A 115,343-nucleotide genomic window follows, 5' to 3' on the forward strand; every position below is an offset into this window, starting at 1 on the left:
GAACCAGGAAATCTTCCCGCGACCTCTTCCACTCACCCTTCTCGCTCAACCCGCCGCCAGTCACGATGTAGTGCACGTGCGGATGGTAGATCAGCGCCCGAGTCCACGTGTGCAGCACTCCCACCATCCCCACTCGCCCGCCAACGAATCGCTCGTCCCAAGCCAGCTTCTGCACCGCTTCCGATGAAGCCCGAAACAGAATGTTGTACACCGTCTTCTGATTCGCCCGCGCTACTCGCCTTAACTCTTCGGGCAACGTGAACGTCACCAGAAAATGCACCACCGGCAGCAGCAACTCCTTCTGCTCCTCCAGCCACTTCTCCGCTTGATCGTTCCCGCACTTGGGACAGTGCCGGTTCTTGCACGAGTGATAGCTGTATCGACGCTCATCGCACTTCGTGCACACGTACGCCTGTCCGCCGAGCACAGGCGTCCGGCACTGCTCGATGTCGCGCATCGCTCGTAGGTGAGCGCGCGGCATCCGCTCGCCGTACTTCGCCAGATACTCCGGCCCGTGCGCCCGGAATATCTCGGCCATCTCGACCATCACCCGATCACAGCCCAACCATGATCCGGTTGATGGCTTCCCGGCCGAGGTCTTCCGCTCTCGCCGTCAGATGTGTGTAGATGCTGGTGGTCGTCGGCGAACTGTGGCCGAGATACTCTTGTATGAGCCGCAGATTCACTCCCGCTTCAAGCAAGTGCGTCGCCCACGAGTGCCTGAGCGTGTGTACCGACGCCGCCTTGTTGATCTTGGTCTCTTTGAGCGCCGCTCGAAACGCGTGTTGAACCGTGCTCTTGTGCATCGGCGCGGTCGAGTTCTTCAACCGAACGTGGTCGCGGCCTTCGGATGGGAACATCCAGGCACGGTTGCGATGCGTCACCCAGTACTCGCGCAACAACTCGACCGTGCGCTCGGGCAGAGGCACATAGCGATCCTTCCCGCCCTTCCCGTGACGCACGTGCAGCATCCCTCGCCCACTATCGATGTCCCGCACCTGAATGTGCGTCCCTTCCTGCAGCCGCAACCCACACGAGTAGATCGTTCCGAGACACACTCGATACCGCGGCAGTCTCACCCGCCCGAGTATCTTCAGCACTTCCTCGACGCTCAGGATCACCGGCAGCTTCTTCTCGCGCGGCGCTCGTACAAGCTTGAGGGTTGTGAACTCTCGGTTCAGTGTCTTCTCGTAGAAGAACTTGACCCCGCAGATGGCGATGGTCGAGGCCGCTCGCGAGTACTTCTTGACATTCTTGATGTATAGGAAATACTGTGCAAGTTCTTCCTCGGTGATGAGGTCAGGAGACTTGTGATAGTGGTCGGCGAGCTGGCGCACGGCACGCACGTAGGCTTCTTCAGTTCGCTCCGAGAGCCCTCGGAGCTGAAGACACTCGATCATTCTCTTTCGCAGTTCGGTCATAGCTACACCTCCGGATTGGATTTGTGTTTCGACGAAGGAAGTGTAATGGATCAGACTTCCGGATTGAGAATGATCGAGCTATTCAGAGGCTGGTCTGAGGTTCTGCGCGTAGCGCTTAGTTCAACAACTGCTTGCAACCGACCCCGCGATGGCGTGCTTCTCAAGACGCCTTATTGCGCATCTCGGCCTCTCGCAATATCGCGTAGAGCGTTGTGGGGCTTTGAGAATCATTCACCATTGACAGGTGCCGACTTTTAACAGAAGATTCGCTAACAAGCTTATTGGAAACTTGCTCACTCAACTCACGGAGGACGCTACAATGGCTGGAACCTGGACAAACCTTACGAATGCGCCACCGCAGACGGTGTGCACGACTTTCTTACTCACCGACGGCACCGTGCTGGCGCAGGGCGTGAGTACCAACAAGTGGTATCGGCTGACGCCCGATGCCAACGGAAGTTACGCCAACGGCACTTGGGCGACTATGGCCGACAGCGTCAACGGGCCTCTCTACTACGCCTCCGGCATCCTGCGTGACGGGCGACTAATTTACGCAGGTGGCGAATACAACTTCGGCGATGCGGTCTGGCTCAAAGCAGCCGAAATGTATAACCCGGTCGCTAACACGTGGACGACTCTACCCACCCCGGCGGGCTGGAATATCATCGGCGATGCGCCCGGTTGCGTTCTTCCCGACGGGCGTTTTTTCCTCGGCGAGGTGACGACGAAGCGCACCGCAATCTACGACCCCGCGACCAACGCCTGGACAGCCGCGGCAGACAAGATTAACCGTGTAAGTGAGGAGAGTTGGTCACTCATTTTCGACGGCAGCATCCACGCGGTTGACTGCTCCAACCCGCCCAATGCGGAAAAGTATGTCATCGCCGCAAACGCCTGGGTCGCAGCGGGCGCAACCCCGCACGTCCTGGTGGACACCATCTCGGAGATCGGAGCATCAGTGTTGCTCCCGGATGGCCGACTGTTCGTCATCGGGGCGACCGGCTTCACTGCTATCTACACCGTCCCTCCAATCTCCAACCAGCCCGGCACATGGGCGGACGGGCCGACCATTCCACAGGTCAATCCCGGCGAGGCGCTCGGCACAGTGGACGCGCCCGCCGCGCTCCTGCCTAACGGTCGCGTGCTCTTCTCCGTCGGCCCAATCACCGTCCCGGCTACGTTCAAATCGCCCACCTACTTCTTCGAATACGACCCGGACACTAACTCCATTAGTGGGGTTCCGAGTTCGAATCCGATCAACTCGAACGGCGTGCCTTACTTCGGTAGGATGCTCATGCTCCCGTCCGGACAGGTCTTGTATACACACGGCACTACCACGGTCGAGTTGTACACGCCGGACGGAACGTATGATCCTGTGTGGCGTCCGACCCTCACCAGATGTCCGACCACGCTCCGGCGCGGTCGCACGCACACGCTCTCAGGCAGGCAGATCAACGGGCTTTCGCAGTGTATCTATTACGGGAACGATGCCACGCAGGCAACCAACTATCCCATCGTCCGCCTCGAATCCACGTCCGGTTCGGCTGTCGTCTACTGTCGAACGTTCGGCTTTTCCACGATGGGGCTTCAGACCGGGACGGTGGTTCACACCTGTCGCTTCACAGTACCGGCGTCAACGCCGACCGGGAATTATCGTCTCGTCGTCATAGCCAACGGAATTCCTTCCGCGCCGTGCCGTGTGAGCGTAACGAATAAGCGGTTCAAGGAATTGAAGTTCGAAATCAAGGAAAAGGTTGAGATCGTCGAGGTCCATAAGCGGCTGATTGATCACCAGAAGCTCCCTCAGGAATTCGACCTCAAGATGGTTCGGGAGGAGTTCGAACTTTTCGAGCGATACGAGGAGGAGTGGTTGCAAACCGTGCGCTCAATGTCCACGCAGCTCGATGAGGTACAACAGGAAATGACGCGTAGTTTCATCAAACCAGAGGAGCGCCCTGAGGTCGGAGGACCGCCTCCGCCTGAGATCGAGCCGATTGAGCCGCGCAAGATCAGCGCCGCCGAGGGGCGAATCGGACAGATCAAGCGCGCCTTCAACGATGGTCGCAAGGAGCAATCGCTCACAAAAGAAGCCGACGCTATCCGCCAGAAAGTGCACAACCTCTCAGGGCAGGGCGTCGCCACGAAAGAAACGGAGAAGGGCGGCGGCAAGGCCAGCCGCAAGGCCGGTAGTAAGCGAGGCCGTAAGTAAGCGGGCACGATGATTGTTGTGGTTGGGAGCCGCCACGACTCTGTGGCTACAGACCTCGTCGCGTCGTGGCCGCGTGCCGCGCTTTGCTCGGCTGAGGACATTGTTAGCCCGGGCTGGGTGTGGCCTCACAGGCAACCTGCGTCGCGGACTTGGATCGTCAACACGAAACAAGTCCGCGACGAGGATGTGACGGGCGTCTTCATCCGTCGGCCCACAGTCTATGCAGAAGAGCTGGCGACGACTCATCCCGCCGACCGAGCTTTCCTCGCCTCTGAAGTCCATGCATTTCTAATGTTCGTCCTCGCGACCACGTCGGCACGCGTCGTCAATCCGGTGTGCGACGGTGCGTTCGGCGAGGAAGCACTGCGCCCCGAGGGTTGGTCAGCAGTCGCGTCGGAGGTAGGAATCTCCGTCCGCCCCCTCCGCGTCACTAGCGAACCCCGGCGACGAACTAGATATCGCACATATGAAGTCGAAGTGGTCGGAGGCGAGGTGTTCGGCGATGCGCCCGCGCGGGTTCTTGAGGGCGCGCGCCGCCTGACTGGCGAGCTGGGGCTTGCATGGGGAGTGCTTCTGTTCGACGCGCGTCACCGACTGATTACCGTTACCGGCGCGCGCCGGCCCAGCGACGCAGCGGCGGCGGCGCTCGGTCGCTTACTCAAAGCGGTGCGCTCATGATTCTCGTCTGGGGATCGCGAACCGATACGCCGGTCGCGAGGGTGCTTGAGGCGCTCGAATTGCGAGGCGCTGATATCTATTACATAGCTGAGAGCGCCCTGACGACGCTGCGATACGACATCGTCTTCGGGGCGTCGTCTCCCAGCGGCTGGATTGAATCGGGGGGACGACGAATCGCGGTAGACGATTTTCGCGGCATCTACCTTCGCCCCGGCGAGCCTGTTGCCGGCTTCGCGCGAAGCGCCGCCATGGTTCTTCTCGCGCTCGCGTCCAGCCTGCGGAGCGTGGTCGTCAATCGTCCTGCGGCGGGTCGCTCCAACGCGTCGAAGCCATACCAACTCGGCCTCATCGCGCAAGCGGGCTTCCAGGTGCCCGATACTCTGGTCACCACCGATCCAGCCGCTGCTCGGAGCTTCCTGCGCGAGCACGGTCGTCTCGTCTACAAGTCGCTGAGCGGGATTCGCAGCATCGTCGCAACCCTGGACGCGAGCGACGAGGCTCGCCTCGACAATGTCCGCACCGGCCCCGTGCAACTACAGGCGTATGTGCCTGGTCTTGATGTGCGGGTGCACATTGTCGGAGAGCATTGGTTCGCATGTTCGGTGGAATCGGCAGCGGCTGATTACCGTTACGCGGGAGCGGCGGGCACTACTGCGGAGTTGTCCGCGTTCGAGTTGCCGGAGCACGTGGGTAGACAACTCGTGGCGCTCGTTCATGGAATGAACCTTCTGGTGGCGGGGGTGGATCTCCGCCGCACGCCCGACGGTTCATGGGTCTGTTTCGAGGTCAATCCGTCCCCGGGCTTTACTTGGTACGAGGAGGCCACGGGTCATCAGATCGCCGAGGCCATCGCGAACTTGCTGGTGAGTTGAAATCTCAAGTTCCGCCGATGCTCGGGGCCACGTACCCGTGCCCTTCTTCGGCTTGCATTGGGTGTATGGGTCGCGTGTTAATGTGGTCGACCGAGACTACATCACTTCACGAAAGGAGCCGTTCCATGGACAATAATATAAGGGAAAACTTACGAATCCTAATCACCAATAATACTCTTGCGAATCGTGCTGGTTCAGAACTCTACGTGCGTGATCTCGCAACTGCGTTGCTCGACGGGGGGCACACACCCATTGCCTACAGCACCATCTTGGGGAGGTCGCGCGGGAACTGCGGGCTTTCACAATTCCGGTGATTGATAACCTCGATGCGATGGCGACACCCCCTGACGTAATTCATGGCCATCACAGTCTTGATTTGATGACGGCGCTATTGCGCTTCCCAGCAGTACCAGCCATCTGCTTTTGTCATGGATGGCTTCCCTGGCAGGAGGCTCCCCTACACTTTCCTCGCGTCCGGCGTTACGTAGTCGTCAGCCAGGCGATCCGTGACAAGCTCCTCTGCCAACTCCACCACAACAATCAGTGTAATGGTATTGGTCAGTACTAAGTGTTTGTGAACAGGTTCATCTAATCTTTCACAACGGCGCGAATCTTAAATGATAAGAGCGGATTACTGGAAAGCGACTATGTTGACCGCCGGAATGGTTTACTTCTCTGGTATGGAAGATGTGAAAACCAAGAAACCGGCTCTAGAAAAAGCGGTGAAAAAATGGGTGAAGGCGATGTATAAATTAATGCCCACAAGGCATTGAAGGTTTCGTTGTAGCAGCCCTTGATACCCTCAGAATGCGGACTCACGCGGCGCGCTCCTTGCGCATCGCGTGCAGCCTATCAAGTCCGTTAGGCATCGGCAAAAGCTCGCTTGTTATGACGCCTGCTTTACGACCTGCTCACGACAACGCTCATTGGACAGGCAAGAACGCGTGCGTGAACACCCAATCTGCTACCTTCCGTCCCTGAGCAATACCTTCGGTCTTGTCATACGACCAGTGGATACCCAGATAGATGCGGCTCTGGCCGTTTTCTTCCTCAGCCTGAGAGAGAGTCGCGAAGCTACGCGGGAGGAGCGGACGACTATTCCCACTATTGTCCTTGGTCACGCCGTTGAACTCATCCGACACAAAGGTGAAGGGGATATTGTCCTTCCCGTAGAAGTTGCGCAGTATCTGGAAGAGAGCGCCCCCAAACCCCGCGTGCCCCGACGGGTAGGCTGGAAAGGGCGGTGTGAAGTTCGGCCCGGTGAGGTTGCTGGCTGGCGCGCCCAACGGCGAGAAAGTCGGATCACAGGTGGTCGCGTCGTTGCCGTCGCCAAGTCCAGTCGGCCCTGTCCCCGGGTCCGCTTCACGGATACCGCCTATCGGGCGCCAAAGATTGTAGAAGTACTTCGACTCCCAGATTGCGATGCCTGCGTCAGACATTGCCACGTTGACAAGCGCCAGGAGTCGCGCCAACTCGATGTCATTGGATCCCATCTGATCAGCAATCTGCACGGCAATCTGGTTGTATAGCCTCGGCGGCGCGCACAGGCTCGGCGTCCCGTCGTAAGCCCAATAAATGCCGATCTGGGTCTGGGTGGCGGTGCGCTCGGTCGGCGTGATCACACCGTCACCGCCCAAACGTTTAACCTCGTCGTAAGCAGTCGCGTACGCCGCAGTGGTCATGTCCGGTGGAGCTGGAACCCTGAACTGGTTCCCGGACTGCAGGACAAACGGGGTAACCTCACCCCAACGTGCTCCCAGCGCGAGGGGTATCAGGCTGATCGGATCCTGGCGCCATTTGCCCGGGTCGTCACTCGTGAAGTAATCAACGCCGACGCGCATCTCCGGCAGTTGCGCGCCATCGTGGTCGGTGAGCGCCAGTATCGAGAAAGCCGCTTGTCGTCCGAGAGCGATCCCGTTCCTTTTTTTGCGCCCGTCGGGGATCTGGCTCAGGTCCTGGGCGAGGGCAGTATCGAAGGTCGCCTTTTGAGATGGAAAAAGGGCAACCAGCGTATCGTGCGCCGCCTGCGCTATTGCGGCATCCTTAAAAATCTTTGGTGTCGGGGGATAAAGGCCCGCGAAGCTCTGATATCCGCCGACGATCGCGTTGAGCGCATCGAACATCGCGATGTGGACAATCGCGATCGCCCGGCTTGACCGCCCGGGCCCGAGTTGCTCGCCGAAAACGCGGTTCTCGCCGGGCGCAACGCCTGTGTGGTCGAACCCGCTGGCGTCGATCGCGATGCGGTTCCAGCGAACCAACTGCTTCCGTGACTGTTTCTGCGCATTGGCGATCTGAAATAAATCATCATTGGTCTGTCCGGGAGTCGGAGCCTGAGCGGTGTAGAGCGGCCCCCAAGCGTAATTCAATTCGTCACCCGACTGGCGCATCCCGGCTGACACGGCCAGGGTCAGGGCGAGAATGGCCAGAGTCAACATAACGAACCTCCGATTCGGTTTAATAGTCATATGTACCCTCCTTACTCAATCATTCGCGGCTTCGGTGTTGGAGGTCCAACAGATCCCGACCAGCAGGGGGAGGCTGTGGCAAGACGTTTACCTTCTTCAACCGTTTTACTTGAAACCATGATCTGCCTGGAGCGGCTCTTAAACTGTCCCACTCTGAGTTAGAGTTACCAAGCTAACCAAGTCGCACATTCTATAACATTATTCCAATCACTGCCAAAGATTTTCGCGGTCAATGCGCGCCTCGAGTTCCCCTCCCCCAAATCTCAACGATTGTGCTCTACCCTCAGCTTTCCGTCAATTCGCCTTAAGCGACGGATTCAGCAGTTTGGAATGAGCAGACCAGCTCTTTACTCTTTTGACGTGCGTGCGTTCGCAATCCGAATAGAGTAGACTCGCAGAATATTTTTCGGCGCTCACTCTTAACCGATTCAAGGAGGCAATGTGCATCTCGTGGACCTGTTGAAGCTCAGCGGAATTGCGATTGTGATCATCGGGCTGGCGCTTCGTTTGCGCACCACCCTCGTGGTTGTGACGGCCGGGTTGGTTACCGGTATAGCGGCGGGCCTGCCGCTCTTTTCAAGTGAGAGCATCTTTCAAGGACTTCCGTTCCTCACCAAGCCCGGCCAGGAAGGCATCATCAACATGCTCGGCCGCGCGTTTGCCGACAACCGGCTGATGACCTTGTTCATCCTCACGCTGCCGGCGATCGGGCTCGCGGAAAGACACGGGCTGCAGGAACAATCGGCGGCGCTCATTCGGCGGTTCGCCGCGGCGACGGTTGGACGATTGCAAATCGTCTATCAACTCTTCCGAGTGCTCACCGGAATCCTCGGCGTCAGGCTCAACGGCCATCCTTCATTCGTCAGACCGTTGATCTTTCCGATGTCTGTTGGCGCGGCGGAGGTTGCGTTCAAGGCTTCGAGCGCAGACGATCTGCCCGAAGATGTAGTCGAAGAAATCAAAGCAGCCGATGCCGCAAGCGAGAACTACGGCAACTTCTACGGGCAGAATCTCTCGCCGGTGCAGCCAGGAATCCTGCTGGTGTTCGGGGTGCTGACGGGACTCGGCTATGTGGTCAGCGTTTGGAGCCTTGTAGCCTACGCCATTCCCATCACTACGATTTCGGTCTTTCTTGGAGCGATCCAGTTCTGGCTGCTTGATTTGCGACTTCGAAGAAAGGCGGCAACGGGCCGATGATTCAAATCGCGGCCGTTTCCTTCTCATCAGTAGTCAACGCGCTGTTCAGTCTAAACTCGGTCTATTTTTTGACCGGGCTCGTGCTGTGGGTATTCGCGGCACTGAGCTTTCGCGACCGCGCCAACAAGAGGCGCAACGGTAGCGGATTGTTCTGGTTGATACTCGGAGCGATCTTCATTTTTGGCAGCGTCCTGCCTTATTGGTTAACGGGAGTGCTCGTCCTGGCGATGGTTGGCATCGATGGCGCGGGCGGCGTAGCGCGCGGACACTACAACGAATCGACGAAAGCAGAACAGGCGCAGCGAGCCCGAACGCTCGGCAATCGAATCTTCATACCCGTGTTGTCGATTCCGGTAGTGACGTTCGGTTTAGCGATCGCATTTCGATTGCTTGGGCTGGATGTGAATCGAGGAGCGCTGGTCGGGCTGGGGTTTGGGGGCATCAGCGCAATGGCTACGTGCTTGTGGATCACTCGCGACAAGACTCGAGTGATGATGCAAGAAGGAAGGCGCCTCAATGATGCGATGGGCGCGGTGAATATTCTCCCTCAACTGCTTGCCTCGCTCGGAGTCATCTTCACCGCGGCGAAAGTGGGCGATCTGATCGCAAGCGGTATCTATCGAATCATCCCGGCCGACAATCTATTCTTGCTCGTGCTTGCAAACTGTCTGGGGATGGCTTTGTTTACCATCGTGATGGGGAACTCGTTTGCCGCTTTTCCGGTCATAGCGACGGGCGTGCTTGCGCCGCTGATCATCCAGCCCTTCGGCGTTCGGCCGGAGATGGTCGCTATCATCACGCTGACGGCCGGGTCCAGCGGCACGCTGATGACGCCGATGGCCGCAAACTTCAACATAGTTCCCGCCGCGCTTCTTAATATGCGCGATCAGTATGGAGTCATAAAGTTTCAGTTGCCGTTCGCTTTGACCATATGGTCGCTGCACGTGATCCTGATGTGGCTGATGATTAAGCTGTTTTAGTTGTCTCCGTTGAAGGCCTGGGTGTAGCTGCCGGCTTCGAACAATCAAAAAACAACAATCCAATGCCAGAAAACATTTGATTCCCGAACTCTATTGCTGTATAAGCAAATTGTCACATCTATCGTTCTTGGAAACCCCGTACAAGGTTCCGATCGATTAAAGCAGCGGCCGATACTGGCTCGGACTGCTGCTCGACTGGCAACACAATCACTAACTACCGGAAACGGACGCTAGTAACAGCCACACACTTCCCTGTCCTAACAACAGGAGATTTTTCATGGATAGAAAGTACAAGCAGCGCGGTTATCAACAAGACGATGAAAGAGAGCAAAAGCCGCGCCCAACGAGTCAATCAAAGAATGACGTGCGCCCGCCGAAGATGCCCGCGTTTCGCGAAGTAACCCGGTGCTCCCTCTGCGGAACGATGATCAATATCGAGATCGACGGGATCTCGTTTGACGCACAATGCCCGAAGTGCCACAGCGATCTGCACACGTGCAAGAACTGCGTGAGCTTCGACCCAGGCGCGCGGTTTCAGTGTCGTAAACCGATAACTGAGCGCATACCGAAGAAGGACCTGCGCAACGAGTGCTCGCTGTTCGAAGCGCGCAAGACCGTTGAGCGCGAAACAACGACGGCGGTGGCTGAAGTGAAGGACGCGCGCTCCGCATTCGATAAGCTCTTCAAGTAACGCCATACGTACTGACGCTCCTCACCACTCGCTAGCGAAAGACCAATAACGCCGCGCATAGCTCGATCTGCATTCACAGTTGTGTGCGCCCAGGGAACGCTTGCGCATGAGGAAATATCAGCCGGCGCTTGGCGGGAGGAATCGCCTCACAAGGTAGCGGTATGCGGCAGCGCCGATCAAACCGCCGATGATCGGCCCAACGATATAAAGCCACCATTCGTCGCCGCGCGGGCCGGGAAACGCGATTCGGCCGAACCCAGCGACGTAAGCGAAAAGCCGCGGCCCGAAATCGCGAACCGGGTTCACCGCGTCCATCGTGAGCGGCCCGCCAACTCCGACTATCGCGGTTACCGTAAGGCCGATGAATATGGGCCCGAGCCCGGCCTGCGGCATGCCCGGATTGCCGGGCTCGGTCAGCGCAAAAATCATCAGAAGCAAAAACATCGTCAGCACTACCTCGATGAAAAACGCGGCGCCCGTGCTGACCGTCGCCATCGCTGCGGCGTCTACGCCGATGCCGCCTGGATTGGGATAGAAGCACGAGAAGATCATCATCAGCTTCTGGCTGCCCGCGGCTCCAACCTCGACGCCAAGCTTCTCCAAAGCGCGAGGCCAAAAACCCGACCACAACGCGTAGACGCAAGCTGCTCCCACGAACGCGCCAGCAATCTGGCTGGCGATGTAAGGGATGATCCGGCTGCGAGGAAAGCCCCGGAAAACAGCCATCGCAATCGTGACCGCGGGATTGAAGTGCGCTCCCGATACCGGACCGGCGACGTAAATGCCGAACGTGACCGCTAGCCCCCACATCACCGCGACTCCCCATCCGTCGATCGAATCGGTCAACACCGCGGCCGCTACTGCACCGTCGCCGACCAGTATCACTATGAAGGTTCCGATGAACTCGGCCAGGCATTGACCCGGCAGGCTTGCGGTGAATACGGCGCTCACGTTCCTCGTGGCGTTCTCGGCTTCGGCGATCGTTTCCAATTCTATTGCGGCTCTTGACACCGATTTACCTCATTTCCGATTGGCGATTTCCGATTGGCGATTTCCGATTGGCGATTTCCGATTGCCGGTTTCAGATTACCGATTTCAGATTGGAGATCTCAGATCTCAGATTTCAAATGTGCGATAGTCTGCAATTTGAGATCTTGAATCTGAAATCGGCAATCGGCAATCTCAGAGATACTCCTGCGCGAGCATAAGCGTGCGCCAATACGCGCGTCGCAGAAATCCCGGCCACTTCGCGTTCAGAAGAGGCGTCGAGCTCGTCGCATTGGCTTCCTGCCATCGGTTGGACCAGCCGCTCAGATCCCACACCAGGTCAGCACCTTTGAGCCCCGCACGCTGAAGCGCCCCCGCCGGCTTGCGGCCGTTGTCCGAATACGTGTTGCCGTGAATCCAGTTGTTCTCCGGGATCGCGCCGACGTCGAAGGCTGTGCCCTTCGGAAAAGCAATCTCGAGGCTGAACACCGCGACGCCGTAGCAATCGTTGCCGCGAATCTCATTCCCGGTTACTTCGTTATTGTCGGCCGCCATCACCATCACGCCGGTGCCCGGCGGAACGTTTGCGACAATTGAATTCGGATTTGCGAAGTTCGCAAGATTGTTGTTGATCACCCGATTGTTGCGCACGATGCAGTTGTGCCCGGCCTTCGACGGGTTGTTCGGCAAGATGAACACCAGAATCCCACCGGTGTTGTCGTGAACGTTGTTGTTTTCTACAACCGCATTGACGGAGTTCTCAATCTCGATCCCGGTTACGTTGCCGTACGCTTCGCAGTCCTTAACGACTATGTCGCGAGATTGACCGACGTACAAAGCCGCGTCTGAGATGCCGGTGGCCACGCAGCGTTCGATTCTCACGCCGGTGCAACTCACGGGATAAAGGCCGTACAGCCCGGTGTTAGCAAGCTTCAAGTCGCGGAAGGTCACGTTGCGCGCGTGCTGAGTCACTACGCCGTTGGCGATGTAGTTTTGCACGTCGAAGTTCTCGATGAGGAAGTTGCTCCCGGTTGCCAGCACACCGTCAGAGAGTTTGTTCTCGCCATCGAGCACGGGACGCAAAACGAAGCCTTCAGTAATGCCTGGGGCTACTTGTTGCGCGACGCCGCGCAGCGTGATGTTATCGAGATCAATCTTCACTTCTTCTTTGTAGACTCCGGGCATCACTTCGATGGTGTCTCCGGGCCGGGCGCGATCGACCGCCGCTTGAATCGATTCACCGGCTTTCACCGAGATCGTTTGGGGCGCGCGTTCGGCAATCAGTTCTTTCGAAGAGCCGGTGTTGTACCTCGCGACAAGCTCGCGGGCGGTATTCGTCAAGCGCGGCACTACAGGCAACCCTGAGGGTACCTTGTCCGGAAACTCGGGCAGATTAGATTCGTCCGTGAGCGAACACAAGAATGCGATGAGGTCTTGCTTCTCTTCAGCGGTGATCGAATAAGTGTGAATCTTGTCGTCTACCTTCGCGTCTTTGAATCCGGCTCCGGGTCCGCCACCGGCAGCGTAGAAGTCCAGTACTTCTTCGAGCGTCTTGAAGCGGCCGTTGTGCATGTAAGGCGCATTCAAAACGACGTTGCGCAGCGTTGGAACTTTGAACGCGAACTTGTTGCCCTCGCCCTTGGTCACTTCAAAGCGGCCGTAGTCCGGTTGCGAAGGGTCGGCGTCGGGGACCCCGATGATCTTGAAATCGGGATTCGCAAAGGTCGGAAGACCGTGGCATTCGAAGCAGCGAGTCCGCCCCGAGCGAAACAAGTTGAAGCCGCGCCGCTGTTCGGGAGTAAGCGCGCCGAGCTCGCCTTTAACGAAGCGATCGAACGGCGAGTTGTTAGCCGTGAGCGTCCTCTCGAATGAGGCGACTGCTTTTTGCACGTTTTCGAGCGTCACCGCCGAAGCGTCCCGGCTCGCGAATGCCGCATCGAATCGCCGCGCATATTCGGGAATGGCTCTTAGCTCTTTGACCAGTGTTTCGGGGTTCTCGTTCATTTCGATGTCAGTGGTGATCGGCCCCTTCGCTTGATCTTCGAGGTCATCGGCCCGGCCATCCCAAAACTGCTTATGATTGAATGCCGCATTCCACAGCGTCGGCGCGCCCCTGCGCACAACAGATCCGCCGTCGCGTTCTGCCCCGAGGCCGTGACCTCCCTTCCCCATCGACAGCGCCCGCCCGTCGGTGAAGCCTAGATCGGGATGATGGCAGGTCGCACAAGAGATGTCGTTGGCGCCCGACAGAATCGGATCGAAGAAAAGCAATCGCCCAAGCTGGACCCGTTCGTCGTCGTTGGCTGCCGGCATCGGATTGTCGGCGCGCAGCACCATTTTCGGGAACTGGCGCACGAGCCCGCCTCCGCCCTTGCCGACTCCGGCTGTTCCGCCATCGCCAACAAAGTCCGCGCTTGCCGGCCATAGCCCGAGGGCGATGAAGCCGGCGACCGGCAGAGCTGCAAGAACGATTAGCACACGCAGCCATCGCCGCCGCGGTCGCGTGCGGGGCTGTGAATGAGATTGGTCCAATTGAATCTGTTTTGCGGATGCCGCAGCCATAGCGCCTCCCTGAACGATGAGTTGGATGTGAAGTTCGTGTTGTGAGCGTAGGGGATTATATTGATAAAAGCGCTAAACACAAAGGCGCGAACTCAGGCTCTGAGATCTGAAACTTGAGATTTGAGATTTCCGGATCTTAGTGGCTTCGTTGCTTTAGTCTCTTCGGCTCAGGCTCGACGCTATAAGCCCGGCAACCTCGGCGTTGTTCTCAAGCAACGCGCGATTGGCCTCCAACGTTCTCCCTCCAGTGAGCTTCTCCATCTCCGCGAGCAAGTATGGTGTGAGGGCCTTACCTCGAACCTTCTGTGCCGCCGCACGCGCCATCGCTTCGTCCACGGCGACGGCGATTTCGGCAGCCGGTATCTCAAACTCGATGGGCACGGGAACGCAAACCAGAACGGCGGTGCCTCCGCCCATCCGCCAATGGCAGGCGGCAACTTCCGCGGCTTCGTCCGAAGTGCCGACTGTTACGTCCACTGCCAGTCCGCTGCTTCGGGAGTAAAATGCAGGGAACTCTTCGGTGCCGTATCCGATTACCGGAACGCCAAGCGTTTCCAGATACTCGAGCGTCTTCGGCAGATCCAGGATTGCTTTGGCTCCGGCACACACGCAGATGAGCGGCGTGTTGCCCAGCGCGGTGAGGTCGGCGGAGGTGTCGAACGACTCAGCGGCTCCTCGATGCACGCCGCCGATTCCGCCAGTCGAGAAGACGCGGATGCCCGCAACGTGCGCAAGCCGCAACGTAGATGCGACTGTCGTCGCACCCCAGCCGCCGTTCATCATCACGCTTGCGAGATTGTTGAGTCCCACCTTCTCGATTCGCCGTCCGTCCGGAGCCTGAGCTGTGGCGAAGAGGCGGATCTCGTCGTCGCTCAATCCGATCGTTGGCGCTCCATCAACGATTCCGATTGTCGCGGGCGTCGCGCCGCGTTGTCGCACGGCCCGTTCACAAGCCAGGGACGTCTCGAGATTGAGCGGGTAGGGGAGACCGTGTGCGATCACGGTTGATTCGAGGGCAACGACCGGCATTCGCTGGTTGAGCGCGCGGCTAACCTCCTCCGCGATTCGAATCTCGGGTCGCGATATGTTCTTCATGGAAAGCCGTGTCGTGCGCGCCCATCCTATACAACCCCGCTCTCGGCTAACAAGCGACCTCCTCCGGCTCGCGGCCGGGAAGGTGGGCTGGCCCCCGCTCAATAAATGAAAAGCAACATCTCTGTAATGCCCAAGTCTCGACTCAGAGAAAGCGGGGGCAAGCCCACCTTCCCGACCGCGAGCCTCACCACTATGCTGATCACCCAACAGATTCACGCATCACGAATCACCCTCACGCGTCACGCATCACTCATCACGCATCACGCATCACTCCTCACCCATCCCGCTTCCACAGCAACCAGCCGCGCGGGTATACTCTTGCACCACGCAGCGACTAATGGCATCCCTCGGGAGGAACACGGATGGCGGCGCAGAGAGTGCTGGCATTGATACTGGGCGGCGGTGCCGGTCAGCGCCTCTATCCACTCACCAAGCAAAGAGCCAAGCCTGCTGTTCCTTTGGGCGGAAAATACCGCTTGATCGATATACCGGTTTCCAATTGCATCAACTCTGATCTGCATCGAATCTTTATTCTTACCCAGTACAACTCGGCATCGCTCAACCGGCATATCGCTCGGACGTATCGCTTCAGCCGGTTCACCAATGGCTTTGTCGAAATTCTCGCCGCTGAGATCACACCCGAGCGGCCGGACTGGTTTCAGGGAACCGCCGACGCCGTGCGCCAGTGCTTGCATCACCTCGACGACTACAGAGGTGACACGATCCTGGTGTTGTCGGGCGACCACCTTTACAGAATGGACTATCGTGAGTTCATCGCCCGGCACGTTGAGACGAACGCCGACGTGACGATTTCGCTGACCGCCGCGCGCGAGGAAGAAGCTTCGGAATTCGGGCTGGTCAAGATCGACGACACCGGCCGCGTCATCGAGTTCAGCGAGAAGCCAAAAGGCGAAGCGCTCGAACGCATGCGAGTGGACACTACTCAACTCGGCCTTTCGCCCGAACAAGCTCTCCAGCGTCCGTTTCTGGCCTCGATGGGAATCTACGTTTTTCACAAAGAAGTGCTGAGGCGATTGTTACTCGAAGAGATGCCCAAGGCGGCGGACTTTGGGAAGGAAATCATCGCCGAGATGCTGCCGCGGTACAACGTGCAGGCTCATCTCTTCGACGGCTATTGGGAAGACATCGGGACGATCGGCGCATTCTACCGGGCGAACATCGAAATGACTTTGCCGCTGCCGCCGTTCAACGTCTTTGACTCGGAAGCTCCAATGTATACGCGGCCGCGCTACTTGCCCGGCTCGAAGCTGCTTGATTGCCATATCCAGAGTTCCATCATCACCGAAGGCTGCATCATCAACGGCGCGACGATTACGGATTCGGTCGTCGGCATTCGCAGCCGCGTCGAGCACGGCTCGCGGTTCGAAGGCGTGCTGATGATGGGAGCCGACTTCTACCAAAACCTCGAGGAGCTGCAAGAGGACATCAATCGAGGCCATCCTCGCATTGGGATCGGCCCAAACTGCTTCATCCGCCGCGCGATTATCGACAAGAATGCGCGCATCGGCGCGGGTGTGCAAATCCGCAACGAGGCCGGGGTTCAGGAGCTTAAGGCCGACGGCTACTTCATACGTGACGGCATTGTGATCATTCCAAAAAACGGTGTCATACCCGATGGGACAGTGATCTGATCACTCTTCGCACGCCCCGTGCGAGACCAAAGACCCATCACACAAGATCGTCACGATGAGCCTAAGGCGGATAAAGTCGCGTGCGCTCGGCCCGGCTCGTCTCGATGCACCGACCCAGTTGCATGCTTGCCTTCATCTCGCCAAACTTCATCTAGAGACTTTCGTCGGACTGGCAGCAAGGGTGTTCCTGCTTCCGCGACAGTGGGCAGAAAAGAGATTGGCGGAAGGCGGACCACGATGCCTGCGCTCGCAGGGAGGCTTTCATGTCCATAGAGAAATTTGTTGAGGAGCAGGTGAGAAGGGCAATTGAAGCGGGGGAATTTGACAACCTCCCCGGCAAAGGCAAGCCCATCGACTTGAGAGCTTACTTCGAAACACCCGAAGATTTGAGGATGGCCTACTCGATCTTGAAGGGCAACAACTTCGTACCCGAAGAAGTGGAAATGCTGAAAGACATCGAAGCGCTGAAGAAGCGGCTCGAAGCGAGTTCCGACGAAGCGCAGAAGAGCAGGCTCAAGAAGGAAATCACCGAAAAAACTTATACCTTCAACATGCTCATCGAGAAGCGCAAACGTAAAGGCTAAGAATCCTTGCTCTTTGAAATTCGGAGCATTACGATAGCCGCGAGGAGACGCAACCGATGAAACAGCAGAAACGTCGGATCAAGCCTCTCAGAGTGATGGCGCAGGATGCGGTGCGGATCGCGGCGGGCTGGCTTTGGGAGAGCTTGCCCGATCGCTTTGGTCCGGCTGATCCAACCCTTGATGCTCAGGGACAGCTCTGGCGAGTGCCCATAGTCCTGGCTTATCCAGGTGTGACAGTCGGAGAAGTAGGCGAGATCCTGGTCAATGCATCCAGTGGCGAGGTCGTCTCGCACACGGACATTGCTCACATCAGAGCGGCTGGCCTGAGACTCGGAAGGAAACAACGTGCCAAAGTTCGGGCCGCCTTTCTACGCACAAGAAACGCCTGACTCCTGCTTACCCCGCTTGCCTGCTGGTGTGTCCTGATCTCTGTCTCGACCTTTCGGAAAAGTGAGGAACGAATGCGAACATTTCGAATATCGATTCTGCCCACCGCGCTGGTGTTGATGATGACCGGGGCGGCTGCGGCTCAAACCCGCGGGCTTCAAAGCAGCGACCTGCTAAAGCTTCGTTCAGTCGGCGAAGTGAAATGCTCACCAGATGGATCGCGAGTCGCCTATTCGGTGATCAACAACGACGCTCCCGGCCGGCCTTACCCGCAACTCTGGATAATGACCGTCGCCGACAACAAGTCGATCAGGCTCGGCGGCGAAAAAGAGAACTCGTCGAATCTCGAGTGGTCGCCCGATGGGCAGTGGATCGCTTACGACGGGAAGCTCGGCGAGAAGCCGGGCTTGATAGTCGCCCGTCCGGACGGGTCGAACGCGAAGTTTCTTTCACAGCTTCAGGGGACCAACAGCCCGCTTCCTTCGACCGGCAAGAGCATAGCCTGGTCGCCTGATGGCAAACAAATCGCGTTCGTCAACGCGGTGCCCGGCCCTGAAACCCAGGACGCGACCGGCGATCCGGTTGTGATTACGCGGTACCTCTACAAGCCTGACGACAGCGAAGGCATGACTCGCTTCAACGACAACCGCCGCCTGCACATCTTTGTGGTGGATGTCGCGAGCACGCAGGTTCGGCAGCTTACGAGCGGAACTCACTCGGAGCATTCAATCGACTGGTCGCCAGACGGCGAAGACATAGCTTTCATCTCGAATCGCGAACCAAACGAAGACCAGTTTTTTAACTACGACCTGTTCACGTTGAAAGTCTCGGATGGATCGATTCGGCGGCTGACCTCAACCGAGAGCGCCGAGTATCGACCGCGATGGTCACCCGATGGAAAGACGATCGTCCATCAAGCGACCAGGCGCGGCTTGACCGATCTCGAGACGACGATGGAAGACACGCACATCTGGTTGATCAATGCCGATGGAACCAACCGCCGCGAGATCAGCTCGATGATCGATAACCGGCAGGGCGCGCCCGCGTGGTCACCCGATGGCAGCGCTGTTTACTTCACCGTGCAAGAGCGCGGCAACGTTCGGCTGTATCGCTTGCCAGTCGCAGGCGGCCAACCGGAAGTCGTCATCAACGATCGCGGATCGGTTGGAGCGTGGTCGGTCGCCAGGGACAACTCGATCGCTTACGCGTTCGCGAGCCCCTCCGATCTGACGCAACTTTATTTGAAGCCCGGCAACGCGCCCGCGAAGAGAACTACTGATCTGAACGCCGTGGTGCTCGCCGGCAAGCAGATCGCCGAGGTCGAATCGTTCAGCTTCATCAGCAACGACAACAAGTACACAATCGAAGCGTTCCTCACCAGGCCGCTCGGCATGACCGCGACCTCAAAGCATCCACTGATTGTGAACATCCACGGGGGACCCCACGGGCAGCAGGGACCGGCGTTCAACTTCAAGCATCAAATCTACGCCGCGCGCGGGTGGGCTACGTTGCTGGTGAACTATCGCGGCTCGACCGGCTACGGCCAGGCGTTCACCGACGCGGTCTTCGGAGATCAAAACGGCAACGAAGCGCAGGACGTGATCTACGGTTTGAGCGCCGCCATGCGCCGCAATCTTTGGATCGATCGCGATCGATTGGGCGTCGAAGGCGTCAGCTACGGCGGGCAATTGACGAATTGGCTGATCACCCAGACGAGCATCTTCAAGGCGGCGATTCCGATTGCGGGCATTTCCAATCTGATCAGCTACAACTACATGACCTACTACAATCAGTACGAGCAGATGGAATTCGGCATCTTCCCGCATCAAGGCAATATGATGGATGTGTTGTGGGAGCGCTCGGCGTTGAAGCACGTGGCCAAGGCAAAGACGCCTACGATGCTTATGCATGGCGAAAACGACAACGACGTGCCGATCGCCGAAGCCGAGCAGTACTACATCGCGCTTCGAGACGTTGGCGTCGAAGCGATCATGATTCGCTATCCTCGCGAAGGCCACGGCATTCGCGAGTCAAAGCACGTGGTCGATTCGATCGACCGGTGTATCAACTGGTACGTTAAGCACTTCCCAGCGGCGCAGTAAAGTCGACGAGGAAGCAAGTGGATTCACCAGCGGACAACTACTGGCCCGAACCCTGCGCTACCTGCAGCGGCACGGGCAAGTATCAGATCAACCTTCAGCCGCTGAGTGCGAAGCCGGGTCTCTCCGTCGCACAACGAATCGCCGATCGCTCACCGAATTGCGTAGTCTGCTGCGGCAAAGCTTTCGTTCTAGTCCTTCAGCCCGCGCAGAAGTGTCGTCGATGCGCGGGAACAGGCAGGTCAATTGCGACGCGCTGCTTGCACTGCAAAGGCACGGGATGGATGTTCGTGCAGAAGGAACAAGCCTGATTTCTCAGATAAACTGGCTGAGTCGCAATACGCAGCTCTGAGCCGGACGGGCTGCTTGACTGACTGAATATGCCGCTGTAATTACGTTGTAGGCTATGAAGACTCGTATCATAAGGATTGGCAACTCGCAGGGAGTTCGCATTCCGAAGCTCTATCTGGAGCAGAGCCGTCTCGGCGAGGAGGTACTGCTTGAGGTCCAGAACAACGAGATCGTCATACGCTCTGCGCGCCCTCCCCGACAAGGATGGGCAGAGGCTGCTAAGGCAATGGCGGCGCGAGGAGAAGACGAACTGCTGGACCAAGGCTTTTCACACACCAGTTGGGATGAGCAAGAGTGGGAGTGGTAGTGAAACGCTTTGCGCGCGCGCGAACTGTTGGGCGTTCAAGAGAGAGCGGTGATGAAAAAGTTCCTTCAAGTATTTCTTGGCTTGTTCGGCATAACCGCAATCTTCATTGCGTCGCTGCACATTGTCCTTGGCCCCTCAGCAATACCGGGGTCTATTCCTGTCAATACCACGATGGACAGTGAAGATCGCTTTTACGCCACGTTATTTGCGGCCTACGGGATGGCTCTTCTCTGGTGCATTAAGGACATTGAACGTAAAAGCATGGTTGTCTATGTTCTGGCGCTCACGTTCTTTGTCGGCGGGCTGGCGCGCCTTGTTTCAATGGCCGCAGTTGGTTTACCCAATACCTTTTTCATCGCAATGACTGTGCTTGAGTTGCTCATTCCTTTCTTCATGGCGTTCATGCAGTCGCGCATTTCAAAGGGCGCAGATGCCCAACAAGGCGCTGCACCAGAACAAAGTCGCTGGTGTTAGCCGTTCTTGGCGAGATGTTCGCGCCATAATATTTTCGCTACTCCCGCAACGTTGCCACTGATGCGCATCTGGCTTTCAAAAAACAGCGAAGTCCCTCTGCGCGAGCAACTCGCGACGCAGATCCTTCTCGGCATAGTCAGCGACGATCTGAAGCCCGGTCAGAAACTCCCCAGCACCCGCGAGCTTGCCCGCCGTTATGACATACACTCGAACACCGTGAGCGCAGCCTTTCAGGATCTGGAGCGCAGAGGCTGGGTCGAGTTTCGAAAAGGAAGCGGCGTCTACGTTCGCGAGCGTAGCGTCGATGCGAGCGCCGACCCGAAACTCGAACTCGATCAGTTGATCTCGACACTGTTTCGAGTCGCGCGCGAACGAGGTCATTCGCTCGGCGAGATTCAAGCGCGAGTGAAGCGCTGGCTCGAGACTCAACCGCCCGATCATTTTCTGGTCATCGAGCCCGATGAAGAACTGCGCAGCATCCTCATCGCCGAGATAAAAGAAGCGACCGGCTTTCGAGTCACCGGAACCGGCCTCGATGAATGCTCACGCACTGACCTGCTCGCGGGGGCCGCTCCGGTTGCGATGTACGGTCTGGCAGAGAAGGTGAGAGCCGCGCTTCCGCCCAATGCTTCGTGTCTGCTATTGCGATTGCGTTCGGTACCCGGATCGATCGCAGGTCAGGAGCGGCCGTCGCTCGAATCATTGGTCACAGTGGTCTCGCGCTGGCCCGATTTCCTGAAGTGGGCTCACACGATCCTTGTTGCCGCCGCAATAGACCCCGATGCTATGAGCTTTCGCGACGCGCGAGAACGGGGCTGGCAAAAGGGGTTGGCCGGAAGCGCGATGGTGATAACCGACGCGCTCACCGCAACTCAGCTTCCTTCAGGTTGTCGCCCTCGCGTGTTTCGAATCATCGCCGACTCGTCGCTTGAAGAGCTGTGCAGCTTCAAAGAGTTCCTCGCAAAGCCGCTCGACCCTTAGAGCGCAGGCATCCCTGCCTGCCGGCCGGCGCGAGATGATTAAGCCGCTAGCGAAAAGGCAGGCAAGGATGCCTGCGCTCCCAGGGTCCTGACGCTGTGACGCTCTAGGAAGTGTCACACCCCTACAATCGCCTACCTTGCATTGAGCCTACAATCGCCCCAGATCAGGAGACCAAGAGGAACGAAGATGTCACGTTCCGAGTGAGGGAGGACAGGCTTATGTGCGAATCGGAACAGACCACAACCGTTGCGATCAAGCCGTGCCGTAGTTGCGGCGCCGGGCTGATTGAAGACAGCAGGTTCTGTCGTTCATGCGGAGCGGGCCAGACCGAAACGCTGCCGCCGTCTTTCCCGGTCGCTCCGGTCGATAACGCCAACCCCGAACCTATCCAGAACTACGCGACGACGCGGCTTTCGCAGAAGCTCTATCATCCCGTGTCGGGCCCGTTGGTCAATGCCGTCGCCACGGGCGTGCCGGCTAGTGTCGGGCGCTCGCCGGCAGGCAGCTTCTCCAAAAGAATGCTGTTGGCGCTGATGGCTATTCCAATCTGGGTGATGATCATTCTGCTATCGCCGCTGGATGCGTACGCCTCGGCAAGAATAATAGGGAGCCGAATATGATAACCGTCAAACCACGATGCATAGTCTTGTCAGCATGTCTGCTGGCGATCGCCGTTTCAACCATCCCCGCGAAGGCACTGGACATCAGCGTTCAAAATGACGTTTGCCTGAGACTCACCACAGCGCCGCGATCCGACGCCGGTGCTGTTAAGGATCCTGCGGCCATTTTGACTGCAGCTCACATCATCTATGTCTGCTCGCGGACCGCGCTCGTGAAATCAGCGGTCATTGAGAACGAACTGCTCAAGCGCGTGGAGTTCCAACAGGCGGGACTGCTCATTACTAAGGACCCAAACGCGGCTGACCTGATTATTGAGGTTCGTCGATCGAACTTTACGACCGCGTATCCCTACGTCGTCGTCGATCCGAGGACACGGCTCGTCGTCGCCAGCGGAAATGTGAACTCGCTCTTCGGTAGTGCTGCTGGAAAGATAGCAAAAGGTTTCATGAAGCAAGTACAAAAGGCGAGAACACCCGCCGGCGCCAAACCGAAGAAGTGATCCCTGTTTTGTGCTTTCCTCGGGCGCCATTAGTCCGGCGCAACCGAACTAGAACACCGCCCAGAAGCCCGTTGCGAGGACAACGATGACGTTATCACGACGAGAGTTTCTCGATTTCCTGAAAGCCACTTGCGCGGTTGCTGCTCTGCCTAACGCGTTTGTCTGTTCGGTATCCGCCCAGCAGGCCCCTCTGGCAGCCGTGCCGCTAACAGCAAACAACTCAGAACCATTAGTCAACGACATTCACTCTCAGCTCAACGCGACTCGAGTCAACAGAATCATCAAACCGCGATCCTCGAACGATCTGCGCGCTACACTCCTAACCGCCAAATCCGAAGGCAAGGCCATAAGCATCGCCGCCGGCCGTCACGCGATGGGGGCTCAGCAGTTCGGCGCCGGGACGATTCTCGTCGATATGACTGGAATGAATCGTGTGCTGAATCTGGATAGCGAGAAAGGAATAGTCGAAGTCGAGGCCGGAACTGAATGGCCGGAGTTGATCGATTACCTGATTAAGGCTCAAAGCGGGCAAGACCAACAGTGGGGCATCGTCCAGAAACAGACCGGCGCGGACAGGCTTTCAATCGGAGGAGCGCTCGCCTCGAACGTTCACGGCCGTGGTTTGAAGCTAAAGCCGATCATCGATCAGGTCGAGTCTTTCACTTTGATGGATCACGCCGGGGCGTTGGTGCGATGCAGCCGCGACGAACACTCGGAGCTGTTTCGCCTGGTGATCGGCGGGTACGGTTTGTTTGGCATCGTGACTTCGGTGCGGCTGCGATTGTGGAAACGAAAGAAAGTCCAGCGCATCGTCGAGATTCGAGACTCGAAGGATATCGTGGCGTCGTTCGATGAGCGAATCGCTAACGGATATCTTTATGGAGACTTCCAGATTGCAACCGACAGCAGCCGTGAAAGCTTTTTGCGTCGCGGAGTCTTCTCGTGTTACCGGCAAGTCGATCCCGCGACGCCGCTCACCGAAAAGCCTACCCGGTTTCATCCGGAGGACTGGGCCCGTCTCACTTACTATTCCCACAAGTACAAGCGGCGCGCGTTCGAGGTGTACACCAGGCGCTATCTCGCGACGTCCGGGCAAGTCTACTGGGCCGACTCGCAACTATCTGGGGCCTACGTCGACAACTATCACGAAGACCTCGACCGGAGGCTTGGCGCGAAGGTGAAAGCTACAGAGATGATCACCGAGATCTACGTCCCCCGGAGTTCGCTCGTGAACTTCCTGGAGGATGCGAGAGTCGAATTGCGCAAGCTGGATGCGAACATGATCTACGGAACCATTCGATTGATCGAGAAAGATGAAGAAAGCTTTCTTCGCTGGGCGCGCGAGTCATTCGCCTGCGTGATCTTCAACCTGCACGTCACCCACGACACCGCGGGACTGGAGAACGCCGCGCGGGCGTTTCGGAGCCTGATCGATCTGGGGATCCGCTATGCCGGCAGCTACTATCTCACTTATCACCGCTACGCGACTAAGCAGCAGGTGGAAGCTTGTTATCCGCAGTTCAGAGAGTTTCTGGAGATGAAACTGAAGCATGACCCGAATGAGATGTTTCAGAGCGACTGGTACCGGCACTACAAGAAGATGTTCGGGATCGATCGCGTCGAGTGAGGGCGACGCGAGGCATCCGCCATTCCTGCCTCGATACAGTCGTGCGGGTAGACTCTTCGCAGAGTGCGGGTCAACTTTTTGCGCTGAATCCCGAAGGGATGGCGGAATAAAGCCACGGGTGAGTCCGCGAACCCGTGGTCACGCGCGAGGATGACACCTTAACCCTCGGAGAGGGTGACGGCGAGTTGCAAGCAAGAGTCTTCGTGCGCCGACACATCCTCGCCATTGTCCTCTACCTGGTTTTGCTAACAAAGGCCGCCACCCGCTTCGCGGGTTAGTGCTGCTATACGCCTCTATCCACGGGTTCGCGGACTCACCCGTGGCTTTATACCTCCACCCTTCCAGGGTTGGACTATCAACCACTGGAAACTCTAGTGAGCGTGGGTATGCACGCCGGTGGAATTCCGGCGCAAACCTCCGACCCACACGCCTGATACGGAACCCTCTTTACAATCCCGGTCGAACGCGTTAAGTTGCCCGCCGCAGCGAATCAGTTCAGGGAGAATTATGGGAATACCAACGCAGGTAGACGTGAGGGTGATCGCCAAGGACGGCAAGTACCTTGGTGACGACATAGGCGGATCGCTGGTCACTATTCACGATGTTCAGACCGGCGAGTTGCTGGCTCGTGGTACTACTGCCGGCGGTTCGGGAGAACCGGATCTAATGGATATTTGTCTGAAGCGCTCGGAAGTGCTGCCGGTTGATGGGGCTTCAGTTTTCACCGCCACACTGGACCTGGATCAGGCCACACTAGTCAGAGTGACGGCATATGGGCCTCTCGCGGCACAGCTATCAGCCAATACCGTATCGCTTACTCAATGGGTTTATCCGGGGAAGAGCATAACTGGCGGAGCACAAGGAGGAGGCTTCCTGCTGGAAATACCCGGCCTGGTCGTTCAAATCCTGAATCCGCCGACTCACTTTCTGCCGCAGACGGCACCCAAAAATATCGAGATCAGAGCCAATGTGACGATGATGTGCGGTTGCCCAATTGGAGAAGGCCATCCGCCCTGGCATCCCGCTCAGTTCGAAGTAATGGCTTTGATCAAGCAAGGCGAGTATGGCGCTATCGAGCTTCCGCTTCAGTACGATGCGGATGCGCCCTACGGAGCGCCCAGCCAGTTTGCGGGAGAGTGGCGCATACCACCCAACAGCTCCGGTCAGCCTGAGATCTACGAGATTGTAGTATCGGCATTCCAGCAGAGGACAGGCAACACAGGAGTCGATCGAGCGACCGTCATCATTCCGGCGCCGGCTTCGACTTCGACGCCGGGCAAATCAGAAGGGGATCAGAATAAGCCGGCGTAGAGACCGTCGGCCACCGGTACGGCTCTCACAGACTAAAGTCTGCGGCACGTCGGGGGATGTGCGGCCCTGGTTGCATAAAAGCGATTGCAGCGGAGGCGTCTTTGTTACTCCCGATATCCACTTTACAATCCGAATAGAAACCGCTAGTTTCGCCCCATCAACCGGTTCTACTAACTTTGTCTTCAATCTCCAAAAAGGAGGAGCGATGTTGATGAATCTACTTAAGAAGGTAACGTTGGTGCTTATGTTTATCTCGCTGCTTGCGTTCTCGCCGTCTTCGCTGGCGCAGACTGACATGTTTGAAGGGAGACCCACTTTTTCCGAAGGCGCGGAACTCGGTTATTACATCTGGAAAGAGGGCGACAAGTGGAAGCTTCGTTGGACAACGATGGGGCCGCTACGGCGATTCACCGGTTCAGTTGTCGCCGAAGGCGGCGAGCTCCATGACCTCAAACGCATAGACCTCGAGGAGGAACGGCGTGTTCTCTATCCCGGTCGAGCGCCTAACGTCTGGGTTGGTCCGCGAGGCCGCACGCATGTAGGCGGCGGCCGGGCGCCGGTCGTAGTCGAGCGCAAGCAGGACATAATAAAGAAGGACGGCGACAGGACGATTGTGTTTGCTGCGAAAACAGGCAACGACATCGATGGATTCGATTTCAAGGTCGATAAAAAAGTGACGGCGCTTCGTTTCGTGTTGGACATTGACGGCAGGAAGCTGCCACAGCGAGTCGAGGTAGGAAAGAATAATCAGAAGCTGCCGGCGCTACCATTCGAAGTGAAGTTTCACTGAATCAAGAGCGCAAAGAGCATGGAGTTCAGGCTTTAGCCTGGTAGTACTTTCCTCTTTTGACACACTACCAGGCTAAAGCCTGAACTCCATGCCTCGTCAGGTTGACAGGTTTCGCCTCTCTCACGGATAATCGGCGAGCTTGAGAAAACAGTTGGGAATTCAAATGAATTTTTTCGCATCACGAATTGACCGTCACCCGAACCGCGCGCATACCAAAGTGCGGCGTTCTTACTTCTCGTTTAGCGTCTTTAGCTTTAGCACCGCAACAGGAGCGGGGGGCGCGATGGTTTAGACCGAAATCCAATCGCACAGGTTTCAGAAGCCCGCTCCTTCCACGAAGGCAGCGGGCTTCAAAGTTTTTGGGAGTGGTTTGATGGAAGATAAGAACAAAGACAGCACATTGACGGTAGCCTTCCAGGGCGAGCGTGGAGCCTTCAGCGAGGACGCCGCGCGCAAGCTTCTCGGCGCCGACATTAAAATCCTGCCTTGTCGAGCGTTCGAGGAAATGTTCGACGCCGTGTCATCAGGCGCGGCCGATGCAGCCGCTGCTCCGATCGAGAATAGCCTTGCCGGTTCGGTGCATAAGAACTACGACCTGTTGATGGAGCACGACCTCACCATCACCGGGGAGACGAACCTGAGAATCGTTCACCACTTGATCGCGCCGCGCGGCGTTGCGCTGTCAGATGTTCGCCGAGTTCATTCTCATCCGGTCGCGCTCGCGCAATGCGAGAAGTTCCTGCGCGCCAATCCTCAGATCGAAGTGGCACCCGCTTACGACACTGCGGGCAGCGTCAAGATGATTGTCGAGAGCGGCTCGAAGGTGGAGGCGGCGATTGCCGGAGCTACCGCGGCCGAGGTCTACGGCGCCGAGATCATCGCCGAAGGCATCGAAGACAACGCGAAGAATTTCACGCGGTTTCTTCTGTTGGCGCGCCCCGATCGAGCGGATTCGATCAAGACGACGTCAAATCAAGAGCAGCGAAAGACATCGATCGTCTTTCGGGTAGCGAACAAGCCGGGCGGATTGTTTCGCTCACTGGCCGCGTTCGCGCTGCGCGACATCGACCTGACTAAGATCGAATCGCGACCCATCGAAGGCCGCCCGTGGGAGTACTCGTTTTATCTTGACCTGATCGGCGATCCACACGAGCCTCACGTCGAGCGAGCGCTTGCGAATCTGGCAGAGCTTGCCGAGAGCGTGCGCGTGCTGGGGAGTTACTGGAGAAGTGAAGGGTGATGCGTGAAACGTGATGCGTGACCGGTCCTTTCCAGTCACGCATCACGAATCACGCATCACGGCGCCTGGTACCAAAAGGAGAATTAGCCATGATCATCGCGATGAAATCAAATGCAACCGAAGACCAGATCGAAGAGGTCTGTGAGAGCATCCGCCGATACGGCTACAAGCCTCACGTCATACGAGGCGAAGAGCGAGTCGTCATCGGCGCGGTCGGTCACGGCGACAACAAAGACCACCTGCAAAATCTGCGCTCGGTGCCGGGCGTCGAAGACGTCGTTCCGATACTTCAGCCTTACAAAATCGTAGGCCGCGAGCTGAAGCCGCAGCGAACGATTGTCCGCGTCGGCGATCTGGAGATCGGCGGCAAAGAGTTTGTCGTGATGGCTGGGCCTTGCTCGGTCGAGACGCGCGAGCAGTTGATGGAAACTGCCGAAGCCGTCAAGCAGGCAGGCGCCCAGGTGCTGCGAGGCGGCGCCTACAAACCACGGACTTCGCCTTATGACTTTCAAGGTCTTGAAGTCGAAGGGCTCAAGCTGCTGGCCGAAGCGCGCGCTCTTACCGGGCTCAAGATCGTGACCGAAGTCGTCACCACCGAAGACACCGAGGTCGTCGCCGAGTATGCCGATATCCTTCAGGTCGGCGCGCGGAACATGCAGAACTTCGCTCTACTGAAGAGACTGGGCAGCGTCAAACGCCCGGTGCTCTTGAAGCGAGGGATGAGCTCGACAATCAAGGAGCTTCTCTTGTCGGCCGAATACATCGCGTCACACGGCAACGATCAGATAATCCTGTGTGAGCGAGGCATTCGAACCTTCGAGACCGCTACGCGCAACACGTTGGATCTGGCAGCGGTTCCGCTGTTGAACGAACTGAGTCATCTGCCCGTTGTAGTCGACCCCTCCCACGCAACCGGCCGCAGGAGCCTGGTTCGCCCGGCGGCAAAAGGCGCAGTGGCTGTGGGCGCCGATGGTTTGCTCATCGAAGTTCACCCTCGTCCGCAAGAGGCCTGGTCGGACGGCCCACAGTCGCTGACGCCTCCAATGTTCGCCGAAATAATGACAGAGCTGCGCGAGTACGTGCGGCTGGAGTCTCGCTACCTGAATTAAACACAAAGGCACGAAGTCACTAAGGGACAAGCTGAAGCTTGAACTCTGAACCTGGTACTTCTTTGTGCCTTTGTGTTTGACCTCTTATACTGAATTTGCATGGCATTACCTGAACTGAGACTCGCCGAAAACGTCGCCGGCGATTTCTTCGTCGACAGCACTTGTATCGACTGCGATCTCTGCCGTCAGATCGCTCCAGACACTTTCTCGAGCGCCGGCGATCAATCAATAGTTCATCACCAGCCAGAATCACCCGAACAAGAATTCGCGGCGCTCAAAGCTCTAGTCACCTGTCCGACCGCTTCAATTGGAACGCTCAGCGGCCGCTCGGCGAAAGCGGCTGTAGCAGCTTATCCTGAGTTGATAGAAGATGGCGTCTACTTCTGCGGCTTCGCGTCCGAGTCGTCATACGGAGCGTCTAGCTACCTCATCGCCCGCCCCAACGGGAACGTGCTGATCGACTCGCCTCGTTTCGCGAGTCCGCTGGTCAAACGCATCGAGAAGCTGGGCGGCGTGAGGCTCATGTTCCTAACTCATCGCGACGACGTCGCCGACCACGAAAAGTGGGCCGGTCATTTCAACGCCGAGCGTGTTATGCATAGCGACGATATCGGCCGCTCTCTGTCCGGCATCGAGCGCGTGCTCGCCGGCCGCGAAGCCGTTCAGCTCGACGACGACTTGTTGGCTATCCCGACTCCCGGGCACACACGCGGGCACACGGTATTGCTCTACCGCAACCGATATTTGTTCTCGGGTGATCATCTCTGGTGGTCCGAGTCTTACGAATCACTTCACGCGTCGTCGAACGTGTGCTGGTATTCGTGGACGGAGCAGACTCGCTCAATGGAGCGCCTGCTCGGTTACCGATTCGAGTGGGTACTGCCTGGACACGGACGCCGGGCTCGTTTAAGCTCGTCGCTTATGCATGAGCAGCTCGAGCAATGCGTGGCGCGAATGAAGCGCCGCTCGCGAGCAGCAAGTTGATTGCCGGCTTCGAACCAAACAATTTGATGAAAGGCGCTAAACCATTGAGCTTTACTCATTCTCGGATCGCGGGGTCCAAACTCGCGGCAATCGGCGTGGCCGCCTTCTTAGCCCTGGTCGCGTTCGGGCAAAGCCAACCGCGCAAGGAATCCTCTCAAATCCGTCTCGCGTTGAGGCTGTTCAACGACTCCCGCTTTTCGACGCCGCAGGGCGATCTTCAGAATAGCTGCGCTTCGTGCCATCTAATGGACGAAGACCCGCAGGGCATGAGGGCCCACACCGATTTCTTCGCCCGGAGCTGGGTGCCGTGGCGCGCAGGCGATCCGCGCCGCGACGGGTTGCGCAACGCGCCGACAATCTTTGATTCGGCGTTGATGCCGCGTCTTCACTTCGACGGGGAGTTCAGCTCGCTGGAGGAACTGGTCAAGGGAACGCTCGCCGGACGCGCGATGGGATGGTTGCCGGGCGAAGAGGAGCAGGCATTCGATCGGGTCTACAGAATCATTTTGGATGACAATCGCGAAGGCAGCGGCAATGAAACGAATTATCGTGCGCAGTTCAATGCCGCATACGGGGTCGATCCCACAACGCTCAGCAAGAGCGAAGTTGTCAACGGTGTCGTGAAAGCCCTCGCGGATTATATTCGAACGCTCAAGACCGGGCGCACGGCGCCATACGATCGTTTCGTTCAGGCGAACGGATTGGACTCCGGACCCGCGGATGGCGAAGACCCAAAGCTGCTTGCGAACCGGATTCTGGACAAGGTCGCGACGCTCGAAAAGTCACGAACGCTGAAGCTGCCCGGCGGGTTTGACGCCGCTGCGCTGAGCGGGTTGAAGGTATTTTTCCGCACCAGTGGGAGCGGGTCTATCGGCAACTGCGCCGCGTGTCACACGCCGCCGCTGTTCACGGACTTTTCGTTTCACAACATGGGCATCAGTCAAAGCGAATACGATCAGGTGAACGGCGCTGGCAGCTTCGCCGAACTGGAAATCCCCGCCGCCGCCCAGGCCCGGCGCCCTTCCCCGCAGTTCCGCGAGACTCCTTCGAAGCGGAAACCCCGATACGCGGATCTCGGCTTCTGGAACTTCGTGGATCTCAAGACCTCGCCGCTTCGCGGCGGTGATGAGAGTGACGATCAGTTCCTGCAGCGAATGACCGCGGCGTTCAAGACTCCGACCCTGCGTAATCTGGCGTTCACCCAGCCGTATATGCACACCGGCGGCTTCACTACGCTCGAAAGCGCACTGACCGAGATCATTCGCTTGAGTGAGTTGGCGCGCGCGGGGAAAGTGCGAGAAGGCGATAAGCAACTTTCCAGAATCAATATCACCGAAGCGGACATAGCTCCGCTAGTCGCGTTCCTTGGAACGCTGAACGAAGAATTAAAGCCGCGTTAGAAATACTAGTGGTGTAACCATCCTCATTCCCAAGTTGGCCGAGGTTGGCCGAGGTTGGACGTTCGAATGATCCCTCGATTGCGCGGAATCTTCCTTCTGACATTCTGGTTCGCATCAATCGCGATCGTGGCGCCGTTGTTGATCGTACTCGTACTGATCACCAGGAATGAAAACTTCATCTATTCACCGGTTCGCATGTTCATTCGCGCCGGGCTGGCGATGGCCGGCGTGCGAATTGAAGTAAGCGGGCTCGAACGGCTGGACCCGAATCAGACTTACATCTTTACTCCAAACCATCAGAGCCTCATCGAAGTCCCTTTGTGCGTGACTTACCTCAAACGGAATATTGCCTACCTGGGGAAAAAGGAAGTGTTCAAGTATCCGATCTTTGGTCAAGGCATACGGTTGATCGGCGTGGTGTCGGTCGATCGCAGCAACACAACCGCCGCCGTCGAAAGCGCTCGACAAGCAACCGAGAACCTGCGGCGCGGCAAATCGTATGTTGTCTACCCTGAAGGCACGCGCTCGCCTGACGGGCGGTTGCTTCCGTTCAAGAAGGGCGCGTTCATGATGGCGATCGATGCCGGCGTCCCGATTGTCCCAATCTCGATATCGGGCGCAACTGCGATCATGCCAAAAGCCCAGATCAAGGTTTTCCCATCAACCGTGCGAATAACTGTTCACGAACCTATCAGCACCGGCGGCTACACGAAAGAAAACATCGGCGAGTTGATGCAATTGACGCGAGAGAAGGTCCTCTCAGGCCTGAGCGAGGAACAGGCGCCGCCGGGCGAACGAAAAGCCGCAACGACCCAAATCAGCAACAAACAGTCCGCGTGACTACGAAGACGCGTTCAGCGTTTACTTCCCTCTGGCGAATGTCCCTCGTAGTGCAACAGGCTCTTCGCCCAGATGCCGGCGGCGCCGACCGCAATCAGGCACCCAACGCCGCCTGTCAGAACCGATAGCGTGGCGCCGATGAGCGCGGCAACTGCGCCGGCCTCGAATTCACCAAGCTGCGGCCCGCCCATGAAAAAAATCATGTTGACCGACGTCATACGTCCGCGCAGGTAATTGGGCGTGACTAACTGGCGGATCGTTTGTCGCAACACCGTGCTCACGGTATCGGCAGCGCCGGTGATCGCAAGCATCAGCAGCGAGAGCCAAAACCAGCGCGACAAAGCGAACGCAACTGTGGCCGCTCCGAAGATCGCAACGGAAATGAGCACCGCCTTGCCTTGCTTCCGCATAACTCCGCGCCGTGCCATGGCGAGCCCGGCTATGATCGAACCGGCTCCCGGCGCCGCGGCAAGAAAGCCAAGCCCGCGCGCTCCGACATTCAGAATCTCCGCTGCGAATATCGGCAGCAGAGCCGTCGCCGAGGCGAAGAAAGTCGCGATGAAATCAAGCATCATTGTCTGCACAATGATTGGGGTGCGCCACACGAACCGCAGCCCTTCGCGAAGCGCACCGAAGTTTATCCGTGCTACTGGGGCTTCGGCTTCAGCGCGGCCGCTCGCGCTCATGAGCAGCAGGGCAATGATGACCGCGACGAAGGAGGCCGCATTGATACCATAGATCACCGCAGGTCCGCGCGCGCTCAGAAGCAACCCGGCGAGCGCCGGCCCAACGATCATTGCAGAATTGAAGACCAGGATTCCAAGGCTGACCGCGTTTGGAAAATCCTCCAGAGGCACCAGTGTTGGCAGCATAGCCTGACGGGCGGGATTGTCGAATGCCACCGCGGCCGAAGCAATGGCTGTAAGCAAGTAAATGGACCAGAGGCTGGCCAGCCCCGATGCCGTCATCACTGTCAGCAATGCCGCGCTAATCAACATCACGCTTTGCGATGCCAGCATCAATCGCTTCCGGTCGACCGCGTCGGCGACAACACCACCCAAAAGCGAGCAGAAGATGATGGGCAACACACGCACAAGCCCGACGCCGCCTAACGCCAGCGGAGATTTTGTCAGCACGTAGACGTGCCAGTTGATCGCCACAAGCTGCATCTGAGAACCGGTGACCGATATGAGCTGGCCAATCCACAATAAGCGAAAATCCCGGTGGCGCAACGCGGTGAACGATGATCTTTTCGGTTTGTTGTTTGACTCTTTGCTGAGTGCAGGAGAAAGATCGGGTAAAGACATGGGCCACTATAATTCCACGGTTGTGCGTAGTTGCGCCACCGGTACCTTGGGAGCGCAGGCATCCCTGCCTGCTTGCTTATGCCAAAGCTAATCTCTTTCTTTCGCAACGCCAGGCAGGCAGGGCTGCCTGCGCTCCCAGGGCGGCCGCCCTCGACTTGCTGACGACAGCCTTATACAATGCCGCTCGCTGCGCTCAGCCGGTTGAGCTAAGAAAACCAGGAGGCTCTCATGCTACAAGTCAAGCGCGCTCAGGTCAGTGACGGAACTGCGGCGACATTAGCTGGCAATCCCGGAAGGTCTCGCCTTCTACTGGTGACATTCGTCTCGATTCTCGTTTCCCTTCCCTTGTTTGATTCCAGCGCGTTCACTCAGCAACCGGCGCAGGATCGCATCGAACGATTCCGGAAGATGTCCGTGGACGCCGAAACAAAAGGCCTGGCCGAGCCGTTCAATGGGATCACCACGAATGGACAGATTGCGCCCGGACTGTTCGCCATCCACTCTACCGGCGTATCAACCGAACCGGTTCAGAAAGCGGCCGGTGCATTCCTTGCCGCACTGAGCCTCGAGCAGCGATCTAAAACGATGTTCTCCACAGATGACTCGGAATGGCGCAAATGGATGAACCAGAGTTTCTACGTGCGGCAGGGCGTCAGCTTCAAGGAGATGAGCGAGGCTCAGCGCGAGGCGGCGTTCGGGCTGATGCGCGCGTCGCTCAGCGCAAAAGGATTGAAGCAAACGCGTGACATTATGCGGCTCAATCATACGCTGGGCGAGTTGAACAACAACGATTTCGAAGCCTACGGGGAATGGCTCTACAACATCACGGTGATGGGCACGCCTTCCGCCAAGGAGCCATGGGGCTGGCAGTTGGACGGCCACCACGCGATCATCAATTACTTCGTGCTGGGCGATCAGGTGGTGATGACACCCTTCTTCGCCGGGTCGGAGCCGGTGACCGCTGCTTCAGGGAAGTACAAGGGCACCACTATTCTTCAAGACGAGCAGAACAACGGCCTTGCGATGATCAACGCGTTCAAAGAAGACGTTCGCAAGAAGGCGCTCGTTCAGGCTTCGAAGACTGGAAACAACAACCTCACTGAAGCATTCAAGGACAATGTTGTTCTGGACTATGCCGGCGTTCGAGCGTCGGAGCTTTCGAAGCAGGAGCGGAAACAGTTGCTCGATCTGATCGCGCTCTACGTGGACAACATGGACAACGGCCACGCCCGGGTCAAGATGGACGAGATCCGCCGGCACCTCGACAACACCTGGTTCGCGTGGATCGGCGGCACCGAGCCCACCAGCGTCTTCTACTATCGCATTCACAGCCCGGTGATCCTGATCGAATTTGACCACCAACTGCCGGCCAATCTTCGACACCTGGCCAAGGACCCGCGAGCGCCGAACCGCGAGCACATTCACGTCGTGATGCGCACGCCGAACGGAAACGACTACGGCAAGGACCTGCTTCGGCAGCATTATCAGCAGCACAAACACGGCGGCTGAATCGGCATTAACCGAGAACGATTCCGGATCTCGATAAACGTTTCGCGGCGCTTGCAGCATCATTCTTTGTGGAGTCTTCCAACGTGAGCCGAGAATACGCAGGCGGCGAGTCTGATTACGCCGCTAACCAAACGAAGCAGGACGTCCCTCGCGCGCTCCGCCGCATCCTGCTCGGCATTTTCCTTTTAGGCCTTCTCGGCACGGGAACCGAGCTGGTTCTGCTTGATCACTTCGAGGACCGGCTACAACTGATTCCGCTCATTCTGCTGACGCTCGGGCTCGTCGTGGTTACGTGGCAGGTCATCCATCAAGGGCGCGCGAGCCTGAGGACGCTGCAGCTCTTGATGATACTGTTCGTGCTGGGCGGCCTTGCCGGACTAGTGTTTCACTATCGGGGCAGCATGGAGTTCCAGTTGGAGGTCAACCCCGATCTCAGTGGACTCGAGTTGTTCCTCAAGGCCATCAGGGCGAAAGCGCCGCCTGCGCTGGGGCCGGGCGCAATGATACACTTGGGACTCTTGGGTTTGGCTTATGCCTATCGCTACCCGGTGTCGGGCGCGCGACCCAGCGACAAAATAACGAATAGAGGAGATTGAAATGAACCGAAAGCGTGCGTTGCTGTTTGCGACCCTCGGGTCGATTGTCCTCGCGGTGAGCTTAAGCGTGAACGTCGATGGCCAGGTCGGCAAGTCTCTTGGGCTGATCGACGCGAACGCTGCAACCGAGAAGGACCTGCTGGCGCTGCCCCACATGACTCCGGCCATTGTGAAAGGCATCATCGACAAGCGTCCGTTTATGAGCATCCTGGACCTGAACGCGTTCCTGCTCAGCCAATCGCTCACCGCGCAACAAGCGGCGGAGTTCTACGAGAAGGCATTCATTCACATCAATCTCAACACCGCCTCGCGCGAAGAAATTGTCTTGATACCCCGGGCCGGCAACCGGATGGCGCGTGAGTTCGCCGAGTACCGGCCGTGGCGGAGCTTCGCGCAGTTCGACAAGGAGATCGGCAAGTATGTGGGCCCAGCGGAAACGGCGCGGCTGGCCCAGTACGGCTTTATTCCAATCAACCTGAACACAGCGAGCGACGAGGACATTCTGAGCATCCCGGGTCTCGGTCCGCGAATGCTGCGAGAGTTCAAGGAGTACCGCCCATACAAGTCGATCGAGCAGTTCCGCAAGGAGATTGGAAAATACGTCGGGGCGAAGGAAGTCGCGCGCTTCGAACGCTACGTGACGATACAGTGATGCTTTGTCGTTCGATCCGGCAATAATTAGCGAAGCACCGGTGCGTAATCCATTTCCACATGAACCGACCATCCTATTCGTGGTCCCTGGAGATATTCAGCGGCAAACCGGGGGTTCTTTTTACGACAGAAAGCTTGCCGACAGCCTGACCGAACGGGGCTTTCGGGTGGAGATGGTAACGGTTCCCGACCTGCCTTATTTTGCCGGCCTTGTCGCGGGTCTGGCGATTGCTCCCCTCTTATTGCTACGGCTCGCAAGGCGGAAGTATGACGTTGTGATCGAGGATGGATGGGCTCACCCCACAACACTCCTGTTTAATGTTGCGTGTTGGCTCATCGGCAGGGTTCGGTTAGTCATCATCGTACATCAGGTCAGATGGCGCGCGGTGAAACCGCCCGTCGGATTCATTGTCCGAATGGTTGAGCGGGTTTCTTTGCGCTCGGCTCAACTGATTGTGACGGTGAGCCGCTTTATCAGCAGCGACGTTGAACGACTGGTCGGGAGCGGAGTGCCCGTTGTACTCGCGTCTCCTGGCTCTGCGCCGATTTCGGGTGCAACGCGGGAACGAGGTGAGACCGGCGCCATACCGCTACGGCTCCTGTTCGTGGGGAACTGCGCCCGCCTCAAAGGGCTCGATCATTTGATCGGTGCGCTCGCGTTACTTCGGGACATTCCGCTCACGCTCGACCTGGTCGGAGACGTGAACGTTGAGCCGCGCTATTACAAAAAGTTGGTGAAGCAGGTAAACGCTTTAGGTGTGAGCGAAAGAGTTATCTTTCACGGGGCAGTTGCTCACGAGGACCTGGGCCACTTTTATTCGCGGGCCGGCATATTCACTTTCCCTTCGCTGTATGAAGGTTTTGGCATTGTATTGGCCGAGGCGATGCACGCGGGCCTGGCCATCGTGGCAACTCGCACCGGGCCGGCAAATGAAATAGTTCGCGAAGGTGCGAATGCGCTAATTGTGCCGCCTGCGGATTCGGCGGCTCTCGCCGGCGCCATACGACGGCTCGCAACCAACACTGTATTAAGAGAGGACTTCGGCCGCCGCAGCCGCGAGCTCGCCGGTTCGCTTCCTACGTGGGCACAGACCTGCGATACCATCTATGATCGGATCGAGATTATGAGTCGAACGACTCGCGGTACGAAGCGAACGACGAAGTCCATTCCCACACGGTAACCTTGAGTCCTTCGAGTCCTCCGGCCCGCACGACTGGAGCCAGATGCTTAACGATGTACCGCGCCCCAGCCTCGGCATCAGATTTCCAAGCTGGCGACTCTTTGCCTCCCGCCTTGATTAGGCAGGACACTTGATTAGATAGCGGCCTATCGAATAAATAAGCTTTCTCAGGCATCGTTAACTCTGCGCTGAGAGACCTTGTACTCATCCAAATTCTGATCTATATTTGGAGCTGAATTCGAGTTTGATCTTCAAGGATGGTTTTGCAACAATGCGCGACGTCAACGTATCGGAAGGGATCGTACCTCTCGGCGAGTTCAAGGCTCGAGCATCCAAGATCATCGGAGAGCTAGCTGACAGCAAAGAGCCTCTGGTAATCACTCAAAATGGCAGACCTGCTGCGGTCTTAATGTCTCCAGCCGCGTTTCAAGAGTTGCGCGAGCGCTACGAGTTCCTCGAGGCCGTAGCCCAAGGCGTCGCCGACACCGAAGCCGGGCGCGTCGTGGATCATAAGAAGGTCCGCCGATGGCTCGATAGCTGGGGCGCGGATCGAGAGAAGGATGCGCCGAAATGAAACCGGTTTGGGCGCGAGCAGCAATCCGGGACCTGATTCACGCGCGAGAATACATCGGTCTTGAAAATCAAGACGCCGCCCGCGAGATCGCTTCGCGCATCGTGGACGCGACTGAACGCGTCATTCAGTTCCCCGAGGCCGGCCGCCAAGGAAGAGTCAACGGAACTCGCGAACTAGTTGTATCAGGCACGCAATACCTGATTGTCTATCGCTTGAAAAAGAACGCTGTTCATTTCCTCAGGGTGCTTCACGGGCGCCAGAAATGGCCGTCCGCTTAAACCCGCGACTCTCCAAGTCCTTTGGCCGTTCTTCTCTAAGTCTCGAACGACTCGCGGTACGAAGCGAACGACGAACTCGATTCCCACACGGTAACCTTTAGTCCTTCGATACCGGCCGTCCGAAGGACCGGAGCCAGCTTCTTGAAAATGTACCGGGCGACGACCTCGGCCGTGGTGTTCATCCCTGCAAGCTCCGCAACCTCGTTCAGATTGCGATAGTGGAGAGGCTCCAGCACCGAGATCAACTCAGCGCGAAGCCGCCCGATATCATAGAACGTTCCGGTTGAGTCAATCTCGCTGGCTTCGGCGCTGACCTCGACTCGGTAGGTGTGCCCGTGAAGACGTGTCGCCGGACCGAAGTCGCCGTTTAGCGAATGTGCGGATTCAAACTCGCCCACAATACCTATCTCAAATTTCTGCATAGAGCCTCACGGAATGCCTTAGTGCCTCTCGTAATCTAAAACAACCTGTATGACCTCGGCGGGCTGCTCGTCGATCAGATGATAAGCCTCGGCCGCGCGATCGAACGGCAGCACGTGGCTGATCAACTCGTCGAGTGACAACTCACTCAGGTATCCGACGGCGAGCTCTCGCCGGCGCGAAATGGTCCACCTCGGTGTGAGCGACGGATCAAGATTGGAGACCTGGGAGCTTTTCAGCGTCAGCCGCTTTCGATGAAAATCGCTGCCCAAAGCCAGGTCCGCTCGCTTCGTGCCGTACCACGAGACCACCACAACGCGACCTTCGGCAGCCGCGACCTTGACGGCCTCATCCAGAGCACGCGGTTGCCCGCTCGCCTCGATCACCACATCGGCTCCCGTTCCTCCGGTCAAGGCGGACACGCGCTCGGGAAGGCTTTCCGCTGAGGGGTCAACAACCAGATCAGCGCCGGCTGATCGCGACAACCGCCGGCGTTTCTCGTATAAGTCACTGGTTACCACCAGGCTCGCCCCCGCTCTGCGCGCCAGGTGGGTTATCAGCAAACCAACAACTCCCTGACCGATCACGACAACCCTTTCGCCCAAACGAGGCGCAGCGTCCAGCAAAGCATTCACGGCGGTCTCGAGATTGGCAGCAAAGATGCCGATGCGCGGATCAAGTTCCCGCGGAAGCCCGATCAAGACCGTCGCGGGAACTGTATAGCACGTTTCGTGCGGGTTGAATGCGAAGACCAGGTCGCCCTCGGCCCGTTCGGTGACGCCGCTCCCGACGTCGATGACTCGACCAACACTTGCGTAGCCGTACTTGACCGGAAAGCTGAAGCTGCCTTGAAGCGTAGGAAGAGTTGAATCGAGCGAGAGTTCCGGCGGAACTTCCCCGCGATAGACCATCATCTCGCTGCCGTGGCTGATGCCGGAGAAGAGCGCCTCGATGCGGACTTCGCCTGGACCCGGTGGCCTCGCGCTTGAGGTACGCAGCTCCACGATTCCTGGCGATGTGAACCAGACCGAGACCGCCGGACACTCTTGATCGAATTCCGAAGACATTGCGACTCCTCCTGAGGAGATGGTTTTTGCTAGCCGACCTGGCACGACGTATGAAAGTAATTCACCAACGCCCGAAAATGATGAAAAAAGTACACTGTTTCTCGATCGTTTTCCTCAACGAGTTTTAGTCAACTCCCTGAAGTGGTTAGCTTAACTCGCTTTTTGAATCGCTGCACGGTGGTTGCACGCTATTTCAGCGGATGATCCGGTTCCAAATCAATCTAGTTGCTCTGAGTTCGCCCCCTGTGCGCTGCCGGGGTAACGCCGAATCGTGGGATCTCGGCTTAGCCCCGGCGTGTGCGGCAATACTCGAACCGAATCTCTATCCATTCTTTGATAGGCCGACCTGGCTTTATTCTCCAGTGAAGAGGACGGTCTCCAATTCAAACGAAATCAATTTCAGCCCAGTTGCGGGCTGCAGGAGGATACTATGAAAAAACTGTCGAAGCTCAGTCCCCTCGTGGTGTTATTCATAGCGTTAGCCGTACCGGTTGCCGCTCAGCAGAACTCCGGTTCAAGCCGCGGCACTACGCAGGTCGCGTCCGGTGCGAAGATGAAGGTAAAAGGCATGATCCTCAAGCGCGAGGCCCAGGGTTTTAGACTGCGCGACATGGCGGGATCCGAGTTGATCGTGCGCCTTGCCGGCAACGCCAAGATAGAAGAGAAGAAGGGCAACCCGTTCCGCGGCAGCAAGAAGTTTAGTGAGGCCCAGTTGGTCCGCGGTCTTTATGTCGAGGTCGAAGGACGCGGAGACTCCTCGGGCGCTCTGGTCGCCGACAAGATCAAGCTCTCCGATAACGATCTTAGAGTTGCTCTCGCGGTAGATTCGACGGTGGCGCCAGTTGAAAACCGGCTTGGCGAGGCTGAGGAACGCGTCGCCCGAACCGAGCAGAATGCCCAGCGGCTCTCGGGTCAGCTTGACGAGTTGACTCAGGTTGCCAATCTCGCGAAGGGCGGAGCGGCAGCGGCCCAGGAAACAGCAGAAGTCGCTGTCGACGGCGTCAACAGGACTAACGATCGCATCTCGTCTCTGGATGACTATGAAGTGCGAAAGAGCGAAAGCATTAGCTTCAAAGTCGGCAGCGCAGTGCTGTCACCCGAAGCCAAGTCCATACTCGACGCCATCGCGACTCAGGCAAAGACCGAGAAGGGATTCGTGATCGAGGTGCGCGGTTTCGCTTCAGCGGATGGCGCCGAAAACTCAAATCGTGTTCTTAGCCAGCGACGAGCCGAGGCGGTCTTGCACTACCTTGCGGAAAATCACAACATTCCGCTGCGCAGGATAGTACTGCCGTTCGGATATGGCGAGGCCATGCCGGTCGCCGATAATTCCACTCGCGACGGGCGCAAACAGAATCGGCGCGTCGAGATTTCGATTCTGGTCAGCAAGGGTTTGACGAACCCGGTGAACGTCAATCGCTCTGTGAGCACGACCCGCGAGCGGTAGCACCCACGATGCGTAGAGAGAAGAGGCGTGACCCTGAATGCGGAGCGGCCTTCGAGTTCAGGTCACGCCTCAATGACGTTCGACAAGTCCAGTTTGTCGCCTCGGTCCGCTGCCCGCTGAGACCGCGACACACCGAAGTTTGCCGGACGCCTCGATTCGATTTTGAGTCTGACTGTCATCAGAGGAGTGGGACTTGCCTCTATCATTGTTATTCACAACTATGGCACTGTTGGCGAGCCTGGCTATGCCAATGCCAATGGCCGTGCTCATGTCCAGCGATCGGATGATCGCCGCCCAGTCGCCGCCTCAGACTAGCCCCGCGCAGAAACCGCCACAAGATCAGGACGAAGCCATTCGTTTGACGTCCCGACTGGTCGCCGTGCCGCTGTCGGCGTCGGACGCTACCGGGAAACCAGTCCGCGATCTCAGTGTTCAGGATTTTGTGATCGAGGAAGCCGGGCGACCGCAAACCCTCATCTCGTTGGGGGAACCGGGAAAGGTGCCTACCGAAATCGCCCTCCTTTTCGACATCTCAGGCAGCACTCACGGGCAGTTCACCTTCGAGCAACAAGCGGCAGTCCGCTTCATCAAACAAGTGCTCAAACCGGCCGATGCGGTGTCCGTGTTTTCGATTGGTACCAGGCCAAAGCTGATAAAAGCGCGCACCACAAGCGGTGAAGAGGCTACGAGCGGTCTGATGTCCATCGAGCCCCTGAAGGAACCTACGGCCTTCTTCGATACGGTGGTCGAGGCGGCGCTCTACCTCGGCAAGACCGCCGAAGCCGGCAGCAGGCGCGTGATTGTTGTTATCTCCGATGGTGAAGAAAACTATAGCGAGCGTTATAAGCTCGCCGATGCGCTCCGAGAATTGCAAAAGAATGATTGCCTCTTCTATTCGATCAACCCGAGCGGGTCTGCGTTGAGCCTGAATCAGGTGAGCGTGAGAGGCCAGAGCTTTATGGAATCAATGTCAGCGCAAACCGGCGGGAAGGCATTCGTTCCCGCAAAGATTACCGATCTCGAAGCGGTGTTCCATCAAATCGCAGAGGAGCTTCAGGCTCAATACTTGTTGGGGTACTACTCGACCGATGAGCGGGCGGATGGAGGATTCAGGCCGATCACCGTGCGCGCGCCAAAGCGCCCGGAGCTGCGCGTACGTGCTCGCCAGGGATACTACGCGCCGGGTTCTACCCCGAAGCCCTAAATGAGCGAGTCAACATTTCAGTCTGTGAGATGACGCTCAGATCACGAGCGCCCGCGTGTTCCGCCTGGCAGACTGCTTACCAATCTATCGCCACTACGGCACGAGGACACAAAGGAACACAAAGCCTGACTTGGTGTAGCTTCGTGTTTTTGTGTCTTAGTGGCGAGACCCTTTTTCAGCAGCCTGCATCCTGTGTTTCGACGAACGCCTTAACTCAATCTGACTTTACAATCGCCCTCGAATAGCGTTAAGTTCGCATCCCGCGTTGAGACAGCTTCACTCAATGACGCCGAAGCAAAAAGGACCAGACAATGAGACGAATATTGATCACCGCAGTCATCGCCCTGACGTTCCTTGCGAGCGTTGCCGTTGGACAAAAGCCGGCTCCGTCCTCGGCCTATTATCCACCGGCCGGGGATAACTGGGAGCGCCGGACCGCCGCTGAAGCCGGGTTTGACGCCGCGCTGCTCGATGAGGCAGTCGCGTTCGCGAAGACCCAGGAGACAAAGCAGCCTCGCGACTTCTCGACTCAGATCCAGACCTTCGGCGCATTGCTCGGGCCGCTGCCCAAGGAGCGCGGCGAAACCAATGGAATCATTCTTCGCAACGGCTACATTGTCGCCGAGTGGGGCGACACCCGGCGGATCGATCCCACCTACAGCGCCGCCAAGAGCTTTCTGTCCACGGTGCTCGGGCTGACGATCGATCGCGGGATGATCAAGAGCGTCGACGATCCGGTTCGCGCTTACATAAAAGACGGCGGCTACGACTCGCTCCATAACTCGAAGATCACCTGGCGGCATCACGCGAACCAGACGAGTGAATGGGAGGGCACGATGTTTGGCAAGTCACACGACTTCATCGGCGTCGAGCAGTTTGGCAGGGGACGCCGCGAGCCTCGCGAGTTGAAAGGGCCCGGCGAGTTCTATGAATACAACGACGTGCGCATCAATCGCTTCTCGCTCTCGCTGCTCACGCTCTGGAAGCGGCCGCTGCCTGAAGTGATCAAACAATACGTGATGGATCCGATTGGGGCTTCAACCACCTGGCAGTATCACGGCTACAACAACTCCGACGTGATGATCGACGGCAAGAAGATGACCTCGGTGAGCGGCGGCACGCGTTGGGGCGGCGGCCTGTGGATCAGCACTCGCGATGAAGCTCGCTTCGGCTACCTGTTCCTGCGGCGCGGCAAATGGGGCGAGAAACAGATCGTTTCTGAGAAGTGGGTTCGGATGGCGATAACGCCGGGACCCCTCGGGCCGGACTATGGATTCTTGTGGTGGCTGAACACACAAAAGAGACAGTGGCCGTCAGCGCCCGCTTCGAGCTTTGCGGCGATCGGCAACGGTACGAATACAATTTGGATCGACCCCGAGCACGATCTGGTTGTGGTCTGGCGCTGGCACCAGGCAAACGGCAACGAGCTCTTCAGACGCATCCTCGCCGCAATCAAGTAGGACCAAAACTAGACAGACGCGTTCGTAGTTCGGCCTTTAGGCGGAAAGTTCGTCGTTCAGAGTTCAAGCTTCAGCTTGCTTCCAGGGCTTTACCCGATCGAATCACGCAAGCTGAAGCTTGAACTCTGAACGACAAACTTCCCCCTGAGGACCGGACTAGTAACTTCACTTAAGGAGAGACAACAATGCGTGTACTGCTAACCGTCGCCCTTCCGCTTGAACCATTCAACACCGCCGTGAGGAATGGAACCGCCGGCGAAACGCTCAATCGAATCCTCGAGGACTCGAAGGCGGAGTCGGTCTATTTCACCGAACTGGACGGCAACCGAACCGCTATTCTGGTGATCGACCTTGAGCGCGCATCCCAGATCCCGGCGTTCGCGGAGCCGTGGTTTTTAAGCTTCAACGGCAACTGCCAGTTTCGAATCGTGATGTCGCCGGAGGACCTCGCGCAGGCGGGGCTTGAAGAACTTGGGAAGAAATGGGCCTAGGCGGGCCTGCTACTTGAGCGCTAGAGCTCGAATCATCGTCGTGTGTGTCCGTCGCTGCCGACGATCTTCAAGCGCCCGGACTAGCGCAGTTTTGTCGACGCGGCCCGGCAGCCGGTAGTGATATGCCTGCGCTCAGAGACCTTGTACCGATGCAATGCTGATCAATATAGGCATTGAGACGTGATTCGGGTGTTTGTTTAGCTATCGGTGGCTTCTGGTTGCGAATCGCCCGGAAGCTTGCTGTAGACCGAGATCGCATAAACCATCTCCTCATCCAAATAGAGGTTGAGTATCCTGGCGGCCCTATGCCATTCCTCAGCGTCAAGACCGCGCGATTCGTCGGATGAGATCACCAGCAGATGATCGAGCAAGGTTATCCGCAATAGCGACAGCTCGCGTATCAGATCGCGCCCCGTGTAACCTTGATGAAAGCGAGTGTAAACGTTCGCCCGGGCCTCATGACTGTTTCGCACGTCGGGCGTTTCGTCCTTTCGTATCAGTCTGCAAATCTCCTCGATGATTGCCGGGACGTGGTCTATCAGTTCCGGCTTGGATAAATTGTCGTCGGATTCAATGCTCGGGTCATCGCGTATGGCGTGGATCCAAGTCTCTATTAGCTGATCAATATGTGCTTCAATCTTTTCCGCTGTTGATTGACTCATAAAGTCTCAGCTCACTCTCGCGCACATCGCTAGCGTGCCGGCGTCCAGGCAAGCTTCAAACTCCATTCCTTGAGTCTCCTTGACGAAATAAAGGAAGCCAAAGATGTTTGCGATTCCTTCATCGTCAAAGCCTAGCTGCCTTAGCAACACGTCGTCGGCTCGAAATGTGTACGGGTATGGCAGTGTCTTGTAGGTGTATTGTTCGGCGTCAAACATCACCTGGATCATGTTATACAAATCCTTTAGAACCATGAATGACGTAATAAGGCAATTATAGTGGCGCTTACTGGCGCGCGTAAGGAGGAGGATGTAGTCTTCATTGTAATCATTCACAAACCGATCGAATTCTTTTTGAGAAACCATTGGCTATCCTTTGAGGTGTTCGTCCTGCTAAAGATTTGCCGTCAAACGTCCAGGTAATTGCATGATAGGTGCACCCTGATTGTTTTAACAAGCGGGTTGCCTGTTGACTGCTGCCGGTCTCTACTGCGGCGGCCAGACAAAACAAGCGGCAAAACAACCCGGCTCTTTCGGCCGCATTGCCGATCCGGTGAGAGCACAAAGCATTCGACAACTGAACCGCTTGCCGTTGGGTGCTCATTGTTACGACGCTTAATGCGATATATCTCTCCGCGAGAATAGAACGTACGCCATACTTCGTGTGCGACACCGATGCTGTAGAAGCGATAAGCGTCGTCCTTCAGGTCCTTGAACGCAGGCATGCTCGACAGAAGAGTTAGCGCTTCGCTCCAAAGACCCGACTCCAACAGCTTGCTGGCCTCCTTCAGCTTTCCCGAAGGCAGCGCGACGATCTCCGAGTAAACACGCGGGGAGAGCTGCGCCAGTATGAGACCAGCCGCGGTGTCCGCGAGTTTCAGGTAGACGAAATTCAAATCATCAAGCGAAGGAACGCTTGGACCGCCGCCAACTTCTCGCGCATCCGTGTAGACCGCGTCGAACCTGTCCGAGTAGAGAAGGATTCCGGTCGCGACGTCTGTGACTTCGCATTTGACACTCATTCGTGCCTCAAAAACGAGCGCCCGATATGGCACGTCGACGTATGTGTATTGGGGTTCGATGCGGGTGGCGCCGGTCTCGGGATCGGTCACGGTTGTTTGCCCGGTCTGCTGGTACTCCTGCCTTGTTCTGGTTTCAACCCCCGGCGACACGCTGAGATCAGTGATGGTGCAGGCGATCGAAGTATCCGCCGCGGTTTGCGCTGCCCTGAGTCTGGGATCGTTCCTCAACAGCGTTTGTTCGATGCTCTGTTGTAGAAACTCTGGCACTCGAGGAGTGACGGGCTTCGATGAGGTGACCAGTGTCTTAAACGCCGGTCCCGGCAGATATACACCGGGCGAAGTTCGAACTTCGATCACCGTCTTCCTGCCCGATGAACGTCGCGCACTTGCATCTAGAGGATTCGGCCCTCCAAGCTCGTAAGCGCAGACGAGCGGCGCACCATACGCCGCAACAACCAGGCAGCCGCTGAGTGTCAAAACGCAGGCTGACTTGGGCCAGGCAGCAATACGAGTAGCGAAGCCGAAACGGAAGCGAGTGTGCGCTATTGGACGCGCAGTGAGGCGCTGGACTCTGATAAGGCGCGGCATATGGACCTCCGAAGCGTTGAGGCCCCATCTGCGCTCAAGATCCTCTACCTCAGATACTCGATAAGCGCGCTGACGGTTACCGCCGAATTCGATCGCACGAAATGGTGCTTTGCCGAACCGGCTTTCCGCCTTCTGATCTCGGGCCACTCTTGTTCTTCTAAAGCACGTCGCTACGATTCGCTGCAGCCGAGCTTCACTTGGCGTTTGATTGATGTTTCGCGATCAACTCGCGAATAGCTGGCAGTAATTCTCTGGGAACTTCTATGACTGTCTTCGTGGGATCACTGAATACGGCCTCGTCTTCGGCGAGCGCTTCTCCTTCAGTCTGGCGCTCGTAGTGCGAGATCACGCTACGGACCTTCTCGTCGGTCCAGCCCTTGGGAAATCGATTGTTCTTCAATGGTCGCTTCCTCTTCCTGCGTCGTTTATACGCCTGCAATGGCCTTCCGTTCAACTCTTGCTCTGCTCTGCGCTTGACAATATCAACCCGAGCGATGTAAGAATTTCTTACGTGAGGTAAGAGAAGGAGGTCCCAACATGCTTTTAAGCCGAGATGAAGTCCGAACGCTCGTGATCTCAAGCATTCGTGAAGTTGCCGAGAACAAGAATGACGATCCAATCGTGGACGAGACTGATCCGATTCATGACCTTGGCCTCGATAGTAACGATGGAGTTGACTTCGCATGCGCGATCAGCGAGAAATTGAACTACGACGTCCCTGATAACATCAACCCGTTGGTTAGCGATAAACCAACCCGCCCGCGAAAGGTCGGCGAAATTGTCGACCTTATGTGCAACTTGCTGCAAGAGAGTGAACGACACGCTAGGGGAGATCGAAAGTAGAATGTCTGATATCGATCCGATTCGCACATCAATAGCCGCAAGGCTCCGAGCTGCGAGGGAACAGGCTGGCCTTTCGCAAGGCCAAGTCGCGAAATTGCTCGACCTCCACCGCCCCTCAATCTCAGAAATTGAAGCCGGTCGCCGGCGGGTTTCTGCTGAGGAGCTCTCTCGCTTGGCAGGCATCTATAACGTCAGCATCTCCTGGCTCACGGAAGAGAAATCGGAAGTCGCGGATCCCGCCGTCGAACTGGCAGCTCGCGAGTTGGCAAAGCTGAAGGGCGAGGATCTGGACCGCGTGCTTCGTTTTCTTCGTACGTTGCGGAAATCTGGAGGCAGTGAGAAATGATCGATCGGGAGCGGGTTGCAAGGAAGGCTCTTCGCAACGCGCTCGCGATGCGGCGACGGGTGTCCGCATCAAGATCTCAACCAATCTGTGTCTATGATCTTGCAGAACAGTTGGGGGTCGAGGTTATATTCCGTCCTGAGACTAGCCTAGGTGGAATGTATGTGAAAACGTCAGAGACAATTCTGATTCCCGCGAATCGGCCTCCTGGACGTCAAGCTTTTACGTGCGCACACGAGCTTGCCCACTGGCTGTTTGGACACGGAAGTCGAATCGAAGAAACTGCTGTCCTAGAAGAAGAACACCACAACAATTCCGAAGAGCGGTTGGCGAATTTCTTCGCGAGTTATTTGCTTATGCCGCCGTGGGCAGTCAGGGAAGCATTCAGTCGGCGTAACTGGATACCTCAGGCAAGTAAGCCGCTGCAGGTATACACAGTTGCGGGGCAGCTCGGGGTTGGCTACGAGACATTAGTCCAGCATCTCTACCATTCCCTTCAGCTTTTATCTTTGACACAGATGGAACAACTGCTTCGATCTACTCCGAAGCGATTGCGTCAGTCGGTCCTTGGGCACGACAACGCTCGTCATCTCGTCATCGTGGACCGCGCTTGGACTAAGATAGCCGTCGATTTGCAAGTCGGAGATTTGACCATCCTTCCGGCGAATGTCACACTCGAAGGCAGCAGCGCAAGTACTGTTGGCGATCATCCCCTGGGTGCGCTCGTCGAGGCGCGGCTGCCAGGTATTACTCGTGTCCATGCTTGTGATGGCTCGTGGGCCACATTCGTTCGGGTATCTCGTAGAGACTTCATCGGCAGAAGCATCTACCGGCACTTGGAGGATCCCGATGTCGAGTACTCCCAATCTGATTAATGAAACAAACCTATCGCGGTCGTGGGCGCGGGCTTTACTTACGGTGTTAGACAACAGCCGAAGTGACTTGGCTCCTTTAACGGTCTCGATTGCGGACTTCGACGACGGTTTACCAGTCGAAGACGCGCGCATCCGCTCCGCTCTCGAAAAGTCCTTGGCACGGTCGGGAAAGTTCTCTTGTGACGTTTCCGCAATGGTGATATTCCCTTTCAAGGCATGGACACGAAGAGGGCGACCAGACATAACAACATTCTCTGAGTTCTATCTAAACAAGTATCTCCCGAGACTTCGGGCGCTCGATTGCCGCAACAGAAGAGGAACCTACTTTGAGCGCATGATTTCCTTCCAAGGTGTAAGAGGCAAGAACGGAAAACTCTTGAGCGAGCCGAAGAACCAACTTCAACACATAATTGGTTTGTGGCCTAAGGATGGGTCTCGGCCGAGGCCCCGTCAGTCAGCACTTCAGGTCGCTTGCTTTGATCCGGTCAGGGACCACAATGGATCGTCTCTCAGCGGCTTTCCATGTCTTCAACAAGTGAGCTTCACGTACGATAACTCTGGTGGACTTGCGGTGAACGCCTATTATCCTACCCAGTATATTTTTGACCGTGCTTACGGGAATTACCTCGGGCTGTGTCATCTGGGTTATTTCATGGCGTCACAGTTTGGCCTCGCCATGGTCAGACTGAACTGTTTCATTGGGCGCCCGGAGCGAGGCGATATTACAAAATCCGCTCTGGCGGAATTAAGAAGTATGATAAGTGATGTACTTGGTTCTCATTGAGAAACCACGAGGCAATAGAAGACTAGCCACGGAAAGGTTGTCGACGCATGTCATTCTGGAGCACTGAGAAGATACTCCAAAAGCGGGTCTTGACGGAACTGATCAAACCCTTCGACCTCAAGCGACTCAAGCACGGTGCCTATGAATTAGCTTTGGGCCACGAGGCACTGATAACCAGCGAACCCACTGGCTTGAAGCAAAAGCTTGAACCCGGAGAACAACTCTTAATTCCTCCTGGACAGTTCGGCATTCTCCTGACTGAGGAGATCGTATCTATCCCGGCCTACGCAATTGGTTTTATTTCAATCCGGTTCAGTATCAAGTGTCAGGGACTCGTGAATGTATCCGGCTTCCACGTTGATCCCGGTTTCACTGGACACCTGAAATTCGCCGTTTACAATGCTGGCAGCCAGAGTATTTTTCTCACACGCGGTGATCGTGTGTTCATGATATGGTTTAGCGATTTGAGTGAAGCTACAAGGGATCTTTATGATGGCGAGCATTCTAACCAAAACGAAATTACCTCTGGGGACGCGCGGCTCTTGCACGGGGAGGTCGCTTCTCCAGCAGCGCTCAAGAAACAAATTGAAGAACTACGTAGCACCATCGCTCAGCAGGTGGTTACGCTCGGGGACGAGCACAAGCGGCAGGTCTCTGCGCTTGAGGATAAGACCGAACAGCGGATTAGGGCACTGGACGACAAGATTGGAACCTGGAGGACCTTTACCATAACCTTCTTCTCTGCAATAACAGTTCTAATACTCGGGACGATACTTAGTCTGGTTCTTGGTCTATTTACGAAGCTCTTTCCTCCGTCCCCTGCACAGTCTAACCCGGCGATTCATGAACCGCAGCCGCAGGATTCTACAAAGGATTTGAATAGTGAGAACCCTTCTACCAATCGAGACCGCACTTCCACGGACACGGAAGACAAAGGTCGATCGGTCAAACCAATTCCTAGGAGATGATCAACAATGTGTGAACCGGGAAAACTGTTTGTCTTTGAAGGGCCCGACAACTCCGGTAAAACGACCCTATCGATAGCCTCTGCGGAATACTTTCGAAGCAAGGGGATAGAGTGCGACTATTTCGCTTTTCCAGGAAGAGAAATCGGCACTCTCGGAACCCTAGTTTACGGATTGCACCACGACCCCCAATCTAGGGGCGTTCAAGCGATAACCCCGACGAGTCTTCAGCTGCTACACATCGCGGCTCATGTTGATGCCATCGAATCCAAAATCCTGCCGGCACTTAAGATCGGCCGGAACGTTGTGCTCGATCGATTCTGGTGGTCGACGCTAGTGTACGGAAGAGTCGCGGGAGCGAACCGAGCCGCGCTTGGGAGGATGGTCGACTTGGAGCAAGCTTGCTGGGCGAATCATTCTCCAGAAGGAGTCTTCTTGATACAACGTTCGAACCCTATTACCGCTCCCGCAACAGATGACTGGAAGGCAGTTTCTCAGGAGTACGCTGAGGTTGCCGCGCAAGAGGCTAATCGCTACCCGGTTTGGTACGTCGAAAACAACGGTGGTTTTGCGGACGCACTGTCACAAGTTGTTAAGCATATCTACCTCGATAGGGAGTTAAGTGAAGCCGATGGCTCGACGACAGCGGACAGATACTATCATCCAGCTTCAACTGAGGCTTAAGCAGACTGTCAAACGGACCCCCGTCATATTCACGCGGCTTGCACCTGCCAAGGTGACGGTAGTATATGACACTTACTGGCGGTTCGCGGCGGAACGCCAACGAATCTTCTTCCAGCGAGTGAATGGCGAAGCGCCCCCTTGGACTGACGATCCGACGCTACGACAGTATAAGTTCACAAACGCCTATCGAGCATCTGATCGAGTGAGCCAATACCTAATTAGACGCGTGATCTATGAGGGTGATCAATCGCTAGAGGAAATCGTCTTCAGAACGCTGCTATTTAAGTTTTTTAACAAAGTTGGGACTTGGGAACTGCTCGAGCGCGCATTCGGAACTGTATGGTCTACTGACTATTCCGTCAAACACTACGGCTCAGTATTAGAGAGGGCTCTGAGCACAGGAATTCCGATATACTCCGCCGCGTATATCATGCCATCGGGCGGGAGATCTCTCATCCGTGAGAGAAAACACTGCATGCACCTCAAGCTCCTAGAACGAATGATGCGGGACAAACTACCAGATCGTTTGGCTGATGCTCACTCAATGAAGGAGGCTTTTGAATTGCTACGCTCATATCCCACAATTGGTGATTTTCTCGCATATCAGTACGTGACGGATCTCAACTACAGCACGATACTGAACTACAGTGAAATGGAGTTTGTGGTTCCAGGACCCGGCGCTCGCGACGGAATCCGCAAATGCTTTGAGGATCTTGGTGGATTGAATGGAACCGAAATTATTAAGGTGATAGCGGACAGGCAGGAATCGGAGTTTGAACGATTAGAGCTACCATTTCAAACTCTTTGGGGTCGGCGGCTGCAATTGATTGACTGCCAGAATCTCTTTTGTGAGGTGGACAAGTACTCACGGATAGAACATCCTGAAATCTCAGGCGTTACCGGACGAACGAGGATCAAACAAAGATATCGAATCAGCTCCGCCCCTATTCCATATTGGTACCCGCCCAAGTGGGGCCTGAACGAGCGCATCAAAGAGGGTGGTCAGTATGTTTCGAGTATTTGAGGGCAGTACCGCTGATGAAGTTTGGGCAAAAGCTGCATCTGCGTTTCGGCGTGGTGACGGAACAGATCAGTCGAGCCGTGCGGGGGACACGCGTGAACTCCTGCACTCGGCCATGTCCATCTCCAATCCGATTCAAAGATGGGTGATTTCTCGAGTTCCAGCGATCAATCCAGCTTTTGCAATTGCGGAAACAATTTGGATCATGACCGGCCGGAACGATTCGGCATTCCTGAACTACTTCAATAGACGCTTGCCAGAATACGCCGGACACGGCGACACATATCACGGCGCCTACGGTTATCGCCTTCGCCATCACTTTGGTATCGATCAAATCGAGCGAGCTTATCAAGCATTGAACTCGAAGCCTCACACTCGCCAGGTCACTCTCCAGATTTGGGATTCAAGGATTGATCTTCCCAGCCCTACCGGTCAGGAAGCCTCGCCCGACATACCCTGCAATGTTGCTTCAATCCTCAAGGTGCGTCGCGGCAGACTTGAATGGATGCAAATCCTTCGGAGCAACGACCTATATCGTGGCCTCCCTTATAACATTGTCCAGTTCACAACCCTTCAAGAGATCTTGGCGGGATGGTTGGGCATTGGCGTAGGCGAATACAATCAGATAAGTAACAGCCTCCATGTTTATGCTCGAGATCTTCCCAGGATCGAGAAAGCTAGCTTGACCGGATCCCTCGCGGACGTACGCAACACAGACTCTCTGACGCTGCCCAAGGACGAGTCTGAAAAATCGTTCGCGCAGCTTAGCGAGAACGTCCAGACAATCATCGATCAACGTATTTCCGCCGAAGCCTTAATGCTAAACGTCCGGCGAGTAAGCCTAGGGCAGGCTTTCCGAAACATGCTATGCGTTCTCTCAGCCGAGGGATCCCGCCGCCGCGGCAGTGTAGATATTGCGCGGGAAATAATGGCCGAGTGTTCAAATCCCGTCTACAAGGTGCTATTTGATCGCTGGCTCGATCGGGTCTTAGGAAACTCCAAACCACTTTCGGAACAGAATGACAGGGTAATGGTGTGAATGAGAAGTTGGCCACTGACGTTGTGACGCTTCCAATCCGAATCAACTCCCCGTCACTTCAATCTTGATCACCGACTGTCGATGGCCTTCGATGTGGCGCGCTGGATGATTCGAATTGCAAGTCCAGATGCTGCCATCCTTGCCGAACTCAAGCTCTCGCGTGTAAGTCACCCGAGTCGGCATCGGAATCACCGTCAGCTTTTCAGTCTTCGGATCAAATCTCATCATCGTGTCGCTGCCCGCGCCGCATATCCAAATCTGGCCCGTGCGCCGATCGACGTTTATCGCATACGGAATGTCGTCTCCCTTGCCCGGGAGCGAATACTTCTTCCACGCATCTTTCTTTGGATCGTAGCTGCAGAAGTCGCCGCTGCCGTAGCCCGGTATCCATACGACTCCATCACCCGCCACCTCGAGACGGCGGGGACCATAGACCGGCGGCTTCCACTCGGTGATCTTGCCCGTCGCCGGGTCGATCACTCCTACTCGTTGGCCGTTCAGCTTCGTGTACCAAACCTTACCATCCGGCGCGATGTCGATGCCGTAAGGAGTGATCCCTCCAGTCTCGCCCATCGTCGGGACATTAGAAGCTTGCTCAGGTTTGAGCAGTTGATACTGCTTAATCGTCAGCGTCACCGGGTCGAGCCTGAAGATCGCGTTCATCGCGGCGTCGGTGTACCAACAGATGCCGCTCTGATCGAAGCGCAATGTGTGAGGATAACCGCCTCGCTTGCCGCCTTCGCCGCTCTCGATCAACAGAAACTCTTTCGTCTTGGTGTCGAAGCGGGCCATCTTGCCGCCGAGCGCTAACGTGATCCACATATCGCCGTTCGGGGCCTTCTCAATCGAATGCGGCCCTTGCAGAGGATAGTCGCCCGAGCCGTCCTTTACACCGCCCGGAATCGAGTAAGACTTTCGCTCGCCGGTTTTTGAATCGACCGTGCGAACCGCGTCGTGCACCATATCGACGAGGTAGATCAATCCGTCATCGCCGATTTCGAGGTCGTGCATCAACGCGTTGTTCTCGTGCCCGACGGGCCACTCGGTGATGACGACGTTGAGCGCGTCGCCCGAGGGAGCGGGCGGCGGCGTGTAAGCGGGCCAGTTGGCTTCCGCGCCTTGCTTGTAGGTCTCGTACAACATTCCGGGTAGAGCCTGCTGAGTCTGCTTATGAAGGGTGCGGAAGCTTCCGAACCCGGTGCGGCTGCCCATCACATCGCGGACCATGACTTCCCAGTCTGCTTTTTCTCGAGGAGCGCGAAAGCCTTCGGTGCCGACCTGATGGCAGTAAGCGCAAGCCATTCTGAAATTCAATCGCGCTTCGTCATTCGGCCATTTGATCAGGCGAATGCGGTCTACGCTTGTCTCCTGCATCTTCGGATTGGCGGCCGGTTTCAGATGAAATGCGACGGGTGCGTTGCTGCCTGACTTGTAAGCGACGTTCGTGAATTCATCCTCGAAGCCGGGCAGGCGGGCTCGCAGCTTGTAGTCGCGGTTCATGAGCCCCGGCAGCTTGAAGCGCCCGCCTGGCTTTGTGAAGACGGTGATCGTCTTGTCTTCGACCGCATCGAAGGCGGTGATCATCACGCCGGAGAGCGGCTTCTTCTGCGCGTCGCTGGCGAAGCCGGCGATCGAATAGGAGCTCGCTCCGCTGCCGGTTGTCGCGGGTATAGCGAGACTCAGAAAGAACAAACTGAAGCCAAGCAGTATAGACTTTTTGAGCGGCATGGTGGGTTGCTCCTTTGGTACGACTCCGCTGGAACGCGGCAGCGTCACTTCCTTTTTCGGACTTCGGCTACAACTGCCTTAGCTTCCTGGCCGCCTGCCGCTGACAAGCTCGCATCTTCAGAACCGTCTTCTTTAGCCGTCGCCGATGAGACCAACTGCGGCGAGGGGTTTCCCGTCGGGAACAATCTGAAGTCGAGCCGCGATTCCACTCTCTCCTTCAGTCCGCCAATTCCGGTCGCTCGACCAAGCAAGCCGCCAGCCTTGCCGGAGGTCTTCAACAGCGTGATGTCGGTGTAGAGAATGTAATCACACGCTTTCCGCTTGGCCTCGGCTTCGATGTCAGCCGGGGTGCGCGAGTCAAGAGGTACCGCGTCGATATCTGACTCGATTATGTCGCCGATAAGCCTGCTCCGCAGCATATCCACCGAAGGCGAGCGGTCAGTCTTGTTGCCGACCCAAACCACTCCCACTCGAACCGTGCCGGGCCGCTTGGCACCCGCGGTCATAGCGGTTTCGGAATCCGGTTGGGCAGTCGGCCGGCCGCTGGTGATCGATTCGACCGAGGGCATTCCCATCAGAGCCTGATAATCCTTCGCTTCGGTGTAGCCGGCCGGCACTTCGAACAACGACGCCTCCAGCGGCGTGGTCGTTAGTTCCACGACTTCCGTGGCAGAAGTGGATGTCTGTCCTCCATCGAGGTAGATAGTCGTGGTCACAAGAACCGGATATCCCAATTTGCCCGTGCCGGACCTCTTGAAACGGACCTCATCCTTACAATCGGGCCTGGCGCCTTGTGGCGCCGAGGCAACCGGAGCCCCGTCCATGTCACAGTTGAAGCTGAAGTCGAGATCGATGTACCAGCCATCTGTTTCCATTCGAAACCGGGAAGGATTGCAGGCGTCCGGGCTGGACTCGACGGTCATCGAAGTCTTGATGTGACGCGCCGTGAACCCGAACAACTTCTTGCGCTCGCCCGTGTCGTTGATAGCCGAGATGTAAGTGACCACTCCGCCGCGCCGCGTCGTAGTTGGCTGGCTCGGGGCCGCAGATTGTTCTTCACCGGTTGTAGCAGTGGGCGACGCGGTGGCCATCGGCGTTACCATGTAGGTCCGGGCCTTGTCGTTGATTTGAACGGTCCGCTTCAGATCACACTGAATTAAGGTGACCATCTCGAAGCCTGCGCCGAAGCTTTGGCTGGAGCGTTGGCGTGCGCCCTTGATGTAGATCGTGCCTTCGCTGCTATTTCCCGGCGAAGTGTTTTTTGTTTTCATTTTGATGTCGGCCGAGGCGGAACTGACCACCACGAGCGACAGGATTAGTGCAAATATCTGCGTTGCCCATTTCCTTTGCATGAAAAACACCCTCCTTGTTCGAATGATGAAATCAGGGTTGCCGCTCGACATGTAACGGCGAATCCGATAGCAGCTTCTCATTAACACCCAACTTTTCAGTTGGGTGTCGGTGAATCACCGGTCGGTCGCAACTGTTTTAACGGTTTTGCCGCCTCGTGGACGTGGCGAAACTGTTGAAACAGTTCGGAGATCCGCGCTCCACAAATCACCCCTAATGAGAGGACAACTAATCATAGCAACCTCAGCGAGACTCTGCCGGCTCGCGAGACTCTGCCTTCTGCCTTCTGCCTTCTGCCTTCTGCCTTCTGCCTTCTGCCCTTCTGAGTCATTGAGGACGGCGCCCGAACTGACCACCACCGCGGCCCGCGCCGAAGCCGTTGTTCGCCGAATCTATCGCAGGCACGCCAAGCACCCCTCGCACCATCGTGAGCCTCACAAGGATCCTCGGTTCGGCGAGTTGAAATCTTTCGGTCAGCAACTGCGCTCTCTCGAAATCGATCCTGGCAAGCGACGCCAGCTCCGCGCCGTACCGCATCACAATGCTTGTCAGCGAACCGCCGCCCTTGAGCGGCAATTCGCCCTCCTTGAAGATGTTCACTTCAAACCCGCTGAGTATCGCCGCGGCCGAAAGAAGCTCGTTGATCTGGTTGATGCCCGGCTCCAACGTTTCGAAACTGCGCGCGGGGTCCAGCGCCGCATAAGCGTGAGCCACGTTCACCTGCGCTTCAAACTGACCGTAGTTGGTTGCGCGGCGCGTGACCAGGCCTCGCGCCTCATCGAGAAGCTGAAGCGCAAGCTTCGGGTTGTCAGCTTGCAGGTTGCCGGCGAACTGGAGAAGCAGCGACAACCGTTCCTCATCCGACTGAGCCCGGTTGAGCGTTTGACGTATCTCATCCATCTTGTTCGGCGCGGATCGCACCGCCTGCTTGAGCTCGACTGTGTGCAGCATGTTGGTGCGCGCCGTTCCCTCAAGATGCTGGTTAGCTATGTCACGAGCGCGTTCGGGATTGCCTTCGTCGAGAGCCTTGATCGCGGCCTGCTGATACATCCGATTCTGCATTCCCTGAGGCGCAGAAGGAGCGGCAGCCATCAAGCTCTCCGATGTTCCTTGTTGCATGAGGTTGGCCATCTGACCGAAGGCGCCGCGCGGGTCATTGTCCATGCCCATTTGAGTCAGCTTCTGGCGCAGGGCCAGACTGCGTTCGGGGAGATACTTGTCGATTTGCGGCTGCAAGCTCTGCAAGCCCATCAGCAACATTCGCGCGTTAGCTTGCAGAATCTCCGCTTCACTCTGCGGCGCGGCGGCTGCGCCCGCGCCCGGATTGTTAGGCCGGCCGCGAAAGCCTCCCGGCCCGCCGCGCGCCTGAGTGTTTTGCGCTTGCGGCGTCGCCCGAAACGCCGCCGTGATCGTCGCGGCCATCACGTCGCGAAAGGCCGATTCAGCCAGGAGCTGATCAGAACTCCCGACAGCCGGTTGCGAGCCGTCACCCGGTTTCTTTTCCGCGCGCGGCCCGGGGCGCAACAGATTCAGCGAGAGCCGCGCGGCATCCTGCTTGGCGAGAAGCTCCTCGGGCTGCAGTTTCTTAACCAACTGGTCTGAGAGTTTCGTCGCCGCTTCGGCGTCTTTTGATTGAAGCTGCGAAAGCACCTTCGAAAGTGACGATGGGTATTCCCCCTTATCAAGCCAGCCTTGTGCGTTCTTAAGCGCCGTCTTCGGATCGTTGGCCGCAATCGCCGCGACGAGGCTTTGCTCGAGGCCCGTTTGTGGGTCCTGCCGCCTCCCGCCCGGACCCGTAGTGGCCGGCGGCGCCGGCATGGTTTGTAGCAACTGATACGCAAACTCCCCGTTGTGCCGGGCCACCGTCATCACCAGTTCCTGTCGCAGCTCGAGCGCAATGCGATTAGCGTTAGCGGACCGCCGGGCATTCCGATCATTTGCCGGATCATTGGCGGGATCATTTCGCCGCATCATATCGGCGATGCCGGCGCCGGCTTCGCCAAACAGCGCGCGCGCACGCGCTTCATCACGATCCCACAGCAAGTCTCCGGCAGAAATCTGGATGTAGATGCGATTCTCTGGAAGCTTGAGCACCCCGGCCTCGCCAACGATTTGTTCCAGTAGCAGAACGGCTTTCTTTTCCGGCGTGAGCTTCTCTTTGTCGGTTTGCTCGGCGGTTTGTTGACTGGAAGCGTCCCGGGCGAAAGAGGCGGGGACAGATGGGAGCAGGATTATCAATGCGATCAAAAGAGCAGCGACATTCTTTGGGTTCATCAGGTTCTCCAGAAAAGGCTGGCAAGGCGGCCGCGAGGCACATTCATAGTAGCTCATGCGCGAACCCCGTATCCAGTTGGTTGCGAATTGAAGAAGCAGTGACCGTTCCTTGCGTCCTTTGCGAGTCTTTGCGAGCTTTGCGCGAAACGTGTTGATCAGTGTTGATCAATGTTCACGCAAAGCCCGCAAAGACTCGCAAAGACACAAAGAGGACTCAAGGTCGAAAACCACGCGCCTTTGGCCCGAGTTGCGAAGGCAACAACTCATAGGCAGTAGCTACCCACTCACAGAGCAGCCGTCGAGTGTCGCGGGGATCGATGATCTCCTCGACGCCGAAAGCTTCAGCAGTGCGAAACGGCGAGCGTAATTCATTCAGCCCTTCTTCAATTTCCTGGCGGCGGGCCGCGGGATCGGGAGCCGCCTCGATCTCGCGCCGATAAGCCGCCTGCACGCCGCCTTCGATCGGCAACGATCCCCAATCTCCTGAAGGCCACGCGTACCGAAGGTTAAGCCCTTGGGCGTTGCCGTGAGCGGCGCCCGCGACTCCGAACACTCTTCTCAAGATAATCGACACCCACGGCACGGTAGCCTGATACACCGCAGCCATCGCTCGCGCGCCGTACCTCGCGGTGCCCGCGCGCTCGGCCGCGGTGCCGATCAGGAACCCCGGCTGATCGACAAAGTTCACCACCGGCAGATGAAACGTATCGCACACATCGACAAACCGCGTCATCTTTTCGCTGCCCGGCGCGTCGAGCCCGCCGCCGCCTTGTTGAGGATCGCTTGCGAGCACGCCGACCGGATACCCGTCGAGCCGCGCGAGGCAAGTCACCAGCGGGCGTCCGTAGTAGCGGGCAATCTCAAAAATCGATTCCCGATCGAACACCAGGCCGAGCAACCGCCGCACGTCGAAGCCGAGCCTTCGATTTCGCGGGATGATCGAGATCAGCTCTTCTTCACGGCGATCCGGATCGTCACGTTCGGCGGATCGCGGCGGAACTTGCCAGACGTTGGAAGGGAGATAGGAAAGAAACCGGCGGATTGCGGCGAACGCTTCGTCTTCGCTATCGACCTCGTTGTCTACCGCGCCGCTGCCGTGAGCATGAATGTGTGACCCACCGAGTTGTTCCTTGGTCACCTTCTCGCTTACGCCGCGCTCGACAACCGGCGGTCCCGCTACGAAGAGCTGGCTTGTGCCTTTGACCATCAACGAAAAGTGCGAGGTAACAACTCGCACGGCGCCGAGCCCGGCAACTGATCCCATGCAAGCTCCGATGACCGGCACTTCAGACATCAACGCCACTACTATGTCCCACGCGGGATTCGCCGGCACATAGGTGCGCTGCATGGTCTCGAGCGTCTTGACGCTGCCGCCCCCGCCCGTGCCGTCTACCAATCTGATGATGGGCAGCCTCAACTCACGCGCTAGTCTTTCCGCGTAGCCGGCTTTGTCGCCCACTCGCGCATCAGCCGCGCCGCCGCGCACGGTGAAGTCGTCGCCCGCAACTACGACTCGCCGTCCATCAATGCGCCCGGTGCCCATCACGAAGTTCGACGGGATGAATGAAACCATCTGCCCGTCTTCGTAGGCGGCCTGGCCCGCCAGCGCGCCGATCTCGTGAAACGATCCGGGATCGAGCAATCGGTCGATTCGCTCGCGGGCGGTGAGCTTGCCGCTGGTGTGCTGGCGCTCGACGTTCGCGGGGCCGCCCATCTGCATTGCGAGTTCGACGCGGCGTTTTATCTCGTCAACTTCGGGTTCCCAGGTCAAGAGTGCGCCTCCAAGGTTGTGAGTTCGTGGATGGTCGAGTCACAGTTCACGCTCTGGCACCGTACCATTCTTCTCACGGCTGTTTCAAACCTGAGATCGTTCTGCGTCTTGGTCCGGGTGTGATGAATCGCGGAACGCGAACGTCAGCCTGCCAATCCCGGAGGGATGACCTGTTCTATAGAAGGGCCTTGCGCGAAGGTTCTGTAACTCCGGAGGAGTTACCTGTGCTTCGGCAAGCAGCGTTTCTGCGGGAACGAGGTCACTCCTACGGAGTTACAGAACCCTGGCGCACGACCCTTTCATAGAACATGTCATCCTACGGGATTTGCAGGCGGAAGTCCTGATCTGCGATCCATCAAGCTGAGTGTGACTGAGACTAGCCTTCACCTGTTTTCATCTCGAGGGTGACGCGAACGCTATGTTGCTTGCCGTCATCTACAAGCTCGATCTCAGACGTTGCGAGAAGCTCTCCGTCAATCTCTATCTTTGCATCTCCGCGGCAGAGGCCGTGCGGGTTCTCGATAGCCAGGAGGTAGGTCGTCGACCCGCGCTTGTAAACTATCTCGTACTCTCTCCAGCCTCGCGGAATGCACGGATCGATTTGCAGCCGATCGCCGCGCAGCTTGAACCCCAGGATCGATTCAAGTCCCGCTCGATACATCCAGCTTGCCGAACCTGTGTACCACGTCCAGCCGCCTCGTCCCGTGTGAGGCCACACCGCGTAGACGTCGGCTGCCGCAACATAGGGTTCGACTCTGTACTTGTGCAACCCGGCTCGGGTCGAAGCGTGATTGATTGGATTCAACAAAGTGAACAGTTCGCCTGCGCGGTCGCCGTCTCCCTGCATGGCATAAGCTATCAGCGTCCACAATGCTCCGTGGGTATACTGGCCGCCGTTCTCGCGCACACCCGGTACGTATCCTTTTATGTATCCCGGATCAAGAGCGCTCTTATCGAACGGCGGAGTGAACAGAATAACAAGCCCGTCGCCGCGCCTAATCAGATACTCTTCCACGGCGGCCATCGCCCGAACGGCGCGGTGGTGATCGGCTGCGCCCGAGATCACTCCCCACGATTGCGCTATCGAATCGATGCGGCACTCTCCGTTCTGCGCAGAGCCGAGAGGCGTCCCGTCATCAAAGTAAGCGCGGCGATACCAGCCGCCGTCCCAACCATTCTCGTCCAGCGCCTGCTTTAGTTTCTCCCCGCGCGAACGATATCTATTGCCTCGTCGCTTCTCCTTGCGCGCATCGCAAAAGGGTGAGAACTCCGAGAGGACATTGTGAAGAAACCAACCGAGCCAGATGCTCTCGCCTTTGCCCTCAATGCCGACGCGGTTCATTCCGTCATTCCAGTCGCCCGAACCTATCAGCGGTAAACCGTGCTCTCCGACTGCCAGGCTCCGATCAAGCGCCCGGGCACAGTGCTCATAGAGGCTCGCCGATTCTGCTGAGACCAACGGCTGTGTGTAGGATTCGTTCGCACCCTCTGCAAGCAGCGGCGCCTCAAGAAACGGCACTGACTCTCCCAGCACCGATTCGTCGCCTGTGACCTTCACATAGAAGCTTGTGACGAACGGAAGCCACAGGAGATCGTCGGAGCATCGCGTTCGCACGCCGCGCCCGGTCGGCGGGTGCCACCAGTGTTGCACGTCGCCTTCTTTGAACTGGCGCGCGGCCGCTCGCAGTATTTGCTCGCGGGCTATCTGTGGCTTCGCGTAGACGAGCGCGCACACGTCCTGCAACTGGTCGCGAAACCCGTAAGCGCCGCCCGATTGATAGAAGGCCGATCGCGCCCACACGCGGCACGAAAGGGTCTGGTAGAGCAGCCAGCGATTCAGCATTGTGTCCATTGCCGGGTCCGGCGTTTTTACTTCTACCGTCTCCAACAACTCATCCCAATGGGCTATGACTTGCTCGATCGCTTGCTTCGCCACGGCAACCTGCTTGTACTTAGCCGCCGTAGCGCGGGCTTCTTCAACGCTGTCGCCTTCGCCGATGATCATAACGACTTCGCGCTCTTCGTCCGGAAGCAACTCGACGACGGCTTGCATCGCCGCACAAGGATCAAGTCCCGCGCCGACTCGGCCGGAGAGCGTCACCCGGCCGAGAGCGGCAGGGCTCGCGGGCGAGCTGTTACGACCCAGAAACTCTTTGCGGTCACAGGTGATGCTGCGGTCTTTCTCGCTCATATCCACGAATGCTACGCGATGCGCGAACTCGTTGTTGAAGGGATTGCGCGCGAAGATTGCGCCGGTCACGTTATCCACTTCGGTGATGATGTAAGGGGCCATGCGGCTGCGCTCCACACCAAGCACCCATTCCGCATAGCTGGTGACCGAGATTCTCCTCTTTCTTTCTGTTTCATTTCGCAAACGCAGCAACGAGATCTTCACCGGAGCATCCATCGGAACGAAGGCCAGAAGCTCCTGATTGATGCCGTGACTCGCGTGCTCGAAGAGGGAGTAACCCTGCCCGTGTTTGATCAGGTACCGTTCCGATTCCCGAATCGGCAGCGGCGTCGGCGACCACGTTTCGCCGGTTTCCTCGTCTCGCAAATATATCGCTTCGCCGGGCGGGTCACTCACCGGATCGTTGGACCAGGGTGTCAATCGATTCTCGCGGCTGTTCACAGACCACGTATAACCGGAGCCTGTTTCTGAAATTTGAAAACCGAAGTCCTTCGAATTCGATATCACATTCAACCAGGGGGCCGGCGTCCACTGGCCCTCGGCTAAGACGGTGACGTACTCACGACCTCCCTGACTGAAACCGCCGAGACCGTTGAAGAAGGCGAGGTCAGGGTCTTGCAGAGTTTGCTCCGGATACTTCCGCGAAGCCGCGCGCGCGACGAACCTGGCGGGCAGATCATCCTCGTCAGGCCGCTGCACGAGTTGCTCTTCGAGCGGGCCGCGATCCGCAACGATTACCACGCGCGCAACTGCGTGCAGCAAGATCCGGTCAGCTTCAGGGATCAAGTCCGAGCGGCGCAGGAATACACCGCCGGGCTTGTCTATCAACGCTTGCGATCCACTCATGCGCACAAGCCGCTGCACTTCATCCTGCAAAGATTGAACGTAGCTGGCCGGATGATCATTCAACACCACCAGGTCAAAAACGAGACCCTTCAATCGCAGGTACTCGTGCCCGCGGAGGAGTTGGCGGACGATGCCCAGGTTGCTCTCTTCGCTGATCCGAACCAGAGCAATCGGCAAGTCGCCGCTTATACCATAAGCCCAGAGGGCCGATTGATCTCTGGTGTTGAGCTCAAGCACGTGCGAGCGCGGGCGCAGCGAGGGATCCGAATAAAGCAATCGACCTGCGAGCCTCTGAAATAGATGGGCCTCGTCGGCGTCCATCTGCAAGTGGCGCATCTCGACTTGAGCTTTCGTCCATGCCAATCCTGCCTCCCGCTCGAACGCGTAAGGGTTGTGATACTTGTCGGCAAGCCTTAACGCTTCGTCACGCGAGTGCGCAATACCTGTGGCAAATGTTATGCAAGCGGTTTCGCCCGTACCAAGCCGAACGCGATGTCTGAGTGAAAAGATGGGGTCGAGGACCGCGCCGACTGTGTTTGAAAGCGGGCGGCCCTCCATCACCGCGACCGGGTCGGCAGTCGTGTGCCCGCGTCCGATGAAACGCGCGCGATCAGTTTCATATTGCACCGCGCCGACGGTCTCACCGTCCACTACGACCACGTGCAGGCCCCAGACCTCTTCCTCATTTGGCGATCGCCTTCGGCGGGTTGCGAGGAGCCCGCTTTCGCTCGCGATGAATTCAGTCTCGACGGAGAGATTGCTGAAAGCCGGATGCGCTGCGTCCGCGGCGCCAGGCGCGAGCACCACTTCCATGTAGCTGGTCAATTCGATGTCGCGCGAGCGATTGGTGTTATTGGTAACGCGAACCCGGCGCAGTTCGGTGTTGTCTTCCGGCGAGACTATGATCTCTGTGCGGGTGACGATTCCGGCATCGCTGCGCCGGAACTCCGCTTTGTCTTCGGCCAACGCAACTTCGTAGGATTGCGGCTTGCCAGGTATTGGCAGATACCCGGCGGACCAGACGGCGCCGCTGCGGACATCACGCAGATAACAGAAGCTCCCCCAGTTATCGCGCGTGACGTCTTCCCGCCATCGGCTGATCGCGATCCCGCCGCAAGCCGAGTAACCGCAGCCTGCCGTTGTCACGACGACCGAATAGACTCCGTTCGAAAGTAGCTGAGTACGCGGGGTTGGCAGGTCCGCCGAAAGAAATCGCCGAGGATCGGGCGCGCTGAGGCCGCTACGAGTGCCGTCGGATCTCACTTCTTCCGCGCGCGGGCGCGCAAGCGCCACACCTCGCGGAATGCGCTCTTGCAACAGCAACTCTGTTGCTTGCACGAGCGGCTCGGAATGAAACCGCTGTTGCATTGCTTTGTCGTTCAGCACATTGTCGAGCGCAACCAGGATCATTCCCTGATGGTGAGTCATGAATGCTCTTATGAACGCGTTCTTCTGATCCGGTTGCAGGCGGTCCTTGGTGTAATCGATCGCTTCGTAAAAACCGTATCCGGTGAGAGCGCCCTCGCGAGCCAGCCGCCTCATGTTTTCCAGCGCAGCTCGCGGTTCAACCATCGCGGCAAGCACCGTTGAATAGGGCGAGATCACCAGGTCGTCACTCAGCCCGCGCTTGAGTCCAAGACCCGGGATACCAAACGGACCGTACTGGTAATTGAGCTGCAGATCGCGAGCGTTGTACGCCGATTCTGAAACCCCCCAGGGGACGCCGCGCTCGCTGCCGTATTCTATCTGGCGCGCAACTACGGCTCGATCCGTTTGATCGAGCAGAGTGTCAGGGTAAGCCCGCATCACCAATCGCGGCATCAAGTACTCGAACATGGTAGCCGTCCAGGATACGAGCGCCCGGCTCCCGTCAACTTGAGTAAACGCGCGCCCGAGATGAAACCAGTGCTCTTGCGGGACGTCTCCCTTCGCAATCGCGATAAAGCTCCCCAGCCGCGCTTCCGAGGCAAGCAAGTCGTAGTACGAGTTATCGCGACTGCCGTCGGTTACGTTGTATCCGATGACGAAGACTTTTCGGTCCTCATCAAACAGGAAGCGAAAGTCCATGGTATCGATCATTTCCTGGCTGCGCCGCGCCAGTTCGGCGTAGCGCGCGGTAAGCTCTGTCGCGGTTCGCGAGGATTGCTCGAGATGGCTCGTCAAAGCGCCCAATCCTCTGAGCGCCTTCGCGCGATTCGGGCTGGAACACTGCTCGACTATCTTTTGGAGTTCCGCAAACCTCGCGCGAGCTTCGTCGCAGATGGCTGGCAGCTCATAGAGGGTTGGCACGCGATCCAGCGAGCCGGCGATTCTCTTCCACTCGGCTGCTACCTCTTCGGAGCAACTTACGATGGTTGGTTCGATGGGAGCAGTCAAACCCCACGTCCACGGCGTAAGGATCGCCAGGTCCCGGCGATGCTCGCGCAGTTGATGCATCAGCGCGCGGGTCCAGGAGTTCAATTGTTCGAATTGTGCGCTCCCGTGCTCCTGCGCAAGGGCATTTGCAATGTCGTCAATCTCACCCATCCGTTTCGAAAGAGTCTGAAACAGACCAAGCCACCCGGAAAGCGTATCGGGTGGCTCATCGTGCAAGCTCGATACGCACAAGTCGATCTCTTCGCGCAGTTGTTCGAGCGTGACGGCGCCGGTGCTTTGCCGGACGGCGCCGATCCTGGCCGCCTCGTCGCGCATCAGCGAGATCGTGTCACGCAGGCCTTCAATCGCCCGCACATCGAACACAGTCTGGTCCGCAACTTCAATGCAGCACTGTTTGAGCGCGAGCAGATGCCCAGCGAGATTCCCGCTATCCACCGTCGAAACGTACTGAGGGGTGAGCGGCGTAAGCGTCTTCGTGTCGTACCAGTTCAAGAAGTGCCCATGAAAGTGGTCGAGCTTCTTAAGGGTCGCGAGAGTGAGCTCGAGGCGCTCAACCATCTCGAGCGTGCCGATATAGCCGAAATCGCGAGCAGCCGCGGTCGATAACAACAGAAGCCCGATGTCAGTCGGTGAAGTGCGATGCGCGACAGCCGGTCTGGGGTCTTCCTGATAATTGTCGGGTGGAAGCCAGTGATCCTCTTCCCCGACGAAGGCCTCAAAGAATTTCCACGTGCGTCGCGCAACCAGGCGCGCCATCGCCTTGTCATTCGCTTCGAGAGCTTCGTCTTTCTTCGGCAAGTCCTGACTCACCCAGTAAGCGATCAGGGGCGACGCCGCCCAAAGGATTAGAAATGGCGACGCGAGCAGGGCCGCGCCAGGCTTGGTGAGCGAAATAGCGACAGCGATCGCCACCGTGAGAACTTCAGCGGGCCACATGAACTGCCAAAACGCCAGGAGATCATGCGCACTCCCTCTCTCTGCCTGGGCCGCGGTCACCCACTCGAGCAGTTTCTTTTTTGAAATGAGCTTGCGATAAAAGGTCACCGCAATCGCGTGAGTCTGCAAGTATGCCTGGTGGGCAATGAACGTCAACGAAAGCCCAAACTGCGCGGTGTTGGTTCGAAAATCACCCCAAACGCTCCAGAAATGACTCGTCCACGGAATGCCGCGCGGATGAAGCAGCAACGCGTTGGTCACGTGCGCGTAAACCGGAAACGCCAGAATGACCAGGATGGCGACCGTCCAAAACACCGCTGATCCGGGCAGAATCGTCCAGGCAGCCGCCAGCCATAACAGCACCGTCGGGGCGACCAGACTTCGCCGCATGTTATCGAGTATTTTCCAACGACTGATCAGCGGCAGCCGGTTGCGCACCGGACGATTGTGCGCGTCTCGCACCCACGGAAACAGCCACCGCGCGATTTGCCAGTCACCTCTGGTCCACCGGTGTTGCCGCTTCGCATAGGAGTCGTATTGCGACGGATAATCATCGAGAAGTTCGATATCAGTCACCAGGGCGGCGCGAGCGTACAGGCTCTCGAACAGATCGTGGCTCAAGAGCAAGTTCTCGGGCACGCGATCGGCAAGCGCGGCTTCGAAAGCGTCCACGTTGTAGAGGCCCTTGCCCGTGTAGCTGCCTTCTCCGAACAGGTCCTGGTACACGTCGGAGACTGCCGTCGTGTACGGATCCATTCCTGTGTGGCCCGACATTATGCGCGCGAAAAATGAATGCGATGCGCTGGTCAGCGTCATGCTAACGCGAGGTTGAAGAATGCCGTATCCTTCGGTCACCCGATTCACTCGCGGGTCGAGACGAGGTTGATTGAGCGGGTGAATCGCCGCGCCGATGAGCCGCCGTGCGCTGTCGCGCGGTAGCTGCGTGTCCGAATCGAGGGTAATGACGTACCTGACGCCTGAAAGAAAATCCGGGCCGGCTGTCGCTACGACGTAGCTCGTATCGCGAGCGCCGCGAAGCAGGCGATTGAATTCATGTAGCTTGCCGCGCTTTCGTTCCCACCCTATCCATTCTCGTTCTACCGGGTTCCACTGACGGCGGCGGTGGAACAAGTAGAACCGCTCCGCCGCGGATTCGCTGTAATGCGCATTCAACTCTGCAACACCCCGGGTCGCGGCTTCCAGCACACCGTCATCATCGGCCATTTCCGCCTGGGGGGCATCGGCAAAATCCCCCAGAAGCGCAAAATAAATATTCTCATCTCGATTTGCCAGATAGTGCACTTCCATTCTTTCGAGAAGAGTACGCACAGTTTCTTCGTTCGAGAAAATGGTTGGGATCACGACGAATGTTCGGGCGGTTTCCGGTATACCCGAGGAGGCGTTCATCTTTGGAAGCGGCTTTGGCTTGAAGAGGACGGTTATGTCGAGGTTCAACGCGCTCAGCACCAGATCGCTAATCGGGACAAGCAACAGCAAAGCGATTACAACCAACGCTGCTTGAGAAGCACCCGACACAGACGCATACAAGAGAAACGGCGCGAGAATACCTATCGTCACTACCGTGAACGTTCCCAGATATGAACCTGTTGGATGTCTGAGCACACCCCGAACGATCCGCTCGCGCAATCGCATGCGATAGTGGACTTTCTGTTCTAACTGGGCGCGGCCCCGATCGATCAGATAGTAGCCAACGTGCTGTGTGCGATGATCGTCTGACGCTGAGTCCGGTGGCTGCCCGGCCAGCGCCAGTGCGTGACGGGCGATGTCCTGCTCGGACTCTTTTGTGCGCTTGGAGATGTTCTCAATAACATGGCGATAGCGATCACGCGTCACGAAGTCCATCAGAGAGTAGGCGCCGATTGGGTCTCCGGCCAGTATCGGATCTATCTGGCTGACACTCTCGAAGAAATCCTTCCAGTCAAGCGTTGAAAGCAACCGCATGCTGGTGATGATGTTTCCTACGGTGACTTGAGTAGCGGCTTGCCTTTGATGCTCGAGATGAACAACCTGCTCGATGGCTGTAGACTCGCTCGCGAGTTTTTTTTCTATCCAGTCGAGCGCCGGCCACACTTCCGGGTCTTGATCGCGAAGCCGCTGCGTAAGCTGAACGATGAACGCCCGATCATTGCGGCGGCCCTTTCCCATCGCCGTTTGAAGGGCCGAGATCAGCTCGTCGGGCTCCCGTCCGCCAATCTCCAGGAGCTTGTCCGCCAGTTTATCGGCCTCCTCTCGCGCATTGCGGGCTGAGACTATGCGGGTCCCAAGACGCCGCAAGTTCTCGACCAGAGCGACTCGCAACGTGATTGCAATCGCCCACAGCTCACCGATCGAGAGAGGCGTTACCTGCTGATAGGAACGGATGAAGCGCCTGAGGGTGTCGGCGTCCAGACGACTGTCGGTGTGAGCGATCAAGGCCAGCGCGATCGCATAGACGCGCGGATAGCCGGCCAGTTCTCCGCTTTGAAGCTTGGGCAGCTCTTTGTAATAACCCTTGGGTAGGTCCCGGCGGATCTCGCGAAGTTGTTCTTCGACGATATGAAAATTGTCGACCAGCCATTCGGCAGCGGGCGAGACGATACTCTCATTGCGAATGGCCTCGGCGAGCGCACGATAGACGGCGATCAGCTTGCGGCCGTTCTCTTCTAATCGGGGAAGAAGCCTCCGGCCGCGCCCTGGTTTGGAAGATACCTTGTGCGCGGCGGCCAACTCGGCCGCATATTGTTCAAGACGCTCGACGCTGAATAACTCTTCCCGAATCGGGTCTTCATCTGAATTACTGTCAGAACGACTTATTCGGTCCAATGAACCCTCGAAGAATTACCGGAAGCTCTTCCTATGTAGATACGAGACGAACACTAAAGCGTGAGCTTCAGCATACCATGATACGCGGTGTAACTTCAGGCCGGGAGTTGTTTGGTAGTGTCCTAATCTTGTGTTGATCTTTGCAGGTGCCCTGGCGCACGGCCGATGACGGGCGACGGAATATTTGGACTGCGGCGGCCTTTGTGCGTTGCCGCCGCTTTTGGTTATCGCCCACGAAACGACAGAAAGCGGTGGCAACGCAAAGACGCCACCGCAGTCCAAATACGCGGTCGCCCCGATAGTGTCCTAGTCGACCAACACAAGATTAGGACACTACCAGTTGTTTCGGGGTGCCCTCACCCGAGTTGAGCCGAGGCATTGCTCCATCCGGTCAAATGAGGTAAGTTTCCCGCATCACCGGATTGCGATTGCTCTGAGCAGAAGGTCGTCTTTCAATGCGCAATCTGAAATCCGCAACCTTAGATTGGAAGAGACCCGGCTATGGCAGTCAGCTTCCAGCCGACTTCGAAACTCGCGGTTAACTTTGCCGACAATCTCTGCCGATGGGACGGCACAAGGGCGCCTCATTACGAGGTGTGGTTTCTGACACTCAATCATCGCGCCTCGCAACGGGGCTTCTGGTTTCGCTACGCATTGGAATGGCCGGCGGTTTCAGAGCGTGACTCTAAGCCAAACGGGTCCTTGTGGGCCGCCGGGTTCTGCCGAGCTTCCCCGGAACAGAATTTCGGAGTGAAACGTGAGTATCCGATCGACCAGTTCGCCTTCGAAGGCCGGGAAGAATTCAGGCTGACGCTTGGCGACGGTCTATTCTCTTCCTCTCGCGCGTCGGGCAGGGTGGACACTGGCGGCCATTGCGTTGAGTGGGACTTAAGCTATGAACCGTGCCAAACGACTTACCATCACGTGACTCGAACCCTGGTTCGACTCGCGAGGCCTTCATCTTTTGTGTGCTCGCCGAATCTGGACGCGAGTTTCAGCGGCACAATTGTAATCGACGGCCGGCCTATCATTCTTGAAGACGAGCCGGGCTGCCAATCGCACCTGTGGGGCCGGAAGCACGTTGACGATTGGGTCTGGGTTCATTCGAACGCGTTTGAGAATCATCCTGGCACTGTGTTTGAAGGACTCGCCGCGAAGCCGCGCCGGGCAGGCCGCACGCTTCCCCCGGTTCAATCCCTGTACCTGCGCCACCGAGGGGAAGAGCACCGCTTCGTGCGGCTGCGACTAGCCGAGCAATGGCAGCGCAAGCTGGGAATGGGCTACTGGTCGTTCTCTGCGATGAACGCTCGCGTCTATATCGAAGGCGCAGCTCAATGCCGATTACGCGATATGCTCCAGGCCGAGTACTCGGACCCGGACGGCGAGCGGTTGTACTGCATCAATAGCGAGGTGGCGAATCTGAAGATCAGGTTGTTCCGGCGGGTTCATGGGCTTCGCTGGCGGCACGTCGAAACGATCAAGGCTTATGCGACGGCACACGTCGAGCACGCGTCGCGAATGATGGACGGCGGAGTCGCGGTCGCCTTTTAGTGCTTCCAACGGACTGCATCTGTGCTCGTTGTTCTGACAAGAGCCGTGGGTAGTGTCCTAATTATTAGGACACTACCGAGCCGTGTGCTAGATTCACTCTAAAGCTAAGGAGCCAATATGAGGACCCGCAAGCGAAAAGAGCTTGGTCAATACATCGTCTCCGATCCGGAGATTTGCGGTGGGGAACTGACATTCATAGGTACTCGAAAGTTCGTAAAGGACGTGCTTTATATGTTGGCCAAGGGTTATGACTGGGACCGTATAATCTATGAATTCGATGGCCACATTAATCACGAGGCCATTGCCGAAGCGATAGATCTAGCTCGGCAAGCTTTGATCGACAAAACGGCGAAGCCGCGGCGCGCAGCATGAACGTCCTTGATGAGAACATCGTGCGCGAGGAGCGCGAACACTTACAATCCTGGAACGTACACTTTCGGCTGATCGGCGACGATCTTGGGCGGCTCGGGATGAAGGACCGCAATGAGATCATCCCTCTCTTGCACAATCTACGGCTGCCAACTTTCTTCACTCGGGATCGGGATTTTTATCGACCGGACCTGCGCCACGCTGGATACTGTCTGGTATTCCTTGATGTTGCTCATGACGAAGCAGCACAATACATAAGTCGCTTCTTACGGCTTGCCTCCTTTCGCAGTCGGACTCAGCGAATGGGCAAAGTTGTTCGCGTGCGCCGAGGCGGAGTGAGCTACTGGCAGGTGGGCTCTGAAAAGCAAAGCGCGACTAGCTGGTAATGTCATCTGCCACTTGTCCGGTCGAGCGGTACGCAACAAGGTTGGCTAGGTTTTCAGACTAAGCGCCAACGGCTGTAGTCTAAGCCGTATGCAGAAGATTCCACCTGTAGCGAGGAAGTTGACTATGAAACGAGAAAATAAAGGCTCCTTCAAGCTTGGATTCGCAACGCGCCGAGCTGCTTCGGCAGTGCTCGCGCTCGCAATCGCCGGAGCGCTCGCGCTTGGCGCGATCATGCCCGTCGTTGCCGATACCAAATCGAAGGCGGCCGGCTCCGCCCTCACCGCCGATCAAAAGATCATTCACCTGCTCAACCGGATTGGCTACGGCCCGCGTTCCGGCGACGTCGAGCGAGTCAAGCGAATGGGCATCGACAAGTACATCGATCTTCAGTTGCACCCGGACCGCGTAGACGATCCCGGCATAGAGGCGCGGCTGGCGAATTTTCCGTCGCTGCGCATGAGCCTTGCCGAGATTCAGCAGAAGTATCCGCCTCCGCAGTTGCTCGCGCGCCAACTCGGTCTGAAGCAGGGAAAGAACGCTCCGGTTCTACCTCCAGGCGAGGGGGCTGAGGAAAACACAAAGCGCGAATACAGGCAGCAAGTGATGGCCTACTATCAGGAAAACAACCTCAGGCCACCTCAGTTTTTGCTGCAGGAGCTGCAAAGCCAGAAGATCATCCGCGCGGCCTACAGCGAACGCCAGCTTCAGGAAGTGATGACCGATTTCTGGTTCAATCATTTCAATATCTTTTGGGCAAAGAACGCCGACCGCAACCTGACCACCGATTATGAGATGAATGTCATCCGTCCGAACACGATGGGTACGTTCAAAGACTTGTTGATGGCGACGGCGAAGAGCCCGGCGATGCTGGTCTACCTGGACAACTTTCAGTCGATGTCCCCGGATGCTCAACTGCCTCAGCGCCGGGGTGGCCAGCTTCAGCGCAGGCCTGGAGCGCTTGGGGGCGGACTGGGCAACCCGCGACGGGGTCAGACTTCAAACGATCCGATCTACCGGCAGCAACAAGTCGATCGCGAAATGCAGCGCGATCAAATGCGCGATCCCGATCAGATGATCCAACAGCAGAGACAAGCGCCAGCCGCGAACGGGCTCAGGAAACGTAAGCCCGGCATTAACGAAAACTATGCTCGCGAGATCATGGAGCTTCATACGCTGGGGGTCGAGGGCGGCTACACTCAGAAGGATGTCCAGGAAGTGGCGCGCTGCTTGACCGGATGGACGCTCGATCGTCCGCGGCAGGGCACGCAGTTCGTCTTTCGAGCGTTTATGCACGACAACGGCGAGAAAATCGTGCTCGGCAAGAAGATTCCCGCGGGCGGTGGAATCAAAGATGGCGAGATGGTCGTCGACATCCTGGCCCATCATCCGAGCACCGCGAAGTTCATCTCGACCAAGCTGGTGCGCAAATTCGTTAGCGACACGCCGCCACAATCGCTTGTTGACCGGGTGACTGCGGTGTACACGAAGACGGACGGCGACATCCGCGAGATGCTGCGGACGATCATTACCTCGCCGGAGTTCAACACGAAGGAAGCTCATCGCGCTAAGATCAAGTCGCCTTTCGAGCTGGCGGTATCGGCCGTTCGTGCGCTGGGCGCCGATGTGACCGTACCGCTTCAGACCGCGCAGTTCATCGCGAAGATGGGCCAGCCGCTCTACTTGTATCAAGCGCCCACCGGCTATCCCGACAGGGCAGACCAGTGGGTCAACACCGGCGCATTGCTCGAGAGATTGAATTTTGGTCTGGCGCTAACGACCAACAAACTCCGCGGCGCGTCGTTCGATGTGAAGCGTGCCGCCGGGGATGTTGAAATGTCGGATCGGCAACAGGTGATGGCGAAGGCGATTGCGTCGCTGTTGAACGGTGACGTTTCGCCGCAGACTCGAGCCGTCCTCGAGAAGCAGTTGAAAGAGGGCGTATCTGTGAAGGGTGAACTCGGCGCTGTGCCGCCGATTCCCACGGGCGATGATGTGATGGCCGAGAATTCCATGGAAGCCCTGCCTCCGACCCAGGGCGCCGGCAAGGGACAAAAAGGCATCGGCAACCCCGAGCAAATGGAACGGCGGTTCGGAGTGCGCGCGAATCTGCGTCCTCAGATCGCGATGTCGGGGGACGACCTCGAGAGCGCAAAGGCATTCGGTCTTGTGCTCGGCTCGCCGGAGTTCCAAAGAAGATAAGAAGGTTCAGGGTTCCGGGTTCAGAGTTCAGGGTTCCGAACCCTGAACTCTAAACTCTGAACCCTGAACGAGTGGAGTAAGAACCATGGCAGTAACACGAAGACTCTTTCTCAAATCATCGGGGGTGGCGCTGGCGAGCTTTGCTGCCACGCCCTCGTTCTTGAAGCGCGCGGTGTTGGCGCAAACAGCCGGCATTACGGGCAAGGACCGCCCAATTATCATCGCGATCTTTCAACGAGGCGCCATGGATGGAATCTCGGCGGTGATTCCATTCGGCGATAAGAGCTACTACAGCGTTCGCCCAAATATCGCGATACCGGCGCCGAAGAGCGGGAACCCGGACGCGGCGCTCGATCTGGACGGCTATTTCGCGCTTCATCCGCAGCTCGCGCCGTTCAAGGCGATCTACGACGAAGGCCATCTTGCCATCGTTCACGCGGTAGGCTCGCCCGACAACACCCGATCGCACTTCGACGCGCAGGACTATATGGAATCGGCGACGCCCGGCAATAAGGGCACGGCCGACGGTTGGCTGAATCGTTACATGCAGGCGAAGAAGGACCCGAAGGCAACGTCCTTTCGCGCGGTGTCTTTCACCGCGAACCTGCCGCGAACGATGCTCGGCCCGGCGCCCGCGATTGCCCTGACCAATATCGGAGACTTCGGAGTGCGCGCAGGGCAAGGAAACAGCCAGGTGGCGAAGGGCTTCGAGGCGCTTTACTCACAGGGTATGGGCGATGCGCTGCACGGGACCGGCAAAGAAGCCTTCGAAGCAGTGAAGATGTTGAAGAAGGCGAACCCACAGCAATACCAGGCGGCAAACGGCGCCAACTATCCTCGGTCGCCCTTTGGGAATTCGCTGCTTCAAATCGCGCAGTTGATCAAGTCCGACGTCGGCGTCGAAGTCGCATTCACCGACGTTGGCGGCTGGGACACACACGCTAATCAAGGAAGCTCTCGCGGACAGTTGGCGAACCGTTTACAGGACTTGAGTCAGGGCATCGGCGCTCTGTACAAGGATCTTGGCGATCGCATGCGAAACATCGTGATCCTGACTATGACCGAGTTCGGCCGCACGATCAGGCAGAACGGCTCGGGCGGAACCGATCACGGGCACGCGAGCTGTTTGTTCGTGGCCGGCGGCCCGGTGAAGGGTGGCAAGGTCTACTGCAAGTGGCCGGGGCTTGCGACTGAGCAGTTGTACGAAGGCCGAGACCTCGCGCTAACCACCGACTTCCGCGATGTGTTTTCGGAGATCGCCGCGCGTCACCTGGGGGCGAGCAACCTGAACGGGATCTTCCCGGGCTTCAACGCGAGTCCGTCGAACTTCCGCGGATTCATTCGCGCATAGTAGCGTAAGCTGCCAGTTTGCGCCTTGACTGTCACTCACTGATTATTAGCGGCGGAGGGCTCACGAGAGCCCTCTTGTCGCATGAGCCAAGCCCGAGCATGAACTTCCGTCAAACAGCCCTCGCGACGTGTATCGTTCTGGCAAGCTTTATCGGCCCGCCCTCAACCCTCGCGCAAGAAAAACAGAGCGACAACCCCATCAAAGTTCAAACTACTCTGGTAAGTGGCAGGGCAGATATATTCCCGGGTTGAAGCTTTCAGACTTCAAGTTGTATCAGGACCGGATCGAGCAAACCATCGCGGTATTCGAGGCCTCGGAAGAACCGCTCAACATAGCGTTGCTCCTCGATACAAGCAGAAGCACCGAACAGGTTTTAGACGACATAAAGAAGGACGCCGCCAACTTTCTCAAAGAGCTGAGGCCACAAGACCGCGCGATGGTTATCAGCTTTGACTACGATGTGCACGTGCTGAGCGTGCTGACTTCGGATCGAAACGCGTTGGAGCGCGCGATCAAGAATGCCGGGATTGGCGAACAGGTAGGGACCCTGCTGCGCGACGCTGTGGCCGTGGTGATCGAACGGCACTTCAAACGCGTTGAGGGCCGCAAAGCGATAATCTTGCTGACCGACGGAAAAGACCACGGAAGTCGCATTGACGAGCAAGAACTGTTGGATGAGGCCGCTGAGTCGGGCGCGATGGTTTATCCGATTTTCTTCGAGACAGGCTTCCCACGCCGAGGTTGGAACGGGCCACCGTTTCAGTTTCCGCGGGGCAGGCGCGGCGGATGGGGAAGACGCGATCGGTTTCCGCCTGTGCAACGCCCTCAACCAAGCGAGCGGCGGCGCCGCGTCGAGATGAAGAACGAGGAAGCGATGAGTTTCCTGACCGATCTTTCTGAGGTCTCCGCGGGACGTTTTTACAGCAGCGAGGTCTCGGACTTGAAGAAGACCTTCAAGCTGGTTGCCGACGAGCTTCGTCATCAGTATCGGCTGGGCTTTTATCCCGGCGCCGCCAAGGCTGATGGGCAACGTCATGTGTTGCGGGTTCAGGTCAACAACCCGGATGCGGTGGTGAGGGCGCGGCGAAGCTATCACGCTGCGAGTTTCGCAAATGGGTCCTGATCTGAAACCCGACGCGGAACCCGGGTTCATTTCGGCCAAAAGAACGACGTTGTAGTCGGCGGATCGTTTGCAGTACAGTTGCCTTATGACAACGGCCTACGATGAACTTCTTAACCGGGCCAGAAGGCTCTCTCCAGAGGAGAGAGTACGGCTCGCGGACGCACTGCTCGAAGAGGAACTGGGCTTCGGCATGTGGCAGAGCCGCGCTGACGTTCAAGACGCGGCTGGGTACGTCGAGCGGATTCGGAAAGAGTCGATGCGCGCGCCGAATGGTGGATTGAAGGATCCGGACGAATTCCTGAACGAGGTTGAAGCCTTCGATGAGTGAGCCCGCTTGGCTGGAGCTTAGAAGCGCGCTCGTTGACACCGGGGTCTTCATACTTTGGTATCGTGGCGATGCCCGGGCCAGGCGGTTCTTCCGAAACCAACACACCATAATCTACTACAGCAAGGTGGTCCGGAAAGAACTACTCCGGCCGCCCATCAGCGATTCCGAGCGGCGTCGCATTCTGGCGTTGCTTCGAACGATGAGGTTAATCAACCCCGACCTTCAGATTGCGGCTGCTTATAGTGATCTGTTGGGACGGTATCCCTATCTTCGAGATCATCTCGCCGGCGCGCTGATCGCAGCGACTGCCTGGGCGAAGAACCTTCCGATCGTTACTGTGAATCGTCGACACTTTGACCCAATAGCTGAGATCGAGGTCATTTCCTTCTGAACTTCTATTGCGCGTTCAAGGCGACAGCGGCTATTCTCTGCTCGCTGTGCGTGGCCAGAGCTGACGACGCTGGTCCAGACTTATTAAGAAAGAGGTTATGCGATGCAAGCAAAGATAGCAGCAGTTCGCGACGCAGTCTCAACCGAAGAATGGCAAGCGCGGGTGGATCTGGCCGCCGCGTATCGGCTGGCAGCCCATTTCGGATGGGACGATTTGATCTTCACCCACATCTCCGCGCGAGTGCCCGGACCCGACCACCACTTCTTGATCAACCCCTATGGACTGATGTTCGATGAGATCACCGCGTCCAGCCTTGTTAAGATCGGTCTCGATGGCAACAAGGCGATGGAGAGCCCTTACTCTATCAATCCGGCTGGCTTCACGATTCACAGCGCGGTCCACGCGGCTCGCGAAGACGCGTTGTGCGTGATGCACCTTCATACGCGGCACGGCGTCGCCATTTCCGCCAAGAAGCACGGGCTGCTCCCGATTTCGCAACAGTCGTTGTTCGCGCTCGCCTCGATCGCCTATCACAACTACGAAGGCCTCGCGTTGAATGAAGACGAGAAGCCCCGGCTGGTCACCGACCTCGGCGACAAGAACAACCTGATACTGCGCAACCATGGCTTGCTGACGATCGGCACGAACGCCGCCGAAGCATTCCTGGGCATGTATAACCTCGAGCGCGCCTGCGAGATTCAGCTACTCGCCGAGTCCGGCGGCGCCGAGCTTGTGCAAATAGCGAAGCCGATACTCGACGGTATTACCGCCCAGGTGAAGGTTGTTACCAAAGGCATTGGAGCCGATCTGGTTTGGCCGGGACTTTTGCGAAAGCTGGACAAGATTGATCCATCATATCGCGACTGACCTGGGAGCGCAGGCATCCTGCCTGCCTCTTTCTCCTAATGGCCATTTCTCTTTCCCCATAACGCCGGGCAGGCAGGGATGCCTGCGCTCCCAGGTCGCGCTCCCAGGCACGCTCCAAGGAAGGATGACCAAGCTCAGAACCCGAAGCCTCCTGGTGCTTGCCATTAGCCTGACGCTATGGCCGCTGTCCGAGCAGCGAGCCTCCGCGCAACGGCGGCCAAACATCATCTTCATCTATGCGGACGACATGGGCTACGGCGACGTAGGCTGCTACGGCGCCAAGTCGATCAAGACCCCGAATCTCGATCGAATGGCCGCGCAGGGTTTGCGACTCACCAGCTTCTATTCTGTCTCGCCGGTCTGCACCCCCTCCCGCGCCGCGCTTATGACCGGACGCTACGCGGCCAGGATGGGCATCGATCAAATGCGGTTGCGGAACGTGCTGTTTCCGTCCGACAAGACCGGCCTGCCTCAGTCTGAAACAACCGTCGCTCGAGCGCTGAAGGACCGAGGTTACCAAACGGCTTGCATCGGTAAGTGGCATCTGGGGCATGTTAGTCCCCACCGCCCGGTCGATCACGGCTTCGATTACTACTTCGGTATTCCCTATAGCAACGACATGAGCCCGACTCCAATTGTGCGCAATGGTGACGTGGTCGAGGAACCAGCGAAACAGGACACGCTCACCCGCCGCTACACGGAAGAGGCGATCGGCTTCATCGAGCGCGCACGAGGAGTGCCGTTCCTTCTCTATCTGGCGCACAACATGCCACACATCCCGTTGCACGCGTCGGCTCAGTTCAAAGGAAAGTCCGCCGCCGGGCTCTATGGCGACGTCATCGAGGAGTTGGATTGGAGCGTAGGTGAAATTCTGAAAGCGTTGAAGCGATTCGGGCTTGATCGCGACACAATCGTCTTCTTCGCCAGCGACAATGGCCCGTGGTATCAGGGCAGCGCCGGACCGCTGCGTGGGCGCAAGGGGTGGACTTACGATGGCGGCGTGCGCGTGCCCGGCATCGTGCGTTGGCCGGGACACATCCCGCCGGGCCGAGTCTCCGATGAAGCGGTTTCCACGATTGATTTCTTTCCGGCCGCGCTGGCGCTGGCGGGTGAGAAAAACATTGCCGCCGCATCGAACCAGCCGTTGGACGGCAAGAATGTTCTGCCGTTCTTGCTTGGACAGGAGAAGAAGCGCCCTGAGAATCTCTACCTTTTCTTTGACGGCCCATACCTTCAAACGGCGCGCGCCGGGCGTTGGAAGATTCACGTCGCGCGCTGGAACATTCCGCGATACACGGCGGCTTCGGGCCAGCAGAAGAACATGCGGCTGGCGAAGGCGGAACTCTTTGACATGAATGCCGACCTGGGCGAGAGCTACGATGTCGCGGCGGAGCAGGCGAGTATAGTCAGGGAGCTCAAAACGCGGATCATTGCGGCGCTGCGGACGTTTCCAACGGAGATTCAGTCAGCGAACGCGGAACTGCTCGAGGCACAGTAAGGTTCTCGTAAAGGTAAAGTATGTTCCAACTACGAAGTCGATCACGCTTCCTGGTGGTAGTGCTTAGCTTTTGGTTAATGTCCTGCGGCATGGCCTTCGGGCAAGACCGGCCCCATTCGCAACAAACGCCGTTCCGCGGTGGAATCAATCAGGTCAAAGATCCCGATCGTCCTCGGCCCGTGCGCAACGATGTGGCCCAGCCGGGAGAAGAGATCGTCACTCTGCGCTACTTCAAGATCAAGAAGGGCAGCTTCGATGAGTTTCTCAAAGCGAGCGTCGACGGCGTTTGGCCCTACTTCGAGAAGCTCGGCAGCCGGGTGATCGGCATGTGGAAGGTGATCACGCCCGCCGGCGTTGACGGTGCGCCGTCGACCGAGAACAAAGACTACGACGAGGTTTATCTATCGACGCGATACGCCAGCCTCGAGCATTGGAAGGCGTCGCGTGACGGGGTGCTTCACGGCGGGAACGGGCCTGATTGGGTGAAGTGCAAGGCAGCGCTCGACCGGCGAGCTGCGCTCACCATTTCTACCAACGTCATCTTCCTCAAAGGGCTGATGGCGCCGGGTGGACCTTACTTCATGCCCGGCCTGAGCGAAACGTACGAGAAGCCGAAATAAATCGAGTTGGTCCTGTCAACATCTAGGACTTATTCATATCTCAACGCGACCATCGGATCCACTCGCGCCGCTCGTCGTGCCGGCAGATAGCCGGCGATCGCCGCAACGCCAACCATCAACAGAACCGCAAACGAGATAGTCAGCGCATCGGTTGCCGCGAGTCCGAACAGCATGCTCGCAATGAGGCGAGTGGTTGCCACCGCCGCACCTAATCCGATGACCACGCCGATCAAAACGACCAGCATCGTTTCGCCCATGACCATTCGAGTGACCCGCGGAGCTGAGGCGCCGAGGGCCATCCGGATGCCGATCTCATTGGTACGGCGCGCGACCCCGTAAGACATCACGCCGTAGAGTCCAATGCAGGCTAGCAACAACGCAAGCACGCCGAAGAAGCCCGATAGCGTGGCGAACAGCCGTTCTTGGGTGAGTGAGTCGTCGGCTTGCTGGCTCTGCGTCTTCACGTCGAACAACGGCAGGTTGCTGTCCACCTCGCGGACGGCATCGCGGATTGCGGCCGTCATCGCGCTTGTGTCTCCGAAGGTGCGCACGATGAACGTCGCGTGCCTCGGGATACTCTGCAGATATGGAAGGTAGATGGTCGGCTCGCTTTGACTGCGCATGTCGGTGTATTTCGCGTCCCTGGCGACGCCGATGATTTCGATCTGGCCGCTGGTTTCCGGGCCTCCGAAGCCGAATCGCCGTCCCAGCGCGTTCTCATCGCCAAAGTACTTGCGCGCCATCATCTGGTTGATCACCGCTACCCGCGGCGAAGTTTCCTCATCGCGCTCACTCAGACCCCGACCCAACAAAATGGGCATCTCGATCGTCTCGAAAAAATGCGCTCCCACAGTATTGACCTTGGCGTCGTTGTTATCGGTGGGCTGCGATGTGTTTCCCTGCACGTCGATGCTTCTGGTTTGGGCCTGGCCGCTGAGCAGTGGAATGAGTGATACGGAGGCCGAACGCACGCCGGGCACGGCTTCGAGCCTTTCAGTCATTCGCCGATAGAGCTGTGCCATCTGCGGCCTGTCATAGCCGTTTAAACCTGGCTCAACGCTAAACAGCAGCAGGTTCTCGCGATTGAATCCGATATCCACATTCTGCAAGTTGCGCAACGTGCGGACGAAGAGTCCCGCGCCGACCAGGAGCACTAAAGACATCGCCACCTGAACAATAATCAAGGATTTAGTGAGAATAGACCGGGTACCGCCGGTCACGCTTCTGGCGTTATCCTTCAGCGCCGGTGTCAGATCAACTTTTGTAGCGCGCAACGCCGGTGCGAGTCCGAACAGCAGACCGGTTGCAAGTGAGACTGCGAACGTAAAGCCAAGCACGCGTAGATCGATTTTGAGATCCACTCCGAGTTCACCACCTCCCCACGGGCGCAAGGTCAACAGCATGTCCTTGCCCCAATAAGCGAACAGCGCGCCGGCCGTGCCGCCAAGGATTGCCAGAAGCACACTCTCGGTTAGGAGTTGCCGAACCAGTCGCCAGCGGCTCGCCCCCAGCGCCAGCCGCACCGCGATCTCTTTCTGCCTCGTGGCGGCTCTAGCCAAGAGCAGGTTGGCGACATTAGCGCATGCTATGAGCAGCACAAACCCCACGATCACCATCAAGATCGTCAGCGGCTGCGAGTAGGCGCTGCGCAACTCGGTCATCCCCTGGCTGCCGGAAGCTCCTCGGAGCCTGGGCACATCCCGCGGCGCCGGATTCTGCGCCTGTCCCTGGGGTGGGAAACGGGCAAGCGCCGCGTCCCAACCCTCTTGCGCGCTCTGTTGAAAAATACTTCCGAAGCTCGCCGCCGCCTGCTCCGTCGTCACCCCGGAGTTCATCCTTCCCATTATCTGGAGCCACCAGAACCAAGGTCCGTTCAGCGAGGATTCGTGCGGGCTCACCTGCGGTTGCATCGAAAAAGGAATGGAGAGATCGGGCGACCAGCCGACCTGCGACGCTCCCATAAATTCAGGGGCTGTGATTCCGACGATAGTAAAAGACACGTTGTTGATATTGACCGTTTTGCCCACGGCTTCCGGGTCCTGCCCAAACCGGCGCTGCCAGTAGCGATGGGTGATCACTGTAACGGGCGAGGCGCCGGCCTTGTCATCATCGGGCGCGATCGTCCTGCCCATCGTGGCTCGCACGCCCAACCCAGGATAGTAGCCGCCGGAAACTAGCTGACCCGTGGCGATTTCCGGCTGGCCATCAACGCTGACGTTCAGTTGATGCAGCGGCGCAAAGGCGAAGACGTCCGAGAGAGTATCGTTGTTATCGCGAAATCGCTCAAAGGTGAGATAGGAGAAGGATGTGCTCGTTCTCATACCTGTCGCCGGATCTGTTTTGGTACTTCCCATGATCCCGCGCGACAGGCCCCGTTGCCCACCGAGCCAGCTGAAGAGCACAAGTTCATTCGGCTTCTTGACCGGCAGCATCTTCAGAAGCACGGCGTCGACCAGACTGAACAGGGCGGTGTTCGCGCCGATGCCCAGCGCTAGTGAAAGCACGGCTATCACGGTGAAGGCTTTGCTTTTGAGCAGCATTCGCAGGCCGTACCGCAGGTCTTGTCCAAGTGATCCCATACCGATTCCTCCCGTTCTATGCCGCGATTCAATCCGGGCTTCTGCCGCGAGACGTCTCTTGATCCACGCGTGAGTCACGGGTCGTTTGGCGCGGATCAATTCGCACTCGAGGAGCCGCCAGTCCTTGATGTGAGCCGTCGCGCGCTGATGAGCCTCTTGCTCCGAAGCGCCGTCAGCCAAAGCGTCTTCGTAGACGGCTTCGAGGTGCTGGGCCATCTCGTCGACCATTTCCGATTCGCGCTCGGGGCCGAGCTTCAGCGGCGCCAAATTCTTACGAACGTAATCTTTCCAATCAGGCATGACTTTGCCCTTTGCCCTTTGCTCTTGCTCTTTGCCCTTTAGCCCTCAACCGGGTTCACTCTCGCTACACGATCGAGTGCGGCGAAGAAGTCGGCCCAGGTTTGACGTTGCTCGGTGAGGACTTTGCGCCCTGCGGACGTGAGCTTGTAATACCGGCGCCGGCGCTGCCCGGCCTTCTCAACCCAGCGGCCATTAATCCACCCGCGAGTTTCCAGGCGGTAGAGCAACGGATAGAGCGAGGCGACGTGAAACTGAAGTACGCCTTCCGACCTCTGCTCGATGAGCTTGGCGATTTCGTAGCCGTGTCTCGCGCGTTCTTCGACCAGCGCGAGTATCAGCATCTCTGCGCTGCCTCTTTTGACTTCCTGGTTTAGCATATGGGATCTCAATATATGGCGTCGCCATATATACTTCGAATGTTGGTGCAAAGTCAACAGCCGATGGCAATAACGAGTCCGCTTACAGGAGTGAGAGGGGTACAGTTGAAGAAGCGCGAAGGATCGTTTGGCCTCAGCAGTTTTGACTCAGGAAGCAGGAACGGTTAGGACTTAAGCTGAACAAGGAACTCGTGAGGCGGCGCCAGCAGAATGACCCGGCGGGTCGGATAGGTATAGATTACGTCGAAGTTGTTGGTTACATCGCGGCCGAGAATAGAAACGTCGCTGGTTGTTTTATCAGCGAAAACGGCGAACGGTCCTTGAACATTCACTTGTTTTCCATCGGCACGGACGAAAGCTAGACGACTCTGGATGAAGAGACAATCAACCTTGCCACCTACGCCGCCTAATTCCGGGGTGTCGTCAGCCGGCAGAGCGAGTTCAGCAAGCATCGAGTAGGAACATTACCGCCTGCCAGCTTCCCGATGGTGTCTGGACGGCGGCGTCAACTACCGGTCGCAGAACGCCGTCCCTGAAGAGATGCCAACGACCGTCAATACGCATAGATGCGCTCGCGCCTCTCGCGCGGGACGAACTGCACAAACGGCTCGTCGTCGGGGTGCTTCTCGGCGGCCAGCCGTCGTGCCTCCGAGGCTTCGTCGGCGACAAACACCTCGCCATCGGTCACTGCAAGGTACTTACCGGGAAACCGCTCGAAGAGTGCCGCCCCGTGCGCGGTCAACCATTCTCCGTTGCGTCGGAACCGCGCCATACGCGCGTTGAATTCCAAGTCCTGTGGCTCTTCAGTTATGATGAGCTTGTGGTTCACGCCCCTACGATATCATTCTTCGTGAACCGCAACAATCACGACGTTATGACCTGGGTCTTTGCAGTTCGAGCCACCTGCTGGGCTGCCTAAAGGGAAGAAACTACAACGCTGCTCCGTCTAACCTTCAAACCACCGAAAGGAGACTCTTATGATTAGGAGAATCACCGTCGTCGTGGCGCTCATCGCCTGTTTAATGTTTTCCCTTTTCACACTCGAAACAGATGCATCCGACTGGATCGGCATCTATGCGCGCATCGACAAGGTAGTCTTTGAGCCTAATGCGACAGCACCCGAACGGATTCAGATCTGGGGGGCGTTCGCGCTCGCGAGCAAGCAGGATCGCAATAGCTACGACTCCGCCAGGCGGGGCTATCTCTACTATTCAATCAAGCCGGGCAAGGAGGATGTCTGCCGCAAGGAATGGGCCGACCTCAAGGCGATCGCCGGCACCGGCCAGGTAATCGGATTCGGGGGCCGCAACATGCCGATTGGCCTCGTACGGAAGGCCGATGACAAAGCGACCGATCCCGATGTCTATCCAGTGGGCTACGGTCTGATGAAGATGAGCGAACGTGGAACCGATTACCCGCCGATCCATGAGTTGAGGTCGCTTCCAAGGGAGCCAAAATGATTGAGGCTCGCCTGCTCCGGCAGGCGAAATGGGCCAACTGGGATCTTCTGCTCGTCGCGCTTGCGTTGGCGCATGGCGGTCTGGTTTTGGCCTGGCCTTCGATCCCGCTCATCGCGCTCGGCCTGTGGTGGAATGCGAATAGTATCTCTCACAACTTCATCCACCGGCCGTTCTTCAGGGCACGCGCGCTGAACGGCATGTTCTCTTGCTACCTCAGCCTGCTGCTCGGTTTTCCGCAATCGCTTTGGCGCTCGCGCCACCTCGCTCATCACTTCGCCCGAGAGGGCGGGCGAGACCGGCCTGAGTCGAGGCTCGCGCCGCTCGACATCGGCGCCGCGATCGCGCTGTGGTGCACGCTGCTCGTCTTTGCTCCGGCGTTTGCGCTGACGGTTTACCTGCCGGGCTTTTTGCTGGGCATCGCCCTATGCTACTTGCAGGGACACTACGAGCACGGTCGCGGGACGGTCAGCCACTACGGCAGCCTGTATAACCTTCTGTTCTTCAACGACGGGTATCACATCGAGCATCACGCGCGCCCAGGCGCGCACTGGCGAGAGCTGCCCCAACAGAGAGCAGAGAACGAAAACGCGAGCCGCTGGCCGGCGGTGCTGCGGTGGCTTGAGTGCGTGAACCTGTGCGCGCTCGAACGCCTCGTCTTGCGGTTGCCAGCCCTCCAGCGATTTGTGTTGAAGCGTCACGAACGCGCAATATGCCGGTTGTTAACCGAATTGCCGTCGCCCCGGCGAGTCGGAATCGTTGGCGGCGGACTGTTCCCGCGCACGGCGATTATTCTAAGCCGGTTGCTGCCCGAGTCGAAGCTCGTGCTTATCGATTTGAGCGCCGATAATCTCGCCATTGCCCGGCGTTTTGTGACCGGCGACGCGGAGTATATCAACGAACGATTCGCGCCTGATGTGCCGTGTGATTTCGACTTGCTGACAATCCCTCTCGCATTCGCCGACGACCGTCGCGCGATCTATCGGCGGCCTTCCGCCCCGGCCGTGCTGGTGCACGATTGGATCTGGCGAAAACGCGGATCAAGCGTGATCGTTTCGTGGTTCCTGCTGAAGCGATTGAATCTGGTGAGACGATGAGAGCGCTAGCGTTGCTGGGCGTATTCGTCATAGCGAAGCTGGTGATTCTTGCGGGACGCCCAATTCAGCTCTCGGTCTGGACGCCGATAGCATATTTCTGGCAGGACGTGCTGGTTGCGCTGGCGTTCGCATTGCTGGACGGCATAGTGAGGCGGGCATGGTTTGGCTGGACACTGTATGCAGCAGCGGTCGCGTATGTGACGATCAATGTCGGCGTCGCGCGGGTGCTGTCGTCTCCGCTCACCTGGCCGATGCTCGGTGCTGCGGGCGGGGCGCTCTCGGATTCGATCAAGCGTCACGCTACTCCGGCCAACTTCGCGGTGATGTCGGTTGTCGTTGCAGCCGCCGTAGCCTCTCCATTGTTTCTTCGACGCATAGAGCTGAAGTCTCGCGCCGCGCTGATCATCCCGGCGTTGGTTCTCGTAGCGATCGGCCCGCTCGCTAGTTCAAGAGTCGATGCCATCGGCTTGGATCGCAACGCAATCATGGCGCTCGCCTCGAGCGCACTCCCGCGAATCTGGTGGCGCTCGGCTGATGCTGGAGCTGATGAGGACTGGCAGGTTAGCCCGGTTGCCGGTGACATTGCCCGCGAGGATCTGTCTCGTTTGCGGAGCAGCAGCGCGGGCCGCAATGTCGTGTTGATCCTGCTCGAATCCGCGGGAGCTGAATACCTCCAGCCCTACGGCTCAAGCCGCGATCCAATGCCCAATCTTTCAGAGCTCGCGCGGGCCGCCATCGTGTTCGACAACGCCTATGCAGTCTATCCTGAGAGCATCAAGGAACTCTTTTCGGTGATCTGCTCACGCTATCCTGCAATGGACACCGCGAGCGAGAACTATTCGTGGATCACGACTCCATCGCTTGCTGCGGTGCTCGGACGAGCAGGTTACCGAGCCGCGCTCTTTCACTCCGGCCGATTCATGTACCTGGGTATGTATGACGTAGTCGCGAATCGCGGCTACGAGGTTTTGGAGGACGCGGGCGCGATCGGAGGGAATCACGAATCGAGCTTCGGAGTCGACGAACCCTCGACGGTGCATCGAGCCCTTGGCTGGATCGACTCGCTGGCGCCCGGCGAGCGGTTCTTTCTCACGTACCTTCCGGTTGCCGGGCATCATCCTTATGACACGCCCGAGCCCGGCCCGTTTCCCGAGGGAGCGGATTCCGATCGCTACCTGAACGCGCTGCACTATGCGGACGCCGCGCTGGGAAGTTTGATCGAAGGACTAAGAGAGCGCCGCCTGTACGATCGCACGCTGTTCGTGATCTTCGGCGATCATGGCCAGGCGTTTGGCCAACACGAGGGGAACTACGGACACTCGCTCTTCCTTTACGATGAGAACCTTCACGTCCCCTATCTGATCGCGGCGCCAGGACTGATCGACGAACAAGTGCGCGTCACCCGGACGATCAGCCTGATTGACACCGCGCCAACGATCCTTGATCTGGTTGGGCTGCCGCCACCGGCGGGATACCAGGGAAGCACCGCGCTTGAAGCCGAGCCGCGACTGGCTCTTTTTTGTACCGACTATTCTTTGAGATTGCTGGGGCTGCGCGACGGCTGCTGGAAGTACATTTACGAGATGGACTCGGGCCGCTCGAAGCTGTTCGACCTGCGCGAAGACGCTTCGGAGCTGACGGATCTGTATCTCCTTTATCCGGATCGAGTGGCGGCCTATCGCGCGCACCTCGAGCGTTGGAGCTCGGCACAAAAAGCGCTCATCGCGAATCGAGGGAGCGGTCCGTAGGATGTAGCAATTGGCCAATCGATTCCATCGCGACCGAACTCTGCCAACCCGGAAGTTCGCCGAGACTTGCCCTGGGAGCGCCCTGGGAGCGCAGGCATCCCTGCCTGCCTGGTGTTGTCGCGAGAAAGCTGATCGCCGTTAGCGGAAAGCACCCCCACGGATGGCTGCGCTCCTAGACCGGCCGATTGACGGTTGCGCGGCACGCAGTGAATAATACGGCTTCGAATGAGCCAGGCCCCCGAGACCCCCGTGACAAAAGAAACGAACCTTGAAGCAGAAGTCAAAATCGCTTGCGGCGATCTGAACCGCCTACGCAAGGCAGGTTTCGAGCTAGAGGTTCTCGAACCGCGCCACTTTGAAGACAATTGGCTGTTGGACTCGGCGGATAAAACGCTCCTGGCCCACGGGGCGGCGCTGCGCATCCGCGCGGTGGAAGGCCGAGGCTACGTCACCTACAAAGGCGTCGTTCACGAGGGCGGCTCGACAGTCAAAGTGCGTGAGGAAATCGAAGTCGAGACTTCCGCGCCCGATCAAATGTTTGATTTGTTTGAACGTCTGGGGTTTCGGCGCTCGTTTCGCTATCAAAAATATCGAACCACTTACCAGCTCACCGTTGATGGCGCCGGCCTCAAAGTAGTGCTTGATGAAACGCCGATGGGGACCTTCATAGAGATCGAAGGCGATGAGACGAAAGTAGCTCTGGTGTTCGAAGCTGCAGGATTCTCTGCCGGCGAGATTGTTCGCGAAAGCTATCCGGAGCTTCAGGCGTCGCGTTGCAAAGAGCGGGGCGTCCCGCTCGAGGACCTGGTTTTCAAATAGTCAGTAGCGAGGCGGCGCTCATAGGAAATGCTCGCGAGGTTGACGGCAAGTCTGCCCTCACGTCACGGACCTGGAGGTTGTAGCTCACTTCATCATAATCGACACTCCCGGTTGGCGAGGCCAACCTATCAAGAGGGTAAATTCTCGGAAGCAGAAGATCAGCGCTTACGCCACCTGCAAAATGCGGAGGCTTTGAGGTAGGATTACCAAAGCAAACGAGCCGAAAAAGGAACACTACACATGTCAGGCAGTACGATCGAAGACATCCTCAGAGAGATCGCCCAATTGCCACAGTCTGAGCAGAACAGGCTTCGACACTTGCTCGACCAGCGGGAGGATCAAACGGCCTCTCGTGACCGCGCTGTTTCGCTTGCTCCGGTTCCAGACAGCACGCGTGAGCTGCAATGGGTTATTGCTCACGCACCCCAGTACGCCGGTCAGTGGGTAGCGCTCGATGGCGATCGCCTAATCGCGCACGGACCAGTTGCCAGTGAGGTCTTTGACGCGGCGGATGCCGACGGCGCACATCTCCCCTTGATCACTTTCGTTGAGCACCCAGAGAAGGTGTACGCAGGCTTCTGAAGATGCCCACCCAACTCAACTTCGATGAAGAGCTTCGGTATCCAGATGATCCGTCAGGGATCACCATACCAGTGCTGCTGACTCACGGTGAGAAGTCTCTTCGGGTTACCGCGAAGGTTCTTCGCGTTACCGCGAAGGTAGACACGGGTGCTCAAGTCTGTCTCTTCGCGCAGGAGGTTGGGTTGAGACTTGGGCTCGAGGTTGAGCAAGGTACGCCGATAGTCCTATCCAGCATCGGCGGTTCAGTGGATGCGTTTGGTCATGAAGTCTTTCTTCAAGCCGGCAAGCTTGCGTTCGAGAGTCGAGTTTACTTTGCCAAGTACCCGGGCTTGCCCCGCAATGTGCTGGGGCGTCAAGGTTGGCTGCGGAATCTCAGATTGGCTGTCATTGATTACGATAGCTTGCTCTATCTGAGCGCGTATGACTCGTGATCACGCATTCGTCTCGGCAAGCACAATCCGACCGGATAGCGTAAGGCAGATTTGCGGATCTTTGCGTCTTTGCGAGAAACAAGGACCGGGTTTACGAAAAGATCGGTTACGTACTTGAGACACGGCCGGGGTTCGCGCAAAGAGGCAAAGATCCGCAAAGGTCGCAAAGAAGTTATCGACCGTGTCTTGTGATGTGATTCTGGTCGTGGCTACCTGGCTCGGGGCTGAAACCTGGAGCCATCGACAATTGTGTTGAGCCTGATCTCGGTGAACTTGCGGACAAACCCAAAAGGCGGGCGAGACCACGTGATCGTGAACGGCAGCTTTACTCCGCTCACCTCGCGATAGTCATCGAAGTCCGTCACCTCGGGGATCGAACCAAAGGCAGTCTTGAACGCCACGTACTTGCGAACTAGCAACCCGCTCTGGGCGTCGAAGTAGAGCTTCTCGCGATCGTCCTCGCGCGATGTCGCCCCAACGACATAAGCTTCTCGATCTCCGACCTTCTCCTTCGCGAGCACTCTCATTTGCGGATAGCTCTCTCTGATCTTCAGATACCTGAAGAAGTCAGCTTCGCGTTTCGTCACGGCCAATTCTTTGCCGGCCATCTCACGTTGCCCGCGCAAGTCTTTGGTCCAGCCTTTCGAGCCGTCGAAGCCTTCCGCGGTAGCGCCAGGTGGATTGTTCCTGATGATCAGCAGTTTGTCGGGCGCCGCTTGAATGATCTCGATTGGAAGCGTCTGCGGAGGTGTCATTCGATCGGTTGTAGTCTCGGCGCCGCGTGACACTCGCGTCTTAAGCTTTTCAATCGCAGCCGCTCCGCCAACTGCGCGAATGTATCGCTCGATGACTTCATCTGTGGAAGGCAGCGCCGCAGGCTTCGCAGCGACCACTGTGACATCGGGCGCCGGACTCATAGCTATATCGATAGGCGGGAGCGGCTCGGTGTTGTGCTGGCCTCGGTGGCAGGTGTAACAGGTGATGGCGGGATTGTTGCTGAAACTCTCTTTGTTGAGATTGCGCGTCATCGCAATCATTTTGCGCGCGGCGAGTTTCGCCGACTTTGCATCGCTGTCCCAGGGATTGGTGTGGCAATGAGTGCAGTCGACTCCCATCGAAGCCGACATGAAATACATCACGCCGTCGAGTTCCGACGCCGGCAGTCCCGTCAGTACCTGAATGTTCTTGTAGACTTGCTCGGCGGTCTTCTCTTCGCCGGCAGGCGTTTGTCGAGCCGGCGGATCAAAAGCGGCGGTTTGAATCTCGGTACCTAGTAAGCAGACAGCCGCCACGAGCACTGCCCCACTTATGGAATGAGTGCGGGTGGCTCGATCACCTCGGAACTCCGTTACTTCTATATCTTCGGCTATTTCTTCGGCTCGGGGCACCGGCAGTCCTCCTGCGTGACTATCGTGTCAAACCGCTCTTGCTGATCGGCGGCCAGCAGCGCTCGCATCTGGCCGCGCGCTCTCTCACGCACAACGTCGTAGCGCGGGCGCACATCGGCGCAGACTGCCTTGTAGTCGTCACGCGTTCGATCGAGTATCCCGCGCATCGAGGACGCTTGCTCATCGTTCAATGTAAGCTCGCGCTTTAACGTTTCAAAGTAGGCATCGGTATCGCGGATCGACACCGCCGCCGTCTGATTACCCTGCGTCGTGTTGCTCCGCGATCGATAGATCCCATCGAGCGAGGCCCCGGTTAAGCCGCCAAGCGCAAACACTATCAGAAACACGCCCCATATCTTTACCTGGGCTTTTCTTTGAGAATTCATTTTGGTTCCTTTCCTCCCTCGTCAGCAAACAGGGTCGCCAACACTTCTTCGGTTGAGATCGCGCATTCGTCGGTCGTCGACAGCGCACAGGTCCCGCCGGTCACGACGCGGCTGATATTGTCGGCGGCTGGACTGGCAGCAGGATTTGAGACTGGCGCGTTTGCTCTTGAGACCCAGAACGCCAGCGCAGCCGCAATCGTCACCAGCAACAAAGCGGCGACCGCGCGCGACGCAACTAACAGTGTCGCGAACCACCCGCTTCCCTGCTCCGCCGGCCGCTGAAACTCAGATTCAATCCGAGCGCGCAGTCGCGCGTGAAGAAAGGGCGACGAGCCTATCCTCTCAGCCTCGTCCTCGCCTATTCCCCCGCCTCGCGCGACGATCCTGGTCAATCGGTCGAGTTGTTCATCAGATGTTTGATTCATTGCGTTCCCCCTATTCACCGCGGAGGCGCCGAGATCGCAGAGATTACGCAAAGACTCTCTGCGTTTTCTCTGCGTCCTCCGCGTCTTTGCGGTGAACGGTCATTTCCCTTCACACAAACTCCCCGAGCACACGGCGCAGCGACCGTCGCGCTCGGTGAGCCCGAACCTTCACCTTGGAAACCTTCCATCCCATTAGCTCCGCAATCTCGGCGACTGTCAGTTCCTCGGCGTCGAGCAGCGTGAGCACCAGTCGATCATCGGCGCTCAACCGCGCAAGCAGCTTATTCGCCAGGTCACGCGAAATTGCGGCGGACTCGGCATCCCGATCTGTTGATCCCGACCCCACCCGCGCGTTCAGCCAGACAATCTCGTCACCAGTGATATCGCTGATAGAACCTTCAGGGCGGCGGCGCGCTCGCCGCAACTCGTCATAGCAGGAGTTGATCGCTACGCGAGAAAGCCATGCGGCAAACGAGGGCCCGCGCTCGGACGAGTAAGCTCCCATAGCGAAATAGACTTTTGTGAACACATCTTGAAGTATCTCTTCGACTCTCTCCGGCCGATTGAAGAAGCGCCCAACCATTCGGGCGACGCGGCGTCGATGGCGTTCGAAGATCTGCTCGAACGCCGACTCATCGCCCGCGACTGCGGCCTCGACCAGCGATTCATCCGTCGCCTCGATTGGCGCTGACAGGAATGGCTCGATGGTCGCGAGATCTATGTTGCCAGCGGTTTCATCCATTCGAGACATTCGATCTAAGTTTGAGGGCAGCTCGCGAGTTTCTTAGCGAATCGGCGCGTGATGCGTAATGCGTGACCCGTGACCGGAGCGCGCATCTGCTGTCTCACTTCTATTGGCGCATGAACAGCAATAAGTATTAACGCTCGGGAAAGGGATCTGGTTACGACCGCGGTATTGTTTTCGGGTTCAGCTTCAACGAGAGCCCGCCGGGAATCTGACGCCGATGCGCACAATCAACGACGGACCCGCCATCAAGCCGTCGTGGCTGATCCTGTAGTGTTGACTTGACTTAGGACATTCCCGAAAGCGTCAAACGATCAAGCAGCTTCAATCTAAGAAATCCAGTCTTCAACTCGGAGGTTAGGGACTCGTCTAAAATCCACAAGGTTCCTCGAGAGCAGAGTCGCGTCATTAGCCAATACGACAGCAGCGATCTTAAGGTCCATCGTACCGACCCGTGTGCGAACACCCTTCAGCCGCTGATACTCCTGAGCAGCAGATTCATCAAAGTCCAAAACAAGGATGGACCGGTAGCCGTCGAGTTGTTCTCTCAGTCTCCGATATGCGTCGATCTGTTGAGCCATAGTTCGCGCCCTGGATAGATACGCAAGCCGACCTCTCATCTGCTCCTCGAAGCTCACGATTGTGGTTGACACACCCTCCGCCTCGACGAGTTTCAGCTTTCTAAGTAAGAGCTGACGGTCGAAAGTGCCACGATGCTCAAGCAGACTGAGATGGTCGGTGTCGAGTACGTACATTCACTGTTTCTTAGATCGACGCTTCGCCGTCTTCGGTCGTTGCGATTCTCGATACGCCCGGCCGAGGGCCATAGCTTCGTTGTAAGTAGGGTCATCATCAAAGGTGCCCGCGATCTTTTCCCACCACGGCTGATGTTGCGCCGCCTTCAAGCGCTTCATCTCGGCCTCGAGCGCCGCCACCCGCAATTCGAGCTCTTTTACTGCCATCGCCTCTCTCCTCTGTAGGTCATCATAAGCCACCGCCACCCACGGCTCAACCTATCGCCCGCCGATTGTAAATCTCAACCCAACACGAGCCAGCAGCGGGGGGCCGAGCGTTCTGATCGGGGTACGGCCGATGTCGTAGCGTTGATTGAATAGGTTTTCAATGGCGCCAAACACTTCAACTCCGCCACCGAGAGAGCGCGACGCGAATGCATCAAGCGTGAAATATTGGTCGAGCCGGAATTGGTTCTGGTCGTCGTCAAACTGTGACCCGCCGGCGCGCCCTTGAAACGCGACGGTCACCACGCGCGGGTCCGAGTAGCGCGCTTGAAACGTCATCACATGACGCGGAACCTGCGGAATGAGCAAGCCCTCCAACGAGGTGTTAGCCGGAAACTTCAACACTGTAGCATCGACAAATTGATACCCGCCTGAGAGCGTAAATGCGTTGGTGATGCGAGCCTCGGCTTCCATTTCCACGCCGACCGAACGCGTGCGGCCAAGGTTCTGGCGCTGCCGGGTTATCAAAGCGGGCGTAACGGTTAACGTGACGTTGGCGATCGGTCGAGTAAGCTCGGCCCAGAAGAATGTTCCGCGAACGTTGAGCCTTCTATCGAACGCCGCAACGCTGGCTCCCGCTTCTCCGCCGGTGAGCCGCTCGGCTTGAAGCTTGTCGTTTGCGAGCGTCAGAACGTTGCCCACTCGGAATGAGCGATACAACTCGTTCAGCGTCGGCGCTCTGAACGCGCGGTAGCCGGACACCATCAGCGAGATGTTGTCGCTCACCTTGTGAAGCAACGACACCCGCGGACTGAATGCGGTCTCGATTCGATCGGCAAACCGGGTAACCGTCACCGGAGTCTGAGCCGGAAGCGGACGCGACGCCAAAAAAGCGTCGTAGTTGCGCCAGCGATCTCCTCGCACGGCCAGGGTCAGCAGCCATCGCGGAGTAATGCGAATGATGTCTTGTCCGAAGACGCCGAGTGTTCGCTCGCGCCCTCCCACTCCCACCGTCGAGGTTACGCGGCCGGCTACAAACACAAGCTCATCACTCGCGCCTCGCACCTCGCGCGCATCAACGCCGGCAACAAGAGTCTGCCGCGATCCAGCCGCGCGCGACCACTGGCTGACAAAGCCCACCTGCTGAGCCGGCACTCGCTGGCTGCGCGTAAACGTCTCGCTGTTGCGATCGGCAGCGACGGCCGTGAAGTCTTGATTGTAGATCTCCGTGAGCGCGAAGGCCCGAGCGGACAAGGAGCCGGCGCGCATCGACTGAAGGTCGCTTCCGATTGATAACTGGCGAATGTAGGTGTTGTTCGTTTGTAGCGGCGTGCCGTTCTCGCGGGCCTCATCGAAGATCGAGCCGCGCAGAAAGACCCGGCCTCTATCTGAAACCAACCGTTGAAGCGTCAGCTCCAGTGTCTTGTGCTCGGCTCCGGCCTTCGTATCGACCACGCCGCGTTGCGCTTCATCGACCAGCACGTAACCATCGGTGTGAAAAACTTCAGCCGAGAGATTTGCCGCCCACTGAAACAATCCGCCGCCGGCGAAGAGCGACATATCCGGAGTCTGCTGGTTACCGTACGAGGCTTCAAAGGAAAGCGCCGCGTCGCGCGCATCGCGGGTGATCAAGTTGATCACCCCGCCGAGCGCGTCCGTGCCGTAGAGACTCGATGCGCCGCCTTGAACGACTTCAATGCGGTTGATCGCTTCGCGGGGAACTCGACCCCAGAAAATCCATCCGCCAAACGGGTCGTTGATGGGAATGCCATCGGCGAGAACGACAGCGCGGCTGGCGCCGCTTGCCCCAACCCCGCGCAGCGACACACCCTGCGAAGTAGGATTCGCGGTGCGGCTGCCTGAGCGGCGAAACAATGAGAAACCCGGAATCTGTCGCAACGCATCGTCAATCGTCAACGCTGCGGTGATTGCGAGATCTTCCTTGGATAGCACGGCAACGCTTGCGGCCGTGTCGCTCACCCGAGTCTCGGTGCGCGAGGCCGTAATCGACATCTGTTCCGATAGCCGTTCCGCAGCGAGCGTAATCCGGATGCGAGCCGAGTCCGCGTCGCCGGCGTTCCAAACGCGACTGGCGGTTTCGAACCCGCGCGCGCGAATGGTCATCATCGCGGCGTCGCCTTGCGCGTCGAAAACGAAACGGCCTTCGGCGTCTGTCGTTCGAGTGACCGTCGCTGCCTTGTCGGCGAACGTGATCTCGGCCCCGGAAATTGGGGCGCCGGCCTGATCCGTTACGACGCCTTCCACCTTCTTGTTGCCCTGAGGCGCCGCGTACGCATGAACGGCAACAGAGAGAGCAACGAGAACGAGTGCGAATTTCAATATCTTCATTCAGCTCACACCTGGGTACGAAATCCGTGCGAATCCGTCAAACCCGTGTCATCGGTGGTCTATGAGTTCGCGGGAATCGTATTGCCAGCGCCGCATAGACCACGGATGACACTGATTCGACTGATTTGCGCGGATACCGCTCCTTCACTAGTGAAGCGCATGTTACAGGTCGCTAGCCTCTCAAGATTAAGCCGGCGTCCCACACACAGGGTGCCCGGCGGGTTAAGGGAGCGCAAATGCTACGACGTGGTCGCCCATCTTAGTTCCCAGCTTTCCGTGCCCGCCCGCGCAGATCACCACATACTGCTTGCCGCCAATTTGATAAGTCATCGGAGTCGCCTGGGCGCTCGCGGGCAGTGGAACCTTCCAAACTTCTTTGCCGGTTTCAACATCGAACGCTCGCAGATAAGTATCCATCGCAGCGGCGATGAACACCAATCCTCCAGCGGTCACCATCGACCCACCGAGGTTGATCGAACCCCAATTCCTGGACTCCGGGAAAAAGCCGAGCTGCGCAATCGTTCCGAGCGGCACTTCCCATCGCACTGCGCCCGTCCCGAGATCGACCGCAGTCAACGCGCCCCACGGCGGCGGATTGCACGGCACGCCGCTCGGGCCGCGAAGGTGCTCGCGATACATCGCATAAGGCGTTCCTGTTTGGCGGCCAAACTCGCCCTTGAATCGGCTCCCTCCCCCCGATGCCCGCAAACTGTTGTACTCTTCGCGCGGGATGAGCTTGACCAGCGTAGCCACCCGATTCGTGTTTGTGATCAACAGCCCGCGGGTCCGATCATAGGACATTCCGCTCCAGTTCATCCCGCCGGCGTTGCCGGGAAAGACGATCGTGCCTTCGAGACTCGGCGGAGTGAATAAGCCTTCCGAGCGAGCGCCGCTGAGGAGCTTGCGGCAAGCATCGCGATCGGCGGGTGTTATTCCGAAGGCGTCCTCTTCGGTGAGCTTCTGCGGAACGATCGCCTTCGGAAGCTTCGGGAAAGGCTGAGTGGGCGAAGCCTCTTCGCCGGGAACGGTGCTCTTAGGCACGGCGCGTTCTTCAACTGGGAACAGCGGCTTGCCGGTCGCGCGATCCAAAACGAAGATATGGCCGATCTTCGTTCCCACTGCGACTGCGGGAATGCCGCGGCCGCCGCGCTTCACCGTGATAAGCATCGGTTGCGAGGCTACGTCGTAGTCCCACAAATCGTGATGCACGACCTGAAAGTGCCAAACGACTTTGCCGGTTGCGGCGCGCAACGCGACCACTGAATTAGCGTACTCGTTGTTGCCTTTGCGTTCGCCGCCGTAGAAGTCGGGGCTCGGGCTGCCGGTCGGGACAAACACCAGATTGCGCTCGGAGTCCACCGAGATGATCGACCAGGCGTTGGCGGCGCCGGTTCGTGTAGCGCTCTCACCTTGCCAGGTCCTTCGCGCGGGATCATTGGTGTCTTTGGGTATGGGGTCCCAACTCCAAGCGAGCTTGCCAGTGCGAGTGTTGTAGGCGCGAACGACTCCGCGCTCGAGCTCGACGCCTCGATTGTCACCCATCGACGAGCCTACGATGAGCAGATCGCCGATCACCGCCGGAGGCGAAGTGACTTGGTAGTCGCCACGATCGACAAGCCTCACGTCGCGAGTCAGGTCAACCTGTCCGTCCTGTCCGAAGTCTTTGCAAGGCTCGCCGGTCGCCGCATCCAGAGCGATCAAGCGCGCATCGATAGTCGCGACATAAATTCGGCGCTTGCCGGTCTTTCGATCTGCCCAGGTGGAAACGCCTCGCGAAGTAATCTCCGAGTAGCCTTTGGTTAGATCGACCTTTGGATCATAGCTCCAGCGTTCGGTTCCCTTCTCAGGATCGAGCGCGATCACGCGATTGAATGGAGTGCTGAGATAGAGGGTGCCGTCAACGAAGATCGGTGTCGCCTCGAACGCAGCGTTGTTCACCGATCGGCCCTTAACGTCCGAGGCCCCGGTTCGATAAGTCCATGCCACCTTCAGAGTTTTAACGGTATCGAGATTGATCTGCTTGAGCGGGGAATATCGCGAGCCTCCGGGATCACGACCGTAAGCGGGCCACTCGCCGTCTTGCTTAGCGGAATCGCTTGCGGCGACCGCATTGAGGTTGAGAAATAAGCTAACTGCAATAGTGACCGCGCTGCAGATTGGCAGCGTACGGGAGAATGAACTTAGACAGCACCGTGGTTTCCCACAACGGGATCGTTCGTGCAATGTTGGAGTGGTTCCTCGCTTCAATTTCTTTCGTCCACCGTTTGCGAAGTATTCATCGCCGGGTCACACGTTCGTTTCAGGCTGGCGTCACGTCGATTTGCGGTATCGAGTATCGTAGATTTATGACGCTTGCGCAAATACGAAGTAGCTCCGGAGTGGTGACTTGGACTGCGATATGGGCTGCGGCGGGGCTCGACAGATTTGGACCGGGCGGCGTGCGCGTCATTTTGGAACAGCCGCGCCCCGCCGCCGCTTTGGCTCAGGCGTCGGGAGTTCGCAAAGACGGAGGATTGACTAGCCAAAGCGCCGCCACTGAACACGCACTACACAGACGCGAATCGGGCGGCGCGCTCCATATGGACTGAGCCGGCCTACGCCGTTTTTGTGCTGATCGAGCGCCTGGGCTACCATCGCCGCGACAACGAAGTCAACGAACTCGCGGAGTAGCTAAAGGGAACAGACCGCGGATGACGCGGATGCGACGGATTTTCACGGATAATATCCGCGTAAATCCGCCCAATCCGCGTCACCCGTGGTCTAGCCGCCTTGTTGCTGACCATGCCAATCTCTACTTGCTCTTCGAATAACTCACGCGCCAGATCTTGTTCGCACCATCGTCCGTGATCAGCATCGAACCGTCCTTCAACACCAGCAAGCTGACCGGCCGGCCCCACACTTCCGCTTTGTCTTCTCCAAGCATCCAGCCGGTGACGAAATCATCGTAGCCGCCCACCGGCTTCCCGTTCTTGAATCTTATGCGAATGATCTTGTAGCCGGTGCGGTTCGTGCGATTCCACGATCCGTGCAACGCTACAAACGCGTCGCCCTGGTAGTCAGACGGAAACGACTTGCCTTCGTAGAAGACCATACCCAGAACCGCTGAATGAGCCTGAATCAAAACGTCCGGCACAACCGCTTTCGCCACAAGGTCCGGGCGCTCGTCTTTGCGACGCGGGTCCTCGTGTTGACCGATGTATCCGTAAGGCCAACCGTAGAACGCACCGTCTTTGATAGCCGTTACGTATTCCGGAACCAGATCCTCCCCGATCAGATCGCGCTCCTCGACCGCCGCCCAGAGCTGTTTAGTCGTCGGGTTCCACGCAAGTCCGACAGGATTGCGAGTACCGCTCGCGTAGATGCGATGACCCGTCCCGTCGGGATTGTATTCGGAGATCGCCGCGCGGATCGGCGGTTCGCCCGCGTTCACATTGGACCCAGAGCCGACGGCTACGTACATCTTCGTGCCCGCCTGATTGAAGATCACGTTGCGAGTCCAATGTCCGGGCCCGCCGGGAAGCTCAGCAATCTTCTCGGGCTCGCCCGCGGCCTGGGTCTGACCCGACTTGTACTTGAACCGCACGATGCCGTTGATATTGCCGACATAAAGGTAGTCGCGCCAGAATGCGAGCCCGAACGGGCGTGTTAGACCCGTAGCGAACACGAACCGCTCGTCGACCCGGCCGTCGCCGTTCGAATCACGCAGGATCGAGACGCGGTTGGCTTGCGGTTCACTGACGAACACATCCCCGTTTGAAGCAAGCGCCATCGACCGCGGCTGCTGCAAATCGCCTTCGGCAAAAACGTCGATCTGAAAGCCCGGCGGCAGCGTCAACTGCGCGCCCTCCGGCCTCGGAATGACGCGCGACTGATTGCGCGGCCCAGTGAGCACCTCCGGTGGCGGCAGGTCCGAGACCTTTATGTCATAGTGGCGAAGCTCGTTTGGCCGCGAGGTCTTTATCGGCGACTGTGCGCAGGAGAAACCGACTAGGATGAAGGAGCCAACGACCAGAACCGAGACGCATGCAAAGGCCCATCTGATTGAAGCAGCGACGTTCCTAAATCTCATTCTTACCTCCGAGCTGGATATCGATGTGTTACACAATTCTCCCACAAAGCGAGGCGAATCAAAAAGGTTGGTAGTGTCGAAATCTTGTGTTGATACTGTCTAGTCGACCTACACAAAATTAGGACACCACCAAAAGTTTGGGGGGAGGCTCGAGCCCTTTTCTTGTGCCCGCGGGCTGTCGATCATTTATAATCGGGCAATGCCGAAGCGACAGATCGGGGTGGAAGTTTTGATAGAAGACCATCTCTGGAGCGAAGCTCAAAGCCAATACGTGTATTCGTTTCGCTGCCCGGCCTGCAGCCAGTTGAGACTCATCCCCGAACTTGGAATCTACCGATGCGACTGCGGCTCCTGGCTGATCGTAACCAATCAGAGATGAGAGAATGATGCGTGATGCGTGAAACGTGATGCGTGATGCGTGATGCGTGAAACGTGATGCGTGATGCGTGATCGCGACTCGTGCGGCGACAATGATAGTATCCGGTCTGTCACGCATCACGCATCACGCATCACGCATCACGCATCACGGTTCACGCATCACGGTTACTTCACAACAAAAAAACAGGATAGGGGGGAACGGCTATGACGGAAGCAGCGGCCCAGTTCGGGCTATCGAGTATCGGACAGATTTCAGTAAACACTCACGACGTGAAGAAGGCGATCGCATTCTATCGCGACACGCTTGGAATGAAGTTCCTGTTCGACACGGGACACATGGCTTTCTTCGATTGCGGCGGCATACGGCTTATGCTCTCTACGCCGGAAAAGCCTGAGTACGATCATCCGAGTTCGTTCATCTACTATCGAGTTGCGGATATTCAGCACGCGTATGAGCTTCTGTTGTCGCGCGGCGTACACTTTGAAGAGAAGCCCACCTTCGTCGCGCGGCTTGCTGATCACGATCTGTGGATGGCTTTCTTCCGCGACGTAGACAACAATCCGCTGGTGCTGATGAGCGAAGTACCGCGGGCCTGATCACTCCCTCACTGGGCGCTATCATCGTGGAGCTTGAAGAAGACCTCGAGCGTTACCTGGTATTCGATCTCGCCGTCTCGGATAGCGCCCCGTTGCTCGCAGACTTCAAACCAACGCAGATCGCGGATCGTCTTACCTGTACGCTCGATTGCCACTTCGATCGCATTGCTGAAGCTCTCGTTCGAGGTCCCGACGATTCTAATCCCTTTGAAAACGTCTTTTGCCATTGCCTCTCCTCTCGATCGTTGATGCTCCTACGTTAACACACCGCGCGATCAGTAAGAACGTGGAAGAAGAGCATGGAGTTCAGGCTTTAGCCTGGTTGTGTGTCGGACAAGGAATGTACAACCAGGCTAAAGCCTGAACTCCATGCCCTTCTTTCTCACGCGTCTCTTTTTGCCGCGCCTCGGTAAATCTCTCCCAGGATCCGCGGGGTGTCGGGCATCTGGTAGCGATCGAGCTCGATCATCTCAAAACCCGCCGCTCTGATCATCTGATCGATCTGTCGATTCATATTGCAGCCGCATCCAATGAGCTTCTCAACTGGGTTCCAGAAGTCCTGCCGTTTTGCGACTCGCGGATCATCGCTGCGGCCGTGCTCTAGAAAAACGTACTCGCCTTCGCGATTGAGTACGCGCCGGATCTCTGCGAGTGCCGAGGCGGCGTCGCGTATCGAGCAAAGAGTGAACGTAGTAACGACACCATCAAACGCCTCGTCTTCGAAAGGAAGTCGTCCGCTCGCGTCGAGCTTGATCAGCTCGACGGGCAAACGGGCTTCGGCGATTCTCTTGTCGACTCGGCGCGGCAGCATCCGTTCACTATCGATGGCGGTCAGCCTCGTCACCTGCCGCGGATAGAAGCCCAGATTCAGCCCCGTCCCGAAGCCGACTTCAAGCACGTTTCCGCGCAACCGAGCCAGCGCTTTGCGGCGTTGTTCTTGAACCATCGCGTTTCCCAGACCCCAATCAAGAAGGCGCGGGAAAACATAGTTTGAATAGATGCCCATCTCGATTTTGGATTTCCGATTTTGGATTTTGGATTTGGATTTGGATTCTCGTCTGCACGATCTTCAATCCAAAATCGCAAATCCAAAATCTATCGCTTGGAAGTTTTCAGTTTCTGCGCGAGCATCCACCCAAACAGTTCGGGCTCGGCGTAAGCCTTGTCCCACGAGTTGTGACCGATCCCTTCATACTCGTTGTAGCGAACGTTTCCGCCCGCCGCCTTCAAAGCCTCGACCATCTTACGAGACTCGGAGACAGGCACAACCGGATCCGCTGCTCCGTGAAAGACCCACACCGGAGTCTTACCAACCTTCGAAGCGACGGCGCCATAGGGATCAGCCGCAGTACCGGGAGGTGCTGCTTCAGGTGGGAGCGAGAGCCGTGGCGGAGGGCGAACGCCTCCGCACACGACAGCATAAGCGGCGAATCTGGCGGGGTTGCTTGCAGCCATGAACCACAAGCCGTAGCCGCCCATCGAGAGACCTGTAAGATATGTTCTCTTCGGATCGCCGTTGAATTCTTCGACGGCTTGGTCGAGCGCCTTCAAGGCTTGCGCTTGCATATCGCGCTCGGTCCACCAGCGGTTCCGGGGACATTGCGGAAGGACGACAATGAAACCGAGGCTCTCGCGCTGCCGCAAAAGCGCAGGGCCGATGCCCACGTTGGTTTGAGCCACGTTGTCGTCGCCTCGCTCGCCCGCGCCGTGAAGAAAAAGAATCACCGGCCACTTCTTCTTCCTGGTCCATCCCTTCGGTGTGAAAACCCTAAAGCGATACTCGGTCGTCCCGATCGTGATAGCGCGATTCTGAAACGCTTCACCATCCTGGCTGGCGCGACCCGGCAACGCCAGCAACAGGGCGCCGGTCAGCGATAGCATTGTCACTCCTCTAGCCGTGAACATCCCGATTCCTCCCGCAACATCTTAATCACGCGAAGAGAATCAGCACAATGCCGTAAGCGAACTGCCCTCTGCCTTAACGAGTCGATGACACGATCATTTAAAGTGCAATAAAAGGGCAATCCCACCAACGCAGTTGGTGGTTCGTTCATACTCAGCCTACAACGATGATGCGTGCCGATCCGCTCGTGGAATTCAACCAACGCAGTTGGTGGTTCGTTCATACTCAGGCTACAACGACAATCCTTGACCTTCTTGAACAGCTTTCTCGAATGTAGGCCGGGTATGAACCATCCACCAACTGCGTTGGTGGGATTCAAAAGTAGGCGTGACCGTCTTCGAATGTAGGCCGAGTATGAACCATCCACCAACTGCGTTGGTGGGATTCAGAAATAGGAGTGTGCGTCTTCGAATGAGGCCACCGCCTCGGCGGCATTCGTCTAGAAGCCGAGACGCTGCTTCAACGCCCGCACCCGATCGCGGGCCACCGGAAGCTCGGTCCGCTTCTCGTCTTTCAAGCGCACGACCACGCCTCCCGCGAACCACGAATGCACCTCCCGCACGTGATCCAGGTTCAGCAACGTCGAGCGATGTATGCGAATGAACTTGTTGGGATCGAGCTTTTGCTCGAGCTCGCCGATCGTCGAGTCGACGACGTAACTCTTATCCGAAGTCACGGCATAAGTCAGCTTGTCCCTGGCAAGAAAATGCGTGACACGGCGAAGCGCGATGAACTGAACGCGGTCGCCGCTTCGTGACGCGACCTTATCCGCGTAACCGGCTCCGCCTGATCGCAACGCCGCGGCGAGACGCTCGACTACGTCGCGAAGGTCGGGTCTTGTCGCGCTTCCGCGAAGCCGCTCGATCTTATCGATCGCGCGATCGAGATGTTCGCTTTCTATTGGCTTGAGCAGGTAGTCGATCGAGTTCACTTCGAACGCGCGCAGCGCATATTGATCGAACGCGGTCGTAAATACGACCAGCGGCTGCGAGGCCAGCCGCGACAGCAGCTCGAACCCGTTCAGCCCGGGCATCTGGATGTCGAGAAATAAGGCGTCCACGTTCTCGGTGGATAGAAAACCGAACGCGGCCTCGGGATCGGTGGTGCTGCCGACGACTTCGACTCGGCCGGTAGCCTTTAGCAAGCGCGCAAGCCGCTTCAACGCGAGCGGCTCATCGTCTACAAGAAAAACGCGAAGTAGAGGTTGAGTCGCGCTCATACTGGTGCACGCGTATGGGAGCGCGGCGGCCCGCCCCGCCGATTGCGCCCTAAGCTTAAGTCCTAAACATAGGCGGGCGGGACTCCAGCGCTCCAGGGAATCGAGATCGTAACCGCGGTAAGATTATCGCGTCTCGACAACTCCAGCGCTGCCTGCTCATCAAACAGCGCGGTCAATCGCGACTGAAGATTGTCCAGCCCATGACCGGCTTTGATGGCATCCGCATTGAAGCCGGGCCCGTCGTCGCGAACTTCGATGGTCACTCGACTGCCGGCCAAACGCGCGGTGATGCGAACTTCGCCGCCCTCGCGCCTCGCCGCAACCACGTGCTTCAGACTGTTCTCGACCAGCGTCTGCACGGACAAAGGCGGAACCTCGATCGCTTGAAGCTCAGCCGGAACATCAATCGAGTAGTGCAGCTTATCGCCAAAGCGCGCCTTCTCGATTTCGAGATAGTCATTGACGATCTTCAGCTCACGGCCGAGCGGCACCGTGCTGGTTTGATTCGAATCGAGCGAGAACCGCAGAAGGGCGGCCAGCCGTTCCACCAATCGCTCGGCCAGCTTCGGGTCCTCCTGAATCAACGATGAAATCGAGTTGAGCGTGTTGAACAAGAAGTGAGGATGGATACGCGACTCGAGCGAAGACAGCCGCGCTTCGATGGCGAGCTTGCGCGCGCGCTCTTCTTCGAGCTCTTTCAGTTGGAGCTTGCGAGTCGTTACTTCAAGTCTATGCTTCAGGCCTTCGTACAGGTACCTGCTCACGCCGATGATCAGCGCGATTACTATCGCCACCACAAGCGTAGACCGAAAGTACACCCAGTAATGCGCCGGCGGAAAGATGCCCATCCTGGTCAAGATGAACACCGCGATCAAGCAACCAATCGCCGACAGCATGAGCAGAGTGGTCACGTAGTAAACCCAGCTAAGAGGGAACGGCTGACGTGCGCAGTGAGGCGCTACCCGAGGCATCACCAGCGCCATTATGGTTCCGCAGCAGTTGGCGTAGACGAGCGACGTGATCAGCACGCTGACGAGCTGCGAACTCGTCATACTGGTGGTCAATAGCCAGTTCAGCACGAGCACGGCCAGCGCGGAAGAGGCGTTGACACACAGGATCAGAACGAGCGTAAGCGCAAATGATTTTCGCCTTGCCGGTTGATCAGCGATGCTGCTCATCTTTACGCTGCATAATCGGATGAACGGCAGGAAAGGGCAGACAAAGCCCGTTACTCGGCGAAATTCGCCGACTTGTTGCACCTGGGTTATGAGGAATCGCGGTCGCGATCGAGAACCCTACGGCCTTCTCTTTTCTAGCTCATCGATCATTATGCTTCTGACGTCCAGCTCCTCCCCGGCCACCGACTGCAGTGCGTCTACAGCACTATTGAAGTGAAAAGTGTCGCGATCGCCCCCGAACATGTACCACTCAGGCACGCGTCGCCCTACGAGCGAATATGCCCAGTACATCAACGAGGCGTACATATCAACGTCTTGGTTGCTCCGTTGAATGTTCTCAATGTTGCGCACCCCGATTCGAATTCGAGACTCGCTGATGTGAATTGAATTCACAGAATCACTCATACAAGTACCTCCCTTTTGTGTCCCCATATCCAGTCGGAGGTTCAGTCTCTCGTCAGGTTAGGGCGGTAAAGTTTAAGGCATCTGTCAAATGGCGAGTGAACGACATGGCGCCCCGCTGGGGCGCGTATCTCTCTGGACATTCTCTATAAACATGCAACCCCTAACGGAGTTGCGGGCGCAGACCGGACAGTCTTTGAGTAACTCCGTCGCTCTCGGCGCGGCGTTCCACGGCGAGATTCTGACCCAATCACTCGGCAGTACTTGATCGAGAGCCGGGCGATCGGCTACGTTTGTTCGTGCTATGAGAAGACTAAACACCGCCGCGATAGTACTGACGTTTCTGATCCAAGCTCCGGTGCTGCATGCCGACGATGGGATGTGGACCTTTGACAATCCGCCGCGCAAGCAGTGGAAAGAACGCTACAAGTTCGAGCCCGCTGACGCGTGGCTTGAACACTTGAGGCTCGCGTCGGTGCGCTTGAACGACGGCGGCTCCGGATCGTTCGTCTCGCCCGACGGATTGATGGTGACCAATCAGCACGTCGCGAGCGGCCAGCTTCAAAAAGTCTCGACCAAAGAAAAGGACTACACCAAAGAAGGCTTCTACGCGCGAACAAGTGATGAAGAGCTTAAATGCCCCGACCTCGAATGCAACGTGCTCATCTCCTATGAAGACGTTTCTGCTCGCGTGCAATCGGCCGTCAAGCCGGGCGCTTCCAACAAAGAAGCGAGCGAGCAGCGCAAAGCCGTCATCGCGGCGATAGAGAAGGAAGCTGCGGCGAAGACCGGCCTGAAGTGCGACGTCATCTCGCTGTATAGCGGCGGCGAGTACTGGTTGTATCGCTTCAAGAAGTACACCGACATTCGCCTGGTCTTTGCGGTCGAGGAGCAGATCGCTTTCTTCGGCGGCGACTACGACAACTTCACCTATCCGCGTTATGACCTCGATGTAGCTTTCTTCCGCGCCTACGAAGACGACAAGCCGGCGAAAACCCCGCACTACTTCAAGTGGTCCGCCGCGGGACCGGGCGACAGCGAGCTCATCATCCTGCCAGGCAATCCAGGCTCGACTGCCCGGCTGCTGACGCTCGCCCAAATTCAATATCAACGCGATGCCGGCAATCCGCTTCAAAAGCAGGTTTGGACTTCCCGCCGCGATGCGCTGATGCGCTACGCCGAGCGCGGGCCGGAGCAGGCCCGGCAAGCGGGCACGACAATCCGCTCGCTTAACAACTCGCTCAAACGGCTGGCCGGCCAGCAAGAAGGCTTGATGAACTCGCGGATGATGGGGAAGAAAGAAGCCGAAGAGAAAGCGCTACGCGACGCGGTCGCGGGGCGAGCCGATGTGAAAAAGGCTTACGGTGGGTCGTGGGAGCAGATAGCCTCGGCTTACAGCGAGCTTCCGGCGATGGCCGCGCGGATCGCGTTCTCGAATCTCACGCCCTCGCGTCTGGGAACGATCGCGTCCCAACTTGTGCGTTACGCCGAGGAAATACAGAAGCCGAATGACAAACGCTACGACGAGTTCCGCGACTCGAAGCTCTCGTCGTTCACGTTCGCGCTGATGTCGCCCGCGCCGATTTATCCGGAGATGGAAGAAGCGGTGCTCACGGCCTGGCTCGAAGAGGGGCTCAAGTCTCTTGGCCCGAACGACCAGTTCATCAAAGCTGCGCTCGGCGGCTCGACTCCCGCCGCAGTGGCGAAGCAAGCAGTCAGGGGAACAAAACTCGGCACCGTCGCATCGCGCGAGGCGTTGCGGTTGGGCGGCGCCGACGCGATCGCTAAGGCAGACGATCCGATGATCGTGCTGGCGCGGCGCATCGAGCCGATCATTCGTGAGCTGCGCGCCTGGAACGAAGAGAAAATCCTGAACGTCGAAGCGAGCGCCGGCGAGATGCTCGCCAAGGCACGATTCGCGGTTTACGGAAAGAGTTTACCGCCCGACGCGAACTTCAACTTGCGAATCAGCTACGGGCGGGTGTTGGGTTACGAAGAAGACACGACGCTTGTGCCCTACAAGACGACCTTCTTCGGGTTATACGACCGCGCTCGGAGCTTCGACGAGAAGCCGCCTTACGATCTGCCCGGGCGCTATCGTGAAGGCAAAGACAAATTGGATCTCTCAACTCCGTTGAACTTCGTGTACACGGCGGACACGATCGGCGGAAACTCAGGCAGCCCGGTGATCAATCGCAACGGCGAGTTGGTGGGGTTGAACTTCGACAGCAACATACAGAAGCTGCCGAATCGCTACTGGTACGTTGATGAAGCAGAAGGCGGCCGCGCAGTCGGGGTTCACAGCGCGGCGATCATTGAGGCGATGAAGAAGCTGTACGGGGCGGACAAGCTGGTGAAAGAAATTCTTGGTCAGTAGACGCGGTAATCGTTCTTTTACTGCGAGGCCGTCGCTGAGATTGACTAATTGCCGCGTCAGAGCAGGCTTATACTTCGGGTATCGCCGTGCAGAAGGCAGTCTTGAAACTGTGAAGAGCACAACCACGCTTTGCGGCAGAGGCATAAACGGAGGATCAAACGCTATGGCAGTACCAGGAATTGAGCACCGCGTTGCTGCACTGGAAGCGGAGATGGCGCGGGTGAAAGAGCAATTGGAGAAAGCTGTCCCCTCACAGGGAGACTGGCTGGATGAAATCTATGGCGCCTTCGCGGATGATCCGCACTTCGAGGAGGCTATGCGGCTGGGAAGAGAATACAGGGAGTCACTGCGTCCCGCAGCATCCAGGAAACCGGCCCGCAAAGCAGCGAAGAAAGTGGTGAAAGGGCGTCGGCGTTGAATGTACATACTAGACACTGACCACCTGAGTCTGTTGGGACGAGCCAACAGCTTGGAGGAGCAGATGCGTGGCTGGATGGCACATCTGGCGCGAGCTCGCGTGCTAGCTCAGCAAATCGAAGCCTATCATCGGCTCAAGGAGTTCTTGGATCGCTATCTGAAGGTCACTGTACTCGAGTTTGATGAAGCGGCAGCCATCGAGTTCACGCGGCTGCGAAGTCTGCGCCTTCGCGTTGGAACGATGGATTTGAAGATCGCGGCAATTGCGCTCACACACGATGCAACAGCGCTTACCAGAAACGTCAAAGACTTCGGTCTTGTACCCGGCTTACGCGTAGAAGATTGGACGCGATAACCGGTCCGAGAGAACCTTAGCCAGTAGAACGCAGTGGGCGTGCCCGAGAACTCTATAGTCTTGAAGTCGAGTAAGACGATGAGTGAATCTGACGAGGGACCAAGCATCTACGAGAATTGGAAAGCTGCGTTGCTTGGCAACGGCTCGAGAGGTAGCGGATTACCTGGGATCGACCAAGAAGTTTTTCGACTTCGTTCTCGCGTTCCTCCCAGATCCTCCTTCCGTCCGGCCTTATGAGTGGGCTCAACATTCCTGGGACACAAAACCTATGAAGGCATCTCTGAAGACGATTTACAAGTATCGATCAAAAGCCCTTCACGGCGGGAAGCCCTTTCCCGCGCCAATGTGTCACTCCCCAGATAGGCTCGGGCTGGAAGTAGGCTTGGGAGAAATACCTACCGGCCTAGCCACAAGTACTAAAGGAGGAACTTGGCTAAATGAGGACACGCCAATGCTGTTGCATACCTTTGAGTACATTGTTCGTGGAGCCTTGCTCAACTGGTGGCAATCACTGACTCTTGACCGACACTGAGCCACGCAACATCAACATACGGTTGGTTGTCGTTATTAGAGGGCCGAGCTACGGCAATCGCGCCCGTGCCGCACCTAGCTTGCTTCCGCACCTTTGCTGTGAAGATCAGCACAGGTTAGAGTGGCAGCGTAGCGGCGCTCAGAACTCGTTCCATCCGAGGTAACAGATGAAGCTAACAATAGAGTTGCCAGATAGCTTGATTGCACAGCTTAACGAACGGCAGATTCCCGAAGAAGAGATGAAGGCGGTCGCTGTCGCGGCCTTAGAAACATGGCTTTCTCAACAGCATTCAACGAATGGTGGCCGCTTTACTGAAAGCGCTGTCCCTTTCGTTCGCCGGTTGATCGCAGAGAATCGCGAGCTTTTTGACGCGCTGGCTCAACGGCAGCAACGCCGGTAAGGATCACCGCCGCGGTTAAAACAGTTGGCTTACTGCCGGCGTGACTCAGCCTCAGAAGCCGCGCGGCCTCCCTCCGCCCCCGCGGCCAGTCGCCCTTCCCACCACTTCAGCTCTTGATAGTAGCGATGCACGGTGTTCCACGGCGTCCAGCCGCCGTGATATGAATCAGGGTAGCGGATGAACATGGCCGGAACCCGCCGCTTCTTGAGCGCCGTGTACATCTGTTCCGCCTGTTCTATCGGCACCCGCAGATCCGATTCGCCGTGGACGAACAGCGTCGGCGTCGTGACGTTTGCCACGTGAGTGATCGGTGAAAGCTTGACCAAAAGCTCCCTGCTCTTCGGCTCCCACGGCGACCCGAAGAACTCACTCTCCTTGGTGCGCGGAATGTCAGCGGTGCCATAGTCGCTGATCCAGTTTGAAATACCCGCGCCCGAAATCGCCGCTGCAAACCGGGTCGTTTGCGTGATGATCCAGTCAGTCAGAAAGCCACCGTACGAATAGCCGGTTACACCCATTCGCTTTTCGTCGATCGCATACCGCTTCACCACGTAATCCACTCCGGCCATCACATCCTGGTAATCCAGAACTCCCCAGCCGCCCCAGGTGCCCCACAAAAACTTCTCGCCGTATCCAGTCGAGCCGCGCGGGTTTGTGTACAGCACAACGTAGCCGTTAGCCGCCCACAACTGAAACTGAAACGAGAAGTCGTTGCCGTAAGCGCCGTGTGGTCCGCCGTGCGTGCTCAGAATCAACGGATACTGACGCTTCGCCGGGTCGTAATCGCGCGGCCGCAATACCCAGCCTTCGATCTCGGCGCCGTCTTTGCTGGGATAGAGGATCCGCTCGGCCCGGCTCAAGTTCAGTTCGCTCATCAGCGCGTCGTTGAAACCTGACAGCTTCCTTTCATTCGCGCCGTCCATTTGCGAGGCGAAGACTTCAGAGGCATGTGTGGAATCAGTTGCCGCATATGCCACACGGTCGAACGCTGCCGAGATGCTGAACCCGCTCATGCCGCGTTCGCCACGCGTGACTTGCTCAACCAAGCCGCCGCCAGCCGGGACTCGAAACAGATGCGCGCTGCCGCCGATGCCGCCGTTGAAATAAATGAAGCGCCCGTCCGCGCTCCACATGGTGTTGCCGGCCAGCAGGTCCCAGCTCGCGGTGAGGTTCTTCAGCGCACCGCCTTCGGCTGGCACGCTGTACACATCTACCGGCGCGCCATGATTCTGTTTCGCCGCAATCACCGCAGTCAAACTCTGCTGGCGGCGGAAGACTATGTTGCGCCCATCAGGCGAAAACGAAGGAGCGCTATGATTAAAGCCGTCATCGGTAAGCCGTTTGATCTGACCCTCGATCGTCACCATCCACAAATCGGATCGCTCATATGTGTACTCGTCGCGCTGGTGAGCGTTGGCCTCGATAACCAGCGCCCCGCTGTCGGGACGCCAGGCTGCCGACTGCACGTTCACGCCGAGATGAGTGATCTGCTTCGGGTTTCCGCCGGATCGAGGCACGAGGTATAGCTCGTCGGGCGGCGTCGCCATCGGATCGCGCGGATCCGGCAAGTAACCTCGTCCATCAAACCGATAGTCCATCCAATCGAACACGCGCCCTTTGAAGCGTTCGTTAATCTGGCGTTCGAAATCTGACGCGTACTGTTTAGGAGGTCTCGCCGCCGGCGGTGTCTTTTTGGTGAAGGCGATCCATTGATTGTCCGGGCTGAAGATCGGCGTCCCCGCGACTCCCGGAATTTGGAACGGCTCTCCGGCCGGCTGATTCCCGGGGCGATCAATGGTCAGAAACCAGATCGGGTTTGCCTCTTCCCCTGCGGTAGCGGCCGCTCTTCGGCGCGAGTTGAAAGCGATCAGCTTGCCGTCCGGACTCCAACGCGGATTCGAAGCATTGGCGGCCGGGTTCGTTATCCGCCTTGGCGCCGTGGAAGCATCGAACGGAGCAAGCCAGATTTCGCTATTGCGGCGGTTCTCGGCTTCGACGATGTAAGTGCGCACGAACGCCACCCAGAGGCCATCGGGAGAAATGGCTGGGCTGCCGATGCTCTCCACGCGATAGTAGTCTTTCAGCTCCAGGGCGCGCCCGGTTTGTGACGGGGCCGGGCTATTCTGGTGCGCTCCGGCTGCCCGAACCGGTTCAGGCAGGGACGACAGCGCGAACCAAAATGCCAAAGCGAGACAAGCCGCACGTGACGTTTTACACTTGAACGAGATGCTTCTCGGCATACTCACCTCCACCGGCTGAACTACCATTCGAACCTGGAGTGTAGAAGGCTGTACTTCGATCCACCGGTCGCCTACTCATATCGCAACGCTACGATCACGTCAACCCCGCCTATCTTGCAGACCCATGAACGATAGTGCTTTCTTTAGAGTCGTTTTCGAGAGATATTATCTTTGCTCGAGAAGTTGATTGTCCTCGAGTTGCCCGCGCGGCTTGAGCAGTTAATCATTTAGAGGGAGGAGTCAAATGCGAGTCATCACAACAGCGCTCTCGATATTGATTTTCGCTGCTTTGTTAGGAACGGCGGTTAAGGGTTATAGGGAGCATTCCTTCGCATCCACCAGTGAAGGTGCGCAGGATACCGCCTATCTCGACCGGCGAATCACTATGCTGGAAAACAAGCTCAACACAGTCGAATCAAGCTTGAGAAGGCTCGAGTCCCAGGCGATGAGTCCGGAACGCTCCGCGCCGAGTCAGCCTGGCCGGGACCCCGAGACGTCGGTGTTGCGGAGCGAAGTAGAACTACTGAAAATGCGCGTGAGAGATCTTGAATGCGGACTCTTACACCTTGATGAGCGAACTCTATCGGCCAGCGCCAAAGAGGCCAGGAAGCGAACTGGCTTGCAACCGATGGAGCATTGCCGGCTCAACCCGGAAGCGCCGGTTCAACTCTTTACGCAGAGGTGAGCGACCTCAACGCAGAGGCCAACAAGTCACCTCTGATTTCTCGTTCGCCTTCGTTGCTTGACGAAAAAACAGCTTTTGAGACGCAAGAAGCGCTTGAGGAGTAAGCTGCGCAGGTCAGCCCTCGTGTGGTCTGCGGTTGCGGTTCCACTTGAGGCTAGCTTCCAACCTTTTCCAGCTTGTCCAGCCGCTCTCCCTGGTCTCTCAAATCCGCGTAGAGTTCCCCTATGCTACGATTGAACAAGTCGAACTGGTGTCGGAGCTTGCGAAAGCCCTTCTCCATTTCTTGCCGCAATGTTTCAATGTCAGCCTTGACCTCGGTTCGGAATTCGTTGAGATCAGCTTTGAACTCGGTTCGAAGTTCCTGGAGATCAGCCTTGACCTCGGTTCGGAGTTCAGTCAATTGGGCTTGCACCGCCTCCCACATTGGGAGAGTGTCTTTTAGCCGTTTATCAACCTTCGTCTCGAGGCTATCCAGCCGCGTCTCCAGCCTCTCAACAGCGGCGATGATTCGGTCGAGCTTCTCGTCTTGCGAGCCGTTCAGCTTTTGTGTCAGGTCCTTGCTCATAACTACCTCCGGTAAGAGCTAGGCGCCGTTCACCCAGGATTCGACAACCTGCGCTGATTATAATCGCGCTCGTCTCAAGAGTAAAAAGAAAACCTGAGCACCTTGCGAACTCGGATGAACTCAAACAAAATGGGCCGACCCAATGAAGATCACCGCCACGGTTATCACGCTTAACGAAGAGCACAACATAGCGGACGCGCTCGAAACGCTTTCGTGGGCAGACGAGATCATCGTCGTAGATTCGGAGAGCACCGATCGTACGGTTGAAATCGCCAGGCGGTTCACCGATCGAGTGTTTGTCAAATCATGGCCCGGTTACTCGGCGCAAAAGAATTTCGCCGCCGAGCAGGCAAGCAACGATTGGATCTTGAGCCTGGACGCTGACGAGCGTGTTTCGAAAGAACTGGCCGGCGAGATACGACAGCTCAAGAGCGGCGCCGAACCTGAGGCGGCGGTTTTCCGAATACCTCGACGCACGTTTTATCTCGGTCGCTGGATAAAGCATTCCGGCTGGCGTCCCGATTACAAGCTGCGGCTCTACCATCGCAGGCGGGCTCGCTGGCGAGGCGACTATGTACACGAGACTCTGGAGGCTGATGGAACGGTGGAAACATTGCGCGGCGACTTGCTTCACTACACCGTTCGCAACGCATCCGAGCATCAGCTAAGGATGGACCGCTACACGACCCTTGCCGCGGAGCAAAGTTACTCGCAAGGCAAGCGTGCGTCGTTGGTCTCGCTACTTGTTTCGCCGGTCGCTGTGTTCCTTCGCTCGTACATACTCAAGCTTGGCTTGCTGGACGGCGTGCCGGGTTTCGCGATTGCGCGCTTCGCGGCCCACTACGAGTTTCTAAAGAATCTGAAATTGTGGGAGATGAGAATGAAACGTGATGCGTGATCCGTGATGCGTGATACGTGATGCGTGCTGCGTGATCGGCCAAGTGACAGCACCTTGCCCTTCACGCATCACGGATCACGCTTCACCCATCACGCTTCCCTTCCCCGATCACTTCGCTGTAGAGCGCCTCGATTTGATCGATGATCTGCTCGCGGCCGAAGCGCGCGTAAACATCCCGCTGCCCCTGAACCGACAACCGCTCGCGAAGCGGCGCGTCCGAAACCAACCACAGCAGCTTGTCCGTGAGCGCATGAACGTCGCGCGGCGGAAACAACAACCCGGTCACGTTGTCCTTGACGATTCCGGCGATGCCTCCGACATTCGAAGCGAGCACGGCACGTCGCGCGGCCATAGCTTCGATGGTCACCAGCGAGAAGCCTTCGTCCCAAGACGGAACGACAACCACATCGACCGCTGCAAGCAGCTCGGGGATGTGCCGGACTTGACCCGTGAATCGAACCTTCTCGCCAACACCGAGTGAAGCAGCCAGCCGGTTCAGGTGAGCGGTGAACGGGCACTCCTCTTCGTGCTCTTCTCCGACGATCAGGAACTCCACATCCGCGCGCATTCGCGCTACCGTGGCCGCCGCGCGAATGAACTCCTCCTGGCCTTTCGCGGGCGTCACCTGACCTATACAGGCGACGGCTATGTTAGCTCGCAGGCGGAACATCGCTCTGGCGGCATCGCGTTCGATTGGTTTGAAGCGCTCTGGATCAATCCAGTTCGGCAGGGTGCGCACCCGCTCATCGGGAAGCCCGAGGCGCTCAATTACCGACTCGCGCACGCTGTCTGATACCGCAATCACCGCCGCCACGTCGCGCAGCATCCATCGATAAAGCGCGTGGCGCTTCAGCGGCAGGTAATGATGCCGAGTCAAGATGAGCTTGACTCCGTTTGTTTGTCGGCACGCGAGCGCCGCCACCAGGTAGTCGCGTCCCATGTGTGCGTGAACGATTTCGATCCCGTGCGCGTCTACAAGCTCGGTGATCGCGCGCGCCGACTGAAGGTCGAGAGAGTGTCGAAGCGGCATCTCGTGCCACGAGGCAATCACCCCCGCAAGCGGGCCGCGCAGCGGACTCTCAG

106 protein-coding genes (1 of these 106 running past the window's edge) are annotated in these 115,343 nt (G+C 57.7%); 65 read left to right on the plus strand and 41 right to left on the minus strand.

The window, feature by feature from the left end; all coding sequences use genetic code 11:
- Positions 1–565 (minus strand): transposase zinc-binding domain-containing protein (locus AABO57_18630; protein ID MEK6287738.1); only part of this gene is annotated, 565 nt, incomplete at its 3' end.
- Positions 555–1,421 (minus strand): site-specific integrase, encoded by an 867-nt coding sequence (locus AABO57_18635; protein MEK6287739.1) that lies wholly within the window; start codon positions 1,419–1,421, stop codon positions 555–557. The genes AABO57_18630 and AABO57_18635, both read right to left, overlap by 11 nt.
- A gap of 319 nt (positions 1,422–1,740) precedes the next feature.
- Here AABO57_18635 and AABO57_18640 point away from each other — a divergent pair, with 319 nt between their 5' ends.
- The 4 genes from AABO57_18640 to AABO57_18655 all read left to right on the plus strand — a co-directional run bounded on the left by AABO57_18640 (position 1,741) and on the right by AABO57_18655 (position 5,953).
- Complete coding sequence (locus AABO57_18640; protein MEK6287740.1) at positions 1,741–3,630, plus strand: hypothetical protein; 1,890 nt, start codon at positions 1,741–1,743, stop codon at positions 3,628–3,630.
- A gap of 42 nt (positions 3,631–3,672) precedes the next feature.
- On the plus strand, positions 3,673–4,308 hold the full coding sequence (locus AABO57_18645; protein MEK6287741.1) for a hypothetical protein: 636 nt from the start codon (positions 3,673–3,675) through the stop codon (positions 4,306–4,308).
- Positions 4,305–5,180, plus strand: coding sequence for an alpha-L-glutamate ligase (locus AABO57_18650; GenBank protein MEK6287742.1), 876 nt, complete (start codon positions 4,305–4,307; stop codon positions 5,178–5,180). Before AABO57_18645 ends, AABO57_18650 begins: the two co-directional genes overlap by 4 nt.
- Positions 5,181–5,827: 647 nt before the next feature.
- Positions 5,828–5,953: a hypothetical protein gene (locus AABO57_18655; protein MEK6287743.1), complete on the plus strand. Its 126-nt coding sequence runs from the start codon at positions 5,828–5,830 to the stop codon at positions 5,951–5,953.
- A 150-nt stretch (positions 5,954–6,103) separates the two neighbouring features.
- Here AABO57_18655 and AABO57_18660 read toward each other — a convergent pair whose 3' ends face one another.
- The gene (locus AABO57_18660) at positions 6,104–7,648 is read right to left on the minus strand and encodes a vanadium-dependent haloperoxidase (protein ID MEK6287744.1); all 1,545 of its coding nucleotides are present in this window, start codon (positions 7,646–7,648) and stop codon (positions 6,104–6,106) included.
- A gap of 441 nt (positions 7,649–8,089) precedes the next feature.
- Here AABO57_18660 and AABO57_18665 point away from each other — a divergent pair, with 441 nt between their 5' ends.
- From AABO57_18665 to AABO57_18675, 3 genes are all read left to right on the plus strand, one after another.
- Positions 8,090–8,845 carry a DUF969 family protein gene (locus AABO57_18665; protein ID MEK6287745.1) on the plus strand — a complete coding sequence of 252 codons (756 nt, stop codon included), beginning with the start codon at positions 8,090–8,092 and terminating at the stop codon, positions 8,843–8,845.
- The gene (locus AABO57_18670; protein MEK6287746.1) at positions 8,842–9,825 is read left to right on the plus strand and encodes a DUF979 domain-containing protein; all 984 of its coding nucleotides are present in this window, start codon (positions 8,842–8,844) and stop codon (positions 9,823–9,825) included. The genes AABO57_18665 and AABO57_18670 overlap by 4 nt, the downstream gene beginning before the upstream one ends.
- A gap of 277 nt (positions 9,826–10,102) precedes the next feature.
- Positions 10,103–10,516: a hypothetical protein gene (locus AABO57_18675; GenBank protein ID MEK6287747.1), complete on the plus strand. Its 414-nt coding sequence runs from the start codon at positions 10,103–10,105 to the stop codon at positions 10,514–10,516.
- 117 nt (positions 10,517–10,633) lie between these two features.
- Here AABO57_18675 and AABO57_18680 read toward each other — a convergent pair whose 3' ends face one another.
- The 3 genes from AABO57_18680 to AABO57_18690 form a co-directional block, all read right to left on the minus strand.
- Positions 10,634–11,527, minus strand: a complete 894-nt coding sequence (locus AABO57_18680) for an MIP/aquaporin family protein (GenBank protein MEK6287748.1) — start codon at positions 11,525–11,527, stop codon at positions 10,634–10,636.
- A 171-nt stretch (positions 11,528–11,698) separates the two neighbouring features.
- Positions 11,699–14,065, minus strand: coding sequence for a parallel beta-helix domain-containing protein (locus tag AABO57_18685; protein ID MEK6287749.1), 2,367 nt, complete (start codon positions 14,063–14,065; stop codon positions 11,699–11,701).
- Between the two features lie 153 nt (positions 14,066–14,218).
- Positions 14,219–15,160, minus strand: a complete 942-nt coding sequence (locus tag AABO57_18690; GenBank protein ID MEK6287750.1) for a pseudouridine-5'-phosphate glycosidase — start codon at positions 15,158–15,160, stop codon at positions 14,219–14,221.
- A 362-nt stretch (positions 15,161–15,522) separates the two neighbouring features.
- Here AABO57_18690 and AABO57_18695 point away from each other — a divergent pair, with 362 nt between their 5' ends.
- The 17 genes from AABO57_18695 (at position 15,523) to AABO57_18775 (ending at position 32,416) form a co-directional block, all read left to right on the plus strand.
- Complete coding sequence (locus AABO57_18695) at positions 15,523–16,812, plus strand: glucose-1-phosphate adenylyltransferase (GenBank protein ID MEK6287751.1); 1,290 nt, start codon at positions 15,523–15,525, stop codon at positions 16,810–16,812.
- Between the two features lie 263 nt (positions 16,813–17,075).
- Entirely contained in the window at positions 17,076–17,396 is a 321-nt protein-coding gene (locus AABO57_18700; protein MEK6287752.1) for a DUF1992 domain-containing protein, read from the plus strand.
- Positions 17,397–17,452: 56 nt separating this feature from the next.
- Positions 17,453–17,785 (plus strand): hypothetical protein, encoded by a 333-nt coding sequence (locus AABO57_18705; protein ID MEK6287753.1) that lies wholly within the window; start codon positions 17,453–17,455, stop codon positions 17,783–17,785.
- A gap of 72 nt (positions 17,786–17,857) precedes the next feature.
- On the plus strand, positions 17,858–19,885 hold the full coding sequence (locus tag AABO57_18710) for a S9 family peptidase (GenBank protein MEK6287754.1): 2,028 nt from the start codon (positions 17,858–17,860) through the stop codon (positions 19,883–19,885).
- Positions 19,886–20,288: 403 nt separating this feature from the next.
- Positions 20,289–20,540: an AbrB/MazE/SpoVT family DNA-binding domain-containing protein gene (locus AABO57_18715; GenBank protein MEK6287755.1), complete on the plus strand. Its 252-nt coding sequence runs from the start codon at positions 20,289–20,291 to the stop codon at positions 20,538–20,540.
- A 51-nt stretch (positions 20,541–20,591) separates the two neighbouring features.
- The gene (locus tag AABO57_18720) at positions 20,592–21,014 is read left to right on the plus strand and encodes a DUF4345 domain-containing protein (protein ID MEK6287756.1); all 423 of its coding nucleotides are present in this window, start codon (positions 20,592–20,594) and stop codon (positions 21,012–21,014) included.
- Positions 21,015–21,074: 60 nt separating this feature from the next.
- Entirely contained in the window at positions 21,075–21,995 is a 921-nt protein-coding gene (locus AABO57_18725; GenBank protein ID MEK6287757.1) for a GntR family transcriptional regulator, read from the plus strand.
- Between the two features lie 218 nt (positions 21,996–22,213).
- Entirely contained in the window at positions 22,214–22,615 is a 402-nt protein-coding gene (locus tag AABO57_18730) for a zinc ribbon domain-containing protein (GenBank protein ID MEK6287758.1), read from the plus strand.
- On the plus strand, positions 22,612–23,115 hold the full coding sequence (locus AABO57_18735; GenBank protein ID MEK6287759.1) for a hypothetical protein: 504 nt from the start codon (positions 22,612–22,614) through the stop codon (positions 23,113–23,115). Before AABO57_18730 ends, AABO57_18735 begins: the two co-directional genes overlap by 4 nt.
- Positions 23,116–23,200: 85 nt before the next feature.
- Positions 23,201–24,742: an FAD-binding oxidoreductase gene (locus tag AABO57_18740; GenBank protein MEK6287760.1), complete on the plus strand. Its 1,542-nt coding sequence runs from the start codon at positions 23,201–23,203 to the stop codon at positions 24,740–24,742.
- Positions 24,743–25,249: 507 nt separating this feature from the next.
- A complete protein-coding gene (locus AABO57_18745) occupies positions 25,250–26,053 on the plus strand; it encodes a hypothetical protein (protein MEK6287761.1) in 804 nt (267 codons plus the stop codon).
- Positions 26,054–26,264: 211 nt separating this feature from the next.
- A complete protein-coding gene (locus AABO57_18750) occupies positions 26,265–26,843 on the plus strand; it encodes a hypothetical protein (protein ID MEK6287762.1) in 579 nt (192 codons plus the stop codon).
- A gap of 373 nt (positions 26,844–27,216) precedes the next feature.
- The gene (gene pheA, locus AABO57_18755) at positions 27,217–28,083 is read left to right on the plus strand and encodes a prephenate dehydratase (GenBank protein MEK6287763.1); all 867 of its coding nucleotides are present in this window, start codon (positions 27,217–27,219) and stop codon (positions 28,081–28,083) included.
- 89 nt (positions 28,084–28,172) lie between these two features.
- A complete protein-coding gene (gene aroF, locus AABO57_18760) occupies positions 28,173–29,192 on the plus strand; it encodes a 3-deoxy-7-phosphoheptulonate synthase (protein MEK6287764.1) in 1,020 nt (339 codons plus the stop codon).
- Between the two features lie 99 nt (positions 29,193–29,291).
- Positions 29,292–30,176, plus strand: coding sequence for an MBL fold metallo-hydrolase (locus AABO57_18765; GenBank protein ID MEK6287765.1), 885 nt, complete (start codon positions 29,292–29,294; stop codon positions 30,174–30,176).
- The gene (locus AABO57_18770; GenBank protein MEK6287766.1) at positions 30,134–31,576 is read left to right on the plus strand and encodes a cytochrome c peroxidase; all 1,443 of its coding nucleotides are present in this window, start codon (positions 30,134–30,136) and stop codon (positions 31,574–31,576) included. Before AABO57_18765 ends, AABO57_18770 begins: the two co-directional genes overlap by 43 nt.
- Positions 31,577–31,642: 66 nt before the next feature.
- On the plus strand, positions 31,643–32,416 hold the full coding sequence (locus tag AABO57_18775; protein ID MEK6287767.1) for a lysophospholipid acyltransferase family protein: 774 nt from the start codon (positions 31,643–31,645) through the stop codon (positions 32,414–32,416).
- Positions 32,417–32,430: 14 nt separating this feature from the next.
- On the opposite strand, the gene AABO57_18780 is transcribed toward AABO57_18775, so the two are convergent.
- Positions 32,431–33,723 (minus strand): MFS transporter, encoded by a 1,293-nt coding sequence (locus tag AABO57_18780; GenBank protein ID MEK6287768.1) that lies wholly within the window; start codon positions 33,721–33,723, stop codon positions 32,431–32,433.
- Positions 33,724–34,131: 408 nt separating this feature from the next.
- Here AABO57_18780 and AABO57_18785 point away from each other — a divergent pair, with 408 nt between their 5' ends.
- From AABO57_18785 to AABO57_18810, 6 genes are all read left to right on the plus strand, one after another.
- Positions 34,132–35,232 carry a DUF3500 domain-containing protein gene (locus AABO57_18785; GenBank protein ID MEK6287769.1) on the plus strand — a complete coding sequence of 367 codons (1,101 nt, stop codon included), beginning with the start codon at positions 34,132–34,134 and terminating at the stop codon, positions 35,230–35,232.
- Positions 35,233–35,315: 83 nt separating this feature from the next.
- Complete coding sequence (locus AABO57_18790) at positions 35,316–35,828, plus strand: hypothetical protein (protein ID MEK6287770.1); 513 nt, start codon at positions 35,316–35,318, stop codon at positions 35,826–35,828.
- Position 35,829: 1 nt separating this feature from the next.
- Positions 35,830–36,480, plus strand: coding sequence for a hypothetical protein (locus tag AABO57_18795; protein MEK6287771.1), 651 nt, complete (start codon positions 35,830–35,832; stop codon positions 36,478–36,480).
- A gap of 40 nt (positions 36,481–36,520) precedes the next feature.
- On the plus strand, positions 36,521–37,660 hold the full coding sequence (locus AABO57_18800) for a glycosyltransferase family 4 protein (protein ID MEK6287772.1): 1,140 nt from the start codon (positions 36,521–36,523) through the stop codon (positions 37,658–37,660).
- Between the two features lie 271 nt (positions 37,661–37,931).
- Complete coding sequence (locus tag AABO57_18805) at positions 37,932–38,234, plus strand: type II toxin-antitoxin system prevent-host-death family antitoxin (protein MEK6287773.1); 303 nt, start codon at positions 37,932–37,934, stop codon at positions 38,232–38,234.
- A complete protein-coding gene (locus AABO57_18810) occupies positions 38,231–38,512 on the plus strand; it encodes a type II toxin-antitoxin system RelE/ParE family toxin (protein MEK6287774.1) in 282 nt (93 codons plus the stop codon). Before AABO57_18805 ends, AABO57_18810 begins: the two co-directional genes overlap by 4 nt.
- Positions 38,513–38,547: 35 nt before the next feature.
- Here the strand turns inward: AABO57_18810 and AABO57_18815 are convergent, their stop codons facing one another.
- Both AABO57_18815 and AABO57_18820 read right to left on the minus strand, forming a co-directional pair.
- Positions 38,548–38,934, minus strand: coding sequence for a 6-carboxytetrahydropterin synthase (locus AABO57_18815; protein ID MEK6287775.1), 387 nt, complete (start codon positions 38,932–38,934; stop codon positions 38,548–38,550).
- Between the two features lie 18 nt (positions 38,935–38,952).
- Positions 38,953–39,999 carry a zinc-binding alcohol dehydrogenase gene (locus tag AABO57_18820; GenBank protein MEK6287776.1) on the minus strand — a complete coding sequence of 349 codons (1,047 nt, stop codon included), beginning with the start codon at positions 39,997–39,999 and terminating at the stop codon, positions 38,953–38,955.
- Positions 40,000–40,429: 430 nt separating this feature from the next.
- Here AABO57_18820 and AABO57_18825 point away from each other — a divergent pair, with 430 nt between their 5' ends.
- The 4 genes from AABO57_18825 to AABO57_18840 all read left to right on the plus strand — a co-directional run bounded on the left by AABO57_18825 (position 40,430) and on the right by AABO57_18840 (position 44,601).
- Positions 40,430–41,446 carry an OmpA family protein gene (locus AABO57_18825; protein MEK6287777.1) on the plus strand — a complete coding sequence of 339 codons (1,017 nt, stop codon included), beginning with the start codon at positions 40,430–40,432 and terminating at the stop codon, positions 41,444–41,446.
- A 244-nt stretch (positions 41,447–41,690) separates the two neighbouring features.
- Complete coding sequence (locus tag AABO57_18830) at positions 41,691–42,650, plus strand: VWA domain-containing protein (protein MEK6287778.1); 960 nt, start codon at positions 41,691–41,693, stop codon at positions 42,648–42,650.
- A 311-nt stretch (positions 42,651–42,961) separates the two neighbouring features.
- Entirely contained in the window at positions 42,962–44,110 is a 1,149-nt protein-coding gene (locus AABO57_18835) for a serine hydrolase (protein MEK6287779.1), read from the plus strand.
- 185 nt (positions 44,111–44,295) lie between these two features.
- Positions 44,296–44,601 carry a panthothenate synthetase gene (locus tag AABO57_18840; protein MEK6287780.1) on the plus strand — a complete coding sequence of 102 codons (306 nt, stop codon included), beginning with the start codon at positions 44,296–44,298 and terminating at the stop codon, positions 44,599–44,601.
- Positions 44,602–44,798: 197 nt separating this feature from the next.
- Here the strand turns inward: AABO57_18840 and AABO57_18845 are convergent, their stop codons facing one another.
- From AABO57_18845 to AABO57_18860, 4 genes are all read right to left on the minus strand, one after another.
- A complete protein-coding gene (locus tag AABO57_18845; protein MEK6287781.1) occupies positions 44,799–45,263 on the minus strand; it encodes an RsbRD N-terminal domain-containing protein in 465 nt (154 codons plus the stop codon).
- A gap of 6 nt (positions 45,264–45,269) precedes the next feature.
- Entirely contained in the window at positions 45,270–45,626 is a 357-nt protein-coding gene (locus tag AABO57_18850) for a hypothetical protein (protein ID MEK6287782.1), read from the minus strand.
- A 41-nt stretch (positions 45,627–45,667) separates the two neighbouring features.
- Entirely contained in the window at positions 45,668–46,639 is a 972-nt protein-coding gene (locus AABO57_18855; protein MEK6287783.1) for a hypothetical protein, read from the minus strand.
- Between the two features lie 424 nt (positions 46,640–47,063).
- Complete coding sequence (locus AABO57_18860; GenBank protein MEK6287784.1) at positions 47,064–47,270, minus strand: hypothetical protein; 207 nt, start codon at positions 47,268–47,270, stop codon at positions 47,064–47,066.
- 137 nt (positions 47,271–47,407) lie between these two features.
- On the opposite strand from AABO57_18860, the gene AABO57_18865 reads away from it, so the two are divergent.
- The 7 genes from AABO57_18865 (at position 47,408) to AABO57_18895 (ending at position 53,424) form a co-directional block, all read left to right on the plus strand.
- Positions 47,408–47,713 (plus strand): phosphopantetheine-binding protein, encoded by a 306-nt coding sequence (locus AABO57_18865; GenBank protein ID MEK6287785.1) that lies wholly within the window; start codon positions 47,408–47,410, stop codon positions 47,711–47,713.
- A gap of 1 nt (position 47,714) precedes the next feature.
- Positions 47,715–48,059: a helix-turn-helix transcriptional regulator gene (locus AABO57_18870; GenBank protein ID MEK6287786.1), complete on the plus strand. Its 345-nt coding sequence runs from the start codon at positions 47,715–47,717 to the stop codon at positions 48,057–48,059.
- Positions 48,060–48,106: 47 nt separating this feature from the next.
- On the plus strand, positions 48,107–48,931 hold the full coding sequence (locus AABO57_18875; GenBank protein ID MEK6287787.1) for an ImmA/IrrE family metallo-endopeptidase: 825 nt from the start codon (positions 48,107–48,109) through the stop codon (positions 48,929–48,931).
- An 831-nt stretch (positions 48,932–49,762) separates the two neighbouring features.
- On the plus strand, positions 49,763–50,683 hold the full coding sequence (locus tag AABO57_18880; protein ID MEK6287788.1) for a hypothetical protein: 921 nt from the start codon (positions 49,763–49,765) through the stop codon (positions 50,681–50,683).
- Between the two features lie 6 nt (positions 50,684–50,689).
- A complete protein-coding gene (locus AABO57_18885; protein ID MEK6287789.1) occupies positions 50,690–51,364 on the plus strand; it encodes a hypothetical protein in 675 nt (224 codons plus the stop codon).
- A complete protein-coding gene (locus AABO57_18890; GenBank protein MEK6287790.1) occupies positions 51,312–52,388 on the plus strand; it encodes a nucleotide kinase domain-containing protein in 1,077 nt (358 codons plus the stop codon). The genes AABO57_18885 and AABO57_18890 overlap by 53 nt, the downstream gene beginning before the upstream one ends.
- On the plus strand, positions 52,372–53,424 hold the full coding sequence (locus AABO57_18895) for a thymidylate synthase (protein MEK6287791.1): 1,053 nt from the start codon (positions 52,372–52,374) through the stop codon (positions 53,422–53,424). Before AABO57_18890 ends, AABO57_18895 begins: the two co-directional genes overlap by 17 nt.
- Positions 53,425–53,466: 42 nt before the next feature.
- On the opposite strand, the gene AABO57_18900 is transcribed toward AABO57_18895, so the two are convergent.
- The 5 genes from AABO57_18900 to AABO57_18920 all read right to left on the minus strand — a co-directional run bounded on the left by AABO57_18900 (position 53,467) and on the right by AABO57_18920 (position 69,719).
- Positions 53,467–55,152 carry a carboxypeptidase regulatory-like domain-containing protein gene (locus AABO57_18900; protein ID MEK6287792.1) on the minus strand — a complete coding sequence of 562 codons (1,686 nt, stop codon included), beginning with the start codon at positions 55,150–55,152 and terminating at the stop codon, positions 53,467–53,469.
- Positions 55,153–55,196: 44 nt separating this feature from the next.
- Positions 55,197–56,504, minus strand: a complete 1,308-nt coding sequence (locus tag AABO57_18905; protein ID MEK6287793.1) for a hypothetical protein — start codon at positions 56,502–56,504, stop codon at positions 55,197–55,199.
- A 325-nt stretch (positions 56,505–56,829) separates the two neighbouring features.
- The gene (locus AABO57_18910; GenBank protein MEK6287794.1) at positions 56,830–58,776 is read right to left on the minus strand and encodes a hypothetical protein; all 1,947 of its coding nucleotides are present in this window, start codon (positions 58,774–58,776) and stop codon (positions 56,830–56,832) included.
- 214 nt (positions 58,777–58,990) lie between these two features.
- A complete protein-coding gene (locus AABO57_18915) occupies positions 58,991–60,547 on the minus strand; it encodes a carboxyl transferase domain-containing protein (protein MEK6287795.1) in 1,557 nt (518 codons plus the stop codon).
- A 376-nt stretch (positions 60,548–60,923) separates the two neighbouring features.
- On the minus strand, positions 60,924–69,719 hold the full coding sequence (locus AABO57_18920) for a glucoamylase family protein (protein MEK6287796.1): 8,796 nt from the start codon (positions 69,717–69,719) through the stop codon (positions 60,924–60,926).
- Positions 69,720–70,220: 501 nt separating this feature from the next.
- Between AABO57_18920 and AABO57_18925 the strand changes: the two genes are divergently transcribed.
- The 11 genes from AABO57_18925 to AABO57_18975 all read left to right on the plus strand — a co-directional run bounded on the left by AABO57_18925 (position 70,221) and on the right by AABO57_18975 (position 80,403).
- Positions 70,221–71,270, plus strand: a complete 1,050-nt coding sequence (locus tag AABO57_18925; GenBank protein MEK6287797.1) for a tocopherol cyclase family protein — start codon at positions 70,221–70,223, stop codon at positions 71,268–71,270.
- A gap of 117 nt (positions 71,271–71,387) precedes the next feature.
- Complete coding sequence (locus AABO57_18930) at positions 71,388–71,642, plus strand: DUF433 domain-containing protein (protein ID MEK6287798.1); 255 nt, start codon at positions 71,388–71,390, stop codon at positions 71,640–71,642.
- Entirely contained in the window at positions 71,639–72,025 is a 387-nt protein-coding gene (locus tag AABO57_18935) for a hypothetical protein (protein MEK6287799.1), read from the plus strand. Before AABO57_18930 ends, AABO57_18935 begins: the two co-directional genes overlap by 4 nt.
- A gap of 124 nt (positions 72,026–72,149) precedes the next feature.
- A complete protein-coding gene (locus AABO57_18940) occupies positions 72,150–74,225 on the plus strand; it encodes a DUF1800 domain-containing protein (GenBank protein ID MEK6287800.1) in 2,076 nt (691 codons plus the stop codon).
- Between the two features lie 85 nt (positions 74,226–74,310).
- The gene (locus AABO57_18945) at positions 74,311–75,576 is read left to right on the plus strand and encodes a DUF1501 domain-containing protein (protein MEK6287801.1); all 1,266 of its coding nucleotides are present in this window, start codon (positions 74,311–74,313) and stop codon (positions 75,574–75,576) included.
- 127 nt (positions 75,577–75,703) lie between these two features.
- Positions 75,704–76,699, plus strand: coding sequence for a VWA domain-containing protein (locus AABO57_18950; protein ID MEK6287802.1), 996 nt, complete (start codon positions 75,704–75,706; stop codon positions 76,697–76,699).
- Positions 76,700–76,784: 85 nt separating this feature from the next.
- Entirely contained in the window at positions 76,785–77,027 is a 243-nt protein-coding gene (locus AABO57_18955; GenBank protein ID MEK6287803.1) for a hypothetical protein, read from the plus strand.
- Entirely contained in the window at positions 77,020–77,418 is a 399-nt protein-coding gene (locus tag AABO57_18960; protein MEK6287804.1) for a PIN domain-containing protein, read from the plus strand. The genes AABO57_18955 and AABO57_18960 overlap by 8 nt, the downstream gene beginning before the upstream one ends.
- Positions 77,419–77,520: 102 nt before the next feature.
- Positions 77,521–78,285 (plus strand): class II aldolase/adducin family protein, encoded by a 765-nt coding sequence (locus AABO57_18965; GenBank protein ID MEK6287805.1) that lies wholly within the window; start codon positions 77,521–77,523, stop codon positions 78,283–78,285.
- Between the two features lie 124 nt (positions 78,286–78,409).
- Positions 78,410–79,783 carry a sulfatase gene (locus tag AABO57_18970; protein ID MEK6287806.1) on the plus strand — a complete coding sequence of 458 codons (1,374 nt, stop codon included), beginning with the start codon at positions 78,410–78,412 and terminating at the stop codon, positions 79,781–79,783.
- Between the two features lie 20 nt (positions 79,784–79,803).
- Complete coding sequence (locus AABO57_18975; protein ID MEK6287807.1) at positions 79,804–80,403, plus strand: hypothetical protein; 600 nt, start codon at positions 79,804–79,806, stop codon at positions 80,401–80,403.
- 29 nt (positions 80,404–80,432) lie between these two features.
- Here the strand turns inward: AABO57_18975 and AABO57_18980 are convergent, their stop codons facing one another.
- The 4 genes from AABO57_18980 to AABO57_18995 form a co-directional block, all read right to left on the minus strand.
- A complete protein-coding gene (locus tag AABO57_18980; protein ID MEK6287808.1) occupies positions 80,433–83,282 on the minus strand; it encodes an ABC transporter permease in 2,850 nt (949 codons plus the stop codon).
- Positions 83,283–83,320: 38 nt separating this feature from the next.
- Complete coding sequence (locus AABO57_18985) at positions 83,321–83,659, minus strand: PadR family transcriptional regulator (GenBank protein MEK6287809.1); 339 nt, start codon at positions 83,657–83,659, stop codon at positions 83,321–83,323.
- A gap of 164 nt (positions 83,660–83,823) precedes the next feature.
- The gene (locus AABO57_18990; protein MEK6287810.1) at positions 83,824–83,991 is read right to left on the minus strand and encodes a hypothetical protein; all 168 of its coding nucleotides are present in this window, start codon (positions 83,989–83,991) and stop codon (positions 83,824–83,826) included.
- A 221-nt stretch (positions 83,992–84,212) separates the two neighbouring features.
- A complete protein-coding gene (locus tag AABO57_18995; protein ID MEK6287811.1) occupies positions 84,213–84,488 on the minus strand; it encodes a DUF5678 domain-containing protein in 276 nt (91 codons plus the stop codon).
- Positions 84,489–84,636: 148 nt separating this feature from the next.
- On the opposite strand from AABO57_18995, the gene AABO57_19000 reads away from it, so the two are divergent.
- The 6 genes from AABO57_19000 (at position 84,637) to AABO57_19025 (ending at position 89,793) form a co-directional block, all read left to right on the plus strand.
- The gene (locus AABO57_19000) at positions 84,637–85,119 is read left to right on the plus strand and encodes a hypothetical protein (GenBank protein ID MEK6287812.1); all 483 of its coding nucleotides are present in this window, start codon (positions 84,637–84,639) and stop codon (positions 85,117–85,119) included.
- Positions 85,116–86,213, plus strand: coding sequence for a fatty acid desaturase (locus tag AABO57_19005; GenBank protein ID MEK6287813.1), 1,098 nt, complete (start codon positions 85,116–85,118; stop codon positions 86,211–86,213). The genes AABO57_19000 and AABO57_19005 overlap by 4 nt, the downstream gene beginning before the upstream one ends.
- The gene (locus tag AABO57_19010) at positions 86,210–87,961 is read left to right on the plus strand and encodes a sulfatase (GenBank protein ID MEK6287814.1); all 1,752 of its coding nucleotides are present in this window, start codon (positions 86,210–86,212) and stop codon (positions 87,959–87,961) included. Before AABO57_19005 ends, AABO57_19010 begins: the two co-directional genes overlap by 4 nt.
- A 249-nt stretch (positions 87,962–88,210) precedes the next feature.
- The gene (locus AABO57_19015; GenBank protein ID MEK6287815.1) at positions 88,211–88,780 is read left to right on the plus strand and encodes a class IV adenylate cyclase; all 570 of its coding nucleotides are present in this window, start codon (positions 88,211–88,213) and stop codon (positions 88,778–88,780) included.
- Positions 88,781–89,020: 240 nt separating this feature from the next.
- Positions 89,021–89,362, plus strand: coding sequence for a DUF5678 domain-containing protein (locus AABO57_19020; protein MEK6287816.1), 342 nt, complete (start codon positions 89,021–89,023; stop codon positions 89,360–89,362).
- Positions 89,363–89,364: 2 nt separating this feature from the next.
- A complete protein-coding gene (locus AABO57_19025; GenBank protein ID MEK6287817.1) occupies positions 89,365–89,793 on the plus strand; it encodes a retropepsin-like aspartic protease in 429 nt (142 codons plus the stop codon).
- A gap of 209 nt (positions 89,794–90,002) precedes the next feature.
- Here the strand turns inward: AABO57_19025 and AABO57_19030 are convergent, their stop codons facing one another.
- The 10 genes from AABO57_19030 to AABO57_19075 form a co-directional block, all read right to left on the minus strand.
- Complete coding sequence (locus AABO57_19030; protein MEK6287818.1) at positions 90,003–91,181, minus strand: photosynthetic reaction center cytochrome c subunit family protein; 1,179 nt, start codon at positions 91,179–91,181, stop codon at positions 90,003–90,005.
- Positions 91,160–91,567: a hypothetical protein gene (locus tag AABO57_19035; GenBank protein ID MEK6287819.1), complete on the minus strand. Its 408-nt coding sequence runs from the start codon at positions 91,565–91,567 to the stop codon at positions 91,160–91,162. The genes AABO57_19030 and AABO57_19035 overlap by 22 nt, the downstream gene beginning before the upstream one ends.
- A complete protein-coding gene (locus AABO57_19040; protein MEK6287820.1) occupies positions 91,564–91,992 on the minus strand; it encodes a hypothetical protein in 429 nt (142 codons plus the stop codon). Before AABO57_19040 ends, AABO57_19035 begins: the two co-directional genes overlap by 4 nt.
- 109 nt (positions 91,993–92,101) lie before the next feature.
- On the minus strand, positions 92,102–92,734 hold the full coding sequence (locus tag AABO57_19045) for a sigma-70 family RNA polymerase sigma factor (GenBank protein MEK6287821.1): 633 nt from the start codon (positions 92,732–92,734) through the stop codon (positions 92,102–92,104).
- Positions 92,735–93,066: 332 nt separating this feature from the next.
- Positions 93,067–93,492 carry a type II toxin-antitoxin system VapC family toxin gene (locus AABO57_19050; protein ID MEK6287822.1) on the minus strand — a complete coding sequence of 142 codons (426 nt, stop codon included), beginning with the start codon at positions 93,490–93,492 and terminating at the stop codon, positions 93,067–93,069.
- Positions 93,493–93,699: a hypothetical protein gene (locus tag AABO57_19055; GenBank protein ID MEK6287823.1), complete on the minus strand. Its 207-nt coding sequence runs from the start codon at positions 93,697–93,699 to the stop codon at positions 93,493–93,495.
- Positions 93,700–93,750: 51 nt separating this feature from the next.
- A complete protein-coding gene (locus AABO57_19060) occupies positions 93,751–96,045 on the minus strand; it encodes a TonB-dependent receptor (protein MEK6287824.1) in 2,295 nt (764 codons plus the stop codon).
- Between the two features lie 222 nt (positions 96,046–96,267).
- Positions 96,268–98,208 carry a pyrroloquinoline quinone-dependent dehydrogenase gene (locus AABO57_19065; GenBank protein MEK6287825.1) on the minus strand — a complete coding sequence of 647 codons (1,941 nt, stop codon included), beginning with the start codon at positions 98,206–98,208 and terminating at the stop codon, positions 96,268–96,270.
- 628 nt (positions 98,209–98,836) lie between these two features.
- Entirely contained in the window at positions 98,837–100,114 is a 1,278-nt protein-coding gene (locus tag AABO57_19070) for a sorbosone dehydrogenase family protein (GenBank protein MEK6287826.1), read from the minus strand.
- A gap of 118 nt (positions 100,115–100,232) precedes the next feature.
- Positions 100,233–100,610 carry a hypothetical protein gene (locus AABO57_19075; protein ID MEK6287827.1) on the minus strand — a complete coding sequence of 126 codons (378 nt, stop codon included), beginning with the start codon at positions 100,608–100,610 and terminating at the stop codon, positions 100,233–100,235.
- A gap of 86 nt (positions 100,611–100,696) precedes the next feature.
- Here AABO57_19075 and AABO57_19080 point away from each other — a divergent pair, with 86 nt between their 5' ends.
- Positions 100,697–101,089 (plus strand): VOC family protein, encoded by a 393-nt coding sequence (locus AABO57_19080; GenBank protein MEK6287828.1) that lies wholly within the window; start codon positions 100,697–100,699, stop codon positions 101,087–101,089.
- An 8-nt stretch (positions 101,090–101,097) separates the two neighbouring features.
- On the opposite strand, the gene AABO57_19085 is transcribed toward AABO57_19080, so the two are convergent.
- The 6 genes from AABO57_19085 to AABO57_19110 form a co-directional block, all read right to left on the minus strand.
- Positions 101,098–101,316 (minus strand): dodecin, encoded by a 219-nt coding sequence (locus AABO57_19085; protein MEK6287829.1) that lies wholly within the window; start codon positions 101,314–101,316, stop codon positions 101,098–101,100.
- Positions 101,317–101,471: 155 nt separating this feature from the next.
- Positions 101,472–102,035 (minus strand): class I SAM-dependent methyltransferase, encoded by a 564-nt coding sequence (locus tag AABO57_19090; GenBank protein ID MEK6287830.1) that lies wholly within the window; start codon positions 102,033–102,035, stop codon positions 101,472–101,474.
- Positions 102,036–102,184: 149 nt separating this feature from the next.
- Positions 102,185–102,994, minus strand: coding sequence for a prolyl oligopeptidase family serine peptidase (locus tag AABO57_19095; protein ID MEK6287831.1), 810 nt, complete (start codon positions 102,992–102,994; stop codon positions 102,185–102,187).
- A 437-nt stretch (positions 102,995–103,431) separates the two neighbouring features.
- On the minus strand, positions 103,432–104,211 hold the full coding sequence (locus AABO57_19100; GenBank protein MEK6287832.1) for a LytTR family DNA-binding domain-containing protein: 780 nt from the start codon (positions 104,209–104,211) through the stop codon (positions 103,432–103,434).
- Between the two features lie 62 nt (positions 104,212–104,273).
- Positions 104,274–105,389, minus strand: coding sequence for a histidine kinase (locus AABO57_19105; protein MEK6287833.1), 1,116 nt, complete (start codon positions 105,387–105,389; stop codon positions 104,274–104,276).
- Positions 105,390–105,506: 117 nt separating this feature from the next.
- Positions 105,507–105,794 (minus strand): hypothetical protein, encoded by a 288-nt coding sequence (locus tag AABO57_19110; protein MEK6287834.1) that lies wholly within the window; start codon positions 105,792–105,794, stop codon positions 105,507–105,509.
- A gap of 301 nt (positions 105,795–106,095) precedes the next feature.
- Here AABO57_19110 and AABO57_19115 point away from each other — a divergent pair, with 301 nt between their 5' ends.
- The 4 genes from AABO57_19115 to AABO57_19130 all read left to right on the plus strand — a co-directional run bounded on the left by AABO57_19115 (position 106,096) and on the right by AABO57_19130 (position 109,872).
- Positions 106,096–108,168 carry a S46 family peptidase gene (locus tag AABO57_19115; GenBank protein MEK6287835.1) on the plus strand — a complete coding sequence of 691 codons (2,073 nt, stop codon included), beginning with the start codon at positions 106,096–106,098 and terminating at the stop codon, positions 108,166–108,168.
- 163 nt (positions 108,169–108,331) lie between these two features.
- The gene (locus AABO57_19120; protein ID MEK6287836.1) at positions 108,332–108,586 is read left to right on the plus strand and encodes a hypothetical protein; all 255 of its coding nucleotides are present in this window, start codon (positions 108,332–108,334) and stop codon (positions 108,584–108,586) included.
- 63 nt (positions 108,587–108,649) lie between these two features.
- Entirely contained in the window at positions 108,650–108,940 is a 291-nt protein-coding gene (locus AABO57_19125; GenBank protein MEK6287837.1) for a type II toxin-antitoxin system VapC family toxin, read from the plus strand.
- A 698-nt stretch (positions 108,941–109,638) separates the two neighbouring features.
- The gene (locus tag AABO57_19130) at positions 109,639–109,872 is read left to right on the plus strand and encodes a hypothetical protein (GenBank protein ID MEK6287838.1); all 234 of its coding nucleotides are present in this window, start codon (positions 109,639–109,641) and stop codon (positions 109,870–109,872) included.
- 29 nt (positions 109,873–109,901) lie between these two features.
- Here the strand turns inward: AABO57_19130 and AABO57_19135 are convergent, their stop codons facing one another.
- Positions 109,902–112,112 carry a S9 family peptidase gene (locus tag AABO57_19135; GenBank protein MEK6287839.1) on the minus strand — a complete coding sequence of 737 codons (2,211 nt, stop codon included), beginning with the start codon at positions 112,110–112,112 and terminating at the stop codon, positions 109,902–109,904.
- A 244-nt stretch (positions 112,113–112,356) separates the two neighbouring features.
- On the opposite strand from AABO57_19135, the gene AABO57_19140 reads away from it, so the two are divergent.
- Complete coding sequence (locus AABO57_19140; protein ID MEK6287840.1) at positions 112,357–112,797, plus strand: hypothetical protein; 441 nt, start codon at positions 112,357–112,359, stop codon at positions 112,795–112,797.
- 154 nt (positions 112,798–112,951) lie between these two features.
- Here AABO57_19140 and AABO57_19145 read toward each other — a convergent pair whose 3' ends face one another.
- Positions 112,952–113,362 (minus strand): hypothetical protein, encoded by a 411-nt coding sequence (locus tag AABO57_19145; protein ID MEK6287841.1) that lies wholly within the window; start codon positions 113,360–113,362, stop codon positions 112,952–112,954.
- Positions 113,363–113,504: 142 nt separating this feature from the next.
- On the opposite strand from AABO57_19145, the gene AABO57_19150 reads away from it, so the two are divergent.
- On the plus strand, positions 113,505–114,260 hold the full coding sequence (locus tag AABO57_19150) for a glycosyltransferase family 2 protein (GenBank protein ID MEK6287842.1): 756 nt from the start codon (positions 113,505–113,507) through the stop codon (positions 114,258–114,260).
- Between the two features lie 82 nt (positions 114,261–114,342).
- Here AABO57_19150 and AABO57_19155 read toward each other — a convergent pair whose 3' ends face one another.
- Positions 114,343–115,343, minus strand: the 3' portion of a protein-coding gene (locus tag AABO57_19155; GenBank protein ID MEK6287843.1) for a glycosyltransferase family 4 protein. It continues 115 nt past the right edge of the window; the window shows 1,001 of its 1,116 coding nt (coding positions 116–1,116); the start codon falls outside the window, past its right edge — the gene reads right to left on this strand; the stop codon is at positions 114,343–114,345.

This window comes from Acidobacteriota bacterium (genome assembly GCA_038040445.1).
GTDB classification, from domain to species: Bacteria; Acidobacteriota; Blastocatellia; order UBA7656; family UBA7656; genus Onstottus_A; species Onstottus_A frigus.

What these genes read in the sequence shown, in the direction of transcription:
- AABO57_19070 (MEK6287826.1), bottom strand. Translation starts at nt 100,114, where the DNA reads ATGAGATTTAGGAACGTCGCTGCTTCAATCAGATGGGCCTTTGCATGC.
- aroF (MEK6287764.1), top strand. Translation starts at nt 28,173, where the DNA reads ATGATCATCGCGATGAAATCAAATGCAACCGAAGACCAGATCGAAGAG.
- AABO57_19100 (MEK6287832.1), bottom strand. Translation starts at nt 104,211, where the DNA reads ATGAGCGCGACTCAACCTCTACTTCGCGTTTTTCTTGTAGACGATGAG.
- AABO57_19085 (MEK6287829.1), bottom strand. Translation starts at nt 101,316, where the DNA reads ATGGCAAAAGACGTTTTCAAAGGGATTAGAATCGTCGGGACCTCGAAC.
- AABO57_19105 (MEK6287833.1), bottom strand. Translation starts at nt 105,389, where the DNA reads ATGAGCAGCATCGCTGATCAACCGGCAAGGCGAAAATCATTTGCGCTT.
- AABO57_19020 (MEK6287816.1), top strand. Translation starts at nt 89,021, where the DNA reads ATGTCAGGCAGTACGATCGAAGACATCCTCAGAGAGATCGCCCAATTG.
- AABO57_18750 (MEK6287762.1), top strand. Translation starts at nt 26,265, where the DNA reads ATGAATCTACTTAAGAAGGTAACGTTGGTGCTTATGTTTATCTCGCTG.
- AABO57_19060 (MEK6287824.1), bottom strand. Translation starts at nt 96,045, where the DNA reads ATGAAGATATTGAAATTCGCACTCGTTCTCGTTGCTCTCTCTGTTGCC.
- AABO57_19110 (MEK6287834.1), bottom strand. Translation starts at nt 105,794, where the DNA reads ATGAGTGATTCTGTGAATTCAATTCACATCAGCGAGTCTCGAATTCGA.
- AABO57_18685 (MEK6287749.1), bottom strand. Translation starts at nt 14,065, where the DNA reads ATGGCTGCGGCATCCGCAAAACAGATTCAATTGGACCAATCTCATTCA.
- AABO57_18765 (MEK6287765.1), top strand. Translation starts at nt 29,292, where the DNA reads ATGGCATTACCTGAACTGAGACTCGCCGAAAACGTCGCCGGCGATTTC.
- AABO57_18835 (MEK6287779.1), top strand. Translation starts at nt 42,962, where the DNA reads ATGAGACGAATATTGATCACCGCAGTCATCGCCCTGACGTTCCTTGCG.
- AABO57_18640 (MEK6287740.1), top strand. Translation starts at nt 1,741, where the DNA reads ATGGCTGGAACCTGGACAAACCTTACGAATGCGCCACCGCAGACGGTG.
- AABO57_18970 (MEK6287806.1), top strand. Translation starts at nt 78,410, where the DNA reads ATGACCAAGCTCAGAACCCGAAGCCTCCTGGTGCTTGCCATTAGCCTG.
- AABO57_18885 (MEK6287789.1), top strand. Translation starts at nt 50,690, where the DNA reads ATGTGTGAACCGGGAAAACTGTTTGTCTTTGAAGGGCCCGACAACTCC.
- AABO57_19120 (MEK6287836.1), top strand. Translation starts at nt 108,332, where the DNA reads ATGGCAGTACCAGGAATTGAGCACCGCGTTGCTGCACTGGAAGCGGAG.
- AABO57_18655 (MEK6287743.1), top strand. Translation starts at nt 5,828, where the DNA reads ATGTTGACCGCCGGAATGGTTTACTTCTCTGGTATGGAAGATGTGAAA.
- AABO57_18675 (MEK6287747.1), top strand. Translation starts at nt 10,103, where the DNA reads ATGGATAGAAAGTACAAGCAGCGCGGTTATCAACAAGACGATGAAAGA.
- pheA (MEK6287763.1), top strand. Translation starts at nt 27,217, where the DNA reads ATGGAAGATAAGAACAAAGACAGCACATTGACGGTAGCCTTCCAGGGC.
- AABO57_18745 (MEK6287761.1), top strand. Translation starts at nt 25,250, where the DNA reads ATGGGAATACCAACGCAGGTAGACGTGAGGGTGATCGCCAAGGACGGC.
- AABO57_18955 (MEK6287803.1), top strand. Translation starts at nt 76,785, where the DNA reads ATGACAACGGCCTACGATGAACTTCTTAACCGGGCCAGAAGGCTCTCT.
- AABO57_19135 (MEK6287839.1), bottom strand. Translation starts at nt 112,112, where the DNA reads ATGCCGAGAAGCATCTCGTTCAAGTGTAAAACGTCACGTGCGGCTTGT.
- AABO57_18965 (MEK6287805.1), top strand. Translation starts at nt 77,521, where the DNA reads ATGCAAGCAAAGATAGCAGCAGTTCGCGACGCAGTCTCAACCGAAGAA.
- AABO57_18795 (MEK6287771.1), top strand. Translation starts at nt 35,830, where the DNA reads ATGAACCGAAAGCGTGCGTTGCTGTTTGCGACCCTCGGGTCGATTGTC.
- AABO57_18865 (MEK6287785.1), top strand. Translation starts at nt 47,408, where the DNA reads ATGCTTTTAAGCCGAGATGAAGTCCGAACGCTCGTGATCTCAAGCATT.
- AABO57_18660 (MEK6287744.1), bottom strand. Translation starts at nt 7,648, where the DNA reads ATGACTATTAAACCGAATCGGAGGTTCGTTATGTTGACTCTGGCCATT.
- AABO57_18650 (MEK6287742.1), top strand. Translation starts at nt 4,305, where the DNA reads ATGATTCTCGTCTGGGGATCGCGAACCGATACGCCGGTCGCGAGGGTG.
- AABO57_19130 (MEK6287838.1), top strand. Translation starts at nt 109,639, where the DNA reads ATGAAGCTAACAATAGAGTTGCCAGATAGCTTGATTGCACAGCTTAAC.
- AABO57_18810 (MEK6287774.1), top strand. Translation starts at nt 38,231, where the DNA reads ATGAAACCGGTTTGGGCGCGAGCAGCAATCCGGGACCTGATTCACGCG.
- AABO57_19115 (MEK6287835.1), top strand. Translation starts at nt 106,096, where the DNA reads ATGAGAAGACTAAACACCGCCGCGATAGTACTGACGTTTCTGATCCAA.
- AABO57_18815 (MEK6287775.1), bottom strand. Translation starts at nt 38,934, where the DNA reads ATGCAGAAATTTGAGATAGGTATTGTGGGCGAGTTTGAATCCGCACAT.
- AABO57_18770 (MEK6287766.1), top strand. Translation starts at nt 30,134, where the DNA reads ATGCGTGGCGCGAATGAAGCGCCGCTCGCGAGCAGCAAGTTGATTGCC.
- AABO57_18695 (MEK6287751.1), top strand. Translation starts at nt 15,523, where the DNA reads ATGGCGGCGCAGAGAGTGCTGGCATTGATACTGGGCGGCGGTGCCGGT.
- AABO57_18705 (MEK6287753.1), top strand. Translation starts at nt 17,453, where the DNA reads ATGAAACAGCAGAAACGTCGGATCAAGCCTCTCAGAGTGATGGCGCAG.
- AABO57_18840 (MEK6287780.1), top strand. Translation starts at nt 44,296, where the DNA reads ATGCGTGTACTGCTAACCGTCGCCCTTCCGCTTGAACCATTCAACACC.
- AABO57_19045 (MEK6287821.1), bottom strand. Translation starts at nt 92,734, where the DNA reads ATGGATGAAACCGCTGGCAACATAGATCTCGCGACCATCGAGCCATTC.
- AABO57_18870 (MEK6287786.1), top strand. Translation starts at nt 47,715, where the DNA reads ATGTCTGATATCGATCCGATTCGCACATCAATAGCCGCAAGGCTCCGA.
- AABO57_18960 (MEK6287804.1), top strand. Translation starts at nt 77,020, where the DNA reads ATGAGTGAGCCCGCTTGGCTGGAGCTTAGAAGCGCGCTCGTTGACACC.
- AABO57_18930 (MEK6287798.1), top strand. Translation starts at nt 71,388, where the DNA reads ATGAGGACCCGCAAGCGAAAAGAGCTTGGTCAATACATCGTCTCCGAT.
- AABO57_19035 (MEK6287819.1), bottom strand. Translation starts at nt 91,567, where the DNA reads ATGAATTCTCAAAGAAAAGCCCAGGTAAAGATATGGGGCGTGTTTCTG.
- AABO57_18700 (MEK6287752.1), top strand. Translation starts at nt 17,076, where the DNA reads ATGTCCATAGAGAAATTTGTTGAGGAGCAGGTGAGAAGGGCAATTGAA.
- AABO57_19010 (MEK6287814.1), top strand. Translation starts at nt 86,210, where the DNA reads ATGAGAGCGCTAGCGTTGCTGGGCGTATTCGTCATAGCGAAGCTGGTG.
- AABO57_19025 (MEK6287817.1), top strand. Translation starts at nt 89,365, where the DNA reads ATGCCCACCCAACTCAACTTCGATGAAGAGCTTCGGTATCCAGATGAT.
- AABO57_19075 (MEK6287827.1), bottom strand. Translation starts at nt 100,610, where the DNA reads ATGCGTGACAGACCGGATACTATCATTGTCGCCGCACGAGTCGCGATC.
- AABO57_18690 (MEK6287750.1), bottom strand. Translation starts at nt 15,160, where the DNA reads ATGAAGAACATATCGCGACCCGAGATTCGAATCGCGGAGGAGGTTAGC.
- AABO57_18845 (MEK6287781.1), bottom strand. Translation starts at nt 45,263, where the DNA reads ATGAGTCAATCAACAGCGGAAAAGATTGAAGCACATATTGATCAGCTA.
- AABO57_18710 (MEK6287754.1), top strand. Translation starts at nt 17,858, where the DNA reads ATGCGAACATTTCGAATATCGATTCTGCCCACCGCGCTGGTGTTGATG.
- AABO57_18975 (MEK6287807.1), top strand. Translation starts at nt 79,804, where the DNA reads ATGTTCCAACTACGAAGTCGATCACGCTTCCTGGTGGTAGTGCTTAGC.
- AABO57_18895 (MEK6287791.1), top strand. Translation starts at nt 52,372, where the DNA reads ATGTTTCGAGTATTTGAGGGCAGTACCGCTGATGAAGTTTGGGCAAAA.
- AABO57_18785 (MEK6287769.1), top strand. Translation starts at nt 34,132, where the DNA reads ATGTCCGTGGACGCCGAAACAAAAGGCCTGGCCGAGCCGTTCAATGGG.
- AABO57_19005 (MEK6287813.1), top strand. Translation starts at nt 85,116, where the DNA reads ATGATTGAGGCTCGCCTGCTCCGGCAGGCGAAATGGGCCAACTGGGAT.
- AABO57_19125 (MEK6287837.1), top strand. Translation starts at nt 108,650, where the DNA reads ATGCGTGGCTGGATGGCACATCTGGCGCGAGCTCGCGTGCTAGCTCAG.
- AABO57_18635 (MEK6287739.1), bottom strand. Translation starts at nt 1,421, where the DNA reads ATGACCGAACTGCGAAAGAGAATGATCGAGTGTCTTCAGCTCCGAGGG.
- AABO57_18905 (MEK6287793.1), bottom strand. Translation starts at nt 56,504, where the DNA reads ATGCAAAGGAAATGGGCAACGCAGATATTTGCACTAATCCTGTCGCTC.
- AABO57_18940 (MEK6287800.1), top strand. Translation starts at nt 72,150, where the DNA reads ATGAAACGAGAAAATAAAGGCTCCTTCAAGCTTGGATTCGCAACGCGC.
- AABO57_18720 (MEK6287756.1), top strand. Translation starts at nt 20,592, where the DNA reads ATGAAAAAGTTCCTTCAAGTATTTCTTGGCTTGTTCGGCATAACCGCA.
- AABO57_19040 (MEK6287820.1), bottom strand. Translation starts at nt 91,992, where the DNA reads ATGAATCAAACATCTGATGAACAACTCGACCGATTGACCAGGATCGTC.
- AABO57_18740 (MEK6287760.1), top strand. Translation starts at nt 23,201, where the DNA reads ATGACGTTATCACGACGAGAGTTTCTCGATTTCCTGAAAGCCACTTGC.
- AABO57_18880 (MEK6287788.1), top strand. Translation starts at nt 49,763, where the DNA reads ATGTCATTCTGGAGCACTGAGAAGATACTCCAAAAGCGGGTCTTGACG.
- AABO57_19050 (MEK6287822.1), bottom strand. Translation starts at nt 93,492, where the DNA reads ATGTACGTACTCGACACCGACCATCTCAGTCTGCTTGAGCATCGTGGC.
- AABO57_18980 (MEK6287808.1), bottom strand. Translation starts at nt 83,282, where the DNA reads ATGCCTGATTGGAAAGATTACGTTCGTAAGAATTTGGCGCCGCTGAAG.
- AABO57_19095 (MEK6287831.1), bottom strand. Translation starts at nt 102,994, where the DNA reads ATGTTCACGGCTAGAGGAGTGACAATGCTATCGCTGACCGGCGCCCTG.
- AABO57_18875 (MEK6287787.1), top strand. Translation starts at nt 48,107, where the DNA reads ATGCGGCGACGGGTGTCCGCATCAAGATCTCAACCAATCTGTGTCTAT.
- AABO57_18735 (MEK6287759.1), top strand. Translation starts at nt 22,612, where the DNA reads ATGATAACCGTCAAACCACGATGCATAGTCTTGTCAGCATGTCTGCTG.
- AABO57_18820 (MEK6287776.1), bottom strand. Translation starts at nt 39,999, where the DNA reads ATGTCTTCGGAATTCGATCAAGAGTGTCCGGCGGTCTCGGTCTGGTTC.
- AABO57_18825 (MEK6287777.1), top strand. Translation starts at nt 40,430, where the DNA reads ATGAAAAAACTGTCGAAGCTCAGTCCCCTCGTGGTGTTATTCATAGCG.
- AABO57_18925 (MEK6287797.1), top strand. Translation starts at nt 70,221, where the DNA reads ATGGCAGTCAGCTTCCAGCCGACTTCGAAACTCGCGGTTAACTTTGCC.
- AABO57_18780 (MEK6287768.1), bottom strand. Translation starts at nt 33,723, where the DNA reads ATGTCTTTACCCGATCTTTCTCCTGCACTCAGCAAAGAGTCAAACAAC.
- AABO57_18670 (MEK6287746.1), top strand. Translation starts at nt 8,842, where the DNA reads ATGATTCAAATCGCGGCCGTTTCCTTCTCATCAGTAGTCAACGCGCTG.
- AABO57_18910 (MEK6287794.1), bottom strand. Translation starts at nt 58,776, where the DNA reads ATGAACCCAAAGAATGTCGCTGCTCTTTTGATCGCATTGATAATCCTG.
- AABO57_18715 (MEK6287755.1), top strand. Translation starts at nt 20,289, where the DNA reads ATGAAGACTCGTATCATAAGGATTGGCAACTCGCAGGGAGTTCGCATT.
- AABO57_18775 (MEK6287767.1), top strand. Translation starts at nt 31,643, where the DNA reads ATGATCCCTCGATTGCGCGGAATCTTCCTTCTGACATTCTGGTTCGCA.
- AABO57_19080 (MEK6287828.1), top strand. Translation starts at nt 100,697, where the DNA reads ATGACGGAAGCAGCGGCCCAGTTCGGGCTATCGAGTATCGGACAGATT.
- AABO57_18730 (MEK6287758.1), top strand. Translation starts at nt 22,214, where the DNA reads ATGTGCGAATCGGAACAGACCACAACCGTTGCGATCAAGCCGTGCCGT.
- AABO57_19145 (MEK6287841.1), bottom strand. Translation starts at nt 113,362, where the DNA reads ATGAGCAAGGACCTGACACAAAAGCTGAACGGCTCGCAAGACGAGAAG.
- AABO57_18900 (MEK6287792.1), bottom strand. Translation starts at nt 55,152, where the DNA reads ATGCCGCTCAAAAAGTCTATACTGCTTGGCTTCAGTTTGTTCTTTCTG.
- AABO57_19150 (MEK6287842.1), top strand. Translation starts at nt 113,505, where the DNA reads ATGAAGATCACCGCCACGGTTATCACGCTTAACGAAGAGCACAACATA.
- AABO57_18830 (MEK6287778.1), top strand. Translation starts at nt 41,691, where the DNA reads ATGCCAATGCCAATGGCCGTGCTCATGTCCAGCGATCGGATGATCGCC.
- AABO57_18850 (MEK6287782.1), bottom strand. Translation starts at nt 45,626, where the DNA reads ATGGTTTCTCAAAAAGAATTCGATCGGTTTGTGAATGATTACAATGAA.
- AABO57_18945 (MEK6287801.1), top strand. Translation starts at nt 74,311, where the DNA reads ATGGCAGTAACACGAAGACTCTTTCTCAAATCATCGGGGGTGGCGCTG.
- AABO57_18725 (MEK6287757.1), top strand. Translation starts at nt 21,075, where the DNA reads ATGCGCATCTGGCTTTCAAAAAACAGCGAAGTCCCTCTGCGCGAGCAA.
- AABO57_19055 (MEK6287823.1), bottom strand. Translation starts at nt 93,699, where the DNA reads ATGGCAGTAAAAGAGCTCGAATTGCGGGTGGCGGCGCTCGAGGCCGAG.
- AABO57_18985 (MEK6287809.1), bottom strand. Translation starts at nt 83,659, where the DNA reads ATGCTAAACCAGGAAGTCAAAAGAGGCAGCGCAGAGATGCTGATACTC.
- AABO57_19090 (MEK6287830.1), bottom strand. Translation starts at nt 102,035, where the DNA reads ATGGTTCAAGAACAACGCCGCAAAGCGCTGGCTCGGTTGCGCGGAAAC.
- AABO57_18935 (MEK6287799.1), top strand. Translation starts at nt 71,639, where the DNA reads ATGAACGTCCTTGATGAGAACATCGTGCGCGAGGAGCGCGAACACTTA.
- AABO57_19140 (MEK6287840.1), top strand. Translation starts at nt 112,357, where the DNA reads ATGCGAGTCATCACAACAGCGCTCTCGATATTGATTTTCGCTGCTTTG.
- AABO57_18890 (MEK6287790.1), top strand. Translation starts at nt 51,312, where the DNA reads ATGGCTCGACGACAGCGGACAGATACTATCATCCAGCTTCAACTGAGG.
- AABO57_19000 (MEK6287812.1), top strand. Translation starts at nt 84,637, where the DNA reads ATGATTAGGAGAATCACCGTCGTCGTGGCGCTCATCGCCTGTTTAATG.
- AABO57_18805 (MEK6287773.1), top strand. Translation starts at nt 37,932, where the DNA reads ATGCGCGACGTCAACGTATCGGAAGGGATCGTACCTCTCGGCGAGTTC.